The organism is Paraglaciecola sp. T6c (genome assembly GCF_000014225.1).
GTDB lineage: Bacteria > Pseudomonadota > Gammaproteobacteria > Enterobacterales > Alteromonadaceae > Paraglaciecola > Paraglaciecola atlantica_A.
In genome coordinates this window covers 5,017,064-5,132,406 of sequence record NC_008228.1, presented here as the reverse complement: position 1 = coordinate 5,132,406, position 115,343 = coordinate 5,017,064, and the positions used below count along the sequence as shown (strand labels likewise).

The following is a 115,343-nucleotide window of genomic DNA, read 5'->3' as shown; positions in this document are numbered from 1 at the left end:
GTCTTAATGAAACTAAGACTTGTATCGACAGTCAATAGTCTTTAAGTTTCTGAAAAATAGTACAAAAACTACGAACATTTAAAAGGATGTATTGCAATGGCATATGATTTTGGTACCAATACCTTAGGGATCAGTAACCCATTTAAACCTGAAGGTTTGGCTAAGGCGGTCAGTGGTGTGGCGATTGTCGTACTTGGGGTCATTGCGCTTTTAGGCGTGGCAGAAGACTTAAAGACAGACATGGTGTTAGCTTGGGTGAATGCATTACTGGGTTTAGCACTTCTTACCTTGGGCTTGCGGCATGCCGGTATAGGTTTGTTTCAACTGTTTAAGTATTTTGTTGGGCGCTCCGTGCCTACTTCTCTTGCTTACAATCATAATTCGAGTGAAAAGCAAAACGCTCAGCGTGAACGCTTACAAACGGCCTATGACGCACAAGAATTAGAATCCATGTTAATGGGGCGAAAAAATGCCACCTTTACTGAGCCAGAAGGCTGGATTGCGCGCCTTATTCATACCCTATTGCCTCGCTTAATATTTAGCCCCTACCCGATCCGCAATTTTGTACAGGAGTTGGGCGGTTTAGTGTGTGCCACCATCGTTGGGTTAATCGCATTTGGCGCGGCTTACTTTGTGTCGGTATCTGGTTTAGTGGGTAATGCGGGTGTCATTATTACCCCTATTCTATCTGTATTGTTGCTAGTGTATTTGATCGCCCAGTGGCGAGGCACATCGCATTCACTAGCCGCGCCGAACATGCGCAAGTTACAAGCGAAGACGGCTGCCAGCCTAGCGAAATTGCTTGTGTTTGCCATTGTGGTGCCGATTGCTATCGGTTTTGCTTACAACCAATTGGATGGCAGCACAGCTCAGGATGTACAGCAGGTACTAGCCGATGTTGTAGCGTTCGATGCATGGTGGAACTTATTGCTACTGATCGTACTCGTCTTGGCTGTTATCGCTTTGTCCTGGGTCATGATTCGTGAGCGTTTGGCGCTGGCAAACCCGAGCACAGAAGTAAGTGAATTTCGTGAAAATTTGCAAGAGTCGGTGCATCCGAATGAAATATTTATCAATATTGAAAACATCGTTTTAGCTAATCGTCGCTATAAAGAAATTCCCAATCGCATGTATCAAGAATTTGATCCTAAGCTACAAGAGCAAAGCCAAGGCAAGGGCAGTTTTAAGGGAAAATTGCTTATTGAAACGCAGCCAGAGTACAGTCAGTTAACCTTTAGCGAGAAGTTTAAAGCGTTTCGCCTTCTGGCAACGGTTGCCGCGCAAGTCATGATATTTGTCGGCGCTTTGTTATTCTTTTTTACTGTGCAAGATGGATATCAGTTGTATCAATTTATGGCTCAGCAGCTAATGAACATGGACGGCTTAAGCCAAGCTCGGGTTGACGTAATTTTGCAAGCATTTGGCTTGCAGCTAAGCGGATTTCTGGTTCTGCTGTTTAGTTGGTTAACCGTCTCTGCAGGGGCGACTATTTTGGCCAGAGGCACACATTTATTTTGGTCTGAAATGCAATTCAGTAGCCTGCTAATGTGGATGAAAACGGAGGGGACATTTACCGAAAGTAAGGTCTCTACTGGCATGTCGATTCATGATTCAACCCGCTCTGAAAATGTCGTGGTACGCAGCTCCATTACACCTTGGATCATTACCTCTCGCGTCATGACATCAACCTTTGCTACTACGGGTACTAAAAACTTGGAAATGCCACGTTATGTCATGCAAATGGACAAGAACAACCAAGAGCTACAAGGCATTGTTGGGGAAATTACCCAGTTTTTACGCAAGCGTGAAGCCATTGCTTCGATCACCAATGAACAAGATTTATCCAGCGCTGAAAATATCTATCGGGTGAACGAAGCAAGCCGAGCGAAGCCTGAGCGATTAGAGGGTGAGACAAGCGAAGCGGAAAAACGCAAGCTTGAGGAGCAAGCGGCCGGTAAACTGCGCCAAGACGACCCTAACGAGTCGTCTTAAATTACACATGGTTTAACAGGATAAGCAGGTTAGCCTTGTGCCGCCTGCTCAACCATTGCGTAATAAAATTGAATCGCTTGGATATAATCTTTAACCAATATTTGCTCATTTACTCCGTGAAAACGTTTCATGGTTTTCGGGTTAAGGCGCACCATCATAAATCGATATACATTGTCCGATAGTCCATAGAAATTAGAGGCATCCGTTCCGCCTTGGACTAAATACGGCGCGACAAGCAGGTTTTGATCTAAGCGACGAATAGTTTGCTCAATCAATTTATAACCGTAGCTTTCGGTGGACGATACCGGTGATGCTTCATTAGTCATAAAGGCCTCAATGTTGACTCTGGGGTCGTCTATGGCGCGAGTGATATGTTGCGTGACGCTGTCTATGGTGTCGCCGGGTAAAATTCTAAAGTTCACCACTGCTTGTGCTTCAGTAGGCAAAATATTCGATTTAGAGCTGCCTTTGAGCATAGTGACCGCCGTAGTGGTGCGAATACTCGCAGCTGAACTGGGGCTTTTTAGCATCATACTTTCAACTGCTGGCGAAAACAGCCACAAGTTAGACATAGGCAATCGAGTGGCTAAATCGGTCGCGAAACCTATGTGCTTAAAGGTATCTTGAATAAAGCGCATGTCTGTAGCAAATGGGGCTGCTTCTACTTTTACAATAGCTTGGGCGAGAATACCGGCAGCGGTATGTTCAGGAGGTTGTGAAGAATGCCCTCCTGGCGCGTTAACCGTCAAACGTAAATTAACGAAGCCTTTCTCCGCAATACCAATAACGGCAACAGGCTCGGTCACACCGGGCAGCATATCTTGGGTGACTACGCCGCCTTCATCTAGTACAAATTCGAACTCGACATTTTGTGTCGCTAGAAAGTCAGCAATTTTGCGCGCGCCATCTTTCCCGCCGGCTTCTTCATCGTGACCAAATGCATAGTAAATGCTGCGTTTAGGCTGAATATTCTGTTCAAGCAGCATCTCCATTGACTCCATCAGGGCTACCACACTGATTTTGTCGTCTATTGTGCCTCGGCCCCAAATGGTGCCGTCAACCACCTTGCCACTAAATGGTGCTTGCTCCCATTGGTTTGCTGTTGCCTCGTCGACCGGTACTACATCCATATGGCCCATAAATAGCGCAGGTTTTAGGCTTGGGTCACTGCCCTTTAGGTGGTAAAGCAAACTGAAATCATTGATGACTGTAAGTTCAGCGTGTTGATGAACCCGTGGGAAATTCTCTTTTAGATAATCTTGAAAGGCAATGAACGCGTCTTGGTCAAATTGACTGCGATCGTCAAAGGAAATAGTAGGGATCTGAATCGCTTTGCTGAACCGAGATAACACGGCTTGCTCATCAACAGTGACTGGAATCATAGGCGCATCGACTACGTACTGTTTATTCTCAAAAAAGCTGCTAGCGCGGTAAAATAAAACGCCACACAGTACCAATAGTAAAACCGCAAAACTTATTATTATTTTTTTCATATTGCGCCACTTATTGTCCGTTTAAAGTTAGAATCGCCAGCCAGTATAACGCTATCTGATTCAGGGGATCTAGTTGTCAAATTCAATCTTGTTTTCAACAGTTGCTTTGATATGGGGTACAACGTGGATCGCTATTACCTTTCAATTAGGTGAAATTAATCCTGTTTTGTCTGTGGCTATTCGCTTTACTTTAGCTGCCGCTATTTTAGGGGGGTACTGCGTAATAAAAGGCCTTTCGCTGCGCCTACCCCTTCACTTACATATCAAGATGGCTTCTGCAGGACTGTGCTTGTATGGCTTAGAATATAGTTTGCTGTATTTGAGCCAGCAATACATTATTAGCGCGCTGGTGGCTTTGATGAGTTCGGGCATGATTTACATTAATGTGGTTTTGCGAAGAGTCATCCTTAAAAAGCCGATACGCATGGAAGTGGTCATTGGAGCTGCGTTTGGCATGTTAGGCATGGGCTTTATTTTTTATCCTGAGTTTTCTCAGGTGAAGGCTGATACGGTACTCGCTTTAGGAATTGCGTTAGCTTTGGCTTCATTTTTATTCGCCGGGTTTGGCAATGTAATATCGGAGCGTATTCTTGATTATGGTACGCCTGTTATCCAAATGAATTTTTGGGCAATGAGTTATGGTGCTTTGGGTATTTATACCTTTGCTCTGTTAAGCGGCGCAACGTGGACATTGCCAAGTCATTGGCAGTATTACGCGGCATTGACCTACTTAACGCTTTTCGGCTCAGTCATAGCTTTTGGCGCATATATGAAACTGATTCGGCAAATGGGTTCTGACAAAACTGCCTATGTAGCGCTGGTGTACCCTATAGTGGCCTTGGTTGTTTCCACTCTATTCGAAGGGTATCAATGGTATTTCGCTTCTGTGCTTGGGGTACTGTTTGTCATTTTGGGTAATGCTATCGCTATGGGTAAGTTACCGATAAAACGTTTCAGCGAGGGTGTATGAGCGATATAAAACAGCTGCTTGAGAACAACAAAGTTTGGTCACAAGGTATGAAAGAAGCTGACCCAGACTTTTTCGACAAGCTTTCTAAGCGTCAAACGCCTGAGTATCTTTGGATTGGCTGTTCCGACAGTCGCGTGCCAGCTAATCAGCTTTTAGGCTTGGTGCCTGGAGATATCTTCGTTCACCGCAATGTGGCGAATTTGGTGGTGCACACCGACTTCAATTGTTTGTCGGTTCTGCAATACGCAATTGAAGTACTTAACGTAAAACATGTCATTGTGTGTGGCCATTATGGCTGCGGTGGGATTGACGCTGCACTACGAGACCAACAATTGGGGCTAATTGATAACTGGCTTGGGCACATAAAAGATATCGCGACAGTCCATAAAGAAGAGCTAGCAACACTTTCAGACGAGCAGCGTTCGGCGAGATTGTGTGAATTAAATGTCATCGAGCAAGCTAATAATATTCGTCGCAGCAATATTTTCAAAGACGCACAAACCCGAGGGCAAAAAATACGCATTCATAGTTGGATATACAGCCTCAGAAATGGCCGAATTAAAGATTTAGCGAAGCAAGGATCGTGATGATCAAAACAGACAAATTCCTACGTTTGGGACTAGCATTATTTATTGCATTGGTTCTGAGCATGGCAGTAAATGCAACGGTCAATGCAAGTTTTGCGGCAAGCGGCCTAGTTGAGAGCCAATCACTACAGCGTTGGTATTTTGTACGTCATTTTGAAAAGCAAACCGGTGCTGATCCCACATTAACTGACATAGGGTATAGGCGGGCAGCCGCATTGGCCGAGTATTTTCGTTATGTGCCATTAACCTCGGTGTATTCAACAAATTATAAGCGCACCATGCAAACTGCAACGCAAAGTGCACAGCAACAAGGTTTACTGATTAATTCATATGATCCTAGCCACCCGAAGGAATTGATAGAGCGGATTGCACAACAAAGCAGTGTGCTGGTGGTTGGGCACAGCAATACTGTACCAGACTTAATTCGCGCCATGGGCGGTAAGGCAAATGATTTATCAGAGAAGGATTATGGGCGTCTGTTTATTGTGACAAAAGCAGGTGGTCGTACTAGCACGCAAAGCATCATTATTCCTTATTAGATTTTTCGTTTTATGGCGCAGATATATCAGCACAACACGTGTAATGAAGGTCAACACCCTCTGAATTTGTTCACTATTTCTTACCTTAATTTTCCATCAAAGCAGATAAAACATTCAAGTCACACTTCAGTCGATGATAGAATTATCATTTAGTCTAACAAAGGAATTCTCATGGCCAACGCCCGCTTTACTACTGATGCTAAGGTTAAACCTGCCCTAGGGTTAGTTGAGTTTGTGGCTCTGATGGCGTTGATGACTTCTTTGGTGGCTTTAAGCATTGATGCCATGTTGCCGGCGTTGAATCAAATCGCTTTAGATTTGGTGATTACTGACCCACAAGATACGCACCTAATCGTTTCGCTATTTTTCATTGGCATGGCATTTGGCCAATTATATTTCGGCCCCGTGTCGGACGCAAAGGGACGCCGCTTTACCATCATTACCGGGCTGATTATTTTTGGTTTGGGTACGGTTGTGTGTATGTTCGCTGAGTCTTTGACCGTGCTCTTAGTGGGCCGAGTAATACAAGCTTTTGGTGTGTCTGGACCGCGGATCGCGGCTTTAGCCGTTATACGAGATCAGTATAAAGGCGAAGCGATGGCCCGGGTGATGTCTTTTATCATGATGGTGTTTATTTTGGTGCCCATGCTCGCGCCCAGCTTTGGCCAAGCTATTTTATTTTGGTTTTCTTGGCAGCATATATTCTCATCTTTTTTAGTGATCGGTCTTCTTACTGGTATTTGGTATTTTAGTCGCCAGCCCGAAACATTGCCTAAAGATAAACGCGTTCCCTTTAGCTGGAAGCAACTCTCAATTTCTAGCCGCTATATCTTGAGCAATAAAATGGTGATGTTTTATACCTTGGCAATGGGGTTCGTGTTTGGGAGTTTTCTGGCGTACATCAGTGCCTCTCAAACCGTTTTTCAGGTGATTTATGATACAGGCGAGCTTTTTCCTCTGTATTTTGCTTTGCTTGCTTTCTCTATCGGCTTTGCTTCATTTATTAACGGTACGTTAGTCATGCGCTTAGGCATGCGTAAATTGTGTACCTGGGCTGTCTTTGGTTGGTTAGGTTTTACCACTTTGCTACTTGCAATGTGCCTAATATATCAAGGCCTTCCGCCACTATATGGCTTAGTCAGCATCTTATTTGCCGCGTTCTTTTGCATTGGTATTTTATTTGGAAACCTCAACTCTATGGCAATGCAACCTCTGGGGGATACCGCGGGTCTTGGGGCAGCGATAATAGGGTCGTTAAGTAGCATGGTATCAGTTCCTGTCGCGGTATTTGTGGGTAGCTTTATAGATAGGACAATGACCCCTATCGCCGTCGGGTTCGTAGCCTTCGGGGTTATCACCTCTTTGTTTTTCTGGTTTGCTGAACGCCCCCAAAGCAACACTTAGTTTCACCCAACTAATAGTCAATCAATTTAAACCCCAGATGCGAAAGATGATACGCGGGGGTTACATTGGAACAGTTCCTGCTTTCTCTCAATCATTCATATATCGTTCAGCTATAGGTTGGATAATTCACATTATAAATTTTACCTTGCGAAGTGCAGTTGCAAAGTTAGGTCAAAGACGTTTTATAAGGAGTGTCAGATGTACAAGAAACTAGTTATTGGTGTAGCACTATCGGGCCTAGTATTAAGTGGTTGCGCGTCGAATTCTATGGGCGGCGCATCGAATACACAAAAGGGTGCAGGCATCGGCGCTATCGTAGGTGCGTTAATTGGTAAAGGCACTGGTGACAACGATAAGAGCCGTTATGTTTGGGGGGCAGCGGTAGGTGCACTAGCAGGTTCAGCCATTGGTAATTACATGGATAAGCAAGAGGAGGAGTTCCGTGAGGAGCTTGCCGACAGCGGTGTAGAAGTATACAGAGAAGGTGATACTTTACGTCTATACATGCCTGGCAGCATCACATTCAGTTCTGGAAATGCCAGCGTTGACAGTAGCTTTTATCCTGTACTAAAGGATGTTGCTTTGGTGATAAACAAGTATGAAAAAACTACATTGATGGTAGAAGGGCATACTGATAATACTGGCGCCGATGACATGAACCAGCGTTTATCTGAGGCACGAGCAAACAGCGTTAAAAATTATTTAGTCCAAAACGGCGTTGATAACAGACGCGTTTCGACCTTGGGCATGGGCGAGTACACTCCTATCGCAGATAATGCTACTCAAGCTGGTCGTCAGAAAAATCGTCGGGTAGAGCTGAAAATTATTCCGATGAGTAAGAATTAAGTCGTAGTCAGTTTTGAGGGAGTAATGGTAAATAAGGGAGTCGTTAAAAGCAGTGGGGCGCAATGCAACGTGCCTCATTGTTATCCTTAACAATGAAAGCAATACGTCGATAATACGATTTTAAGATTTTCTGAAGCGGTGGGTAGTTCTGAAGATTTACTTAACTAAACGAATAGCGGGACGCTGAATTTTAGCCGGTTCTATCTCAATTACTTTTGAGCTACGAACCCCGTTTTTCATCCGGTCATAAGATACATATTTCATATCTAATGATTCGCAGAACTTGTAAATGGTTAAGAAGTCGCTCTTAGAAAGTTCTTCATTGTCTTTGGTAAGCTGTGTATCAATATACATCTGCTCGCCATTTGCTGTAAGCATAGCTACAGCTGAATAGGGATCGCCATGGTTGGCTACTTTGAGTGCTCTAACCATTTTTACTTCAAATACCCAATCGCCCATTTTAGTCATTCTAGTGATTCTTTCGCTCATTGGATTTCCTGTTGTGTTAGTGGGTACATACTTAGGGAGTTCGGGATCATCCTATAAGCAATACGTGGGCCATGTTGCTGATCGCGCTATGTAAGGGATGTCGGCAATAAGTCATCGTTTAATGTTTCTTTTTTGCTACAGAGCTATTCGATAAGTGCCGAAATTGTTAAAAAGTTGTACTCATTTGGCATGGTTAAATTTTTGACCTTTGATTTATAAGATAAAAATGCTCCCGAATGGGTGTATGTATTCGGTAACACTCTTTTTATTTTATTTAAGGATTGGGACATAGTTTGAGACAAAATCAGTTATTGAAAACTCTTCTTGGAAAGTTTAACTAGTTATGTCGGGTAAAATAATTGGTCGCACATAAGTAACAGATCCTAGCAATAAACTGAATTTGATCCTGCATTTCCACCCTTTTAAGAATTTGTTTTAACGTGAGTTTTAGAATATCACCCATAAAAAAGCCCAGCCAAATTGGCTGGGCAAAGAGGGCTTTTTACAGCACCTAACGACAGAAATCGTTCAATTTACTATTCGTTACTAGAAGGGTTACACCGCTTCAACTATGGCTTTCATGTCAGTCATGTAACCGCGTAGTGTATCGCCTACACTTTCAACGCCATGCTCACGAATGGCTTTGTTAACGGCTACAAGCGTTTTATTGTCAACGCTATTGCTAGCTGCAGCGAAAGGCTTACCAATTAACTCTGTACCAATGCTTGGCATTAATTTATCCGCCAATAAAGGAATGGCCGCGTTAGCGAACAGGTAGTTGCCATATTCTGCAGTATCAGAGATAACGACATTCATTTCGTACAAGCGCTTACGGGCGATCGTGTTAGAAATGAGCGGCGTTTCATGCAATGACTCGTAGTAAGCAGACTCAGGTAAAATGCCCGCTTCAACCATAACGTCGAATGCTAACTCAACACCCGCTTTGATCATGGCCACAATGAATACACCGTTATCGAAGAATTCTTGCTCATCGATTTTACCATTGTATTCAGGCGCATTTTCAAAACCTGTTTGGCCTGTTTCTTCACGCCACTTCAATAAGTTAGCGTCACCATTGGCCCAATCTTCCATCATAGTACGTGAAAATTCACCGCTGATGATATCGTCCTGATGCTTGCCAAATAGTGGCTTTAACATGTCTTTAAGTTGCTCAGATAAATCAAATGCCTTGATTTTAGCTGGGTTCGAGAGGCGATCCATCATGTTGGTCACGCCACCGATTTTAAGTGCTTCGGTGATGGCTTCTAGGCCAAACTGAATCAACGCTCCGGCATAAGCGGGGTCGATGCCGTCAGCCACCATTTTCTCGTAACCAAGAACGGCCGCAGCTTGTTGCATACCACAAAGGATCGTTTGCTCGCCCATTAAGTCAGACTTAACTTCGGCTACGAATGAAGACTCAAGTACGCCTGCACGATCGCCGCCTGTTGCGCTTGCGAGTGCTTTAGCGATATCCCAACCTTGTTGCTGAGGATCGTTTTCAGGGTGAACCGCAATTAATGTCGGAACACCGAATCCACGCTTGTATTCTTCACGTACTTCAGTGCCTGGGCATTTTGGTGCACACATCACGACTGTGATGTCTGAACGAATTTGTTGGCCTTCTTCAACGATGTTAAAACCGTGAGAGTAACCTAATGAAGCACCTTCTTTCATAAGAGGCATAATAGCTTCAACAACGCTTGAATGCTGTTTATCAGGCGTTAGGTTGTAAACCAAATCAGCACTTGGAATAAGCTCTTTGTACGTACCAACAGTAAAACCATTACCGCTTGCACGTTGGAATGAATCGCGTTTTTCATCGATAGCGGCTTGACGAAGCGCATAAGCAACATCCAAACCAGAATCTCGCATGTTAAGGCCTTGGTTTAAACCTTGAGCGCCACAACCTACGATGACTATTTTTTTGCCTTTAAGGAAATCACAGCCTTCTGAAAATTCGCTGCGCTGCATGAATCGGCAACGACCAATTTGGTCAAGTTGCTGACGTAAAGATAATGTATTGAAATAATTTGCCATTTTTTTATAAATCCTAGTAAGTGCAACAAGTCAGTGACGATCTCGTGTGATTGAGAGAATAGGGTATTTCATCTATTGAATAAAATGATATATTTGCAACTTAATATTTCATATTCTGCAATAACGTTTTTGTGAAGGACTAAGATGGACATTCGAAGCTTGGAATTATTCCAACATTTAGCCAGTAGCTTGCACTTCAGCAAAACTGCTGAAGCGTTGTTTGTCAGTCCCTCTACCCTTAGTCGTGTCATTCAACGCCTTGAAGATGACTGTGGCACGCCACTGTTTGTGCGGGACAATCGAAAAGTAAAGCTCACCGCAGCTGGAGCAAAACTATTGCGCTTTTCACAGCAAACCTTGTCTGAATGGAAGAAAGTCAAATGGGAGCTGCAACAAGATCACGAGCAAATTCAAGGCGAATTAAGTTTGTTTTGTTCAGTGACGGCCAGTCAAAGCCATTTGCCAAAATTACTTGATAGCTTTCGTCATCAATATCCCCAAGTAGAGATAAAGTTAAACACCGGCGACCCTGCCCTATCTGCTAGTAAGGTGATGAAACAAGAAGTGGATGCAGCCATTGCCATTCATACCCCTGACTTCCCTCCTGACCTGACGTTCTTACCCCTTGGCGAGGTGCCTTTACTGCTTATCGCACCCAAAGAAACCCAGCTAACCCGTTTGAGCCAAGTGGATTGGCGCGAACATTCTGTCATTCTGCCTGACTCGGGACCATCAAAACGAATTGTGCACCACTGGTTTGCTGAGCAAGGTATTCGACCGCGAGTGTACGCAACGGTAGCGGGTAATGAAGCGATTGTAAGCATGGTAGCGCTGGGTTGCGGCTTGGGCATTGTGCCTGAAATAGTGTTAGACAATTCCACCATAAGTCAGCGTGTAAACCGTATTCGGTTGGATGACATTGAGCCTTACCAAATTGGTTTGTGTTGCATCAGTAAGCGGCAAAGTGAGCCTGCTATTCAGGCGCTATTCAACTGCTAACGAAGGGATTGCGTTTTCAAAGTTGAAGACCCTTTTTTGCTCGTGCGCAATCGCCAGCGAGTGAAGCCTAAGCTAAATAAAGCGAATACAATTGAGCCACAAATTACCCACAAAATCCGAAGTGCTAAGCCCCCTACACTGCCGTTGTGCAAAGCATGCAACCAACCTTTTATGCTATTTGCAGGGCCATGCTTCCACGCAGAATATGTACTAATGATCTGCCCTGAATGGGCATCCACGTATACAAATGTATTGGGGAAGCGATGAGATGGATCTTCAGGTATTTGGAAGCGAAACGTATAGAATTGTTGAGCGCTTAAATTGTTGTCGGGGGTTTGGATCCATGCCAGACGTGATTGCCGTAGGTCAGCGCCATTTTGAGCGACGTTTGCCTGTCTCGCTGCGTTAATTGCATCAGAAATCGGCACAGTATGCTGTATTGTCTTATTCGCAATACCGCTAAGTTTAGAGGCTGTTTGCACTGGCGAAAACAGTAGCCCCAGGACCCTATTTGTTTCTTGTGGCAGGGATAACATCACGCCAGTGGCAACAAGCAGTAACAAGGGAACGGCACTCGCGAGTCCCAGTATTTTGTGCCAATCGTAAAGCAAACCGATACGTGAGCGTCGTCGTTTAAATGTGAACGCCCTATGCCACTGGCCCTGCTTCGGCCACCATGAAACTAATCCGCTCACTAGCAAGAATAATGTCGCTAGACCTATGTAGCCTATGACGAAAGTGCCTATTTCACCAAAGAGCAACGTGTAGTGTAAATTGTATAGCCAAGTGGCCAAATAGTGCCCCCAATAGTCTTCGCGAAGCACTGATAGGCCGTCACTGCTTAACCACACCATTAGGGGGGCAAACCCTTCACTACGAGTCTCTACGGGGTTGTAATAACGAGCTGATATTGCTCTTTTGCTGTCACTCACCTCAATTCGCCAAGGGCCTTTTTTATTCGGATACGTTTTATTGAGTGTATGTAATGCGCTGTCCCAACTGCTATCTGTGGCCAGTTGCGAACGTTCGAGTTCTGGGTGTAGCCAAGTATCTATCTCAACATAAAATACTAACACCGCCCCTGAGAGGCATATTATTGTCAGTAATACGCCGAGACTTAAGCCCAACCACAAGTGGAGCCTTCTGGTGTATTTGCGAAATGAAAATGAATGCAATGTGAGCCTTGATGCGCCAGGTGATTTTTTAGCTAATACCAATTCCAATAAATTATTGCTAGGTGGCTAATTATTTAATGGAGTGGGTAGATTAAGGACTGTTAATAGCCTCGGTTAAGAAAGCATAACCTGAAAGATTTTTAATTCACAAGAAACACTCACATAAAGTGAAAATTTAATTGTAAGCAAGCTGCGCCAACATACGATCAAAGGCTCGGTAATTAAGGGCTTCGGCCAGATGTTGGCGGGTTATGTTAGGCTGATTAGCAAGGTCTGCGATAGTGCGAGATACCTTTAATACTCTATGGTAGGTACGCAGTGACAAGCCTAATTTTTCAACGGCAACTTGCAAAAAACGTTGATCGTTACTTGAAAGCTGACAGTACTCTTGCACCTCTTTGCTACCAAGCATAGTGTTGGGTTTGTTGCTGCGCGAAAGGGCAATATTACGCGCAAATACGACTCGCTCTCTGGTTTCTTTACTGCTACATCCTCGCGTCTTAACTTGCTCAGAGAACTCATTGCCGTTGAGCTTAGGCACATCAACTTGTAAATCGATGCGATCTAGAAATGGTCCCGAAATACGATTCAAATAACGCAATATTTGGTCAGCAGTACAGCGCCCGTCGTTAAGGCTGCCCGTTGGGCTCGGGTTCATCGCTGCGACTAACTGAAACTGAGCCGGAAATTGCGCTTGTCTAGCGGCACGTGAAATAGACACCGAGCCTGACTCCAGCGGCTCTCGAAGTACATCAAGCACTTTGCGATCAAATTCTGGTAATTCATCTAAAAACAACACGCCGTGATGAGCGAGTGATATTTCCCCGGGCCTTGGCACACTGCCACCACCGACTAACGCAACGGCCGAACTCGTGTGGTGGGGATGGCGAAAAGCGCGCTGTTTCCACGTTTGTGGGTTAACCGGTTTACCTACGATCGAATGAATGGCGGCGCTGGCGAGGGCTTCTTCATCGGTCATGGGCGGTAAAATAGTGATCAAACGACTGGCCAACATCGTTTTACCTGTGCCTGGTGGGCCAGTGAATAACAAGTTGTGTCCGCCGACTGCCGCTATTTCTAGGGCACGTTTTGCTGAACTTTGCCCGACCACATCTTGTAAATCCACGTTATATTCGGCTTCTTGCAAGATGTTGTCAGATGTAAATAAGGGGAGAGTTTTTTGCTTGCCTAAATGGTGAAACACATCAAGTAATTGATATGCAGGGACTATCTTCGCTCCGCTGATAAGAGCAGCTTCATTCGCATTTTTAGCGGGTAATATAGCGGTACGACCCTCCTTAAAACATGCATAAGTAAAAGGCAGCGCGCCTTTGATGGAGCGTATTTCACCGGAAAGTGCAAGTTCCCCTACTAACTCAATGCCCTCAAGGCTTGCGCCTTTTAGTTGATTACTAGCAGCGATAATACCGATAGCGATGGCAAGATCGAATCGACCGCCTTCTTTCGGTAAGTCTGCGGGGGCCAAGTTAACGGTTATACGACGAGCAGGAAATTCAAAGCCTGAATTTATCAGGGCGCTACGCACGCGATCTTTGGCTTCGCGCACCGATGCTTCAGGCAACCCAACTAAGTTAAAACAAGGCAGCCCGTTGGCTAAGTGCACTTCTACAGTGATAAGCGGCGCATCAATGCCGACACTCGCTCTTGAAAATACTACCGCTAATGACATAAGCAAGGCCTTTTGCACGTCAAACTCGAATGCCATAAGGCTAGTCAAGTGAGCAGGTTAGCGCCACTTAGCATAACGAACAAAGCGGCTTAAGGCTTCATTCCATGTGTTCCGGGTTGAATACAGGTAAATGCCAGTGCCATTTCATGGCGGCTAAACGGGTGGTCAGTGTTACCGCAAAGCCCATGATCATGAAGCTATAAGTGGATAAGCCGAGATAAGATCCCGCAATGTACGTGGCGCCGCCAATGATACATGCCGTTGCATACAAATCGCCTTTCAAGACTAATGGAATTTCGCGACAAATCACATCACGAATTAAGCCACCAAACACAGCGGTCATGGTACCAAGGGCTATCGCGATAAAAGGGGATGCGCCGTAGCTAAGGGCTTTTTGTAAGCCCATGACGTTGAAAAAGGCTAACCCTATGGCGTCGGCAACTTGCAAATATCGCAGGGGGAAGCGATGGCTAATACGTAGCCATATTATGGTACAAAGCGCTGCGCCTAGAATAGCAAAGAAGAAGCTATGATCTTGCACCCAAAACACAGGCAGATCTAAAATAATATCACGCAGAGTGCCGCCACCAATTGCCGTCACTGAGGCTAAAACGACGACGCCAAAGCCATCCATATGCTTTTTATACGCCATTAATGTGCCAGAGACGGCAAAAACAGCCACGCCCATTAAATCAATCCAATGTAACCAGGTACTCATATTTTTCTCACTGCTATTTGAGGCTGAATGATACCGATAAATGACAAATTCTAAATAGCCAAACTCAGCGTTTGTGTATAAAGGACACAAAAAAAGCCTATAGCATTGCTTGATCCGTTGTGGGGGTTCGTGTTACCAATATAGGCAGTGACGATATACCAAATTTAAATTAGAAATTTATCTAATGTTCTATTCCGACTCGTGCAGCAAAGTAATTATTTTGGTGACAGTGGTGGAGACATGTTCTCCGCGGGGATAGATCTGAATTAACGTCAGACCATTTTAACCCCCCGCACGAAAGTTCGGGGGGTTTTTTGCTTTTAGCGGCAACATTTTCCGAGATATCAATTTCGACAACCGGACGAGGTTTTTCGCGCATACCGTTTCACCTGCGACCTCGACGGATTTTTACACTATTAATGCACTATTTAAGTTAGAGAGAAGAGACAATGCCAAAGTTACGTTCAGCAACCACAACCCAAGGTAGAAATATGGCCGGCGCTCGCGCGCTTTGGCGTGCGACTGGTATGAAAGATGGGGATTTCGGCAAGCCGATTATCGCGGTGTCTAACTCATTTACTCAGTTTGTACCGGGTCACGTGCACCTAAAAGATATGGGGCAGTTGGTGGCGCGTAGCATTGAAGCGGCTGGTGGAGTGGCAAAAGAGTTCAATACGATTGCGGTAGATGACGGTATTGCTATGGGTCACAGCGGCATGCTTTACAGCTTACCTTCTCGCGAAATCATTGCTGACTCGGTTGAGTATATGGTTAACGCGCATTGCGCCGATGCGATTGTTTGTATTTCTAACTGCGACAAAATCACCCCTGGCATGTTAATGGCGTCAATGCGTCTAAATATTCCGGTTATCTTTGTTTCTGGTGGCCCGATGGAAGCGGGCAAAACCAAGCTTTCAGATCAAATCATTAAATTGGATTTGGTGGATGCCATGGTCGCGGGTGTTGATAACAACGTGAACGACGAGCAAAGTGGTGAAATTGAGCGTTCTGCGTGCCCTACATGTGGCTCGTGCTCAGGTATGTTTACTGCCAACTCAATGAACTGCTTAACGGAAGCGCTTGGTTTGTCATTACCAGGTAATGGTTCAATGCTTGCGACGCACGCTGACCGCGAAGGTTTGTTCAAACAAGCGGGTACGCAAATTGTTGAGTTGTGTCGCCGTTATTATCAGCAAGACGATGAATCAGTTTTACCGCGGAACATTGCCAACTTTAAAGCATTTGAAAATGCCATGAGTCTTGATATCGCCATGGGCGGTTCAACCAATACTATTTTGCATTTATTGGCGGCAGCGGTGGAAGGTGAAGTGCCTTTTACCTTGGATGACATTGATCGCTTATCTCGCAACGTACCGCACCTATGTAAGGTTGCGCCTTCTACCCCTCAATACCACATGGAAGATGTGCATCGTGCGGGTGGTGTGCTTGGCATATTGGCCGAGTTGAATCGCGCCGGTTTGCTGCACGAAGACACTCCACATGTGTTAGGCAAATCTATTGGTGAAGTCATAAGTGAGTGGGATATTACCCAACCTGAAAACGCCCATGCCCTCGAGTTTTTCCGTGCAGGCCCTGCTGGCATCCGAACCACAAAAGCATTTAGCCAAGATTGCCGTTACCCTACCGCCGATACCGACCGTGAAAACGGCTGTATTCGTAGCCGCGCAAATGCATTTAGTGAAGAAGGTGGCTTGGCCGTGTTGTTCGGCAATATTGCGCAAGACGGTTGTATTGTAAAAACAGCCGGTGTGGATGAGTCCATTCACGTATTTACTGGTCGCGCACGTATTTACGAAAGCCAAGATGACGCAGTGAAAGCTATTTTAGCCGACGAAGTGATTGCTGGTGACATAGTTGTTATCCGTTACGAAGGCCCTAAAGGTGGACCGGGGATGCAAGAAATGCTGTACCCCACGACTTATTTGAAAGCCAAAGGATTAGGTAAAAAATGCGCTCTTATCACAGATGGCCGCTTCTCAGGCGGTACGTCTGGTTTATCGATTGGCCATTGCTCGCCAGAAGCCGCTAGCGGCGGCGGTATCGGTTTAGTGGAAGAAGGCGACAGCATGACCATTGATATCCCCCAGCGTAAAATTGGTGTTGATATTAGTGATGAAGTGCTTCAAGCCAGACGAGAGAAAATGGAGCAGAGCGCTAATCCTTGGAAGCCAGTCAGCCGTGAGCGTAAAGTGTCACTCGCGCTTAAGGCATACGCCTTATTAGCAACAAGTGCGGATAAAGGTGCTGTGCGCGACGCAAGCAAATTGGAAGACTAATGACCACCAGTGCCCAAGAATATTTAAAAAAGGTTTTAATGTCGCCAGTGTATGACGTGGCGGTAAACAGCGAGTTTGTCCATCTAGACAAATTCTCCGCTGTTTTAGGGAATGATGTATGGCTTAAGCGAGAAGATCAGCAACCGGTTAAGTCGTTCAAATTGCGTGGTGCATATAATAAGATCAGTCACTTAGATGATGAAGCGCTAAACGCGGGGATCATTACCGCATCAGCGGGCAACCACGCCCAAGGTATTGCTTATTGTGCCTCTCGCAAGAATATTCAGGCCACTATTGTGATGCCAGAAACCACCCCTGACATTAAAGTGGACGCGGTGCGCAACTTCGGAGGTGCTAACGTCAACGTAGTGCTTCATGGTACTAGCTTCGACCAAGCCAGTGAAGAGTCTAAACGTTTAGCTGCGTTGCATGGGTATACCATGATCCCGCCATTTGACGACCCAGACGTTATTGCCGGGCAAGGGACCATTGCCAAGGAAATGCTTGAGCAAAACCCGAATCTGGATATCGTTTTTATCGCAGTGGGCGGCGGCGGTTTAGCCGCTGGCATGAGTGTGTATTTAAAGCAGCTCAAGCCCAGTATCAAAATTGTCGCTGTAGAGTCCAGCGAATCTGCTTGTTTACAAGCTGCTTTAAAGGCTGGTGAGCCTACTCCTTTGCCCTTTGTAGGGATTTTTGCAGACGGTGTAGCAGTGAAAACCATAGGTACTGAAACATTTCGCTTGTGTCAGCAATACGTAGATGAAGTCATTACCGTTAACAATGATGAGTTATGCACGGCAATCAAAGATATTTTCGATGATACCCGCGTGATTGCTGAGCCAGCAGGCGCATTGTCTGTTGCAGCCATGCGTAAATACGCTAGGCTAAATGACGTTAAGGGTAAAGTCTTTGGTGGCGTGTTATGTGGCGCTAATATTAATTTTCACACTTTGCGTTATGTGTCTGAACGCTGTGAATTAGGTGAGCAAAAAGAAGCCGTATTTGCCGTTAAAATCCCTGAGAAAAAAGGCGCGTTTAAGCACTTCTGCGAACTGCTAGGTGGTAAAACCATCACAGAGTTCAACTATCGTTTTTCAAGTGAAAAAGAAGCGCATATTTTTGTGGGTGTGAAGTTGCGAAGGGGCCAAGAAGAGTTTGCTGAGTTGATGGCCACTTTGAGTGCAAATGACTACCCTTGTCTGGACATGTCAGACAATGAAATGGCAAAACTGCATGTGCGCTACATGGTCGGTGGTCGCCCCCCTGCTCTACTTCATGAGCACTTGTTCTCATTTGAGTTTCCTGAACAGCCAGGAGCCCTAATGACCTTCTTAAAAACCTTGGGCGAACGCTGGAACATTACTTTGTTTCATTACCGTAACCATGGTGCTGCGGAAGGTTTAGTGCTAGCGGGGTTTGATTTCCCTGATAGCGAACGTGCTGATTTTGAGCAACACTTAGGTCAACTCGGCTACCAATACTCTGAAGAAACCGAAAATCCCGCCTATAAGTTTTTCTTATCAGACGTGAACGGTATTTTCAGCTAATAATTTGCGGTTATCGGTTAAAAAAATGCGCTCGGTTAATCACCTAGCGCATTTTTATGTGCTCAATATTCACTTATTAGCGGATACACGATTTAAATTTGCTGAAGTCGTTGAGTGATCTCAGGCGAAATTAATTCCTCCACACTTGCTAGCAGTGCTTCGCTGGTATCTGAATGCTGCAACTGCCCTTCGCTAGATGCGTTGATTAATTCGTTATCTTTCAAGGCATGAATGAAAGTAGATAGTACATTTTTGTCGAAAAACTCTGGTGAATTAATGCCATGTAACGCCGCTAAACGCTCTGCAAATTCTCGGCTCTGTTTTTCTAAGCGACCACGGCCAATGGTTTGTTCCTTCTTAAGAATAGTCAGCACGGCAGCATAACGTTGCAGGGTTTCTTGAATGCTTCGATTCAGCAACCAGAATGAATAAAACGCTTTGCTAGTGGCAGCGGGCGGGCACAGCGTGTCATCTTCAGCGCGCAGCAAACCTATATCGATCATGGTGCTAAGTAAGCGATCTGTATAATTCATCGCTTCTTCGTGGCTCATATAAATAAACAGCTCGCGCTGCAGCAAAGGATATAGCTGGCCAACGAGGGAGATGACTTGCGGCCTTGCCAAGCCTTTGTGGGCAAATACAATGGCGCTGACTAAGCCAGGTAGGGCAAACAAATGCAAAATATTATTGCGATAATAGGTCAATGCCACCGCATTTTTGCGTTTTAGGGAGATGATAGTGCCAAAGCTGTCTTGGGATACTTCGAGCTTATTTAGCTTTAACGTATTTTCTACCAATGCTTTGCCATCAAGCTCAGGGATGCTAGATAAGTCACTGTAAGGCGCGGCCTTTAACAAGTCTAGGTAGTCGTCAATGGCGCGTTCAAGTTCATCCTGTGCCATTGCATGCTTCTTAGCGGAAAGTAAACACATGGCGCACAGTGACATACCGCTGACAGCGGCCGCTTGGTTGATTCGGCCCATAACATCATTGGCTAAGGTATTCACGGCAGGGGTTAACCAACGTGGTTTTTTATCGGGTTCTAAATTTTGTGCTTCACGCCAATCTGGCACTTCGCTATCAAGAAAGTTGCTTAAATTAATTGGATCACCGAAATTTAAAAATCCGTTTCCGTAGTTTTTCAGCTTACGTACCGCGGAGAACACCTGAAAAAAAGATTCTTTCTTTTTGTCTGTTCCTTTGAGCTCTTTCAAATAGCTTGAAACTTCCATAACGTGCTCGTAGCCAATGTACACAGGTACAATACTGACGGGGCGGTTAATGCCTTTAATCAGTCCCTGAAGGGTCATGGCTAACATACCTGTTTTAGGCGGTAGTAAGCGACCTGTTCGACTTCGGCCTCCTTCAGGATAATACTTCACGGAATAGCCTTTGTTGAAAAGTAGCTCTAAATACTCTCTGAATACCGCGGTATACAGCTTGTTGCCGGCGAAGCTGCGACGTAAGAAGAATGCGCCACATTTTCGTAAAATTCCGCCAATCGGCCAAAAATTGAGATTGATACCCGCAGCAATATGCGGTGTAACTAAGCCTTCGTGATAGATGACATAAGTTAAAAGGAGGTAGTCCATGTGGCTTCTATGGCACGGCACGTAGATAATTTCGTGGCCATTTTGCGCTAACGCCCTGACTTTATCGGCATGTTTTACTTCAATGCCGTTGTATACTTTGTTCCATATTTTTGTGAGTAAGCGGTCGCCAATTCTTACTAACCCTTCGCGATAATCTGCGGCAATTTCATCGACATATTTCTTCGCTTTGGCTTGTATCTGGTGATTTGACTGCTTCTTGCTGCGCGCTTCGTCGCTAACTGCTTGGCGAACAGAGTCTGCGCCCAATACTGCGTTATATAATTCCTGTCGTTCGAGTAACATTGGGCCTATGAGATTTTGGCGGCGACGATGAAAGTGCGTGCCCGCTAAGCGGATAAGCTTGTGGCCTATTTCTTCATCACTGCCTTTTAAATCTGCCATGGTGCGAGAGGATACAGCCTTGCTGTAACAAACGAAGTTATCTCTACCTAAAAACAGCACAATAAAAAACTTACGTAACCAGTTTGGAGATACCTGATTAGCGATAATATCTGACCAGCCGGATAGCTTTCGGCCGGGTGCTCTGCCCCAAAAAATGGAAACGGGGACGATTTGCAAGTCTAACTCTGGGTGCTCTCTGTGGAGCTGGAACAGACGAGTAACATCATCTGCAATTTTGGTGATCTTCACTTTTCGAGTAAGCAAAGAACGTGGTTGTTGTAAAAACAAACATGCGGGTAATTCCTTACCACCGATTTGCACCGGCTCGGAGGGCTTAGGCAAGCCTAGGGAATTGGTAGACATTTTTAAAGCAAATTGATCAGTGACCGAGTGTGTGCGCAATAGATAAATAATGGGTTTGGTGTTATCGATCCCAAGTTCGGTCGCTATATCTGTAGGAATGCTATTAACTTTAACCAGCCATTTTAGCGGAACAGATATCATTGTCAGCAGCAGTTTATGCAGCCATGCCATAAGAGTGGTACCTAGATAATGAAAGACCTGTATAGGATACCACGTTATTCGGCTTTTCCACCCCGCGTAATCAGTTTACAGGTCAGAGGTCTTATAGAAAATTACCTTTAATAAACAACAAAGAAGAAAAATTTGAGATTTAGCAACGACTGTATATACTCACAGTTAAACTGTATGAAACAACAGGCTGTGTATGCGTCCACTAACTCCCAGACAAGAAGAAGTCTTGCAACTGATTAAAACCACCATGCTAGAAACAGGCATGCCGCCAACACGTGCAGAAATAGCACGGCACCTTGGTTTTAAATCGGCAAATGCGGCTGAAGAACACCTCAAGGCTCTGGCTCGTAAAGGAGCAATTGAGATCTTGCCCGGCACGTCAAGAGGTATCAGGCTCACTGAGCCTTTAGAAGATCAATTAGAAGACCAAGGTTTGCCGCTTATTGGTCGTGTTGCCGCCGGTGAGCCCATTTTGGCTCAAGAGCATGTTGAAATGCATTACAAAGTTGACCCAAGTTTATTTAAACCCAGCGCTGATTTTTTACTTAGAGTTAGCGGCATGAGTATGAAAGACATTGGTATTTTGGATGGTGATTTACTGGCCGTGCATAAAACAACGGATGTGCATAATGGTCAGGTGGTAGTTGCGCGAGTAGATGAAGATGTAACCGTTAAACGGCTTGAGCGAAAAGGTCGACAAGTCGTACTACATGCTGAAAACGAGGATTTCCAACCTATTAAAGTCGATCTAGCGACGCAGCCTTTTAATATCGAAGGTATCGCTGTGGGTGTTATTCGTAATGCTGACTGGATGTAGTTGAACATTTTTCAGGCAGTTTGCTGTTACATTATTGATCATTTTCGAGCTTCGCAATGGAGTTCGAAAATATTATTTTATTCCATGAAAACATCCCATCTTACCTACCTCATATTGCCTTTTCGCATATCATTTAATCTATGTGTTTGTTACTGAGTTGTTAACGTAACACACTGATAGGCTGATTAAAATTTGGTCAATTGAATATAAAATATACAAAAAAACTGGACTACTCCCCCTATTTTGAGTAATGCTTGTTACACGATTAACAAGTCAGTAACAAAACTTGTCGCGTGCTGAACCTTACAATAATAAATTAGAACGTAGAGTTTGATGGTTATCACCACTATTTTACGCGTTTGACAAGCAGGGGGTCGAGTGAAGAAAATTTCGTTGAGTGTTATGGCAATGTTAGGTGCATTTAATTGCAGCACCGCTTTTGCAGATTCAGTGTCCGACTTAGATCAGTACCAATTAAACATGCGCAAAGGTGTGACTGATATCAGCGCCGAGGTATATGACCTACATATGTTGATGTTCATCATATGTGTGGTTATCGCTGTTGGTGTGTTTGGCGCTATGTTCTACTCCATTTTATTTCATCGTAAATCTCGTGGGGCTAAGCCTGCAAACTTCCACGAGAGTGTTAAAGTTGAAATCGCTTGGACCGTCATCCCTTTTATTATCCTCATTGTAATGGCTATCCCTGCAGCCAAAACGTTGATCGCTATGGAGGATGCCAGTGAACCGGAAGTGACGGTGTTGGTAACAGGGTCACAATGGAAGTGGCACTACAAGTACATGGATAACGACGTCGAATTTTATTCTCGCATGGCAACTCAAGCCGATGAAATCACAGGTAAATTAGACAAGGGTGTTAATTACCTCTTAGAAGTAGACCAACCTTTGGTGATCCCTACCGATAAACGTGTGCGTTTTCTTATTACCTCAGACGATGTTATTCATTCTTGGTGGGTACCAGACTTCGCAATCAAGCAAGACGCTAATCCAGGTTTTATTAATGATGCTTGGGCTAAGGTCAATGAACCGGGTATTTACCGTGGGCAGTGTGCTGAATTATGCGGAAAGGATCACGGGTTCATGCCGGTTGTGGTTATCGCAAAAGAGCCCGCCGAATATGATAAGTGGATAGGCGAGCGTCAAGCCATCCAAGAACAGGCAAAAGCTGAAGAGCAAAGATTACTAGCAATGAACATGAGCAAAGAAGAGCTCATGAGCAATGGTCAAAAAATTTACAATTCTGCATGTGCAGCCTGTCATATGCCTAATGGTGAAGGGTTGCCAGGGGTATTCCCAGCATTAAAAGGGAGTGACATTGCGCTGAACGATATGGCTGCGCATATTGATATCGTGCTTAACGGTAAATCAGGTACCGCAATGGCCGCCTTCGCTAAACAGTTAACAATGTCAGAACTTGCCGCAGTGATTACCTATGAGCGAAATGCGTGGGGTAACGATACGGGTGATCTAGTTCAGGCGAAAGACATTAACGCTGCATTAAACGGGCAGTAGGGAGACGATCATGAGCACAGTAACCGACACGATCCATCACGAAAACGATCATCACGAGCATCATGCGCCCCCTTCAGGTATTAAGCGCTGGTTGTACACGACAAACCACAAAGACATAGGCACGCTGTACCTTTGGTTCGCATTTATCATGTTCTTAACCGGCGGCGCGATGGCGATGGTCATTCGGGCGGAATTGTTTCAGCCGGGCCTGCAGATAGTTGAGCCTAACTTTTTCAATCAAATGACCACAGTTCATGGCTTGATCATGGTGTTTGGTGCTGTTATGCCTGCTTTTACAGGGCTAGCTAACTGGTTAGTGCCTATGATGATTGGCGCGCCAGACATGGCTTTGCCTCGCATGAACAACTGGAGCTTCTGGATCTTACCCTTTGCGTTCTTGATTTTACTGTCTTCGTTATTTATGGAAGGTGGCGGTCCTGCATTTGGCTGGACGTTCTACGCTCCTCTATCAACTACGTACAGTGGTGACAGTACTGCTCTGTTTGTTTTCTCGGTACATATCATGGGTATTTCATCCATTATGGGGGCGATTAACGTCATAGTGACGATCTTTAATATGCGCGCCCCAGGGATGACATGGATGAAAATGCCGCTCTTTGTTTGGACGTGGTTAATAACAGCATTTTTGCTTATTGCGGTCATGCCTGTATTAGCCGGCGCAGTGACTATGGTGTTAACAGATAAGTTTTTTGGTACTAGCTTCTTCGATGCCGCAGGTGGCGGCGACCCTGTGATGTTCCAGCATATTTTCTGGTTCTTTGGGCACCCTGAGGTTTACATCATGATACTGCCCGCCTTTGGCATTATCTCGCAAATAGTACCGACCTTTGCACGCAAACGCTTATTTGGCTATGCCTCTATGGTGTACGCCACGGCATCTATTGCATTGCTGTCGTTTATCGTCTGGGCTCACCATATGTTTACGACTGGGATGCCGGTCTTTGCTGAGATGTTTTTCATGCTAGCCACTATGCTGATATCTGTGCCCACCGGTGTGAAAGTATTTAATTGGGTAGCAACTATGTGGCGAGGCTCCATGAGTTTTGAAGTACCTATGTTGTTTGCTCTAGCGTTTATCGTGCTGTTCACGATAGGTGGTTTATCTGGCTTGATGCTGGCGATAACGCCTGTGGATTTCCAATACCATGATACTTACTTTGTTGTTGCGCATTTCCATTACGTATTAGTGACGGGCGCCATCTTCTCAATTATGGCGGCGGTATATTACTGGCTACCCAAATGGACAGGAAAAATGTTTGATATTACGTTAGCTAAATGGCATTTCTGGTGTTCATTGATTTCTGTAAATGTATTGTTCTTCCCGATGCATTTTGTTGGCTTGGCCGGTATGCCAAGACGTATTCCAGACTATGCATTGCAGTTCGCTGATTTTAATAAATGGATAAGCTTAGGTGGATTTGCGTTTGGTTTATCTCAATTGATTTTCTTGGCGTTACTTATTAAGGCATGCCGTAAACAAGGTGACCCGGTAAGTGACCAAGTTTGGGAAGGGGCAGAAGGTCTAGAATGGGAAATACCTTCACCTGCTCCATATCATACGTTCGAAACTCCGCCTGTTATTAAATAGGCGGTACAGGAGCATATTATGTTGCTAGCTAAAAAGAGGTTTTCCAAGACGCGACTTTTGAAGCGTTCTGTTGCATTTACTTTCGGCTTAATTGCGTTTGGCTTTTGCAATAGCTTGCAAAGTGATGCTTATTTTCCTCTCAATGATACCGAGCATTTCGCATTAAAAGGTGAATATACCAATGCGCAGTACGCTCAGCAGGGTCTGGCTCAGTCTTACTCAGGGATGTTCTGGCACTCGCTATGACAGACAACAGGCAGGAGCCTAATACGTCAGATGCTGCCAGTGCTGAAAAGCCGAGCAGTCATGGCAAGATGGTTATTAAATTACTCGCTATCGTATTGGGGATGTTTGGTTTCGGTTTTGCATTAGTGCCTCTTTATGATGTGTTTTGTGACTTAACTGGGTTAAATGGTAAAACGGCTAACTCCGCGGCGGTTTATGAGGTCATGGAAATCGATGAGTCTCGCACAATAACCATCGATTTCATCACACGAACCAATACCGGCATGGCGTGGCAGTTTGAAGCAGAAAAACGTCAAGTCCGGGTTCATCCGGGGCAGATGAATGAAATTAATTTTACTGTTAAAAATCCGACTGCTCTCCCTGTTGTCGGTCAAGCTGTACCTTCGGTTTCACCTGGTACGGCGGCGTTATTTCTAAACAAAACAGAATGCTTCTGTTTTGAGCAACAGGTTTTGCAAGCAGGTGAATCAGCGGTTATGCCCATGCGGTTTTATGTGGACCCACAGTTACCTGAAGACATTACCTATTTTGCATTGCAATACACCCTGTATGACGTCACGGCGACAGCGGGTGATCTTGTAATGAATAGTGGTCAATAGGAGAACGAATAATGGCTCAGCCAGATTATGAAAAGTATTATGTTCCGGATAGCAGTCCTTGGCCGATAGTGGGAGCCATTGCATTATTTTTAATTGCTGTTGGTGCAGGTAACTTTGTGATTGAACAAACCAAAGGCACGTCTGGTTACGGTGGATATATTCTGACAGCCGGTTTTGCGACTCTGATATTTATGTTGTTTGGTTGGTTTAGAAATCAAATTCATGAGTCGATGAGTGGCTTATATAGCGATCAATTAGGGCGCTCATATCGACAAGGTATGGCTTGGTTTATCTTTTCTGAAGTCATGTTTTTTGCAGCATTTTTCGGTGCGCTTTTTTACGCTCGAATGATTTCAATACCTTGGCTAGGTGGCTCTGGCAACAACGCCGCTACAAATGAAGTGTTATGGCCTGCATTTCAAGCAATGTGGCCGCTGGTGCAAACCCCTGGCGGCACAGAAACAGAAGCCATGGGCTGGTATGGCCTACCTCTGATTAACACCGTCATCTTATTAATTTCATCCGTTACTTGTCATTTTGCGCATGTGGCACTTGAAGAGAATAAACGTGGCCGCTTGAAACTTATGCTTGGTATAACTGTGCTGCTTGGTGCGATTTTTATGTCGTTGCAGGTTGAAGAGTATATTCATGCTTATCAAGAAATGGGACTAACCCTGCAATCGGGTGTGTATGGCAATACCTTCTTCTTATTGACCGGCTTTCACGGACTGCATGTGACGTTGGGCGCAATTATCCTGTTTATTATGCTACTTAGGATCTTTAAAGGGCATTTTACTCCTGAAAATCACTTCGCTTTTCAAGCAGGTAGCTGGTATTGGCACTTTGTTGATGTGGTTTGGGTAATGCTGTTTTTCTTCGTGTATATATTGTAATTAAGGTGACGTACTCATAGGTTAAAAACGGGCTTGTGGGTACGTCGTGTAAAGTAAAATATTAGTAAGGACGTGGGTTGGGCTCAATAAGACCAGTGGCCATGGCGATAAGTATGACCACTACAATAGCCACCGAGGTTAATACCCGTCTTCCAATATATTTGCTCATATTCGCTTGTTTTGGTTCGTTTTTAAGCATTACAGTCATGGCTTTAAATAAGTTATAAATCATAACGATAAGTAGTATTCCGATGATTATCTTGATGAGCACTTTGTTCTTTCCTCTCGCTGTTATTTTTATTGTTGATTAGGCATGCTTAGGCTTATTAAGCGATTACCTATGATTTCTACACTAGTGACTTTGTGCGCAGTTGTCATCATGTTTGCACTGGCTAATTGGCAATTGCACAGAGGATTAGATAAAGCCAAGAGAATGCAAAGTATTGCTTATGTATCGAGTAACGCGTCATTGTCACTCGAGAGGGTACTTACTATCGATAAGGATATTCAGGATTTGCCGGTAAGCTTTAGTGGCGCAATTGATCCTCAAAAGATTTTTTTAGTCGATAATCGTATCCATCAAGGCCGCCCAGGGTTTGATGTGTATGGTGTAGCACGGGGGCAGACTCAAAACGTGCTGATTAATTTTGGTTGGATTGCAGGTAACTTAATGCGCAATGATCTACCACAAGTCACTTTGCCAAACACGTTATCGGGCGCACTAGGGAGAGTCGTTGAGCCCACAGACAACCCGATGATCACAGAAACAGCAACGCCAGAAGCAATATGGCCTAAGGTCATACAGCAAGTCGATATCCACTTTATAGAGCAAGTTATACAGTTAGAGTTGCCACCTTTCGTGATAACGCTAACGGACAGTAGTGATGATTTCATCCGCAACTGGCAACCCGTGGTTATGCCTCCTGAGAAGCATTATGCCTATGCTGTGCAGTGGATGGGTTTAGGCATCGCCGCTTTTTTAGTTTACTTTTTCGCACTTCGCGCACGTTTTCGCGCTGCACATAAGAAGGGATCCCATGAACAACACGAGTAACAAACGTTTGATTATCACACTCGCTGTGGTGTTTATTTTGCCTGTGGTGTTAGCCAAATTGGCTTTAGATAATAACTGGTTCAATAAAGCAGCGACTAACAAAGGGGAGTTACTATCACCCATATTAGACATGAGCGCTATTCAAGACAAAGCTGCTGAGCCCAAGTGGCAGCTGGTATACGTCTTACCTTCACAGTGCAGTATTGAGTGTGAGAATGCCTTGTACAGCGTTGAGCAAGTATGGACAGCGCTTGGAAAAGAGCATGACAGAGTGCGTGCAACTGTCATTAGTACACCTGATAGTGACGTCAGTGTCGCTAGGCGGTTGAATGAGCATAGTGCTGTTAAGTTGTTAAAAACTAACGCGGAAAGTGTTAATAATGTGTTTAAAGGTGAGCCGGTAGATGCTATTTTCATTGCTGATACCTTGAATAACGTGATTTTGCGTTATCCACTTCAAGTTGAGCAACAGCAAGCCATTTTGCATAGTCGTGACATTTTATCTGACCTACGCAAGCTGCTGAAATTATCACGTATTGGTTAGAGGGTCGTTCATGAGGAAATTGGTGTTGGCAGGCCTTATTCTTGCCATAACTGTGATTGTGCTAGGTGCATACACGCGGTTGACCGATGCAGGGCTGGGATGTCCAGATTGGCCAGGTTGCTACGGACACTACAAAGTGCCCGTAGCGCAAGAGCAGATAAATGCTGCAGAACTGGCGTTTCCTGAACGACCTTTAGAGCCCCAAAAAGCGTGGAACGAGATGATCCATCGCTACTTCGCGAGTGCGCTAGGCTTACTCATCTTGATCATCTTTGTGGTGAGCATAGTAAAGCGTGCTTATCATCGACCTATTAAGTTACCGTTTTTCCTGCTGTGCCTGGTCATATTTCAAGGCATGCTAGGTATGTGGACCGTCACCCTTAACCTTTTACCTATTGTCGTTATGGGTCACCTTTTAGGCGGCTTTGCCGTGTTGTCATCGTTGTTTCTGCTTTACTTACGCCTTCTACCATATCGCATACCAGGTGGTGATCAGCAAACCCGACGTCTAGCAAAGTTTGGCTTGATAGGGATCGCCATCCTTATAGGCCAAATAGCATTAGGCGGCTGGACATCAGCAAATTATGCGGCGCTAGCTTGTACCGAAATGCCAATTTGCGAGAGCAACTGGTACGAGCGCCTAGATTTTATAGGAGCTTTTAGCTTGCCAGAAGCAGATAACTACGAGTACGGGGTGCACGATTATGCCCAGCGTATGACCATGCATATAGTGCACAGGGCTGGCGCGCTAATTACGTTTATTTATCTGTGCTGGTTGGCTATTCGCATTTACGGGGTAGCAAGCTCTGGATTGTTAAAAAAAATTGCCACTATCATGGTATTGGTACTAGGCATTCAGGTCATTTTGGGTGTCAGCAATGTGGTATTCAGCCTGCCGGTCGGTGTGGCCGTTATGCATAATGCCGTTGCCGCTACACTACTACAAATTTTGGTGTTACTTAGTTACACCCTCTATCGCAAAACATAGGAGAGACCAATGAGCAAATCTGTTGGTGTTGCACCTCATAACATAGTAAATAAATCAGGCCTCCACTGGCGTGATTATTATGAGATGACAAAACCTAAAGTGGTAATGTTGCTCCTACTGACCGCTTTGGTAGGGATGTGTTTGGCGAGTGAAACTTGGATCAGTTGGAAAATACTTTTGGCAGGTTTGACCGGCATTGGTTTTTTATCTTCTGCAGCAGCGGTTATTAACCACGTAGTTGATCGTAAAATTGATGCGCAAATGGCGCGGACCTCGAATCGCCCGATGCCTAAAGGCAAAGTTTCTCCCCAGCGAGCGCTCGTTTTTGCAGGCGTGCTTACGGTGGTGGGCTACCTTATTTTAGAATTATGGGTCAATCGCTTAACCGCTTTGTTAACGTTAGCCAGTTTAGTGGGGTACGCATTTATTTATACTATGTATTTAAAACGCGCTACGCCTCAGAATATTGTTATTGGCGGGTTAGCTGGTGCAGCGCCGCCATTACTCGGTTGGACGGCGGTAACGAATGATATCCATGCACATGCATTACTCTTAGTGCTCATCATATTCATTTGGACCCCCCCACATTTCTGGGCGTTGGCCATTCACCGTGAAAAAGACTACGCTCGGGCTAAAATCCCGATGCTGCCATGCACGCACGGGATCGAATTTACTAAAACATCCATTTTACTGTACACGGTGCTATTAGCGCTCATTAGCGTGTTACCTTATCTGATTGGCATGACAGGCGCGATATATTTGCTAGGCTCCAGCGCATTAAATGCTGGCTTCTTGTATTATGCATGGAAATTAAAATTCGCCAGTGACGAACACACCGCTATGAAAACGTTTAAGTTTTCGATTATCCATTTAATGGTACTGTTTGTGGTCTTACTGGTTGACCATTATATGAGATTTACTTTTTGAGCAGATTAAATGTAGCGTTGATCGCCTTAGTGGCATTGGTTGTCGGTGTTGTGATCGCAGTGACTATAGCGCCCCCGAAGAGTGATGAAACGCAGTATATTAAGCTTTACCCGCAGGCGAGAGCCTTGCCTGATTTTTCTTTGACTGACAGTAAAGGCCAACCACTAACCAATAAAAACTTGCAAAATCAATGGACGCTCGTTTTCGTTGGCTACACTTTTTGCCCTGATATTTGTCCCACAACGCTGGCTGACTTAAGCAGCATTTATCCTGAGTTGCAACGCATTAAAGGGCCTTACCCGGTCAAGGTGGCGTTTATTTCGGTCGACCCAGCGCGAGATACAACAGAAAGACTAGCGGAATATATCGATTTTTTTGAACCTGACTTTATAGCCGCAACCGGCGAGCATGCTGATTTGTTTCCTTTCGTTCGCGCAATGGGCATGATGTATTCGACGTCACAAAGCACAGACGACGAAAACTACTTGGTGGATCACAGTTCATCTGTGGTGGTGGTAAATCCGCAAGGTCATGTTGTGGGTCGCTTTAAACCAGAGTTTGCCCCAGGCAAAGTTGCAGTGAGCGACAGTAAACGGATTCTGCATGACATGACTATCTTAGCGACAACCAAATAACTGTGCCTCGCGTACGTCAGGCAACAGCTCAAGACACGCAAGAAGCGGTAGCCTTGATTATCTCTTCTGCGCCTGAAGCCATTCCCCTTTTATTTAACCAACAATCCCTGCAGCATCAATATTTTGCGCGCAGTTACATGAAACAAGCTTTTTTACATCAACATGGCCAATTTGGCTTTGGTAATCATTGGGTCATAGAGTTGCAAGGGCAACTTGCTGGGATAGGCTGTGCATGGCAACGTGAAATGGGGGCAATGTATGTACAAGCAACTCTTGAAAGCATGACACAGTATTACCAAGGTACTGATGTTCTTGAAGTGTTGAATCGATGCCAGTCATTACAGCAAGTATTTGCTCGTCCTGCAGACGATGAATTGTGTATCGGGCATATCGGTGTTGCAAAGGCGTTTCAGCGAAAAGGACTATGCATTGAACTCCTAACTCATTTTACAGAAAAGGCTAATGAGTTAGGCAAACAATTTCTTACCTTAGACGTTAAGCAAGACAATGCGCCCGCTATACATTGTTATCAAAAATTTGGCTTTAACATTGAGCGCTCTACTGTGGATAGCAGCCCAATGAAATTGGGCACCTACCTGCATATGAGAAAAACGCTTTAATCTAACCACTGCCCCTTATCTGAGGTAATAAACCAAGGTTTTGAGTACCAATAATAACGTGAGGGCGCGCGCTTGCTCGGCGCTGTGCAGTTTATTCTGGAGCGCCCGGCAGGCAATTTTTGTTTAAAGTCCACTCTGATCAATGCCTGGTTCACGGTGATTTTCTGTGCATCACCCTGAAAATAGCAGGTAATTTGTGCGTTGTTTATATCATCGCTTTGCACGCTGAATTCGAAGGTAAAAGGTTCGCCACTAACGAGTGGTGTATTTGGCGATGGATTTTGTACTGGCATAGCAAGACTGGCCATTTTCACTTTTAGACGTGCCAAATTCGCGTAAATACCGGCTGCCGGAAAGCGCGGAAGCGCTGAAAAATCACTAAAGCTTGCAATAGCACCAGAGTGCTGAGCAAAGCTCACGTAACCTAATTGGGTAAGCTGTTTTTGTAGTTCAGGGGAGTATTCACCGTAAGGATAGGCTAAGAATTTATCTCGTACGTTTAAATTATCTTCTAGTAATTTTTCGGCTTGTTGAATATCGCTGATACGACGAGCTAGCCATGCTTCATCACTCTCATTGGCTAACCGATTAAGTAAATGCTCATGACGCAAATTATGGTTGGCAAAGCTGGCACCTTGTTTAGTCATGGCCCGCATGTCTTCCCAGCTCAAGTGATAATTCACCTTACCAACCAAGTCAGGATTGATGAAAACCGTATACGGTAAGTTGAGCCTAGCGAGTATCGGGTGACCGTTTTGATAAATGTTGTTAAAGCCATCATCAAAGGTTACCGCGATAGCGTTTTCAGGTAGCGGCTGCTCGTTTTGTAACGTAGTAACTATGTCTTTTAATGGTAAAACATTATAGTTTTCAGCCAAATAAGTCATATGTTCGTTAAATGTGTCGGGTGAAACACTGGTAGAAGCAGGCGTATCTTCGCTCACGTGGTGATAAAGAAGGATAACCGCGTTGTCACTGGCTCGGGCACTGTTGATTGAGATGCAAAAACCAAGACAAACCATTACATAAAAAATGATACGATCCATAACGTTCCCTTTGAGAGGCTTTGAATGGCGCTAGTGTAACATTGAATGCTTAGTGCATAACGGACGAGAAACTGCTTTCCCGTATTTATTTTTATCTATTAAGTGAGATTTTTCTTGGCTATATCTCCAGCTCGTGAACAACACCGTTTTTGGCACTTGGCCTCCCATAAACAGCTGATTCTGTTAGCGCTACCAATGATCTTAAGCAATATAACCACGCCACTTATTGGTATGGTCGATACTGCTGTGTTAGGTCATATGGGCAGTAGTCATTATCTGGCTGGCGCAGCAATAGCCTCTCTAATTTTAACTCAGACCTATTGGTTGTGTGGCTTTATTCGTATGTCGAGCACAGGCTTAAGCGCCCAGGCCAAAGGCGAGCAAAACAATGAAAACAAGAGTAGAGTGTTCTGGCAAAGCTGCAGCGTAGCTTTGGTTATCGGTCTGGCAATATGGGCCGCGCAAACACCTCTACTGACATTAGGAATTCATTTCGCTCAACCAGAAGCGCAACTTCTTAATGTTATTCAACAATATTTTAGTGTGCGTATTACCGGGGCTCCAGCCGCTTTGGTCAATCTGGCCATCATTGGCTGGTTGATAGGCCAACAAAAAACAAAGCAAGTACTTTATATTCAAATATTTGCCAATTTACTCAATGCTGGGTTAAGTGTCTTACTGGTATTCGTGTTTGATGCAGGCGTTAAGGGTGTCGCGGTAGCAAGTGTTGCTGCTGAATACAGTATTTTGATACTTGGCGTTTGGGTGGCGATAAAAGGAATGGGCTTACAAAAGCCTCATTGGGGCTTGTGGCGGTGGTCTTCATTGGCGCAGCTGATGAGCCTAAACGGTTATAGTTTTGTGCGTAATTTGGCACTGCAATTGTGCTTGGCGTTCGTTATTTTTCAAGGGGCCAGATTTGGGCCATTAACGGCCGCGAGCAACGCGATTATCATGCAATTTTTTGCACTGATTGCGCTAGGGTTAGACGGCATTGCTTACGCTGTTGAGGCGTTAACAGGTGAAGCTAAAGGAAAAAAAGACGCCCGTGAAATTAATCGCGTGGTAATGCGCGGTTTATTTTGGTCATCCGTAGTGGCTGGCGGTTACAGCTTAAGCTTTGTAGTATTTGGTCAGCAGATCATCGCAATACTGACGGATTTGCCAGAACTTAGAAACTTCACTGCGCAGTACCTATTCATCATCTGGTTGTTGCCCATCGTGAGTCATTGGTGTTTCCTACTGGACGGCGTGTTTGTGGGGCTAACACGAGCAAAGGCAATGCAAAACAGTATGTTGCTTAGCGCCACGTTTTTCTTTTTTCCTAGCTGGTGGCTACTGCAAGAATATCAAAACTATGCTTTGTGGGTCGCATTGTTGTTGTTAATGCTCGGGCGGGGCCTTAGTCTTGGCGGTTACTTTGCTTATCTTTATCGCGGTGGGCGTTTGATAAACTAAACGCATTCTGCATGCGGTAGGCCAAAATACCTATATAGCCATACAAGGCCAACACACAGCCAATGCCAAGCCCTATCAGTCCTGGAATTTGCAGCCACACCCAATTTTGACTGCCAATGAGTATCAGTATGACGCCAATAACAAAAAAGCCGAGGCCGTATTTAAAACGACCCCAGCTTTTATGTGGATCAGCGACTAATTTACTCAGTTGCTTTTTAAGCATGTTAACGACTAATTAGTAGTAAGAGTGCTCGCCGGCTTCATGTTCGGTAGCGTCTTTCACTGCTGTTAACTCGCCAGAAAATTGGGCTAACATTTGCTTTTCAATACCATCTTTAAGCGTCACATCAACCATTGAACAGCCGTTACAACCGCCGCCAAACTGAAGTATAGCTTCACCTTTTTCGGTGATCTCCATCAGCATAACCTTACCGCCGTGGCTGGCAAGTTGCGGATTGATCTCTGCTTCAATCATATAATTAATGCGCTCTTCTAGTGGGGCATCGTCATCAACTTTACGCGCTTTGGCGTTTGGTGCTTTCAAGGTTAATTGAGAGCCCATTTGGTCAGTCACAAAGTCAATTTCTGCTTCGCTTAAAAAAGGAGCACTTTCTGCATCAACAACGGCATCAAACCCATTAAATTCTAGGGTGGTGTCGGTTGATTCCACGGCGTCTGGTGGGCAATAGGAAACACCACATTCAGCGCTAGGCGTACCGGGGTTAACGACAAAAACCCGAATATTAGTGTCAGGCTCTTGTTTTTCAAGCAATTTACAAAAGTGCGCTTGGGCTGTATCTGAAATAGAAATCATAAAAAAGGTCCTGTATTTGAAACATATCGAGATTGTATCAAAATTACTTGACTAAAACACTCAAGTAATAATGTTTACTTATGTCAATTTCAGCTAAAACATGCGAACCTTTCAGGATAACTTTCAGGCTAATTTTGATGTAACAAAAGGTGTAAACGTATGAAGTGCGGTTGGTTTTGGGGTTTTGTGTGTTCTGTTTTTTTGTCTGTTTCGGCGCAAGCGCTCACCGATAACGAATATTTACCCGCCAATACGCAGTTTAACGATGCCATCCCTAGCCCTTCCCAAGTCCTCGGGGCGTCTGTGGGTGAATGGCATGTGCGCCATGATCAACTAGTAGAGTACATGCGCATTTTGGCTGACAAATCTGATCGAGTGTCACTGCAGGAAACCGGCCGAACCCATGAAAATAGGCCTCTGTTGTTACTGACGTTTACGGCAGCTAAAAACCAACAAAATATTGAATCTATTCGTAACAATCACCTCGCTTCGTTCGGGCAAAAAAGGGTCTCAGATGATCCTCTCATATTGTGGATGGGCTACAGCGTACACGGTGATGAATCATCCGGTGCCAATGCTGCATTGCTGGTGGCTTATTATTTAGCGGCAGCGCAAGATGAGGCTGTTCAGCAATTGCTTGAAAATAACGTAGTACTCATGGAGCCGAGCATTAACCCTGATGGCTTAGCAAGATTTGCCCAGTGGGCGAATGGCAATCGTGGCCAGCAATTAGTGGCAGACTCAAATCACAGAGAGCATCAGCAGCCTTGGCCGAGTGGTCGAACAAACCACTATATGTTTGATTTAAACCGCGACTGGTTATTGCTGACGCACCCTGAATCACAGGCGCGTATTGCGCAGTTTCAGCGCTGGCGCCCCCATGTACTTACAGACTTTCATGAGATGGGTACCAATAGTAGCTATTTTTTTCAGCCGGGGATCGCGTCGCGTAATAATCCTTGGACGCCCAAACGTAATACCGAACTGACAGCCGAGTTAGCCAAATTTCATGCAGCTGCGCTGGATGAAAAAAAACAGCTGTATTTCACTCAAGAAGCCTACGATGATTTCTATTATGGCAAAGGTTCGACGTATCCAGACGCCCAAGGCAGCATAGGGATTCTATTTGAGCAGGCCAGCAGTCGTGGACATAAACAAGAGTCTATCAATGGTGAACTGAATTTCACTGATACCATTCAAAATCAAGTCACCACGTCTCTTTCAACGTTCAAGGGAGCACTGGCCAATAAAGCCGAGTTGTTGGCTTACCCAACAGAATTCACTGAACAAACCAACGAACTGATAAAAGACGATAAAACGGTGGGTTATCTTCTTAGTGAATCAAAAGATGCAACCCGCTTTTCTGACCTCAAGTCGATATTGCAGCAACATCAAATCAGGTTTAATTACCTGAATAAAGAAATGCGCGTAGATGATCTGACTTATCAGCCATTGAGCAGTATTTTTGTGCCGTTAAACCAGCCTCAATATCGCCTAGTGAAATCGCTTTTCTCTGAGCGTAAAAGCTTTAATGATAATAGTTTTTACGATGTATCAAGCTGGAACTTGCCTCTTGCATTTAATATTCAATACTCCCCAGTGGAGCGAAAGTTGTGGCGCAAAATGCCTGTTGCCAATGAGCCCAATAATCAGCCGGAAAACAGTCTCCCAGTCAATACTGAGAGCGCATACGCGTATGGGTTTTCTTGGGCCGACTCAAAAGCACCTAAGTTACTAAGCCAACTGCTCCGCGAGGGCGTGCAAGTTAAAATTGCAGGATCTGATTTTGCTGCCGCAACCGATCAAGGTAATATTAGTTTTAGCGCGGGTTCGGTACTGATCCCATTAGCGCTGAAACAGCCTGACAATCTAGTGGCATTGCTTAATAACGGTGCAAATGAAACGAGCATTAAAATTTGGCCCATTTTATCAGGCCTAACGGCACAAGGTATCGACATTGGCAGCCGTGAAATGTTCGCCGTCAAGAGCCCTCAAGTGTTGCTAGTTGGCGGTGATGGCACATCACAATATGAAGTGGGTGAAGCGTGGCATTATTTGGATACCGTGGTGGGGATGCCTGTCACTGTCACTGATTTACCTCGCTTTTCTCGTCTTGATCTCTCTCGCTATAGTCACATCATTTGGGTTAGCGGAGATTATTCTGACGTACCCGAGAAAACAGTTAGATCGCTGGAAAAATGGTTGTCTGCGGGTGGAGTAATGATAGGCCAGCGAACAGCGGCAAAATGGTTTGCTGACAAAGACTGGCTTAAGGCATCGTTTTTAAATGAAGATGAAATCAAACGTGCGTTTTCCAAGAAAGACTTAACCTACGCAGATAAAGACCGATTAGCGGCTAAGCAGCGTATCGCAGGGGCGGTATTTGAGACGCAATTAGATACCAGTCATCCACTTACCTTTGGCTTTCCCCGTTCGCATTTACCTTCATTTAAAAACAGCACAGTCGTGATGCGTGCGCCTAAAACGCCGTTTATCACAGTTGGGCGTTACACTTCACGCTCCCTCGTGTCTGGTTACGCTGCTGATGAGTTGCAAGAGCTTATTAATAATAGCGCTTCTATCGTGGCTCACAGTGTTGGAAAAGGTAAAGTGATTGCGTTTACCGACAACCCAAACTTTCGTGGTTATTGGCGCGGAACAAGGCGTTTGTTGAGCAACGCAATATTCTTGTCCAGTTTAATTAATGCTCCAGGGTAAGACACATACACCATACATCCACTCGTAAACTTGGATGATGCTTATTTAGCAGTTGGTGCACGGCCTCAACGGTAGCGCCTGTGGTGATCACGTCATCCAATATGGCGATGTGTTGATAGCTTAGGGGACGCTGAAGTGTAAACGCATTTTTCATATTGGCTTTTCGCTGAGCGCTGGAGAGAGACGTTTGCGTTTGTGTGGCTTTATGTCGAGTGATCGCATCAGTCACTAACGGGATGCCGGTTAGGGCTGAAATGCGTTTCCCTAACTCGATACTTTGATTATATTTGCGTTCTTGATAGCGCCTCGGGTGCAGCGGAACTGGCATGAGCGCTTGAGGCATTGCGCAGCGGCTGTTCAGCGCATGTGCAACAAAAAGTTTGGCCAAAGCGTTGGCGTGCAGGATTTTATTAGAAAACTTCAAGCTAGTGAGTAATCGCGACAGAGGCCACTGATAATCAGCTAGCGCTAACACGTTATTTGCCGTCAGATGCTTTAAACCGCGTTTCGCTTTGGGCCAATTCAATAAATTGTAGTCGTATTTTTCACACTCAAACAAAGTTAAGTCATCCCTGCAGTAATCACAAATAAGCGCGTCGCTGTCTTGCCTGCACAGCAAACATTGTTGTGCTATTTTGGCCGCTTGTATGCTTTTGACTTTTGTAAGCCCTAGCCAATTAAGGGTGAACACTTCTAAGCCATTCACTTGATTTCACTTTTTTCATCTCTACACTGACACACCAGTTCTTAAGGGTAGTAGATTTATATGCACACGACTTTGAAAACACGTACGGTAGGCAGTGGTCCTAATTTCGTTCTACTTCATGGATGGGGAGTGAATAGCGGTGTTTGGCAGCCAATAGCCAAGCAGCTCGAGCAACATTTCAGCGTTACTTATGTTGATTTGCCAGGCTTTGGTGAGAACAATCAAATAATGCCTAAGCCGTACGATTTAAAAAATCTGGCTGAGTGTGTAGCGAACGTGCTCCCTGAGAACAGTGTGCTTGCAGGCTGGTCGTTAGGTGGCTTGGTTGCTCAACATGTTGCATTACTTGAGCCTACGAACGTTAAACAGTTGATACTAATAGCCACATCACCCAAATTCCAAAAAGGTAATGATTGGGCGGGGATTGATCCGAATATTCTGCAAGCGTTTTCGCAGCAACTAGTGAAAAACCTGAGCAAAACCATAGAGCGCTTTTTGGCAATACAGGCCATGGGCAGTGATTCAGCGAAAACAGATATTAGAAAGATAAAAAACAGTATAGAAGCGTCGCCCCAGGCGGATATTGCCGCACTGACAGCGGGGTTAGATATTTTAGAGCATGTTGATTTAAGAGACCAAATAGCGGCTTTGAAAATGCCGATACATTGGATGTTGGGGCGCCTTGATAGCTTAGTGCCTGTAAAGCTTCAAGGATATGTACAGCGAAGCTTAGCTAAAAATCACAGTGTTACGATTTTCCCCCATGCTTCACATGCGCCATTTATATCGCACACAGAGGATTTCCTGATTGATCTGATGGAAAACACCCTCAGGTGAAAAGTCGCTGTTAAAATGACATTTTTTGGTTAATAATTAACCACGAGAGGTTAGTAGAGGTACTCAGTGTGGACATTTCAAATAACAGCAACATCAGCGGCGCTTTTGCCAGTGGTTTACAGGGCGTGCAGCGCGGCACAGAGCAAGTTACGCAGGCATCCAGAGAGATTGCCAGCTTAAATGGCGATGCACAACAGGGCAGCCTATCCAGTGCTAACCTGACTAGTAGCGTGATAGAGCTTCAAACAGGTGCGATAGGAGTTGAAGCCTCAGCTAAAGTAGTAGATGTAGCTAATGACACCATAGGCACTTTACTAGACACCTTTGCATAGGTTCACTAACCAATAGGTATCATTAAGATATAAAATGAACATTGTAACGCCTATCCCAACGGCGGTTGTTTTTACTACCGCCAATATCAACACTGAAGCTGCTCGCAGAGATAATACCCTGCGCGAAACAGTACCAGCGTTGACTGGGTCTGAAAATTCAGCCGCAGAATCGGGATTAGCCAGTGATCATGACAAAGTAAAAAGCCCCGCTCAACCCCTTGTATATGAGCGCCCTCAAGTGCAATCCCAAGGCGATCCTGCATCGGATATTCAGAAAAATGCTGATCAGGACAACGCCCAGCAAGAAAGTGCGGGTAAACAAGACGCTGAACAAGAACAACAAGCCCAGCAAGAGCAGCAAGAAAAAGCCCAAATAGACGAGTTGAAAAAACGCGATACTGAAGTACGTACTCACGAGCAAGCTCATGCCAACACAGGTGGCCAATACGCTGGCGCACCCAAGTATGAGTATACAACCGGACCGGACGGCAAGCGTTATGCCACAGGCGGAGAGGTGTCTATTGATGTATCAGTTGAGAATTCTCCTGAAGACACTATTCGCAAAATGCAGCAAGTCAAATCTGCAGCTCTCGCTCCTGCTGAGCCCTCGGCGCAAGACTTGAGGGTAGCGGCTGAAGCCAGCCAAAAAACGTTTGAAGCACGCAAAGAGCTAGCAGAAGAAAAAAGTGAAGGTGTTGGTGTTGTTGCTCAAAATGATACACAGAGTGATACCCAAGGTGAAAATGTAAATGCGGCAGGTAAATCGACTGTTAAATCAGAATTTGGCCCTGAGTTAGATGAAATAGTACGCGGTACTGATGAAGGTACGCCAATCCGAGACCTAGATACATCTGAAGTCGCTAAAGCCACCTTGAAAAGTGAGCAACGAGGTGACGTTTTTGCTAGTGAGACAGGCAATGCATTTGCTACTCAAGCTAGCAGAGACGACAACACCTTAGTAGCGGAGCGTGTTGTTCAACGGTATTACCAAGGGGTAAGCGAACCCAAAAGCTATGGTTTGAATTTCTCAGCCTAATAAAGCTGGTATTTATCACCAGCGCCATCGACCAAACTTCCTATAAATTAAATTCACAAACACCGCTCATATTAATAACCGTAATTATTGGCGAATTTACGTTTATCCTCTGGGGTGGCCGTTTCGTTACACATGCCGAGGATATGCAGTCGACTACTTGATTCGTAAGTGTCTATTTCGGTGTAGCCCTCACGGCAATAACCTGACTCGCTGAGCTTCGTTTCAAGGTGGGCAAATAGTTCATCGAGTCGTCTTTCTTTCGGATCGTCACTTTTGGCTTTGTTCTTGTTACCTCTCTTCTGTGGCGGGCCGCCAGCACCGCCACGCTCTGGTTTACTTCTAACCGAGTTTTGGTTCGCGCTAATACTGAAATTAAACACTTTCTCGTTAGTATTTTTGATGTTTGTAGCGAACATATCGGGCTCTTTAGGTTGCGGTTTAGGCTTGCCTGCGCAGGCACTTAATACAATAGGTACCACAAGCGTTAAAGGAAGTAGTTTTTTCATCGTCATAGTGGACTCACGTTATCAATTATTGGGAAGCGTTTCTGTGTGTATGACGTTAAAGAAGGATTGATAGTTTCTGTCGGGTATGTAAAAGCTGTGTAAAGGTTACCCCAGTCAAGTGGCGACTAACGAGCAAATAGGATGTATTTATTATAGACATAAAAAAACCGGTGAACGGTGTCACCGGTTATCGTATTCGCTTTTAACCTTTTCTATTTTTTCGCTTTGGCAAAGGCATCGGCAAAGGCATTGCCCATCGCTTGATTAGCAGAAGCAGGTGCGGGTTTCTTATTTTGAGTCTTACCACTTGGCCTGTTGCCTTGACGAGGTTTATTGTCACTGTTGCCGCGGCTTTGATTCGGCTTGGCGCTGATATCGTCATTCAAGCGCATGGTGAATGACACACGCTTACGCGCCACATCTACTTCCATTACCTTGACCTTAACAATGTCACCGGTTTTGACGATTTCCCGTGGGTCAGAAATGTATTTGTCAGTCATAGCCGAGATATGCACTAAACCGTCTTGGTGGACACCTACATCAACGAACGCGCCAAAATTAGCGACGTTGCTCACTACGCCCTCTAAAATCATGCCTTCTTTTAAATCGTTAAGCGACGACACGCCCTCTTTAAAGGTGGCGGTTTTGAATTCAGGACGAGGGTCTCGGCCTGGCTTAAGTAGCTCACTGATGATATCAGTCACTGTGGGCAACCCGAATGAATCATCCACAAATTGCTGCGGCTCAAGCTTTTTCAATAGCTCAGTGTTACCAATTAAATCATTAACAGCACTGCCTGAGTTACTCACTATGGCTTGGACCACAGGGTAAGCTTCAGGGTGAACTGCCGAGGCATCAAGCGGGTTAGTGCCATTTACTATGCGTAAAAAGCCAGCGGCTTGCTCGTAGGCTTTTGGCCCTAAGCGTTCTACTTTTAACAAGTCTTTGCGACTGCTAAACGCGCCATTGGTATCTCTGAAATTTACGATGTTGGTGGCAAGTGTGCGGTTTAAGCCTGATACATGACTTAATAGCGCGGCCGAAGCCATGTTTAAATCCACGCCAACGGCGTTTACACAATCTTCAATAACACGGTCAAGTGAGCGCCCCAAGTTACTTTGGCTTACGTCATGTTGGTACTGACCAACACCGATAGCTTTGGGTTCAATTTTAACCAGCTCTGCGAGTGGATCTTGTAAGCGCCTAGCGATGGATACAGCGCCGCGAAGCGACACATCCATATCGGGTAGTTCATTTGATGCCAGCTCAGAGGCCGAATAAACCGATGCGCCTGCTTCACTGACCATAATTTTGCTCAAACCCAGTTCGGGGTTAGCTTTAATAACCTCTGCGGCGAGCTTGTCTGTTTCACGTGAACCTGTGCCGTTACCAATGCTGATTAACTTCACCTTGTGTTGCTTACACAGCATACCTAGCGTTCGCAGGCTTTTGTCCCACAAATTTTGCGGCACATGGGGGAATATGGTGCTGGTGGCTAGCACTTTACCTGTGGCATCAACGATTGCCACTTTTACGCCGGTACGTAAACCGGGATCAAGACCCATGGTGGTTTTCGCCCCAGCAGGCGCCGCCATCAACAAGTCATTTAAATTTTTAGCAAACACCTGAATTGCTTCTTGTTCGGCTTTTTCTTTTATCACACCAAACAATTCTGTTTCCATGTGAAGAGCAATTTTTACTTTCCATGTCCACTGAACGACACTCGCTAACCACGCATCCGCCGCACGGTTACTAAAATTCAAACCCAGATGCTGGGCAATGATGTGTTCACCGAATGAGCTTTTGTCTGATTCTTCTTTTTGCGGATCAGCATCCATTGATACTTGCAGAAAGTTCTCATTTCGGCCGCGAAACAAGGCTAGGCAGCGGTGCGATGGTATTTTACTGAGGCGTTCACTGTGCGCAAAGTAATCTGAATATTTAGCCGCTTCTTTTTCTTTACCTTTAACCACACTGCTTTTGATATGAGCGTTTTCCATTAAGTACTGGCGCACTTTTTGTAGCAATGCTGCATCTTCAGCAAATTTCTCCATCAAGATGAATTTTGCCCCCTCTAACGCTGCCTTTTCGTCAGCTACGCCCTTATCTGCAGCAATGAACTTTGCGGCTTCAGACTCAGGCGATAAGGTCGGGTCGGCAAATAAAGTGTCTGCAAGAGGCTGTAAGCCTGCTTCGATGGCTATTTGCCCCTTAGTGCGACGCTTAGGTTTGTAAGGCAGGTATAAATCTTCTAATTCGGTCTTGTTGTCGCAGCTTAAAATACTGCGCTTAAGTTGGTCTGTAAGCTTGCCTTGCTCATCAATCGTTTTGAGGATCACGTTACGTCTGTCATTAATATCGCGCAGGTAAATCAAACGCTGCTCAAGCTGACGGAGTTGAATGTCATCTAAGCCATTTGTGGCCTCTTTACGATAGCGAGCAATAAAAGGGACACTCGAGCCTTCATCTAACAAGGTGACGGCAGCTTGTACTTGAGTGGGTTTTACCTGAAGTTCACTCGCGATTTTTTCAATGATCATGTAACGGCCCTATTTTGGCGAAGTTATGCAGATTTACTGTATTTAACAAATGGCTTAACAAGGCGATATATGGCCTCGACGGTAAAATACCAGAGTAGCGACACATTATTACTGATTATTTTTGAAATTGCAGAGCTTGGTTGTCGAGTTGCGAAAAAATGGTTGGGGTTTAGGCGGCTCCACGGTATTAAATATATGACTAGCGACAGTGGTGATGACTGACGTTCCTATTGCAGATACGCGGGCTCAAAGGAAATGGAGTAACATATAAGTGTATTTTTGTTTCTCGTGACTGAAGCCTTCGTACTAAAGGTGCTGACGCTGCTTTTATCTTTTCTATTGACTCCAATTTTCCATGGACTTGCCAGATGATCAAACCGGGATGAGCCAGTGGATTTTAGGGGCGCAGTTTTTGATAGGTGAACGATTAGCTTCGGATTCTTTACACTATGTCTGTCCTTCAAGTGTAAGGAGTGCATGTGCTAGTGGCTGAAAGTCATAAATGAACGTAGCGAATAGAATATAAAATTTTAGTGCCCGAAGGGCATAAACAAACAGGGACTTTAGTACAAAGAAGGGAAATGGTGCCGACTACCGGAGTCGAACTGGTGACCTACTGATTACAAGTCAGTTGCTCTACCAACTGAGCTAAGTCGGCACACTAGATTCCCGCTCTAGGCAGCTATGTGCTAGAGCGAGGCGACATTCTATTGATTCCACTTTTGTTGTCAACCAAAAGTTATTATTTTATCTGTAAAAGGCGCTCTGCTTCACTGTTCAGTGTCGGGAAATAGCTTTTCGGTAACCACTTTTGCAGTTTCTGCATCGCTTCGCCCAGTTCAGCGTAATCATTGCCAGTGATATTGATGTGGCCCATCTTGCGCTTGGCGCGTGGGGTTTTCATATAGCCGTGTAAATGGGTTCTAGGTACACTGAGCATGTCTTTTGGCGGTAAATCACAACCAATTACGTTAAGCATTACGCTTGGTGCCAACACTTGGGTTGAACCTAGTGGTAATTCACAGATAGCGCGCAGGTGATTTTCGAACTGACAGGTATCGGCACCTTGCATGCTCCAATGCCCTGAGTTATGCACGCGTGGGGCGATTTCATTGACTAGCAGCGTGTCACCCATCTGGAAGAATTCCACTGCCAGTACGCCAACGTAATTTAGCTCGCTAGCGAGGGCGGTAAAAATCTGCTCGGCTTGAGTGACTAATTCAGGGGTGATGGCCGGTGCAGGTGCAACACAGGTATGCAACTGGCCTTGATGATGTAGGTTTTCAACCAAAGGATAAAGAGCGATCTGTCCGTTCTTACCGCGTGCGCCAACTAATGACACTTCACGCTCAAAGCTGAGCATTTTTTCAACCACTAAAGGCACTTTCTTTAAATCAAGCTCGGCCAGTGCTTGCTTGATATCAGGCAGTTGCTCTTTGCTAGATAAGCGCCATTGACCGTAACCGTCGTAGCCGTCGCGGCTGGCTTTAATGATCAGCTTTTCGCCTAGTTGTGCAACGGCTTGTTCGAGCTTAGCCGCGTCATCCACAATCATGTAAGGGCAATTGGCGATATTGAGCTTGTCGAGTAACGCTTTTTCTTTAACTCTGTCAGCTCCGGCTGCGATGGCTTCAACACTTGGCATCAGCTTACCACTACGATTGACTTGTTCAAGTAAAGGCTCTGGAATGTGCTCGAACTCAACAGAAATCGCGTCGGCGGCCTCAATAGCCGTTTCAAGGTGAATATCCATCACCTTTTTGTCTATGGGGTTAACCACTTTATGGTTGCTTACATCTACCGCTCGTACTTCAATTCCTAGGGGCACACCTGTTAGCGCCATCATTCTGGCGAGTTGGCCGGAGCCTAAAATCAGCACGTTCATTCAGGTAGTTCCAGTGCGGGTTGGGCTAATACGTCAGCCGTTTGTTTTTGTCTGAATTGAATAATCGCATCGCGTACGGTTTCATCATGCAAAGCAACAACTTGCGCGGCAAGTAAGCCGGCGTTAGCTGCGCCAGCTTCACCTATAGCTAAGGTACCTACAGCAACGCCTTTGGGCATTTGTACAATTGAGTACAAAGAATCTACTCCACTTAGCTGGCTTGAACGCACGGGCACACCAAATACCGGCAGGTGAGTATGCGCGGCTATCATGCCAGGTAAGTGCGCAGCGCCGCCAGCGCCACCAATAATCACTTGGTAACCTTTGTCGGCTGCCGTTTCTGAAAATTCTGTTAACAGGGCAGGGGTGCGATGAGCCGACACCACTTGGGCGTGATAACTTACGCCTAAGGCATCTAACATTTTTGCCGCTTGGGCCATGGTGGGCCAATCAGACTTTGAACCCATAACAATCGCAACTTGAGGCATTTTCACTCCCACTATATTTCGGTTTTATTTGGTGCAGCGGACTTGAACAAGCAGATGAAATCTCATGCTGATAGACAAGATATTGCTGACCAGTAAATTTCGGAAACGGATTGTAGCTCAATTCAAACAACGAGTCCCGCTTGAACGTTAATTGAGCAACTTTCTGTGTCTTTTTATCGGTTTTTACTTTTTTCAGAAGATAAAGCACCGTAAAAACAAAAATCCGCTGCGGGCGAACCTGCAGCGGATTTTAAAAAACGTATTATGCTGTGATGCTAGCTTTTTTGCTTGCGCATCGCAGTGAAGAATTCATTATTGGTTTTGGTCATAGACAACTTACCAATTAAAAATTCAATTGCGTCAATTTCTGACATTTCATGCACGATTTTACGTAAGATCCACATCTTTTGTAATTCGTCTGGGGTGGTCAGTAATTCTTCGCGGCGAGTACCAGAGCGATTGTAGTCAATCGCTGGGAAAACACGCTTTTCCGCAATTTTGCGGTTCAGGTGTAATTCCATGTTACCCGTACCTTTAAACTCTTCGTAGATAACTTCATCCATTTTAGAGCCAGTATCGATAAGCGCAGTAGCAATAATGGTTAAGCTGCCGCCTTCTTCGATGTTACGCGCAGCACCAAAGAAACGCTTAGGCTTGTGTAATGCGTTAGCATCAACACCACCAGTAAGTACTTTACCGGATGATGGGATTACGGTGTTGTACGCTCGGGCTAAACGTGTGATTGAATCAAGTAAGATAACCACATCTTTCTTGTGTTCGACTAGACGTTTGGCTTTTTCAATTACCATTTCAGCCACTTGTACGTGACGACTCGCAGGCTCATCAAAGGTAGAAGCAACCACTTCACCTTGTACAAGGCGTTGCATCTCAGTCACTTCTTCTGGGCGCTCATCAATCAACAATACCATGAGCAAACATTCTGGATGATTTGCTGCAATTGATTGGGCGATGTTCTGTAGTAAAAGCGTTTTACCGGCTTTAGGCGGTGCAACGATAAGACCACGTTGACCACGGCCGATTGGAGAGGCTAAATCAAGTACGCGAGCAGTAATATCTTCGGTACTGCCGTTGCCTCGCTCCATGACTAAACGCTCATTGGCATGCAGTGGCGTTAAGTTTTCGAATAAGATTTTGTTACGGGCGTTTTCAGGGCGGTCAAAGTTAACTTCGCTGATCTTCAACAGGGCAAAGTATCGCTCGCTGTCTTTGGGGGGGCGAATTTTACCTGAAATGGTATCGCCGGTGCGCAAGTTAAAGCGACGTATCTGACTAGGTGATACGTAGATATCATCTGGTCCCGCCAAGTATGATGCGTCGTTAGAACGCAAGAAACCAAAGCCGTCTTGAAGTATTTCTAGGACGCCGTCGCCGAAAATATCTTCACCACTTTTGGCGTGGGTTTTCAAAATTGAAAATATAATGTCTTGCTTACGAGCGCGAGCCATGTTTTCTAGGCCCATTTTTTCGGCCAGTCCAACCAGCTCACTGATGGGTTTGTTCTTGAGTTCCGTTAGGTTCATATTGGTGGGTCTTTTCATGCTTGAAAGTTTTGCCATATCAGCAAAAATTGATTGAATGGTTCAAAGGTATTTACTTATAAAAATCTCTGATTGGTGCGAAAGTACAGGTCTGTTCAGGTGTGAACAATGAAAAGTTAGCACCAAAATCACGGTACGTCTAGTGAAAATAGTGGTTTAAAAGGTATTACATTGAACAAAGCTTTGCACAAAGAGTATACAAGAAATAAAAAAGCCCGATTTGGTCGGGCTTAATTTTTCAGCACTTAATTAGATGTTTTCGTTCAAAAACTCTTCTAATTGGCTTTTAGATAGTGCGCCGACTTTAGTTGCAGCTACATTTCCGCCTTTAAATAAAAGCAAAGTAGGGATGCCACGGATACCATACTTAGGTGGTGTTTCGTTATTTTCATCGACATTCAGCTTGCCAACTGTTAACTTGCCGTCGAATTCGTCAGCAATTTCATGCAAAATTGGCGCAATCATCTTACACGGACCGCACCATTCCGCCCAGAAGTCAACTAGTACAGGACCAGTAGCATTGATAACATCTGCCTCGAAACTATCGTCCGATAACTGGATAATTTTGTCGCTCATTCTTTTCTCCGTCATTAATTCTAGCGCCGATATAATTCAGCGTGATCGTGATTGTTATATAGAAACTGTTTTTTAATGCAAGCACTGATAAGCTATAAGCTATGCAAACAACTCATTTAACCGAAACACATTTCGCGGACTTGCCAATCAATGAGCAAGTCGTTAAGGCGTTATCCGCCGCAAACTTTAGTCACTGCACGCCCATTCAAGCGTTAAGCTTGCCCCCTCTATTAGAAGGGAATGACATAGCAGGTCAAGCGCAAACCGGAACCGGTAAAACTATCGCGTTCTTGGTGGCAACTTTTCATTACTTGCTAAGTAATCCGCAGCCCACTAAAAAACAACCAAGAGCCATTATTATGGCGCCAACCAGAGAGTTGGCGGTTCAGATCTTTAACGATGCTGAACTGCTAAGTCAACACACTGGTTTGTCTCTCGGTTTGATTTATGGGGGCGAGGGTTATCAAAGTCAACGGGAAAAGCTGGAAGAAGGTGTAGATATTATTATCGGCACTACCGGCAGGATCATTGACTACTACAAGCAGAACATTTTTTCGTTAGCCGGTATTCAAGTCGCTGTACTTGATGAAGCGGACCGTATGTTCGATTTAGGCTTTATTAAAGATATTCGTTATCTTTTCAATCGCATGCCTAAACCGACAGAGCGTTTAAGCATGTTGTTCTCGGCGACGTTGTCGTACCGAGTACAAGAGCTAGCTTATGAGCACATGGATAACCCCACTCACGTGCAAGTTGAGCCCGAACGCAAAACCGGCACGCGCATCAAAGAAGAGCTCTTTTATCCTTCTGATGAAGATAAAATGGCCTTGCTACTTAGTTTGATGGAAGAAGAATGGCCGGATAAAGCCATTGTTTTTGCGAATACTAAGCACAGCTGTGAGAAAGTTGCCGACTGGCTACAAGCAGATGGTCATCGAGTGGGTCTATTAAGCGGTGATGTTCCTCAGAACAAGCGCTTAAAAATCCTTGAAGATTTCACGTCTGGCAAGCTAGATATACTGGTTGCTACCGATGTGGCCGCTCGAGGCTTGCACATTCCTATGGTTAGTCACGTGTTTAACTATGACTTACCAGATGATGCTGAAGATTACGTACATCGTATCGGCCGCACCGGTCGTGCTGGTCAAAGCGGTAGCTCAATCAGCTTTGCTTGTGAACGTTACGCGTTAAACTTGCCAGCGATTGAAACCTACATTGAGCATGCTATTCCGGTAACAGAATATCAAGCTGATGCACTACTTCGAGATGTGACACCACCTAAGCCTCGCCATAAAAAGCGAATGCAGAATGGTCGCAACCCTCAGAAGCGCCAATCATCAGGCTCGCGTAACCGCAGGAAGCCATGATTACATCTACCCGATTACCGCAAAATCACCCCGAAGAGCTATATGCAGCCGTTGATTTAGGTTCAAATAGTTTTCACTTAGTGATAGTTCGCGTGGTAGCGGGTAGTGTACAAATTATTGGTAAAGTGAAGCAAAAAGTGCGTTTAGCCGCAGGGCTAGACGATAACATGATGCTTGACAATGAAAGTTTAGAGCGCGGCTGGCGCTGCCTCGAAACGTTCGCAGAGCGTCTGCAGGACATTCCCCGAGACAACATTCGTGTGGTGGCAACCGCCACGTTACGTTTAGCTAAAAATGCTGACGTATTTACCGTAAAAGCCCAACAAATCCTCGATCACACACTAAGCGTTATCAGTGGTGAAGAAGAAGCACGGCAAATTTATTTGGGCGTGGCATACACCTCTGCCAATCAAGGTAATTCTTTGGTTATTGATATTGGTGGCGCGAGTACCGAGATCATTATCGGCAACGATATGACCCCCATTCATCTGGTTAGTCTCAACATGGGCTGCGTGACGTTTAAAGAGCGTCACTTTGCAGGTGATGTCCTCAGCGAGGAAAACTTTGCAGCAGCGATTGATGCAGCCAAAGCGATGGTCGATGCTGTTGCAGATAAGTTCGTATGCTTTGACTGGCAGCAGTGCTTAGGCGCATCAGGTACACCTCAAGCGATTACAGAAATCTTAGTTGCCCAAGGGATCAGTGATGCCATTAGGCTCGACTATCTTTACAACTTGCGCCAGCAATGTATTGATTGCTCGACGCTCGACAACTTAATAATTGATGGTTTGGATGAATCCAGGCGGATTATTTTCCCCAGTGGCTTAGCCATTCTCATCGCTTTATTCGAATCGTTGTCTATCCGCGATATGCAGATATCAGGGGGCGCACTACGAGAAGGTCTTATCTATGGCATGCTGGAAAACATGCAGCAGAATGACCGCCGTATGCAAACGATCCATCAGCATATGCAGCACTTTCACATTGATTCGGAGCAAGCGGAACGGGTCACTGAGGTCGCCCTGACGTTGTTTAAGCAACTTAGTGAGCAAACTGACGTTGACGGTATCGATGGTGAGGCCATGCTGGTTGCGGCCGCTATGTTGCATGAAACTGGTTTACACATTGAATACAAATTGCATCACAAGCACGGTGCTTACATTTTAGGTCACGTGCCTATGGTGGGGTATACCAATTTACAACGTGATGGCATAAAAACGCTGGTATTGAATCATCGTCAGCAAATATCACCTGAAGTATTCGATCAAAACCACAGTGAAACCCGGGGCATTATGCGCAGCCTAGTAAGGGTGCTGCGTCTAGCTTGTATTTTGTCGATACGCCGTAAAGATAACCTTCTACCGCAATTTTGCTTAGAGGTAGAAGAAAATGACTGGCGCTTAGTGTTCCCCGAAGGCTGGTTGAAAGCGCATCCTTTAATCGATGCAGAATTGGCTAATGAGAAGTGGCAGCAACACAAAATGGGTTGGCACCTCACCTGCGAGTAATGCTATTTTCAACGCGCGATCTACCTTAGTTTTCTGACCAATTTTTTTAACTCACGTTCCCAACAGCGCATCAGAAAGTATTCCTCTTGACAGTGTTTCTCGCAAAGCTCATGTGCGTACATCTTTACTTGTTTATACAAACAAAAACGCCAGCAAATCTGCCAGCGCTTGTATCAAAACCTCACAAATCTAATTTCTATTTATCTCGCACTAAAATTTGCGCTGCTTGTTTGGCAAAGTAGGTCAAAATGCCGTCTGCGCCGGCGCGTTTAAAGGCTAACAAAGATTCCATAATCACAGATTCTTCATCTAACCAGCCTTGCATGAATGCAGCTTTGTGCATGGCGTATTCGCCACTTACTTGATAAGCAAAAGTCGGCACAGCAAATTCGTCTTTACAACGACGCACTATGTCTAAATATGGCATACCAGGCTTCACCATAACCATGTCTGCGCCCTCGGCAATATCAAGGGCGATTTCACGCACTGCTTCGTTGGAATTTGCAGGATCCATTTGGTAGCTCTTTTTGTTGCCACCTTTAATATTGCCAGCAGAGCCGACCGCATCGCGGAATGGGCCGTAGTAGTTGGACGCATACTTAGCGGAGTAAGCCATGATGCATGTGTTGATATATCCGTGGCTCTCCAGCGCTTGACGAATAGCACCGATGCGGCCATCCATCATGTCTGATGGGGCAACAATGTCAGCACCCGCCTGAGCGTGGGATAAGGCCTGCTTGATAAGTACCTCTATCGTTTCATCGTTAAGTACGTAACCCTCGTCGTTCAGCAGGCCGTCTTGCCCGTGAGAGGTGAATGGGTCTAAGGCGACATCTGTGATAATGCCCATATCGGGCACAGCGGCCTTCAAAGCGCGTACGGCATGCTGGGCTAAACCATCAGGGTTAAACGCTTCACTGGCACATTCTGATTTGCGCTCAAGGGGCGTAACCGGAAACAGCGCAAGCGCTGGAATGCCCAGTGCGTGTAACTCTTTTGCTTCTTCGACCAACAAATCGACAGATAAACGCTCAACGCCGGGCATTGATTCAATGGCCTCACGCTGATTATTGCCTTCTAACACGAATACCGGATAAATGAGATCTTTGACGGTTAATTGGTTTTCTGCCATGAGGTCTCGGGTGAAGGTGTGGCGTCGCATACGGCGCATTCGTGTTTGAGGATAAATTTCGGCCATGTTAGATGTCCTGTAAGGTTAGGTCTTAATAAATTCGAGAGAATTACATCTATTCAGAGGTCGGCAGCTGCTGCGCCACGATGCAATTTCGTCCGTTATTTTTAGCTTGGTAAAGTAATTGATCCGCAAAGCCGATTAACACATCTTCACTCTGCTGGGGGTCCATGATGGCGCTGGCTAAGCCAATACTCACAGTTAAATTAACAACCACACCCGCGCTATAAACGGGGGTGTCTTGAATATCTAGCCTTAACTGCTCGAGTAAGTCCTGAGCGCCTTTAATATCGGTGCTTGGCAAGATGACAGAGAACTCTTCTCCCCCATAGCGACATACATCATCACTGGGGCGCTTAAGGGCTTTTTTCAAGCGCTCGGCGACAAACTTAATACATTCATCTCCTACTAGATGGCCATGCTCATCGTTCACGCGCTTAAAGTGATCAATATCAATCATAGCCACAACTAGTTCGGTGCGCTCACGGCGGCTTCGGCGCACTTCCGCTAAATATTTCTTATCAAAATAGCGCCGGTTACGAATACCCGTTAACGCGTCTAACGTGTTCTTTTCTTCTAGTTCGCGGTTAATTTCTGATAACTCCCTAAGGGCTATCTCTAACTCTAACGTGCGCTCTTGCACGCTATACTCCAATTCTTCTTGGGCGTTGTTTTGCTGCTCGAGCACTTCGTCTTGCACTGCACGCATATCTCGTTCTTTACGCAATGCTTCCCGCTGAGCTCTAAACAACTGACGGCGCTGGTGATTAACGCTCAAAGCTAGCATGAGAGCCAATAAGAAAGTTTCAATGATGACACCTAGCATCAGCAAGTAGTTAGATGAAATAGACAGGGTCAGCACATTGAGGTGGTCAAGACAGGCAATCAAGGAGCTGACCAACAGTGATGTCCAAGCTAGTGTGTAAAAGCGCGCTAAATGGACTTGCTTATACCAACACCAAATACCGACTGCGTATATGAACAAACTTATCCCGCAAAGTGCAAATAAGAAGGGTTCCAAAAACCATGATTTGGGAATAAACAAGCCCGCGATTAAGCTCAGAGCAAATAAAATGGCCAACCCATTTAAAATTTTGTGCAAGCGCAGGCTGATACTTTTGATATCTAACAGAATATTGGTAAATACGATCGCGTAAAAGACCGTGGCATTGGCCCAGATAGACACACTGTGTTTTTGCATCCATGGGCTGTCGGACCAAATATACTTGTACCCAATGCCTTGCATCGCAGCGAGTAGCAGCGCAAAGCTGAATACATAACCTGCATAAAGTAAAAACACAGGCTGGCGGCTGATCACGAAGAAAAACAAGTTACTGATCCCCATGGCGAACAAGATGCCAAAGAAAAGCCCTATCAGGATGCTGTGCTCACCATTGAATACTAAAAACGCAGACTCGGCCCAAAGATGGATTGGCACCTGTAACGTACCATCACTGCTAAGTCGCATAACAACACGTAAGTTTTCATCAAATTTAGGGATGGAAAACATGAACGTTTCGTAGGGCATACTGCGAGATGCAAATGGCAGAGTGTCGCCCGTTTGATAATGATCGAGAAGTTCGCCTTCTTCAATAAACCACACAGAGATGTGATCAATAAGTCCATTGTTCAACTCAAGTAACCAATGTTCATTGGAGCGTAAATTGGGAATCGTAAAACTCAGCCAATGGGGCGTGTCTGACATGGGCAGGCCAAGCTCAAAACCATCAACTGCCTTCCATTGATGGCTGTTTGCATCTGGCAGTGTATTGATTTTGTATTGCTGTTGAGTATCGGTGAGAACAGTTAATTGGCTATTCGTCAGTGACTCTGGTGTTTGCAGCTTAATTGAAAAAACCGTGACCAAAAAAAGTAAAATACAGGTAACTGACATCAGCTGAATGGCAGCACGTTGAGTCAGCACGCTGTGAAATAATGTGTTTATTGCCACCGCTTAACCTATAGCCAGTAAGTCGTGGCTGTTGCGCAAACTAGCGTCAGCCAGTGCAGTTAACGGTGTATTCATTAACGCCGTTAGCGCTTTGGCAATAGCGGGTAAATAGCAAGGTTCATTCTGTTTAACACCAGTGATCTTGTCGCTACCCAGTTTTTTAGGTTTCAGATAGGGAGCGTCAGTTTCCAATATGAGGCGCTCTATTGGCAGATGCTTGACGGCTTCTCTTAAATCACCGCCACGTTTTTCATCGGTCACCCAACCCGTGATACCAATATAGCAACCTAGCTCAAGGTACGCCTGCATTTGCTCAGTATTACCCGTAAAACAATGCACTAGCGCGCCGCTTAATTGCTTACGGTATTGGTGTAGTAATTTATACTGGGCGTCAAACGCATCACGCTCGTGTAAAAAAACCGGAAGGCCGGTTTCGCAAGCGATAACAAGCTGCGCTTCAAATACCGCGAGTTGGATATCTCGTGGTGAGAAATCACGATTGAAATCAAGGCCGCATTCTCCAATCGCTAACACTTGAGGTTGCTCAGCAAGGGCTTTGATCTGCTGTCGGTAATCAATAGCGGCGTGCTGTGCATAATGAGGGTGAATACCCGCAGTGCTAAATACTTGCCCAGGATGCGCTTTAGCAAGCGCTGAGGCTTGTTGGCTGATGCTTATATCGGTGCCCGTAAGCATTATTTTTGCGACGTTGGCGTTAGCTGCGCGCTCAAGCATAGAGGGCAAGGTAGTGACATCGCTAGGTACGTTTACGCCAACGTCAAACCATTGCATGTTACTTTGACCGCTTCACTCGAATACGCTTGTTGCTTGACTCTTTGCCTAAGAAGTAAGAACCCAGCGCCCCTTCTTCAACATAAACCTCTTGTCCCGGTTTTAGTCTCAGTGATGTACTGTTGGTCTGGCGCCAAACTTGGCCTGTTTCCAAAGTGATGATCAGTTTGCCGTAAGGATTTTTTTGTACTGATGTAATGACTGAGGTTATTTTTTCAACTTTTTCTTGTGGCTCCGTCACCTTCGACAAACCAAAGCGCTTGACTTGATCTTCGCGGCTGGCATAGTTATCTGTTGGCGCGCGTTTCTCTGCGCTAACGCTTACAGGAGATGTAGCTGGTGACTTAGTCGGCGTTATGACAGGTGGTGTTGCGGCGTTACTGTTTGGTGTGCTCACCTTAGTGACATGTAGGTCATTCTTGATGTTTTTTTCCGCATATTTAACAGCAAGTTTGTCGTAGCAGGCAAGGCGAACAGCATTGTCTGTTTGAGCGCGACAAGCCTGTAACTGGCTCGCAATATCTTGCGCGTGAACTGTGGTGATGCTGCTTAGCAGTAATCCAATGGCAATAATGACATTCTTCATGATTGTTCCTGTTCCTTCTTTTCTTGCTCTGTCTGTTCTTCTTTTCGCATTTCAGTCGGCTCGTCGCTGTGCTCGTCATCGTCAGCGTGTTCTTTGCGTTTGACGTACATGCTGCCGACTAAAATGCCGACTTCAAACAATATCCACATGGGTATCGCCAGTAATGTTTGCGAAATGATGTCAGGCGGAGTCAGCAGCATACCTAACGTAAACACACCGACAATGACGTAAGGCCGCTTTGCTCGCAATGAATCTGGAGTGCTGACACCCGTCCAGCACATCAAGACGATTGCCACGGGGATTTCAAACGATAAACCGAAGGCAAAAAAGATCTTCAACACAAAATCTAAATAACTGCTGATATCAGTGTTAATTGTCACGCCCTCAGGGGCGACACCAGTGAAGAAAGCAAAAGCAAGAGGGAACACCACATAATAGGCGAACGCCATACCCGAATAGAACAACAAGGTGCTGGAAAACAACAGAGGCGCCACTAAACGTTTTTCATTACGGTATAAACCGGGGGCTATAAAGGCCCAAATTTGATACAGCACAACAGGGATTGCGATAAAAAACGACAACACCAAGGTCAGTTTAAACGGTGCAAAAAAGGGTGATGCAACGTCCGTGGCAATCATTTCTGCTTGATCTGGCAAGGTGTCAAGCAGAGGGGTCGCGAGCCAGTGGTATAGGTCTTGGGCGAAATAGACCAAGCACAAAAACACCACAAACACACTCAATACTGCTTTTAACACTCTGCCACGTAATTCGATTAGGTGGGCAATTAAGCTATTTGGATCTGACATCCGTGACTACTTTTTTTCGTATGGTTTCTGAACAGACTTCGCTGCGTCTCGCAGTTCATCTACGGATTTTTGCAATTCAGGTGATAGATTCTCTAAACCTTGTTGCTCAGCTTTTTTCAGGTTTTCGTGTAATTCGTGAATTTTAAACTGCTGTTCCACTTCTTGCCGAAATCCCGTGGCCATGCTTTTAACACTGCGCACAGTGCGCATGGTCGAGCGAATTGCGCCAGGCAAACGCTCAGGGCCCAGCACCAAAAGAGCTACCACGCCAATAACGAGTAATTCGAGAAAGCCAATATCAAACATGGGTAATGCTCGCGTTACTCACTTTTAGCCTTAGTGTCTGATTCACTTTTGACATTCTGTTGTACAGTCTGGTCATTTGCTTTGCTGTTATCTTCGACTTTCTCATCAGCTTTAAAGTCTGCGTCCTTGTCATCATCTGATACGGCTTTCTTAAAACCTTTTACCGCAGAGCCTAAGTCTCCGCCCATATTACGAAGTTTTTTAGTGCCAAAAAGTAAAACGACGATCACTAAAATAATGATTAACTGCATTGGGCTAATACCGAACATAACAAACTCCTCTTAAATATTTGAGCCCATTATACGTAGCAAATTAAAAAGGTCACTGGATTTGATTAAGCAAACATTTCAATGCACAGTAATACCTTAGAATACAGGGAGTACGGCATTGAATTTTAAATACCTGATTTTGCTGATGTCGTTTAGTGCATTTCATTGCCAAAGTGCCCAAGATGAGCAAGGTACAGCGCAAAAAGAGGAGCCAGAACCGGTCTATCCTTGGCTCGATGATATGCATAATAATATCGCGCAATCGGTGCAAGATACGGCAATATGGTTTGATGATTTCTTTTTTCTCGACGGTGTCATGCATCAAGAGGTCGCTCAAGCAGAAGCGAGAATTCGTTTAGGTTGGGAGCCGCGTACGCGAGAGTTAGACCAATTTCAAAATCGTTTTCGAGTGCGAGTACGTTTACCTAATTTAAAAAACCGCTTAGATATAGTCCTGTCAGATTACGACGATGAAGCCGGTTTGGGCAATGAACGCTTAGGTCGCGACAATAGTTTCGGTGATACAGATCGACTCAACCTAGCGCTTAGTTGGCGCTCTCGACCCAACAGTGGATTTTCACATCGCATTGGCGTCGGGCGCGGCCTGCAAACCTTTGTAAAGAGCCGTTATCGTAACCATTATTCACTGGCGACAGATACGCTAATGCGTGTTGAAGGTTCTGTTTATTATTACAGTGATGACGGTTTCGGCAGCCATTTCTCAACCAAGTTTGACTACAGCGCCAACGCTGACACTCTGTATCGCTTTGACAATAACTTTTATTACCGGGATCGAACCAAAGACTGGTTATGGCGCCACAGCTGGCAAAGCTTGCATCAATTCAATCGTAAAACTGCCATTATCACCGGCTACTACATTGAAGGATTAAGCAAGCCAAACTATCAGATAAACGAGCATTACGTGAGCATGCGCTGGCGGCAAAACACGTTAAGAGAATGGCTGTTTTATGAAGTCGAACCTTTTATTTTGTTGCGCAGGGACGAACATTTCTCGCCCTCTTATGGCTTGGCTCTACGAGTTGAAGGCTTTTTTGGGCACTCGTAAAGGAGCGTATCAGAGAGCAAAAAAGACACCAAAAGTGCCTTTCATTATCAGTTTCATAGGGCCTACTCTGGCACTCTGCAGCGCCACGCAATTAACCAGCTAAAAACGCCAAATGTAGCGATACTCGCCGGTATCCACCAATGCTGAATGTAAACAGGCATCACACTGGACACTACCAACAACGTTGCTCCAATAATAGTAAATACTAATCTACGCTGTTGCTGTTTCACCTGCCACTGCTGCTTTTCGAACTGCAACTTTTGTTGCTCGGGATAGCGTTTGATTTGGCGCATAGAGTCATACACTAAATCGGGAATTTCTGGCAACTTTTCAGACCAGAACGGTAAATTCGCTGAAACCTTGTTATACATGGCTTTTACGCCAATTTGTTCACGCATCCAATTTTCTAAGAAGGGTTTGGCGGTTTGCCATAAATCTAATTGCGGGTACAACTGGCGGCCTAAACCCTCTATATACAACAGGGTTTTTTGCAGCAGCACCAATTGCGGCTGAATAATCATATTGAAGCGTCTAGCGGTATTAAATAACTGCAGTAGCACATTACTGAATTCAATTTCAGCCAGAGGCTTTTGGAAAATGGGCTCGCATACGCGGCGAATCGACGCTTCAAATTCATCAATGCTGGTGGTGCTTGGCACCCAACCTGAATCAACGTGTAGCTCAGCTACTTTACGGTAATTGCGATTGAAGAAAGCGATAAAATTTTCCGCTAAGTAGCGTTTATCTTCGCTATTGAGCGTGCCGACAATACCGTAATCTATGGTGATATATTGTGGGTCGTCAGGGTTATCCAAGGCGACAAATATATTGCCGGGGTGCATGTCAGCATGGAAAAAGCTGTCTCTGAACACCTGGGTGAAAAATACCTCTACCCCGCGTTCGGCAAGCTTTTTCATATTGGTGCCACGGGCTTCTAACGTGGCAACATCAGAAATGGGAGTGCCATAAATACGTTCCATTACCATCACATTTGCATGGCAGTAATCACTGTAAATATGTGGCACGTATAACGCGGTAGAATCTTCAAAATTACGTTTAAATTGAATGCCATTGGCGGCTTCGTTAAGTAAGTCCAACTCGCCAATGATCGTTTTTTCGTATTCTGCGACAACTTCAACCGGGCGTAAGCGTTTACCATCTGGCAGTAATTTTTGTAATGCATTAGCAAAAGTGCGCATAAGCTGAATATCAGCATGGATCGCGGAGCCTATATTTGGGCGAATCACTTTAACGACGACTTCTTCGCTATGACCAATCAGTTTGGCTGCATGCACTTGGGCGATGGATGCTGACGCTAAAGGTGTTTCTTCAAATTCACTGAAGACTTCGCTTAGGTCGCTGACGCCAAGCGCATGACGAATAATTCGCTGAGCTACCTCGCTGTCAAAAGGCTCGACCTGGTCTTGCAGGATGGCCAATTCGTTAGCAATGTCTTGGCTTAGCAAGTCTTTACGGGTAGACAACATTTGGCCAAATTTAATAAATACTGGCCCTAAAGACTGCAACGCTAAACGAATACGGGCACCGGGGGATTTATCTTTATGCTTGTTACGCAACCAGAAAAAGCCGAAGCGTCCTAATTTAGCGTACCAAGGCAGCCACTTGTCAGGAATAAGTTCATCTAAGCCGTGTTGTAAAAAAACTTTATTGATTTGGTATAAACGAAGGATCCGCACGAGTTATTGGTCATCCTGTTGTGAGGCAATGAGGTGATCGATTCGCGCTTCAAGCCTATCGCTGGCGCTACGTAGGTGATTTACCTGATCACAAAAATCCGCAACTTCGATTTCGGTCACCGCGACGGCTTCAGGTTGGGTTAAATGCGCGCTGAGCTGGTCAGCGAGTTTCTCCACTTCTTGTTGAGCCGTATTGAAGAACGCTTTCACGCTACTAAAGGTTTGATGAGCAACCACGTCACCTGTGTATTTAGATAACTGTTCTTCCCAATCAATATCCAGCTCTTTCATTAGATTGCTAAATCCTTGGGCAACATCGATATCACCGTCTAAATCTAGCTTTCCTTGTTGAATCAGCTGACTGATTTTACTGCTGTCACTTAATGCGCTAAGCGTGCTTAAACTAAGAGTAATATGGCAATCTGCTGCGGCATCAGCGGGTGCTGACTGTTGATCTTGCTGCAAGGCGCTGACATCAATTTGCTCAGAAAAAGTAAACAGTAAAGACCAAGGTAACTCATTAATAGTGACCTGCAGTTGTTTGCCCGCTAACTTTTTTAAGCGAGGTTTACAATCAGGATCGAGCTGCAAAAGTTGGTTAAGGGTTAACTCAACGCCCGCGCTTATCAGCTGCCCGACTAACATTTAAAACTTAAACCCGCGGTGCAGAGCAACAATACCGCCTGTTAGGTTGTGATAGGTCACTTGCTCAAAACCGGCTTCTTGCATCATGTCTTTCAGCACATCTTGCTCTGGATGCATGCGAATCGATTCTGCTAAGTATTTGTAGCTGTCACCGTCTTTGGCAACCAGCTCGCCAATTTTAGGCAGTAAATGGAATGAATAGGCATCATAAACCTTATTCAATACTTCGCTGGTAGGTTTTGAAAACTCCAACACCAATAACCGCCCGCCGGGTTTCAAAACGCGGTACATAGACGCTAAGGCCTTGTCTTTGTCGGTCACGTTGCGCAGACCAAAGGCAATAGTAATGATATCGAAACTGTTATCAGGAAAGGGCAGGGCTTCGGCGTTAGCCTGTACGTATTTCACATTACTGACAATGCCTTTGTCGCGCAGCTTGTCACGGCCTACTCGTAGCATGGCATCATTGATATCGGCTAACACCACTTCACCGCTGTCGCCTACAATACGTGAAAACTTAGCGGTTAAGTCACCTGTGCCACCGGCTAAATCGAGTACTTTGTGGCCGGCTCTTGCACCGCTGCAGTCTATGGTAAAGCGTTTCCATAAGCGGTGAATACCCATAGACATGACGTCGTTCATGATGTCGTATTTCGCGGCGACCGATTGAAAAACCTCAGCAACCATAGAGGCTTTGGCATTCTTATCGACTTGTTGAAAACCAAAGTGGGTTTTTTCTGATGATTCTGGGGCTTGCTCGTGGCTGGTATCTGAAGCCCCGTGTTGCTCGCTAACGCTCATGTCAATTCCTTAATAAACTCATGACGCTAGTGTATCGAAATTCACAGTGCCAATCTAAAAAAATTACAGCGTTATACGTCTAAACTGGCGCAAAAGATTATTCACCGGCACATGCGTTATTGCCTTGCGCTAATACACTAGCAGATCAGGCTGCTAAATTGTCTCCTACGCTGATAGCAATAAGCGTACTGAGGGCCTGCATAGAGCGGCCACTTTGCGCCTGTAACTGATTAAACGCTGCTTGGATTGCACTTAGGCTACGCTTGGATGTCACTCCACCTGAAATAATATCCCGTTGGCTAAAGTAACTCGTGACATCGCGAGTCAGCAAAAAAGTATCCTTGCCTAATGCACGCAGCGCGTAAGGGCCTGTGTTGCCACCTAAGCGAGCGCCATGCTTCTTCAAATAGACCCACAGACCAGTGATATCAGCCACAGGCCAGTTAGCGACAAACTGCGCAAAACTGTCGTGATCACGGCGAACAGAGTCGATCATGATGGCGTTGTCGCGAATGGTTTGCACTTTTTTATAGTTGCGAATAATGGCTGGATCTTGAGCGCGCTTTTCAAGCATTTCATCCGGCATAAGCAGTACTTTGTCGATATTAAATTCGAAAAACAAACGTTCGAACTCAGGCCACTTATTGCGTACCACTCGCCATACAAAACCTGATTGAAAGACCTTTTTGCTAAATTCAGCTAAGAAACGATCATCACCCAATTGGGCGATGTCTTTATCGGCAAGGGGGTCACTAAGTAAACTTTCAACGGCGCCAGGGCCGCCTTTTCGTTCGCTGGCACGTTGGTAAATGGCCTGATAATGTTCCAAATTGGCTAAAACGTTGTCGCTCACCCTGACTCCTAACATTAAAAATCTACTTGTTTACCCTTCAATACCGCTGTGGCGCAATAATGCATCAACTTTCGGCTCACGGCCTCTAAACGCAACAAACAATTCCATGGGCTCTTTACTACCACCCTTTTCAAGAATGTTGTTCAAGAAATCTTGACCTACCTGCTGGTTAAATATGCCTTCCTCTTCAAATCGACTAAATGCGTCTGATGACAACACCTCAGCCCATTTATAGCTGTAATAACCTGCTGCATAACCACCAGCAAAAATATGCCCAAAACTATTCTGGAAGCGGTTAAACTCAGGTGGAATAACCACAGCTACTTTGCTACGTACGTCATCTAACAAGCCTTGCACTGAGGTTTTCTGCTCACTGTTATATTGCTCGTGTAAGCTGAAATCAAATAAGCTAAATTCCAATTGACGCACCATCTGCATGGCTGACTGGAAGTTACGTGCCGCTAGCATTTTATCCAACAAGTCTTGGGGGAGTGGCTCGCCCGTTTCATAGTGGCTTGAGATAAACGCCAATGCTTCAGGCTGCCAGCACCAGTTTTCTAAAAACTGGCTGGGTAACTCAACCGCATCCCATGCCACACCGTTGATGCCTGATACGCCAGCAACGTCGATTTGGGTCAACATGTGATGAATGCCGTGGCCAAACTCATGGAATAAGGTAATCACTTCATCGTGAGTGAATAACGCAGGCTTGTTGCCTACTGGGCCACTGAAGTTACACGTTAAATAAGCCACCGGCAGTTGCATTGTGCCATCAGGTTTGGCGCGACGCGTTTGGCACTCGTCCATCCAGGCTCCGCCACGTTTGTGTTCGCGAGCGTACAGGTCTAAGTAAAAGCTGCCGCGTAAATCACCTTTTGCGTCTTTGATATCAAAGAAGCGCACATCTTCGTGCCAAGTGTCTACACCATCACGTTCGCTAATTTGTAGACCGTATAAACGTGATACCACTTCAAATAAGCCATCCACTGCTTTATGGGCAGGGAAATACGGACGCAGGGCTTCATCTGAAATGGCGTATTTTTGCTCTTTGAGTTTTTCGCTGTAATAAGCCAAATCCCACGCTTGTAGCTCAGGCTTGTCATATTGGGTTTTGGCGAATTCTGCCAGTTCGGTTAAGTCTTGTTGGGCTTGTGGTCGTGAGCGCTGCGCTAAGTCTTGCAAAAAGCCTTTTACCTGACTGGTCGATTCTGCCATTTTCGTGGCCAAAGAGCGTTCTGCGTAATTGGAGAAATCTAATAAGTTGGCGAGCTCTTGGCGCAATGCCATGGTTTCATCGATGAGTGGGCCGTTATCCCATTGGCCTGCATTTGGCCCTTGGTCAGACGCGCGTGTCGTAAATGCGCGGTACATTTCTTCGCGCAATAGGTGGTTATCGGCATGCATCATCACAGGTAAATAGCTAGGGATATCAAGGGTGAACAACCAGCCATCCAACTCTTTGCTTTCAGCAAGTTGTTTGGCAGCGGACAAGGCGGACTCGGGTAAACCGGCCAACTCAGTTTCATCGGTGATGTGTTTTTGCCAGCCTAGCGTAGCGTCCATCACGTTGTTGCTAAACGTTGAGGATAAATCTGACAAGCGGCTTTTTATCTCGCCGTAACGCTGTTTTTTCTCGTCATCTAAGCCGACGCCCGATAACTCGAAATCACGCACTGTGTTCTCAATGACTTTACGTTTTGCCTCATCCAGTTCAGCGAACTCCGCACTATTTTGAATATGCAGGTAGGCTTGGTATAAGCCCTTATGCTGACCAACCCAAGTGCCATATTCAGATAACAAGGGTAAGCAAGCGTCGTGCGCTTCACGCAGTTCGTCCTTGCTGACCACTGAATTCATGTGTGAAACCGGTGACCACATGCGACCAAGTTCATCGTCTTTGTCTTCTAATTTAGCGGCGAAGTTGTCCCATGTGTAAGTTGGCTGGGCAAGCAAGGTTTCTATGGTTTGTTTAGCATCTTCAATCGCTTGCTTAACAGCGGGCTGAATTTGCTCGGGACTAATTTCTGAAAAACGTGGTAATCCAGACAAATCTTGCAACGGGCTTAGGGACATAATGAACTCTCAAGTAGAGGGAATAATGACTAGTAAGTAAGGCAGTTCATACGCGAATTCAAGTGTTTGTATGGATCTAGGCTAAAATCAATGCGTTTATAGGCGATTTGAGCAGCTGTAGTTTTGTTGCAAGTTATTCTCTGCTTGATAGGTCTATAATGCTCAGGTTTATTATTTTCGATTAACCCGATTAAAAAATTCATTTGTCTTTAATCAGACGAACCTTATATCGTGTAGTCACAGCTAGTTAATTTAGGATGAGTAGAAATGGCAGATTTTGATTATATATGTATCGGCGGCGGCAGTGGCGGTATTGCTTCAGCAAACCGAGCATCCAAGCACGGCAAAAAAGTAGCGTTAATTGAAGCACGCCATATTGGTGGCACGTGCGTTAACGTAGGTTGTGTGCCTAAAAAAGCCATGTGGTTTGGTGCTCAGGTCGCTGAAGCCATTAATCATTATGCCGCCGATTACGGTTTCGACGTGACGGTGAATAAATTCGACTGGAAAAAACTAGTAGACAGTCGCGAAGCATATATCAAACGTATCCATGCCTCTTACGATCGCGTGTTGGGCAACAATGACATCACGGTGATCAATGGTTTTGCTCGTTTCGTGGATAAAAATACCGTAGAAGTTGACGGCAAGCATTACACCGCTGACCACATCCTTATTGCCACTGGTGGTCGCCCTGTTACACCAAGCATTCCTGGTGCAGAGCTAGGCATCGATTCAGATGGTTTCTTTGAATTAACGGAACAACCTAAACGCGTTGTGGTAGTAGGTGCCGGTTATATCGCCGTTGAGCTAGCAGGTGTATTACATTCTCTTGGTAGCGAAACCCACCTAGTTGTGCGCAAGCATGCGCCACTTCGTTCATTTGATACCATGTTAAGTGAAACCTTGGTTGAGATAATGGCTCAAGACGGCCCAACGCTACATACTCATCGTATACCAGAGAAACTTGAAAAGAACGAAGATGGCAGCTTAACGCTAACTTTCGAGTGCGGTGAGAAAATCGAAGCGGATAGCGTCATTTGGGCTATTGGTCGTGCACCAGCAAACGATAACATGGGGTTAGACAAAGCCGGAGTGACGGTGAATCAACGTGGTTATATCGCAGTGGATAAATACCAGAACACCAGTGTTGATGGTATTTATGCGGTGGGCGATAACATAGGTAAAGTAGAACTTACACCTGTGGCGGTTAAAGCGGGTCGTTTACTTTCGGAGCGTTTGTTTAATGGCCAGAAAGACGCACACATGGATTACACTCTGATCCCAACCGTTGTCTTCAGTCACCCAGCTATCGGTACAATGGGCTTAACTGAACTTGAAGCGGAAGCCGAGTTTGGCAAAGATAATGTCAAAGTGTATAACTCGAGCTTTGCGGCCATGTACACGGCGGTGACCAGCCACAGACAAATGACGCGCATGAAGCTGATTTGTGTGGGTGAAGAGCAAAAAGTCGTTGGCTTACATGGTATTGGCTACGGTATGGATGAAATACTGCAAGGCTTTGGGGTGGCGATGAAAATGGGCGCAACTAAAGCGGACTTTGATGCCTGTGTGGCCATTCATCCTACTAGCGCTGAAGAGTTTGTTACGCTTAACTAGTCACGATTTTATCCGCTTGAGGTGTCGTTAAACACTTTTAAAAAGATAAACGAAAATTCTCTCTCAACGCCTCTGTTATTTTTGCTAACAGGGGCGTTTTTTATGAGCCGACTTTATAGCGCATAAAGCAGCTTGTGTCGCTCTAATAAAGGCGTGTTGAGCGAGTTCCATGAGTGTGAAATCTACGATTTAACAGCGGGCTTTCAGACGAAAAAATCATCTTAAAAATATTTTCAAATTGCACAAAAATTCCACTGTACACGGATTGAATTCGGCCTTACATTAGCGCGATTTTCTCTTACTGGCCATGGGCCTACCGGATACATTGTGAAATTTAGTAATAATCGCATTTCAGCCATTTACTTAGGTAATGAAGAGTCGATTTTAAGTTCTGAACAAGATTGGTTAAATGCAGAGCGCGGCGCGCGTTATCGCGACGCGGTGCATATTGCGTTACCTGGTGGTGAAGTGTGGTTATTTGACTACGGTATTGCCGTATTTTGGGGTGTGGATGAAGACGAACGGTTAGCGTTATTGCATCGGTTAAGTTTGGCTGAAGGTTTATTAACTGCCGCTAGCCAAGAGCATTTTCGCTTTGTGTTAGATGCACCTGAATCTCGTATCAGTCAGGATACCGTGAGTTTGGCCCAAGATGATCATTTGTCGCGTTTGGCGGTGAGCCATGCGTTAGCACAATCGTTAAAGCTAAACGAATATGAAAGTCAGGCACAACAAACAATCCAAGACCACGCGCATATTCCGCAAACGTTGGCTAAAACCGGTAAAATCAAATTATCGCGACGCAATATAGCGAAGATCCGCGGTACGTTGTTCAGTACCAAAAGCGATATTATTTTGCATTATGGTTTGCTTGATACCCCTGAATTTTTCTGGGAATACCCAGAGTATGAAAGCACCTACAATTTGGCCGCACGCTATTTAGAAATTCATCAACGGGTTGAGTTGCTGTCCAAAAAGTTAGCCACCATACATGAATTATTCGACATGCTTGCGGGTGAACAGAACCACCAACATTCATCGTTCTTAGAATGGATCATTATCATTCTAATTGCAGTGGAAATTGTGATGTTTGGCGCAAAGGAAATGCAGGTACTCTTAGGCCTATGAGCCAATAAGTGACTTATATTAGTGACGTAAGCCCGCTAAAGAGCGGGCTTTTTTATACGCTAATAACCAGAAGGGCTAACGGTTAGATTTACCCTTTTTTCTACGAGCTAGGTTTACGGTTCATCGTTAAGCAACAACTCTTGGGCTCTGTGCTGATAAAACTCAGGATTTAAGCCGATAAGCTGAGGGATCGTTGCCGATACAGCAATAGACGACAAGGTACCAAATACCACGCCAGCGAACAGCCCAATAGCAAAACCTTGTAGCGGCTGACCGCCGAATATCCAGATGGCGCCTATGGTAGCGAGTGTAGTACCGGAGGTAATTAGTGAGCGTGTTAAGGTCGATTTTACGGCTGTATCGACTATGTCACTCATGCTCATATTGGTTTTCGCGCGCATCACTTCACGTAACTTATCACCGATGACAATAGAGTCATTCAGCGAGTAACCAATGATGGCCAGCACGGCCGCCAATACCGTCAAATCAAACGGTAATCCCAGCCAGGCGAATAACCCTAAAACCACGAGTACATCATGCACTAACGCCATGAGCGAGCCACAGGCTAAGCGCCATTCAAAGCGCCATGTTAGATATATCATCATGGCAATTGCAGCGACGATCAAAGCCAATCCGCCATTATCAATCAGCTCAGAGCCTACTTGTGAGCCAATATAAACCGAGTCTTGTGGGCTGATGTCATAGCCCGATTGCGCCGCGAAGTTGTTAAGCCAGTCTTTGTCGATGACATGGTTGGCACCATCAGCTTGGCGAATCGTCCATTGGGTGTTTGCCCCACTACTGTTTAACTCAAAATCGCCAGTTAGATGCGTGGCAAGCTGGTCTTGCATTTGCTTTTTATTGATACTTTGCGAGGTAGTGAACTCAGTCATGTAGCCACCCGTGAAATCTAGCCCGAGGTTCAGCCCTTTAAAGCCTAAGCCGATAGCCGAAAGCAGCATCAATGAGATGGCGAGATAAAAACCAGCCAAACGTACCTTACTGAACATGGCCATGGGTGAATGGACTCCCGTAGATTGGCTGATTGTGTTTGTCGCTTCTTGCGTACTGGTTTCATTTTTCAATGTGTTTGCGCTCATGATCTTAGCTCCTTTTGTTTGATGGCTATTTGCGGTTTAACCAATGACGTCAATACATGAGCAACGAATACGCCGGTAAACATACTGGTTAAAATGCCCAAACTTAAGGTCATCGCAAATCCTTTGACTGGCCCATAACCGATACTCAACAGTATGAGGGCGGTGATCATGGTGGTGACGTTGGCGTCTAAAATAGTGGCGAAGGCTTCTTTGTAGCCCGTTTCAATCGCCAAAAAGTTACTCCGCCCGCGTTTTCGCTCTTCTTTTATACGCTCAAAGATCAACACGTTAGTATCGACCGCCATGCCCACGGTGAGCACCAAACCAGCGATGCCGGGTAGGGTCAGTACAACATTGGGCAATAGCGCCATTAAGCCTAATAAACATACTAAGTTAAGAATCAAGCTGGTATTGGCGATAAGCCCTAATTTGCGGTACCACAAGCCCATAAAGACCAACGTAAAACCCAAGCCTATAGCGAGTGCCATGATGCCATTACCGACGTTTTCTTGTCCTAACGACGCTTGAATGGTGCGTTGCTGCACTATGGTGATAGGTGCATCTAGTGAGCCTGCACGCAATAATAAAGCGAGATCGGAAGCCGCTTGTGGGCTATCTAAATTGGTGATGCTAAAGCGGTTGCCTAACTGACTTTGAATGGTTGCTACACTAATGACCTTGCTGCTTTTGACCATCTCATCTGCGCTGTTTTTATGGTATTCAGAGAATATTGTGACCATAGGATTGCCAATATTGTCTTTAGAGAAGTCAGACATCTTCTTACCACCGATGCCGTCAAGCGCTAGGTTTACTAGTGCAATACCCATCTCATCACGCCCTGAGGTCGCATTTTCGATATTTGAGCCAGTGAAAATGGGTTTAGGTGCCAAGCGCAGACGACGACCATTTTCATCAGTAAAGGTTTTGGCTCCCACTGTGCCGCTTTGGGCCATTTCGTAGAAATCCAGCGATGCGGTGGCACCGATAATACGCTTGGCTTGCTCTGGATCTTTCACCCCTGGTAACTCAATACGTATTCTGTTTTGACCTTGGCGCTGGGTAACGGCTTCTGTGATGCCAAGCTCTTCAATACGCCCGCGCAGGGTGGTCAGAGCTTGGGCCATAATTTCATGATGAAAGGTAGTGACACTTTGATCTGAAAATACCAGCGCGGCATCGCGATCGCCGCTTGCGGTATAGGTTATGCCGGGTAGTTGCTGTTGTAACTCATTGACCACCTTTTTGACTTGGCTTGCTTGGTGAGTGAGAAAGTGAAGGTTAATCTTCTCTTGTGAGTCGGCTAGCTTCACGCTCATACCACGCAAACCTTTATCATGGATAAGCTGCAGCGCTTCGTCCTTTGCGTTGCCTAAACGTTCTTGGTCGGCTTTATGAGTATCGACCTCAAGCACAAATAACACGCCGCCGCTTAAATCTAAGCCAAGCTTGATGGGGGACATTCCCATGCCTTGTAACCATTTTGGTGCGGCTGACTGGCTGCCTAAGCGTACTTGAAAGTCGTCGCCTAAGGTCGTTTTAAGTTGGCTTTGCGCTACGAGTAAAGCTTCGTCGTCTCCGTCAATAACGATTTTACTACTCGATTCACTATTGATGATTTGCTCTACGTTGATGTTCTGCTGTTGTACTGCCTTGCGTAACGTTTGCGTATTGGGCAATGACTGTGTTGGGTTAACTGCACTGACGAGTAAGGCATTGTGATTGCCATAAAACGTCGGAATGGCATTTAAGCCTAAAATGATAACGGTGACGATAATCACCAAAATTTGCCAAGTGTACTTGGGCTTTGCTGTTGTTTTTCGCATGTTCGTTCTCTTAATTACCCAGTAGGCTTGGCTGTGTGATGTTGCAGCGCAAACCCGCTAGGAGGCGTTAGCGTTTTGACACGCGAACGCAAAAATCTATTGCTTAAGCACTCACCGGCACTTAAACAGCATAAGAAAGTGACGCCCGTAAAAGGGCGAGAGAACGATTTAACTAAGGTAGGTAATGGCGGCAGTATACTGAGCGTTACTGTCTTTCCAGCCTGCAAGGCGACTGTGGCTATTTGACATATCAGCGCGCAAATACCACGGAACGGAAATGTGTGTGCTTAATGGCGCTAAAAAGTGTTTTAGGCCTAAAATTTCAGGTAAAAATTCGTATACCAATACAAAACTTGGCTCGTTTTGAAACACCGACCCAAATGCGCTCGCAGCTTGACGCTCAAAAGGCGGTAAGCTGACATTGTGATTAAATCTAACTTGAAATGTCGGTTTCTTGCTCCCTGACAAACGATCTTCATCGGTATTGTCAGGCCGTTGGGGGGATTTTGACCGTTTGGAAAACGATACGTCAGCTAATAGTGCCTGACCTAAGGTTGAGCTGTGCTGTAGCGCACTATCGTTTACCACAGAGTCACTGTCAGACATTGCCTGTGAATATACAACATCACTTACTAAATTTAGTGGAGAACTGATATTTGCTGTGGCGCAGGCAGGGCTTGCTATTGCTGCAAAAAGAGCAATACCTATGCTGAATATAAACGCGCGCCAAGCCAACATAAAATTAAACATTTTCCATAAACAAAAGTCACGCCATGATAATGGTGAGTAGCATAAAGACAAGTAATAAAGTGTGACAAAATACGTTGATCTGCGGCGAACTTGCGCGAGCAATAAAAAAGGAGCCTAGGCTCCTTTTTACTTATCTACTTGTTAGCTTACTTAGCCATTAGCATGTAAGTCGTCTCATCGAACGCAACTTGGCTCAGGGTTACTTAATAAATAACATCTCTTGATACTTAGGCAGCGGCCATAAGTCATCAGCTACCATGCCTTCAAGTGTATCTGCGTGTTCACGTACTTTTAGCAATAATGGGCACAAGGTTTTCGCGCTAAACGACATGTGTTCTTCCGTGCTCGCAAAATTATGCTCTGCTAGTGCTACTTTCAGCTCTTTTACCGCGCTCATCATGCCATTGGCCTGTTCTACCGCTTCGTTTAAGTCGGTGTTTTCTAGACTTAAACTTAGGCCTGATAAGGTTTGGCTGACATCCGCTAAGTGGGTTAGGTGCTGAGTCACTGCAGGGTATATTTGCGTGGTGGCCATATCAATAACGAGTTTTGCTTCTACCTCAAGAGATAAAATATATTGCTCAGCGTACACTTCAAAGCGGCTAAATAACTCGTCCTGTGACAACACGCCTGTGTTAACAAATAAATCGATCACTTCTGGCGCTTTAAATTCAGGTAGGGCATCGGCACTGGTGGGTAGGTTTTTGAGGCAGCGAACTTCTACCGCTTCTTTATGCCATTCTTCACTGTAGCCGTCACCACCGAAAACCACATTACCGTGCATTTCCATTAGTTCTTTTAGCACCACAATAACCGCCGCAGTTTTATCTGTTCCGTTGGCAAGTGCAGCCTCAAGCCTTTCAGCTATCCAATCTAATGAATCGGCTAGCATGGTATTCATAGCGACCAGTGGCCCAGAAACTGACTGAGACGAGCCTACCGCGCGGAATTCAAAGCGGTTTCCGGTAAAGGCGAAAGGAGAGGTACGGTTACGGTCCCCGGGGTCACGTTCAAACTTTAATATTTGCGACAAGCCTAGGTCCATCAAACCGCCTTTGGCTTTTTCAAGTAATTTACCGGCTTTGATGTCGTTGAATACGCTTTCTAATTGGTCGCCTAAATACACAGAAAGTATGGCTGGTGGTGCTTCGTTTGCACCTAAGCGATGGTCATTTGATGCCGAAGCAATAACCGCACGCAATAAACCGCCGTGTTTGTGCACACCGCGAATAACCGCGCCACAGAACAGCAAGAAGTTTAGGTTATCGTGTGGTGTGCTACCTGGGTCTAGCAAGTTGCCTTGGGTGGCGTTGCCTACTGACCAGTTTACGTGCTTACCAGAGCCATTGACGCCAGCGAAAGGCTTTTCATGTAACAGGCACAAGAAACCGTGCTCTTTAGCCGTGCTTTTCATCAATGTCATCATTAATTGTTGGTGATCAGCGGCCACGTTCGAGGATTCAAAGTAAGGCGCTATTTCAAATTGCCCGGGCGCCACTTCGTTATGGTGAGTTTTAGCCGGTATACCTAAACGGTAAAGCTTGTCCTCAAAGGCTTGCATAAACACCTGAACACGGGCTGGAATAGCACCAAAGTAATGATCATCGAACTGCTGGCCTTTCGCAGGAGCTGCACCAAATAAACTGCGACCTGCAAGTAACAAATCTGGACGCAAGTTGGCAAAATGCTCATCCACAAGAAAGTATTCTTGCTCTGCACCACAGCTAGCGTTCAACGGCGCAATTGTTTCTTCGCCCATAAGGCTAAGTACTTTGCGGGCTGCTTTATCCATGGCGGCATTTGAGCGCAACAATGGGATCTTTTTATCCAGTGCTTCCCCAGTCCACGAAATAAATACGCTAGGGATCATCAACGTCGCGCCATTAGCAGTATGCATAATGTAAGCGGGGCTGGTGGGATCCCACGCGGTATAGCCACGTGCCGCGTTGGTCATACGTAAACTACCATTAGGGAAAGATGAACCGTCAGGCTCCCCCTTAATCAACAGGCTGCCCGTAAACTCAGTTATGGCAGCACCTTCTGGATTAGTAATGATGAAGCCATCATGCTTTTCGGCCGTGATGTTGGTCATAGGGTAGAAGACATGCGAAAAGAACTTTGCCCCTTTGCTGATAGCCCATACTTTCATCGCTGAGGCAACTACATCCGCGGTAGCTGGATCGAGCGGCGCGCCAGTCGTGACGGTATTTTTAATCGCTTTAAATGCATTTTTCGACAGGGCTTCTTCCATTTTTGCTAGACCAAATACATCTGTCGCCCAAATATCTGTTAGCGGCTTAGTACCGGTGCACTCTTTTGGTGCTCTGTTAGTGATTTGCGTAATAGCGTTAAGGCGTGAAGCATGACCCGACATAGGTATTCCTTGTTGATAAGTAATGGGTTGTGAGCGCAGCGGCGGTGAGACCAGTATTATGCGTCTTCTGGATATAACTTGTGCTATACAATAACTGCGCCAAAAACTGCTGTTTTAACGAGCAAATTTGAAAATATCCAACATGTTAACGGAACTGCCTGTTTAGCAAGCAATTGAGCCTATCTAAAGCCTTTACCAGCGCACAGAAGGCAGGGCTTAGCGAGCAGGGCGAAGGGCAACTAAGTGTCATATCATCTTGGAATTCGCACTAAATTGGTGCTAAAAAAGAGGGCTTATCAATCTTTGCTTCATGGTGGTGCGAAAAGAGAGAGTAAGAGGTAAAGCAGAACATGTGAAATGTGACAGTAAGGGACGCAATGCATCACTCACTAAGTGAAGAGCGAACATATCTTATACGCTCGACCCGCAGAATATAGCAGGGTCGCTCTCGTTAATGCATTCACTAACCCTTTGCCGATGAAGCTGCTTTGCCATCAGCAGGTCTGGCTTGTAAATATTGCTGGGTGATTTTCTCAGCTGAACGACCCGCAACATAACCACCTAAGCCTATTTGTAACAATGTCCAAGCCTCATCAGCCAAGGGGTTGGGTAACCAACCGAAACTGTCTAGTACCACTAGAGCTAAAAACGTGAGCATGGTGATAGGACGCCAGTTGCGCTGGATCCAAGATTGCCCAGTAGACTCCGCAGTGATGATTGCGGTCTTGCTTTGTAGTAATTGATTTTCATAGTCTATGACCTTGGCTAACAGTTCGTTTTCAACGGCTTTAATTTGGCTTTGTAACTGCAAGCGTTCTTCATCACTGGTATGTAGATCGTCAACTAGTTTTACGGCAGGTTCAAACAAATTACTGATAAATGAAAATACGTTCATGTTCTTGCTCCTCGGGTGTGTCCGTGGGGTGATTTGTGGTGCTTGAGTTATGCATTCGGGTGTAATTTTATAAATGCGTAGTTGTGGTTTTTTATCAGCCGGCCGTATAAGGCTTTTTGACCGCTCCCGTTGTATAAGGCTGCAAAGTTCTCGAAAGCATGGTCGCGTAAATGCTGATGCATAATGTGGTCAAAAAACTCAAATAAGCCGTGTATGTGCGCGGGTATGCCTTGGCAAAAGGCGTCGAACATCTCGACCACAGATTGATAACCTATGCGTTCATAATGGAAGCCCATTATTTGCGGTGCACCCATACTGATCGATAACATGGCGGCATTTTCATCTAAACTGCGTGCAAACTCGAATACCTGCCACTCTTTTGATTGCACACCATGAAAGTTCTGCCATGGATCACTCGGATTTGCTCGCCATTGATGCTTAGTCCAGACTTTTTTCGGATCATAAGAAAAGTGCTGACGATACTGCTGAGGGTGGTGCTTGCCCCAATATTTCCAAAATTTATGATTCTCAAACCGAATAATCAAACGGTCACTGTTGTTTTGCTCAAAACCTTTACCTCGGCTTTCTACGCACAAAACAGCGACCGCGCAGGCCACATCAATATCCTTTTCAGCACAGAGCGTTGTTAGCAGCGCACCCCAGCGATTCCAGGTAGCAGCCACAGCACGTTGCTCTTTGCTACCAGCCACCGTGAGAATAAGATTTGGGGTTAATTGTTCTGCCGGCTCTAGGGCTGTAGCAGCAGTAGGAAGCTCATTATCGAGTAATTCGTCATGTGGATCCTGGTGATCATTCTGTTTTGCAGGCGTGCCATCATCAGCTACCGGCGCGACTTGCAAATAGGTGCTGGCCACATACCCGCGATTGCCATTAAAGCGTATTTGCGACCAAGTTTGCTGATCTCCTTCCACCCAAACGAGGCTATTAGCAGCGAGTTGACCAAAAATGCTAGCTTGATGATGCGGAGCACTGCGCACGTTCAATGCACTGGCAGTGACACTCGCGTAATAGCCGTTATCGGCGTACACCAAATCGACGTGTTTTGCGAACGTGTAGGCTTGGTGCCCATTAAACTCAACTTCTAACCAATCGCCCACCACCGCTAAGGTTTTAATTGAAGCCCCAAGGGCAACGCTAGCTAGTACGGTTGCGCCTGCATGAGGTTCTTGGCGAATGTTTAGCAGTTGTGTATTTACTGTGCCCGTTAGGCGGGTTAAGTCGCGTACGGCTTGCAGATAGTGACCTGATACAAAGCCGAATGTGCCACCGAAACGAAATTGCACCCAACCATGCTGCATCGGGGTGGTTACCATCACCATACCCCGCGTAAGCTGTCCGACGATGGCGCTGGTGGTTGACGGCAAACTTCGCACGTTAAGTACGTCGGCGCTGACAGCATCTAGCATAGGGTGCTCTCCCATGTCAGCATTGTTGAATGTGGTAAGTCGGATGGTGAAGTGAATATTCTGCGCTTAAAAGGGAACATGACGGTGCCTCCTGCATATCAATGACCTTCAATTAAATTGATAGCAGGTTTAGCCAGTTAAGCCAGTTTTTGTACAAAAAACATACAGAGTGTTTCTGTAGCATTTTTACGCTGTGCGCCCGATGACTAAATGGCAATACCTTTAAGACGCTGCTCTTTTATTAAGCTGTGCCCTCATTGAGCAATGCCTTTAACGAGCCGCGCCTTTAATGACTAACGGTGATAATAGAGGGTTGGTGACTTTTCGCTCCGGGGAAATCAGATACAAATGTTCCGTGATCATATCAGTGCGACCAATCACCCGTACCTTGTATTGTTTTTCTATATGATGCTCTACGGAAGTTGGTGCACAAAATACCCCGTAGCCGCGTTGAGCAAATAGTTTCATTAGTGCGCAGTCGTCAAATTCAGCTGCAATCTGTGGATTGATATTGTGTTTGGCAAACCAAGCAAGTATCGATAGCTTTTGGGCTGATTTATCGCCGGGTAATAAGAAGGGTTGGTTATCTAGACACTGTGGGAAGTCAACGAACTTCTCTGCTAGGTCCTGAGCAACAAAAAAGCTTAATCCACTGCGAGCAAGCAAGTGATTATAAGCTTTAACATTGCTGGTATTGAGTAATGGTTGGTCAGATAAAATACCATCAATTTTACTCAGTGCCAGCTCTGCGGTAAGGCTATTTAGATCCCCTTCTTTACATACCAGGCGCACATTCGGATGGACTGTTAAGCTGCGTTGAAACATTTCGAATGCAAGAATTTTAGGCAACACATCGGTCACCCCTATGGACAACACGTGTTGTTGGTTTTGCTGTTGGTGTCTCACTGAAAGCAGTAACTCGTTACCCATACTAAAAATGTTTTTAGCAAAATTGTAGGTGAGTTGACCTTGGCTATTGAGCTGTAAGCGTTTACCCACTCTGTCAAACAAGTCAAAACCGAAGTATGCCTCAAGGGTACGAATTTGTTCGCTGATGGTTTGTGGTGTGAGGTGCAGAACGCTGGCTGCTTTTATGATGCTGCCTTCGGTCGCCGTGACGTAAAAGTAATATAAGTGCTGGTAATTTAACTGATTCACGTTCTGAACTCACTTAATTGTTATCAGGAAAAACCTGATCGAAACGAAGATGAAAACGACTATAACTAACAGAGGCCTCTGCGTATATTAATTAAGATTATCTTCGTTTGAGGGGTGGAATTATGCAGTCTTATCTCGGCAAATTAATTCAACATGAAGCAGCCGGTGGCGTATTACTGGTGATAGCTGCAGCCATTGCCATGGTCCTTGCCAACTCACCTGCATATGATTTTTACAACGGGCTGCTGGAAATTCCGGTCAGTATTCGTTTTGGAGCCTTCGAAATCGCCAAGCCGCTGTTGCTATGGGTTAACGACGGTTTAATGGCGATATTCTTTTTTTTAGTCGGCCTAGAAGTAAAACGCGAAGTGCTCGGCGGGCAGTTATCATCTGTTTCACAAATAACTTTGCCTGCTGTTGCCGCAATAGCGGGAATTGTATTTCCTGCACTCATTTACGTTTGGTTCAACATTGACGATCCAGTCGCTGTAAACGGTTGGGCTATTCCATCTGCTACTGACATTGCGTTTGCTGTTGGTGTATTCACCATCTTTGGCAAGTTTCTGCCTTTGAGCTTAAAGCTGTTTTTACTTAGCGTCGCGATATTCGATGACATCGGGGCAATTGTTATTATTGCTTTGTTTTACTCACAAGATCTTTCAACCACATCGTTAATCGTGGCGTGCGCAGGCTTTGTAGCGCTATTTTTACTCAACAGATTTAACGTACGTCGCCAAGCTGCATATGTCTTGATAGGCGTAGTGGTGTGGGCTGCAGTGCTTAAATCTGGCGTTCATGCAACATTAGCCGGTTTCGCGCTGGCGTGGTTTATCCCTCTTAAACTTAAGAATGAAGATGGGCACCCGATGCTGCCGCACCTAGAGCATAAATTGCATCCGTGGGTAGGCTTTGTGGTGCTGCCTATTTTTGCCTTTGCAAACGCTGGGGTATCGCTATTTGGTGCAAGCATATCTGATTTGCTAAACCCCATTACCTTAGGCATTGCGGTGGGGCTATTTGTCGGTAAGCAACTAGGGATATTTGGTGTGTGCTGGATAACGGTTAAGACAGGATTAGCCAAATTACCTGATGGGTCCACTTGGGTGCAGTTATATGGCGTGAGTTTGCTGTGCGGTATTGGTTTTACCATGAGTTTGTTTATCGGCAGCTTAGCGTTTGAAGAGCAAGGTTTGGCTTATCAAACGAGTGTGAAAGCAGGGGTATTGCTAGGGTCGTTAGTCTCAGCTGTGCTGGGCGCTGTGTTGTTGGCCAGAAGTAATGCGAAATCAAAAGAGCGTGCTGAGCGAGAAGCTGCCAGAGACGCTTAATGACAGTGACCGGTAAGGTTATTTAAAGATTGCCAAATTAGGTCATTTAATAAGGTCGCTCAATAAGGTCACTCAATACAGTACCTAGGCAGTGCGATAATTAGGAGAACGTTATGTGTAAATTTGCGATATCTAACATATTCAGCATACGCGTATACAGTGCCGTATTCTTAACTTTGGCTTGTATGCTCATCCCTCATTCGCTTTTGGCTTCGACCGATAATACTAAGCTAGGCGTCTGGCAAAACTGCCAGAATCTGAAGCATCAGTCAGACCAGCGCGAGTCTGAATTATCTCAAGTCGTTGACTCAACCTGTTATCAATTCATTAAGGGGTTTCTGCATGGTGCTGTACTGACAGACGCCCAAATTATGCGTGGCCTAGAGCGCGGAAACGATATGAATAGTTTTTCTAAGCGAGCGATTCGCACGAGACTGGGCAGCTCACGGGCTACTGATGCTGATACCTATTTAGCTGAATTTTGTTTGCCCAACGCAGATGTGGATCCTGAGGTAGTGATGGCTATAGTGGGGGCCTTACCCAACAAAATCGATGCGAGGAAAAGTGTCGCTGAGGAGATTTACCAAGCAATCAAAACGACCTATCCCTGCCAGCAACGTTAATTGCTGGCTGTAAGCTTATAGGTCGGCGGGTAGAGGGAGTTTAGCGGGCTGTGAACTTATTACATTCAGTTTGCAGCTTTTCCCTTTTTCGTTGGTTATTTGCGACAGGATACTTTTTCATCTTTACCTGTCTTCAATCTAATCATTTGATAAGTAACAATTAATTCTCTATTTTTAAAATTTTTTAGCGATGGCATAAGACTTGTAATGTGCTAGTTCAGTTTCACAAAGTGAGAGGTAAGTGCCACGTAACGCTTAACTCACTGCAAAATTACAAAGAGAACTTAATGACTAAAATTATCACACTAGTAACCGCCCTATTTTTGACCATATCGTTAGGAACCGCCTCAGCAGGTGTTTACAGCTCAAGCGATGTACTTAATCAAGCCCATTATCAATTCAATAAGCAGCAAGTGTTATCCATGGTTGATAGCAGCGAAGTACAAGCTCAACTCGAGGCGCTAGGTGTAAGCACAGCTGACGCAAAGAGTCGTATCAACCATATGACACAAAATGAATTAAACGCATTGAACGAGCAAATGAACAATATGCCAGCTGGTGGCATTGTAGGGGCTATTGTGACCGTTCTTGCCGTGGTTGCTTTACTCGATTTACTCGGCGTAACAGATGTGTACCCGTTTATTCGCCCCATCAACAGCTAGAGCTTATTTAACTCGAGATATACCTATATGTTTCATAACGTTAAGGTTGGCATTATTGTCAGCCTTTTATGTATGTTGTGTGCTTGTCAAAACGCACCGCAAACAGAAAAGCTGTTTGCTGAGAAAAATGACTTTGCAGCGACGCATCTCATCGAAAATGTACCTTTTTACCCTCAACAAGCATTCTATTGCGGCCCAACGACATTGGCTGAGGTGTTCAATTATTACGGTGATGAAAGCACTCCCGATGAGATAGCGCCGAACCTATTTGTTCCTGAATTAGAAGGCAGCTTGCAGCTTGAAATGGTCTCGGCGAGTCGTCAAAAAGGCTTACTTGCTTATGCTGAAAAAGGTAATTTACAGACCCTATTGGGTTTAATTCGTGATGATGTGCCTGTAGTGGTGCTGCAAAACGTTTCTGTAGCACTGTTGCCTATGTGGCATTATGCATTAGTGATTGGTTACGACTTGAACACCAAAGAAGTGATTTTACATACAGGTGAAACTGAAAATCACCGACTGAATTTCACCACATTTGAGCGCACGTGGGCGCGCGCTGATTACTGGCTGTTAGCCGCTGTCCCGCCAGATAAAATGAGCTATCAATTTAGCTCACTTAATTACACTCAAGCCGCGCAAGATTTGCTTGCTACAGGTCAGAAAAAAGCAGGGCGAGAGGCGCTGCAAACTGCCATTAAGACTTGGCCTGAGAATTGGTTGAACTACTTTCTACTCGCCAATGATTACCTTGCTGACAGCCCAAAAAAAGCGGTGAATTGGTTTCAGCAAGGTTACCAGTACAGCCATGCAAAGAGAGATAATGCTAACGTTGGAAATAACGCCGAAAACCACTTCGAGATTAGTGAAAACCTTCCTTATCTAAACAACTACGCGTACGCGCTGGCTTCGTTAGGGTGCGCCCCTCAAGCGAACATATTAATTAGTCGGGCTTTGGCCTATGAACCAAACAACGCCAACTTGCTTGATACCCAAAAACAGATCCCCGAGTTAATCCAAAAAGGGCAAAATCATAACGAAAGCGCGGCAACTCAATGCCCGCTAATCCGCTGACCGCAACTGGCGACAACAGTAGAGCGCGAAGCCAAAGGTCGATTGCCCAAGCAATCGACCTTTCTCGTTTGTAGCTTAGCAACTCGATACGTATCAAAGCATCTGTCGAAAATTAACAAGATATATATAGACGCTCCCCTGCCAAAATTAAGAAAATTATTAAGACACAAAATTATCAAGACACCCATAACAACTACGCGCTAGTTCATGTGCTCTTCTCTTTATTTTTAAAGGCGCATGAGGAAGAAAGCATAAATTTATTATCATGGGTGTCCATATAAAAAGAGGGGGTTGTAAGCGAAATGTTCGTCGAAATTAACGAGACACCCATAACAACTAAGAAATTATCAAGACACCCATAACAACTAAGTGCTAGTTCATGTGCTCTACACCTTATCTTAAAGGCGCATGAGGAAGAAAACATAAATTTATTATCATGGGTGTCCATGTAAAAAAGGGGGAGCGTAAGCGAAATAGTCGTCGGTTTGATGGGCGCAGCGATATTCAGGTGAGGCTAATAATTAGGCATAAAAAAAGCTGATGTTACTTGTGTTTTTAACCGTGATAAAACAGAGCATTCGTATGGTTATTACCCACTGGTAGTGACCGAATCAGTGGGAGAACATTATGTCGTTTGTTGAAGTACAAGGTAGTTGGGATCCAAAGTTTGAGCCAGTGGTTGCAGCCTTTAAAGCGAATTTTGATCCGCAAAGTGCTACGCCTGAGCAAGGTGCCGGATTTTCTTTGTTTCACCAAGGTACACCGGTGGTTGATATCTATGCAGGCAGCTATATCCAATCAGGTGCTTCAGCGCCTTGGCAGCAAGACACGTTAGTCAATGTTTTCTCTACGACCAAGGGTGTTGCCGCGTTATGTGTCGCGCATTTAGTCGAAAAAGGGCAGCTTCAGTACAGTGACCGTGTAGCTGAATATTGGCCTGAATTTGCAGCAAACGGTAAACAAGATATGACCGTAGCTCAGGTGTTATCACATCAAAGTGGTTTGAACGCCTTTGACCTGCCGATATCGGTTGGGGGCTTACTTGACTGGGATGATTGCTGCAAGCGACTTGCCGCCCAAACGCCATTTTTCCCGCCGGGGTCAAGAACCTGTTATCAGGCTGTCACCTTTGGTTTTTTAGTGGGGGAAATTGTTCGAAGAGTGTCAGGCGTTACGCTGGGGGAGTATCTTAATAAAGAGCTCTGTCAGCCAAATAATATCGACTTTCACATCGGCTTGCCTGAAAGCCAACACGCTAGAGTTGCGGATTTGCTGCCACCAACGCGTGCCCCTTATATGCCTAAGAACATGCCTGCTCATGCATTGAAGGGGATGACAAACCCATTATTGCGTGCCGATTTCATGCTTACCTCACAAGCGCGCCAAGCTGAGTTGCCTGCCATTAATGGTCATGGAACCGCTGCGTCAATTGCGAGGTTGTACGAACTTTACCGCCCTGAAAATGGTTTCCTTAGTTCATCTACGCTCGCCAAAACCACGGAGGTAAACAGCACAAGAACGGATGACTTACTTGGCTTGCCCGTGCACTGGGCCATGGGCTTAGTCGTCAATGCGTTAGCGAATACCTATGGCAAAGAACCGAGTACTTTTGGGCACAGTGGTTGGGGTGGGTCGTTTGGCTGTCATGATCCAGCCAACGGTTTATCTATCGGTTACGTGTGCAGTCAAATGAGCCCAGATTTAGTGGGTGATGCGCGCAGTCAGAGTTTGATTGAGCAAGCCTATGCGTGTTTAGGCTAAATTTATCTCTCAGAAATTGGACCTAAGGGCAACGCAAATAAAAAGGGCGAATACAGCACATTGAATTCGCCCTTTTGGTTTTCTGTCGTTAAATTCCGTTTTTAATGGAGTTGGCCTTATAAAATGAAGCGACTCAAGTCTTCGTTTTCCACCAGCATTTCTAGGTGATCGTTCACGTACTTGGCATCAACCGTTAGCTGCTCGCCGCTTTTTTCTGATGCATCAAATGAAATCTCTTCCATCAGACGCTCCATCACAGTGTGTAAACGACGTGCGCCAATATTCTCAGTACGTTCATTAACTTGCCATGCAGCTTGAGCAATGCGCTCAATACCATCTTGAGTGAAATCAACGTCTACGCCTTCTGTCTTGAGCAAAGCGATGTACTGCTCAGTCAACGAAGCATTTGGCTCGGTCAAAATGCGAATGAAATCTCCAGCGGTTAAGGCTTCTAATTCAACGCGAATGGGTAAGCGACCTTGTAGCTCAGGGATCAAGTCTGATGGCTTAGCCATTTGGAATGCACCCGAAGCAATAAACAAGATGTGGTCGGTTTTAACCATGCCGTGTTTAGTCGACACGGTTGAGCCTTCGACTAATGGTAACAAGTCACGCTGTACGCCTTCACGTGATACATCACCGCCACTGTTAGAGCCTTCGCGCTTACAGATTTTGTCTATCTCATCGATAAACACTATGCCGTTTTGCTCGAGTGATTCAATGGCGTTGGCTTTCAAGTCTTCTTGGTTGACTAGGCGCGCTGCCTCTTCTTCGATCAATAACTTGAAGGCTTCTTTGATCTTTAACTTTTTCTTTTTCTTTTGTGAGCCAGATAAGTTTTGGAACATGCCTTGAAGTTGATTGGTCATTTCTTCCATACCCGGAGGCGCCATAATCTCTACGCCGACTTGAGGCAAAGCAACATCGATTTCGATTTCCTTGTCGTCAAGTTGACCCTCGCGTAATTTTTTACGGAAGGTTTGGCGCGTCCCTTTATCTTCGTTCTGCTCTTTTTCGCCCCACTGATTTTCAGCTGGCGGTAATAACACGTCTAAAATACGCTCTTCAGCGGCTTCTTCAGCGCGGTATTTTACTTTTTTAGTTTCTTGCTCTTTGGCCATTTTCACGGCGATGTCAGCTAAATCACGAATGATCGTTTCAACTTCTTTGCCCACGTAACCCACTTCGGTGAATTTAGTGGCTTCAACCTTGATAAAAGGCGCGTTAGCTAACTTGGCTAGGCGTCGAGCAATTTCAGTTTTACCCACACCGGTAGGGCCGATCATCAAGATGTTTTTCGGGGTGACTTCTTGGCGAAGATCACCACTTAACTGCATGCGGCGCCAGCGGTTACGCAGTGCAACTGATACGGCGCGCTTAGCATTTTTCTGGCCAATGATGTGGCGGTCCAATTCGTGGACGATTTCTCTTGGGGTCATTTCTGACATACTTTCAACCCTTATCTAATTTGGTCTTAAACAGCCGTTAAACGGCGTAATAGCAGCATTTTTTGCGCAAACACTGGGTTAATAATCGATTTTTTCTACGGTGTGATTATGGTTAGTAAACACACAGATATTGCCGGCTATGGTTAAGGCTTTTTCAGCGATCTCCTCGGCGGACAGTTCTGTGTTGTCTAACAATGCACTCGCGGCAGCTTGGGCAAATGGGCCACCTGAACCAATGGCGATTAAGTCATTTTCAGGCTGAACAACGTCACCGTTACCGGTGATGATAAAAGATGCGGTTTCATCGGCTACCGCGAGCAGGGCCTCTAGCTTGCGTAACATGCGGTCCGTTCGCCAATCTTTGGCCAGTTCGACCGCAGCTCGGGTTAAATTACCTTGATGTATTTCGAGTTTTGATTCGAAGCGCTCAAATAAGGTAAAGGCATCAGCGGTGCCACCGGCAAAGCCAGCAAGGACTTTGTTGTTATATAGGCGGCGCACTTTTTTAGCGTTGCCTTTCATTACGGTATTGCCAAGTGAAACTTGGCCATCGCCAGCGATAACAACTTGGTTACCACGACGTACAGATACGATTGTAGTCACAGGAATTCCTCAATGGTTTAACTGCAATGCTTCCTTAATAGGACGGGGCACTGCGACAATTGAGTTAGATGTGGGGAGGATTCATAAATTTTCAAGTAATAAGAAAGTGTCAAAACGTAAACGAGGTAAACACTGTAAATCAGAACAGCGCCGCATTATTACTGCGGCTATTTTCACAAAGGGGGGCAAAGGTGAGTCGGCGAGTATTACAAATTCCACAACCAAATTTTACAGCCATTGATTTTTGCGCGCTGTAAGGTGTGACGCTGTTTTTCAGCTAGGCGTTTGCTTTCGTAAGGGCCAATAATCACTCGATACCAACGACCAGAGCTGCCTTCGCTAGGGCGAACCTGAGCTTCAAAGCCTTGAAAGGCAATGCGTGCTTTCAACTCTTCTGCTTGGCCTTGTTTTCTAAATGAGCCACATTGCATCAAATAGCGCTTGTCTGAAGCGGCTTGCTCTTCAACTTCAACTTCAACGCTGTATTCGGGTAATGTTTTGATGAACTCCCATTCTTCTTTAGGAACTTCTGGCAGTGGGTCCACTTGTTTTGCTTGGGCATTGTCTTTTTTGTTGGCTGGATCTTCAGCCTTATCGTTGATTGACCATAAAAAATAACCAAAACCAAAAACGAGGGCCAAAGTAATAACGATACGCGCCCATGGTAACGGGCGCTTTTCAGGCTCTGGGGCCTTTTTTGGGTTGCGCCCGCGGGCAACATAATCTTTGTGAGCCATCTTTACATCCGAATACTAAGGCTAGAAGAACCGCGGATTTTACCTTGCTCAGCCTAATCCTCAATCAGAATTTGGTTAATCTGTGAAATATTATTAACAAGATGAACCGCGTCACCTTGTCCAGGAGCTATTTACATAAAATCTTGCGGGTCTACATCCAGCGCCCAGCGTACTTTGCTGGCAAGAGGGAGTTGTTCAATATTGGGCATGGCTTGACTTAAGGCATGTTGCAAAGCGGCGCGATTACCACTGCTTAGCACCAATTGCATACGAAACTTCCCTTGGCGCTTTTCCATTAATGCGGGCAAAGGGCCAATACACTGTACATGCTTGGAATAGCTAAACTGCATGGAAATATCCATAAGCAATTGATTCGCCAAGCGCGGGTCGCTTGATTGCGCTCTGAATAACGCTTGGTAAGTATGTGGCGGTAGCATGGCTTGCTCACGTTCAAGTAAGGCATAGCGAGCGAAGTGCGAATAGCCATTGTTGAGCAAATCTTGCAACAAGGGGTGGCTTGGGTCATGTGTTTGCAACCACATTTCCCCGGGTTTTTCAGCACGCCCTGCGCGGCCAGCCAGCTGAGTCACTAGTTGGGCTAAATGCTCAGCTGCGCGATAATCGGCGCTAAACAAAGCGCCATCGACTTCGAGGATTACCACTAAGGTCACATTGGGAAAATGGTGACCCTTAGACAATATCTGCGTACCAATTAATATTTGATACTCGTTACGGTTAATTTTATCCAGCATATCGTTTAGGCGATTTTTACCTCTGGCACTGTCGCTGTCGATACGCACACTGGTGTATTGGGGGAAGAGTGTTTGTAAGCCTTGTTCGAGTTGCTCTGTGCCTAAACCCATAGCGCTGAGCTCGGTACTGTTGCAACTTTGGCAACGCTTAGGTATTGCTTTGGCGCTGCCGCAATGGTGGCACTGCAACTTATATAATTGTTTGTGCAGGGTGTAAGGCTTGTTGCAACCAGGGCATTCTTCTACATGGCCGCAGGTATGGCAGACAAGGGCAGGAGCATATCCTCGGCGGTTAATAAACAACATCACCTGACTTTCTTGGGCCAAATGTTGGCCAATCCGCTCGATGATGCCTTTCGCTAATCCAAATTCTAATGGCTGATTTCGAATATCCAGCACTTGTTGCTTAGGATGAGAGGCATTGCCTGCGCGCTCATTTAAAAGCAGGTGTTGGTATTTGCCATTTAGCGCATTATTCAACGATTCAAGCGCGGGCGTGGCTGAGCCTAGAATAAGCGGAATTTTTTCTTGCGCGGCGCGCATCACCGCTAAATCTCTTGCGTGGTAACGCAGACCATCTTGCTGTTTGTAAGATGAGTCATGCTCTTCATCAACAATCAGCATGCCTGGGTTTTTCATTGGCGTGAAAATAGCGGAGCGGGTGCCAATAATGATTGGTAGTTGCCCCGCCTGACTCTGCTGCCACACCAGTAAACGTTCATTGTCGGTTAAATTAGAATGTAATATGCCCACAAGTACATTAAAGCGTTTGGCAAAGCGCTCAACGGTTTGCGGCGTTAAGCCGATCTCTGGTACCAGAATAAGTACCTGTTTACCTTGGGTGAGCACGCTTTCTATTGCTTGCAGGTAAACCTCGGTCTTGCCGCTGCCGGTCACCCCTTCAATTAAAAAGCTCGCATATTCACCTATTTTTGCCGTGATTTGGCTAATGGCTATGGCTTGCTCAACATTCGGAAGTGGTTTTTCGCCAATATTTAAGTGGGCCAGCCATTGGGTATCAAGGGAAGGAATGCGCTCAACCTGCTCAATTAACGTCTTTTGCACTAGGGCCTTGACAGTGGTGCTAGCATATTGAGCAAGAATACTGGAATAGCTAGCTTCGCCCTGTTGTAACTGAGCAAGTAGTTGCTGTTGCTTGCGGGCCTTGCCTAAATTTTCAGGGGCGCTTTGTTGGCCTGCGTCGGTGGTACGTAAAAAGCTCACTGGCTTAGGTTGACTCGAACCGCCTTTACGTAAGGAAACAGGCATAGCGCTATGCAATACGTCGCCAATAGGATGTTGGTAATACTGGCTGAGCCATTGGCATAGCTTAAGTTGTACTGAACTGAATATGGATGTTTCGTCGAGTACATCAAGAATGGCTTTGAGTTTGTCGCTTTGCCATTGTGATTCTTCGGTGGTTTCAAGCACCACACCAATTAGTTTGCGCGGCCCAAATGGCACACGTACCCGAATACCTGGTTCTAGCGCGCTACTATGTTGGTACTCAAAAAACTGGCGCTTAGGAACAGGAACGGCAACGCGGATAATGGGCATAACGGGCTAATCATCTTGTAAGTTGGTGGTGTTAAAGTGAATTGGCGGTTGAAGTTTGCTTATTTGACCATATATTCGCCAATAGAGCTTGATCAGGGCAAGGCGTTACATTAATATGCCCGGCTCTTTGCGGCAAGCCGCATTGATCGCATAAATCGAATTTAATTTTCGTATGGTGTTCAACTTCGGGTTGGATAGCGATACGGCCTTACTTAGGGGTAATCCATGAAAACAGGTATACATCCAGACTACCAAGACATGAAAGCAACTTGTTCATGTGGCAATGTTATCGTTGTTCGTTCAACTTTGAAGAAAGATCTTAACCTGGACGTATGTTCAGCGTGTCACCCTTTCTACACTGGTAAGCAACGTAACGTTGATACTGGCGGTCGTGTTGACAAGTTCAACAAACGTTTCAGCGCACTTAGCACTAAGAAGTAAGCGTAAAAACGTGACGAAAAAGGCGCTTCTAGCGCCTTTTTTTGTGCCCGCAATTTGACAACCTTATAACGTTCTCAGTCCTTGAGACAAATAGTATACCATTCCACGTTAATAAGTGCTCACTCAGCGAGAGTGTAAAAGGGCTTAAACAAGGCGCATGACTGAATGAATAGTTATTCTCTTTCGAAGTCATGCAACGCAGTGTAAGCCCTTTTAAAACTCGCCTGAAAGGAATGCCCCAGCGGCTTTTGCTCTGCGTTCTCACTATTTGAAAGGGAACAACCATTACGGCATAGCGACGCCTTAATCAAAAACCGCTGGACGCATTCTGAGGCGGGCACTTGTTAATGCGGATTGGTATTACTCATAATTCACCACGGTTATTAGCCTTGGCTATCTTGCTTAATTTATGATGTAGTCAGGCATATCAGCTATGTAGATACATACCTGATAAGTTAACGTTAAACGGGCTTTCACTAAAATAATAATAAGCCGTTCGGACACGTGATTTCACTTAAGCGAATTGTGGAACCGTAAGTCGGGAATAAGACCATAAGAAAGCTAACGTACTCTGATTCAACCCTACACTTTAAGGATCTAGACCACGATGTCTGATTTTCGTCAACAAGCATTGGACTACCATGCTAAGCCAGTACCAGGAAAGATAGCGATTGCGCTAACAAAGCCCGCGGAAACTGTGACCGACTTAGCCTTAGCTTATAGCCCTGGCGTCGCTGAACCTGTTCGCGAGATTGCTGCAGACCCAAATGCGGCATACAAATACACTGCTAAAGGCAACATGGTCGCCGTCATTTCAAACGGTACCGCTATTCTTGGCCTTGGCAATTTAGGCCCACTGGCTTCGAAACCGGTTATGGAAGGTAAAGCGCTATTGTTTAAACGCTTTGCTGGGCTAGATTCCATCGATATAGAAGTAAAGCACAACACCACTGAAGACTTTATTAACACTGTGGCGAATATTGCCGACACATTCGGTGGCATCAACTTAGAAGATATAAAAGCACCCGAGTGTTTTGAAATAGAGCAAGAATTGATTAAGCGCTGCAATGTACCGGTATTTCACGATGATCAACACGGTACCGCTATTGTGACCGCAGCAGGAATGCTCAATGCGCTGGAGGTACAAGGTAAGGAACTTTGTGACGTTACCATCGTTTGTATGGGAGCGGGTGCAGCGGCTATTGCCTGCATGGAATTATTGATTAAATGTGGTGCCAAGCGAGAACGTATTTATATGCTTGATACCAAAGGCGTTATTCATACCAGACGCGATAACCTTACTCACCATAAAAAGTTATTCGCTAATAATACTGACAAGCGTACCTTGGAAGATGCGCTAGACGGCGCAGACGTATTTGTGGGTGTTTCAGGGCCGGATGTGTTGCCGCCCGAAGCATTGGCATTGATGGCACCTAACCCAGTTATTTTTGCTTGCTCAAATCCTGATCCAGAAATAAAACCAGAGTTGGCTCATGCTGTGCGTGATGATGTGATCATGGCTACAGGGCGCTCAGATTATCCGAATCAGGTGAATAACGTGCTGTGCTTTCCGTTTATTTTTCGTGGTGCCTTGGATGTACGTGCATCGGTCATTAACGATGAAATGAAAATAGCGGCTGTTGAAGCGATCCGAAGTATTGCGCGCGAGCCGGTGCCACAAGAAGTATTGGCCGCCAGTAATTTAACGAGTTTAACCTTTGGTCGTGAGTATATTATTCCTAAGCCAATGGATCCGCGTTTGTTGCAACGAGTGGCTACCGCAGTCGCGCAGGCCGCGATTGACTCAGGTGTCACCACATTGAAAGCGCTGCCACCGGGTTATATGCAAGATTAGCTTGCCGGTTAATCGACTTTAAGAGCGCTAATGACATATTTTCTCTACAATTAGCGCTTTTTTATCAGCGAGTTACTCATAGATGAGTGCGAGTGGCTAGGATCGCGTCAATGTGCATGCATAAAGCATCTTCGGCCATGACATACCAATCAGGTGTTTCGAAAATGCTGGCAACAGCATGGTGCTTTAAACTGACGTAGCCATGCACAAAAGCCCAAATTTCTAAGGCGTTTTTGTGTTTAAGGGCCATGTTGGCATCATCGGGCAGTAAAAGAGCTGTCACTTTTAGCAATTGGCCAAACGCCTTTTCAGCCACAGCCTTTGCTTCTTCTGAGGGAGTATAGCGGCTGTCATTCTCGCCGAAAATCAATCGGTAATGACCTTCGTGAGCCTCAGCCATGGCGAAGTAACCACGAATACCTCGACGCATGACTTCTTTTGGCGATAGGTCATGTTGCTCGAAATCCATAGCTTGCATCACTAACTCAAAACCTTGGATGTACAGTTCATCCAAAATTCCTTCTTTGCCTTGAAAGTGGCTGTAAATGCCTATGGTCGACACTCCAGCGTGCTTGGCTATTGAGCGTACGCTTAAGGCCGCAATTCCACCTTCTAAAAACAATTCTGATGCGGCTTGAAGTATTTTACGTTTCGCAATATTCAATTAACATTCTCTTGACAAATATAACGGTGTTATTCTTTAATATAACGCTGTTATGTTCAATCGTTATTTTTTGGCAACGATAGAAACGTAAAAAGACTGCACCCGTGTTGAATCTCGTGTGCAAACACCTTAATCGAAGCAACACAGGAATAAGCATGACGACCTTCACCCATGAAACAGATTATTTAATTGTTGGCGCTGGCGCCGTAGGCATGGCTTTTGCCGATGTTTTACTTAGCGAGACTGACGCCAACATTATGATAGTGGACAAATATCACAAGCCTGGCGGCCACTGGAACGTGGCATATCCTTTCGTTACTTTGCATCAGCCATCCGCGTTTTATGGCGTCAGCTCGACGGAGTTAAGTAAAGGTTGTATCGATAAAGGAGGCTTAAACAAAGGCTTAAATGAACTGGCTACTGGAGCTGAAGTTAGCGCCTATTTCGATAACATCATGCGCGAGCGCTTCTTGCCTTCAGGGCGGGTGAGTTACTTCCCAATGACTGACTTCAAAGGCGACGGCAAGTTCGTTTCTGTTATCAATGGGGATGAGCACCAGGTGACCATTAACAAAAAAATGGTTGATGCGACTTATTTGAAAACGTCAGTGCCAAGTACCCATACGCCAAATTTTTCTGTGGATGATAGCGCCCAGTTTATGCCGATAAACGATTTGGTGAAAATAACCAATAAGCCAGCAGGGTTTGTGATCATAGGCGGTGGCAAAACCGGTATCGATGCTTGCCTATGGTTACTAGAAAATAAAGTTAGCCCAGATGATATTCAATGGATAATGCCACGAGACGCTTGGCTGATTGACCGCAAAAACACCCAACCTACACCTGAATTTTTTACTGACGCGATTGGCGCGCAAGCGGCTCAAATGGAAGCAATCGCCCAATCTACTTCGGTAGATGATATGTTCTCGCGCCTTGAGAAGGGCGATGTATTTATGCGATTAGATGAAAATGTTTGGCCAAAAATGTTTCACGGCGCCACAGTGAGTCAATTGGAATTAGCCGAGCTTAAGCGAATCAAAAATGTGGTGCGTATGGGCAGAGTGACCCACATAGGGCAAGACAGTATCCAACTTGAACAAGGCGAGATAAAAACCAGCCCGCAACATATTCACGTGGATTGCTCCGCCAGTGCCATTACAAATTTAGAGGTGAAGCCTATTTTTAATGGCAACACCATTACGCCGCAAACGGTACGCTCTTATCAACCGGCCTTTAGTGCTGCGTTTATTGCTCATATTGAAGCCAGCGCCAAGTACCCAGATGAAAAAACTAAAAACCATATCTGCGGCGTAGTGCCTTTGCCAAATACGGTGATGGATTGGGTGCGATTGACGGCGGCCTTTATGCGCAATCAGCATATTTGGTCTCAAGACGACGACCTAAAAGCGTGGTTGCTCAAAAATCGCCTAGATGGCTTTAGTCAACTGGTGCGCAATGTGGATAAAACCGACACGGAAAAAATGATGATCCTTGGGCGACTGCGTGAACATGCCATGCCTGCTATGGGTAAACTGCAACAATATCTAGCAGCTGAGGCTGCTCAAGGAGCATAAAATGAGTGAGTTTCAGGTAAAACAAAAACAGTTAATGAGCCATCGATTGGTGCAAACCCCGGCCATTGAAACCGTCGAAGAAGGGCAAATTTTACTTAAAGTGGAAAGCTTTTCGTTTACCGCCAACAATATTACATACGCCATGATGGGAGACAGGCTCGGTTATTGGCAGTTCTTCCCACCTGCGGACAACAACGACAAACAGTGGGGCATCATTCCAGTATGGGGATTTGCCCAGGTTACCCAATCTAAGGCCGAAGGCATAGACGTGGGCGAGCGCTTATTTGGTTACTTTCCGCCAGCACAGCAGGTGGTGATGACACCGGTTAACGTTTCTCAGCTGCGCTTGGTTGATGGCTCAGCGCACCGCGCAATGTTGCCGCCAGGATACAATAGCTACAAGCGTTTAAGGGGTGAAAAAAGCTATAATCCAGACTTTGATAATGAACGTATGTTGTTGTTTCCTCTGCATATCACCTCATTTTGTTTATGGGATCGTTTGCAGGACAACAACTGGTTTGGCGCCGAGCAAGTGGTGGTTATCAGTGCGTCGAGTAAAACCAGTTTGGGGCTAGGTTATGCACTGAGTGCCGATGCTACTGCGCCTCATAGTGTGGGTTTAACCTCGAATGGAAATATGACTTTTGTGCAAAAAGTTGGGGTATATGACCAAGTCGTAAGCTATAACCAAATAGGCGACATTGACGCGAATAAACCCACCGTGATTGTGGATATGTCGGGAAGTTCGGATATTTTGACGACATTGGGTGCGCACCTTGGGGATAATCTTACTTATTGCATCAACGTAGGCCTGACCCATTGGGATGAGTTCTCAGCAGAAAGTGCTGCTGAGTCTGACCGAAGTGAATTCTTCTTTGCCCCAGGCCATATTCAAAAACGCATTAAAGACTGGGGGCCGCAAGGCTTTGAACAGCGCACAATGGGTTTTCTGGCAGAAACTGCGATGAAATGTAGAAGCTGGCTTGAAGTAAAAGAGCTGAATGGCTTAGGCCGCTTGGCTGAGACTTACGGACAAGTATGCGAAGGTAATATCCCGCCTCAACAAGGATTAATTATTAAACTTTAGGTCCAATCTTCCGATAGTAAGTAGAAGTGAATCGTGGCTAAGTGTCTGCTTGGTCGCGATTTTTTTTATTGCTTCTCATCAAGAAGCGCGAGACATGTAATCGTCTTATATTTATGTATTGATAGAGGGGAAGCGCATTGAACAACATTGACCGCCCATGGGTAAACAGTGCCAATAAAGGAATCCAGGTGACCTTTGTTGCTTTGCTTATCATTAGTTTAGCCATTGCAGGGATAAACCAAACCTGGTGGGAAGCCATACTTGTCGGTGTATCTACTACGTTTATAGGGATTACTGCCATTCGCCTTAAACCACAATCTCGCTTAACACAGCATATTGTTGCGGCGGGTTTGATGCTCTACAGCGCGTTGCAGATCCACCAAATGCATGGCCTAGTTGAAATGCATTTTGGTGTGTTCGTGTTGCTATCCTTTTTAGCCTACTACCGAAACTGGCACGTGTATATTACTGCGATAGCAGTCGTGGCTTTACATCATGTGTCATTCTTTTTTCTACAAAAGAATGGTTTGCCCGTATACATATTGCTTGAGGGTGGCTTAGCATTTTGGTTAATCGCTGTTCATGCGCTTTATGCCATCTTGCAAGCTACAATGCTTGGCAAGATGGCCAACGATAATCGTAAAGAATCTTTTGGGACGGCGTCTTTGGTTTCCAGTGTTGAAGCTATCATGCAAGACAAACAAGCGATTGATTTAACCAAAAGAGCAGATGAGAAAATGGGTGCGAGCTCAGTTTCTGCTTTTAACAATTTATTGAACCTATTTAATAAGTTGATTAATGATGTGCGTTCAGCGGCGCACCAAATCGACCATAACTCTACCTCTAATAGCCAATACAATGCTTCGCTGCGCCAAGCGAAAGAGCAAAGTATTCAAGAGGTGGAACACATAGAATTGTCGTCACAGAACATGATGCAATCAACGAATGCCATGAATGGTAATAATGAGCAGGTCAAGGCCGCATCGGACAGAGCTAAAGCAAACACAGATGAAGCTCAACAAACCATGGCGATAACGCATAGAGACGTTACACAGTTAGGAACAAAGCTACAGCAGACCAGTGAAACTATTCAAAGATTAGCGGCAGATTGCCAAGACATTTCCAAGGTTCTTGAAACCATTCAATCTATTGCAGATCAAACTAACTTGCTTGCTTTGAATGCTGCGATTGAAGCAGCAAGAGCTGGCGAGCACGGTCGAGGTTTCGCGGTTGTAGCTGATGAAGTGCGCACTTTGGCTTCTCGCACGAAATCGAGCACAGAAGAGATCAACGAGATCATCGTTAATCTGGTAAGCTCATCAAGAGATTCGAGTTCATCAATGACAAATTGCGTAGAGCTTAGTCAGGTCACCACTGCGCATACGGGTTCTGTCAGCGAGCTCATGAGTGAAATTCAGCATAATATCCAAGATGTATCTGATTCGGTTGCAAAGATGAGCGAGTCTTGTGAGCAACAAGCGTGCAACAGTGATGTGATCCAACATGCCGCACTTACTCTTAAAGAGAGTAATAGGAAAGAATTGGAGACGATTTCATCGATGAATAAAGATGCTCAAGTCCTAAATGACATGAGTGAAGCATTAAATCGTCAAATGTCGGCTTTTCGTTCTTAATGCATCGCTTTAAATGTGCTTGTGAGCCCGCTTAGTAACGTTTTTAGTTTAGTGATATGGGGAACCAACTAAATGCCATTGCTAACACACTCCTTTAAACGTCTTGTGGTAGTAGGGGCGTTAATCGCTTGGGTTTTATTGACACTTGGCGGATTGGCATACTCAAGCGCGCAAAGGCAGAAGGAATTTGACCCAGCACAAACCTTGGCTTTGGCCGCCATGTCCGCAGAATTTGCACCAACAGTAACGACAAGTATGCAGGCACAATATCCATCATTAGCTAAAACGGTGGTGCATATTCAGCAAGCCGATTGCAGCTGTAATTTTTCCAATGATATACACGTCAATCGTATTGATACCATTTTAAACAAATCTGCCTATCATTCTGTTCATGCATCGGTAAATGACATACCTAAAGAAATTATTTTGCCCTCATTGCCTGCCATCATGGTGTTCGACGAGCAAGGGCAGCTTGGTTATTTCGGGCCTTATTCCTCTGGTTACTTTTGCTCAACTGACACGGCCATCGTTGATAGGTTTTTAACCAATGTTATCGAAAACAAACATGTGGGAAGCGCTGTGGTCAGCGATGGCTATGGTTGCTACTGTGCGAACGCAAGTACGACGTCTTAAGTACTGAGTGAGTTTACTTTATGATCTAAGTCGCTTATTCAACGTAGGTTACAACGCACACTCATGGGGGCGTTTCTAAGATGCGCTTAACGCTGTTAGCGATAGTGCGCGACGAAACTAAGAAGCGCACAATCACTAATTTACACCTTAAACGAACTGTTTTTGCTGCCGTTAAAGTGTGAATATTGTCAGTAGTGTTAGCAGCACAAGTCTTTGGAGAACAATCATGTCAGACCGTCATTATGCTTGGGTCACTAGCGCAAACAAAAATATGCAAATTACCTTCATTGCGTTAGCGATCATCAGCTTAGCCTTGGCCAATTTTAATCAAACCTGGATAGAAGCCATTCTGGTTGGCGGCTCGACGAGTGTTATATGTTTAACCTTTATTCACCTAAAGCCTCAGTCACGTTTAACTCAACATGTTGTGGCCATTGGCTTAATGCTGTTTACGGCACTTCATATTCACCAGATGCATGGGCTAGTAGAGATGCACTTTGGGATCTTTGTGCTGCTCTCGTTCTTAGCGTACTACCGAAATTGGCGGTTGTACGTGACCGCGATTTTAGTGGTGGTTGTGCACCATCTTAGTTTCTTTGTGATGCAATCAAAAGGGATGGGGGTGTACGTTTTAGCGGATGGTGGTCTGCTGTTTTATCTTATTATCGTGCATGCTGTTTATGCTCTGGTGCAAGCCTTGATGCTGGCTAAAATGGCAAAAGACAATCAAGTTGAGTCACTTTCTGCTGCAGCCCTTACCAGCAGCATCGAAAAAATCATGAGCGACAGAGCAGCAATTGATTTGAAGGTCAGGGCGGATCAAACACTCAATGCCGATTCTGTGGTGGCGTTCAATAATTTACTTAGCATGTTCGACAATCTGATCACCGGTATGCGCGGGGCTGCAGAGCAAATTAATAGTACCTCCGTGATCACCAACCAAAATAGCACGGAGTTACATGGGATTAAGCAAAAAAGTATGACTGAAGTGCAGTATATCGATACGGCTTCAATTGAACTGGCTCAATCCTCACGCACCATGAACGAAGACACAAAGCGCGTGCAACAGCAATCTACAGAAGCGCACAGTCATGTCCACGAAGCAGAACAAACGGTGGATGAAACGAAAGAAGACGTGACTAACCTAGGGACCAAGCTGAGTGAAACGAATGAGAATGTGCGCAACCTCGCTGATAATTGCCAGAGTATTTCACAAGTACTTGAGACCATTAAATCGATAGCAGATCAGACTAACTTATTGGCATTGAATGCCGCTATTGAAGCCGCAAGGGCTGGGGAGCATGGCCGTGGTTTTGCTGTGGTCGCAGATGAAGTGAGAACGCTCGCTTCGCGCACTAAAAAAAGTACGGAAGAGGTAAACCTCATTGTTGAGAACCTGTTGAGTTCATCCAAATTGTCCAGCGATTCTATGGCTGATTGCCTATCGCTAAGTGGAACTGCTAACACTAGAACACAAAAAGCTCGCGACCTAATGAGCCAGGTTCAGCATAATATTTTGCAGATGACGGAAGCGGTCAATATGATGACGGAATCCAGTGAGCAACAAATACACAATAGCGAGACAATTCAAAGTGCCGCCACAAGATTGAAGTCTATTAACCAAGATGAGCTCACAAAGATCGCTGCCATGGATCACGAAGCAGGCTTGCTCTCAGGCAGAACCAAAGATCTTAATTTACAGTTATCGCAGTTTTCCACCTAGCGCTCGGCGGAAAACAACCAGATATAGACGTTTGGGCAAGATAGAACAAACCATGCATGAAGGCGCACAAAGCGCCTTTTTTGTTGATTAATTAAGCAACATACCTCGACATATTCCCCATGTTTCTTTATAGTGCGCCCCGCTAAGCCTTAACGGCAATAATGTTACTCCCTCTTTATTTGAAATACAGACACCATCCCTAGGAATTTTCTTTTGATATCTACCGCAAACATCACCATGCAATTTGGCGCTGAGCCTTTATTTGAAAACATTTCGGCCAAATTTGGTCACGGTAATCGTTACGGCCTTATTGGTGCAAACGGCTGCGGCAAGTCGACTTTTATGAAGATCCTAAGTGGGGATTTAGTGCCTTCATCTGGCAATATTTCCATTACTCCTGGTGATAAGCTAGGTATTTTGAGCCAGAATCAGTTCGCTTTTGAAGAATATAGTGTTGTAGATGCTGTGATTATGGGCGATTCAGCCTTGTGGAAAGTTAAACAGCAACGAGATGAAATTTACGCCAAGCCTGAAATGTCAGAAGAAGATGGCATGTTAGTCGCACAGCTTGAAACAGATTTCGCTGAGATGGACGGTTACACTGCAGAAGCCCGCGCTGGTGACATTCTGTTAGAGGCAGGTATCGCTGAGCACTACCACTATGGCCTAATGAGCCAAGTGGCACCCGGTTGGAAGTTACGAGTACTACTTGCTCAAGCATTGTTTTCAAACCCAGATATTCTGTTATTGGATGAGCCTACCAACAACTTGGATATTTACACCATTTCTTGGTTGGCTGATGTGCTAAATCAGCGTAAATGCACCATGATCATTATTTCTCACGATCGCCATTTTTTGAACTCGGTTTGTACACACATGGCTGACATCGATTATGGTGAGTTGCGTATTTACCCGGGAAATTACGAAGCCTTTATCGAGGCGTCATCTTTGATTCAAGAGCAACTGTTAACCAGTAACGCCAAGAAAACCGCTGAAATGGAAGACTTACAAGGCTTCGTTGCGCGTTTCTCGGCTAATGCATCAAAAGCCAAACAGGCCAGTTCTCGTGCCAAACGTTTAGAAAAAATTCAGTTAGATGAGGTGAAGTCTTCCAGTCGCCGTACGCCATCAATCACGTTGAAGCAGCACCGTAAGTTACATCGCCAAGCCTTGATTTTAGAGAACTTTGGTCACGGTTTTGACGGTGAGTCATTGTTTAGTGGTGGCGAGTTGATCCTAGAAGCTGGCGCTCGATTAGCCATAACCGGTGAAAACGGCGTGGGCAAAACGACTTTTCTACGCTGCTTGGTAGACGAGCTTAAATTGAATGAGGGCACCATCAAGTGGTCAGAAAATGCTGTTGTTGGTTATTGCCCACAAGACAGCTCGGCAGATTTTGCCATGGATATCACTTTGTTTGATTGGATGTCTCAGTGGCGCACTCCTAAGCATGATGACTTAGCGGTTCGAGCAATGTTAGGTCGCTTATTGTTTAGCGCAGATGATTTCAACAAAAAAGTGAACGTGTGCTCAGGTGGTGAGAAAAACCGCTTATTGTTTGGCAAGTTGATGATGTCTGATATCAACGTACTGATCATGGATGAGCCAACGAATCACATGGATATGGAAGCAATCGAAGCACTTAATTCGGCGCTTAAAAAATTCGATGGGACCTTAATTTTCGTAAGTCACGACCGGGAGTTTGTATCCTCTTTAGCTACCCGCGTTATTGAGATCAAGGACAGAGAAGTGATTAACTTCCAAGGTACGTATGATGAGTACTTCGCAAGCCGTCAAGAGACAAGCGCCGCTGCATAGCAACTCAATTTATTAGCCTGCGAGGTTCTCTCGCAGGCTAATAATGCCACTACACTGCATAACACTTCTTTATCCAACCCTCACCCCAATATCAATAGTCATATCCCTCTGTTTTTTCTGCCATAAAATTTTCGATCGTGACAAATGCTGACGGTGCTTCAAAGCCAAGATTCCTTCATTAGTGACTTTTGAAAGATGACGTTTTCATTAAATTTAGGTAAAAAAACAACCCTTTAATTGTAACTTTTTTTTACCCTTGCTAACGTAGTGTAACTTACTTCTTAATATGAGGTAAGTAACTAAATATGCTCGAAGTAGTGTCAGTTTTTCGAGCATAACTAACGGAATAACTAGCTGATTGATGCGCCTAAACGCGCATAACAAAAGGGTTACGCAATGTTAAAACACAATAAAATAGTGCTGTTATTAAGTGGTCTAGGTTTAGTGGGAAATGCATATGCTGTCGAAACTCCCCAGAGCCAAGTGCAAGAAACATCTAGCTTTTATGAGGATGACGCTGAGTTTAACCAAGCCGCTGCAGGATCTGAAGAAGGATGGGGTTGGCAATTAAAAACATCGGTGTCAGCCAGTATACAGTGTGATACCAATTCGGATTGTGGAGGTGGGGGACCAATTGACCCGCCACCGGATGTCGCGCCATCAGTACCAAAAAGTATTGCGGTACTTCGAACCAAAGGAAGTAATTCCGTAGAAGTAAAGTGGCAAGGTGGCAACGCAGGCCGAGGATCTAATTTTCACTACGAGTTGCGTCAACAATATAAAGATGAGATACCACAAGATAGTGAAACCCAAACCCAGACGGCACCGTCAAGCACCGTTTCCGTTGGTAATAACCTTAGCTCTATCCAAAATCCTGGTGCCGACAAAATCGTCAAATATGCGGTTAGGGCATGCAATAGCGTTGGTTGTAGCCCGTACAAAACATCGCAGTATTATTCGATTAATGCGAACTATGATAATGGGGGCGCGGTAACCAAACCATTAGAAAGTGTGAGAACAAATTCTCAACTAGCTCGCAAAGGAACCTATTCAGCCTTAAGCACAAACCAAACAGAACAAGAAACTGCACTCGCTGCGCTGAGCAAAGGCTACGATGCACTCAAGGGTGAGGTGTACGGGAATTCATGCTGGGATCTCTCAGGCGCCGCTCAACTTGATTCCGTTCAGTATATTAACGATCAAAAATACTCCTTCAGCCAAGTAGATACTTACGAATCTCTCGCGACAACACTAGATGTTAAGCGTTCAGGAGGCGGTTCGATATCGTTTGGTGGTTTTTCTATCGGGGGGTCAGGAAGCTCTTCGTTATATAGCGAAACATCCAAGGTTACTGAGAGTTCAGTTATCGTTTCGTCGTTTATCGATAAACAAAATCGATATCAAGCAAAACAAGCCCTCACTTTAGGTATGTCTACTCCTTATGTTAACTACTTAGTGAATAATCAGCCAAAAGAGTTTCGTAAATTCTGTGGGGACAAATTCATTGATACAGTTACCACAGGCAGAAAAATTCTATTTACGATCCGTGTGGTAAGTGAAAAAAGTAGTTACAGTGAAATAAAGAGTAAAACTCTTGAGTTAAAAGCATCGCTGGAAAGTTATAGCGCGGATGGCAATTTTACCTCCAGTGAAGCGAGTAGTTTAGAGCAAGAGTTTGACGGCTATACATTCGACATTATTGGTACACAAACCGGTGGTTCAGATTCCGGTAACCTCCTTCGGCTTAATAGCATCACGGAATATATGACTGTGCTTACCAGTTTTGCCAATAGCAATGATGAAGATTTAGTCAATATAGAGTCGACAGAACGGGATTACCCTATACCGAGTGCTTTAGCTGGCACGAGCCATTTTGACGTGTTTTCTGACTACACTGAGTACCGTGACATATTACAGACTTGGGGACGGTTGGACAGTCAGCTGGAGCGACGTTGTTGGATGTTAGATTTGAATGGAATTGACCCAGACGCAGTAGGCCAAATTGAAGAGGCAATGGGGTTAAGTTTCTACGAAGGAAACGTTAGCCAAAGAGATTTATGTGACTCTGCGAAAGATATGGTCGACCGCTTCGTAAACTATTGTTCAAATCAGGGTGAGTGGAATAAGTGTTTTCTTCCCAATTCTTCGAACTGTATCGATTCTATTAATAACGGATTGTGTATGCAGCGTCCTGAACTCATAAGTTTCAAAGGATTTAGACTTGAACAGGTACGTTTAGATTTATCCAAAGGGGGTTGTTTGTTTAGGTGCTATAAATCTAAGTCAGTACAACAATGTTTCACGAATACCGACATCATTCCTGACTTCAGTCGCAATGCAGTGATCACGAGTAGCTACTCGCCTTCTCCAGTTAGTGGTTTAGTTGTCACCGTTGACCGCTCGTGGAATGTCAGTAGCGCTAGTAATAGCATCACTAAGGTAAATGGAAACTACTGCTTAAAGGCAAAAGCTGAAGTCTTCGGAAAAGGAGGATTTGGCGCTGGGGGAAGATATGAGTCGAACAATCAGATGTTCGGATTTCAAACCCAAACTTTAGGTTATTCACTCTAAAGAGCAACCTTTAAGGGCTGTCTCGACAGCCCTCATTTGCTGGAACACATTATGTATATCGAAAAAGTATGGCCAAGCAATAATGCAAACTACCGATGCTTAATGCCTGAAAGTCTTGCCAATCAAACTTGTGCATTAGCGTTACCAACACCACTAGTATCGACGTTTTTAGAAACGCATTGTCAAGTCGGCAACTTGCAGCGTTTTACGTCACGTTATTTAGCTGGGGGGTTCAGCCTAAAGCAGGGCAGGTTAGTCTCTCGAAAGCGTCTATCGCTGATGCGTTTGGGCTTTAAGCGCAAGGATGAGTTGGCTGAATCTGTAACACTACAATCCGAACGGTATCGAAGCGCTTTACAATCATTACGCAAAAGACCACTTACACTGGGCACTTTGTGTGAAGTGCATAAGTCACTTGATCCTCATCATCACAATGGAGGGCGTTTCAGAGATGTGCAAAATTGGATAGGAGGGCGCTCACCCGATACGGCGCATATCGTTCCACCGCCCCCTGAAAACGTCTCGGATTTAATGACCGACTGGATTAACTACGTTAACAATATCGAGCAAGTAGGCATTGAAGATATCATTATGTTATCCAATCAATTTATTCTGATCCATCCATTCAATGATGGTAATGGGCGCCTTAACAGAGCAATAGTTGATGCGCTTTTGAGTCAAATTATGCGGGATGAAAAGGCATATATCAGTCCATTTCTATTTCGTTTGGCTCACCAACATAATGGTTACTTAGATGCGCCAAGTGCTATTATGCAAGGGCAATGGCAGCAGGTTTTTGATTTTTGGGATGAGGCTATTCAATGGAGTATCAACACGACTGAGACCTTGTGCAAAAGGCTTATAATGGCAAATTCATTCATTCAAAAAAAACTAACACTAAGACAACTCAGCCAGCATGCAGCCACTTTACTGTCGCACATCTCAGAGCAACCAATCGTTACTCCTGCTTATCTTTCAGGGCAATTTGGATGGACATTACTCGAAGCCAGTACAGCGATCACTGAACTGTTGGAATGCGGGATTTTGAACGAGCATAGGGTGAAAGAACCTATTAACACCATTATTTATGATTGTCAGGAAATATTCGACGCGTGGATGGAAATGGATGAAGTGTTGTTCCGTGTATCGAGTTCATAGTTAGTCACTACCGCTAGGGGCGATCAGGCGCCGCTAAACTGCGGATTTTTCCTAGCTCTCGGTCACATTCCCGGCATTGCTGTAAAATGACTGAAAAAGCATTTTGCAGTTCCTGATTACTGGCTTGCCCTTCAAGTAGCATATTCCCTAACTCAGCGTGCAGAGCGATGCTGTTTAGGGGGTTCCTGACATTGTGGATGTGTTTACGAATTTGGCTTGCTTCGTCGTTATTCATGATCGTTTTCGCTTTTTAATTGGGCTGGAAGTTCAGGAATTTGAGAATGGCTCACACGATTTTTGCCAGCATGTTTGGCCGCGTACAATTGCCTATCGGCTAGTTCAATCAGCTCTTCCACTGTCATTTGTGTCGGTTGTTCGTGTTTTGCTTCAAACACTGTCAACCCTATGCTGATGGTCACTCTGTCGGCTGCACTTGCCCCTTGATGTTCAATATTTAAGCTCCTGACGGTTTGTAACAGCTTATTGGCCATCACAAGCCCACCATCTAAGTCTGTATCAGGCAACACCATGGCAAATTCTTCACCGCCGTAGCGACCGACGAAATCTGTTTCTCTACGACGAACTGATTGGATAGCCTGAGCTACACGTTTCAAGCAATCATCACCTTGCATATGGCCGTACAAATCGTTGTACGGTTTAAAATCATCAATATCGATCATCATTAAGGTCATACAGCGACCAAATCTGATGGTTGATGCAAAGTGTTGCAACAATACTGTATCCAACTGGCGACGATTTGCCACGCCCGTTAAGCCATCAACACTGGATAATATTTCTAATTGCTTACGGTAGTACACCAGCTCCATATGATTGCGTACCCGGGCACGCAGAATGGTCAAATTAACCGGCTTGGTAATATAATCTACAGCGCCTAACAGTAGGCCGTGGGCTTCATCGTCAGTGCTGTCAGAGGCAGTGACGAAGATGACCGGGATGTGCGCGGTTAACGGGTTCGATTTCAATTCAGTGCAGGCGTCATAGCCGTGCATATCGGGCATGTCTAAATCCAGTAAAATTAAATCTACTGACTCTTGCTGGGCGTGTATTAATGCGTCTGTTGCGTTATCGAACATAACAACTTGGTATTGAAATTCAAACAGCGCATTCATCGCCTGTAAATTAGAATGATAATCGTCCACCACCATTAGGGTTTGCTTGCGCAATTCGCTATTGGCAACGGACGTACCGGCTGTCAATGCGGTTGCACTAGGTTCGATGTCCTGGTTGGGGCGTAATTCAGATACGCTCATGGTGGTTTCCCCATTCTTATGATTGTAATTCGACGTTTAAACGACTCTTTAAGCAGCTTAGATGCCACTTTAGATGATAACCTATAACATATTGATATTTTTTGCTTTTTAGGCGGGTATTGATGGTTAAATACGCGCTTGAGCGAGTGAAAATTGTAGTCTTTACATACTGCACAGGAGGGATCTACCAAATACTCGCGACTACAATATTCCTAATTTTTCTTTAAATTGTAATAATTACTTCTTTTTGCTCAGTCACTTATTTGCTAAGTTAAACAAAAAAGCGAGAAATATGATGATAGTCCGACGAACGTTACTCAAAGCCTTTATTACTTCTGCGATGGCGAGCGCGTTGATTCCGCTTACATCAGTAAGTGCCGCATCTGTGGCTGATGCTGGTGAGCGCTCAGTAAAAATTCGTAAACCCAAGCGCTTAAAGGCAGGCCAGACCATTGGGCTCATTGCTCCAAGCAGCAATACTTGGGAAGACCAAGAAATCTACTTCGCCATGGATATTATTCGCTCTTTTGGTTTCAAGGTGAAAACGGCCACTCATTTGTTTGATCGCACCGCTTATTTAGCGGGTACCGATAAAGACAGAGCGAACGACGTAAATAGCATGTTTGCTGATAATACCGTAGACGCTATTTTTTGCTTACGTGGTGGCTATGGCTCGCCACGAATTTTGCCTTATTTAGATTATGACCTCATCCGCCAAAACCCCAAGGTGTTTCTCGGTTATAGCGATGTCACTGCGCTGCTTAATGCGATTTACACTCGAAGCGGCATCATGACCTTTCACGGACCTATTGCGAAACAGAGCTTTACTGAGTACACCTTAGGTGAATTCAAAAGCGTGTTGTTCAATCCTGTGAAGAGTATGCCACTGGCCACACCGCCGGTGTTTGAACCCGCCGAAGGTCAAGCCGAGAAAGACAACCGTCTTACAACCGTTACCGAGGGGCAGGCATCGGGCGTATTAATTGGTGGCAATCTGTCGCTTATGGTGAAGTTAGTGGGTAGCCCTTATGAGCCAGATTACGCAGGCAAAATCCTATTCTTAGAAGACGTAGAGGAAGCGCCCTACCGGATCGACGGTATGCTAACCCACCTTAAACTGGCAGGTAGATTGGACAAGGTAGTAGGTATAGTGTTTGGTAAATGTACCGATTGTCAGCCGAGCAGCGGCCCGTCCTTTAGCGTTGAACATGTTCTAAAGGACCGTTTAGGTGACTTGAATGTGCCCGTCCTAAGTGGTGTGATGATTGGTCACATTAAAGATATGGCGACCGTACCTGTTGGCGCTATGGCAACACTTGATGCAAGCAAGCAACAATTAACGCTAGATGAAAGCGCGGTGCTTTAACACCGCGTTTAACCATCTATTTTGCGGCATGACTCCTAGTACACGCCGTTACTTACGACCAACTACGCATTTTGTGACCATAAAATGCGTAAAAACCTATCATTAAATACCCTGGCAATAATATCCAATAAGCTTGTTGGCTATTACTCGCTTGAGCCAATTGCCCATAGATAATTGGCATCAGCGCGCCCCCAGCAATACCCATGATTAAAATCGCAGAGCCTTTTGGGGTAAAACGCCCCAAATCCGCCAGGGCTAAAGGCCACAGCGTTGGCCACACCATGGCATTGGCCAAGCCCAGTAGGGCAATTAACGCGACGCTGTTTGGGATCACGGCGATCCCGGTCCATCCCCAAAGTAATTGCGCTAGCATGGTTTGCTCATTTGACGAGAACAGCAATAAAACGGTAATGACCAAACCGCCAATGGCACTGATGCGCAGGGCATTTGCTTGTGATACAAAGCGTGGGATACACACCAAGCCAAGAAAGTAACCCAACACCATAAAGCCCATGGTATATGACGTGAGCGTGGTGGCGTTAGCGACTCCTATGCTCGCACCATATAAACCAATCGTGTCGCCGGCGATAACTTCCACCCCCACATAAAAGAACAGTGCGATGGCGCCAAGCACTAGCTGGGGAAATTGCCAAATTACGCTTTTAGTTTGATGACGAGCGCTATCTTCAAGCGCGTCTGACTCGTCATTGACAGGAGACTCTAGTAAAGCCAAATCGGGCAGCGAAATACGCGACAAACCACCGGCTAATGCTAGCAAGGCAATGGCCATACCCACGTATGGCGTAATCAATTGATGAGCCATGCTTTCGATTTGCAATTGCTGTTGCTCTGCAGGCAGCTGATTGACAGTCGCTAGGTTAATGTCGCTAAAGCCGCCTAATACCCATGCGGTGAAAAGAATAGGCGCTAATATACCAGCGCCTTTATTGAGTAACCCCATAATCGCGATGCGCGCAGCAGCACTTTTGGTTGGCCCGACATTGACCACATAAGGGTTAGCAGCAGTTTGTAAGATGGTTAAGCCGCTGCCAATAACGAACTGCGCCACCAGGAAGATCCAAAATTCTTGCAGTAACGCTGCAGGGATAAAACCAAGCAAGCCAAGGGCAATAATGCTTAACCCTAATACCATGGATGACTGATACCCGACCTTTTCCAAGATCATAGCCATGGGCAACGCCATCACTACGTAAGCAAAGTAAAAGCAGGATGCAATCATCAGAGCTTGAGTTTCAGAGAGCTGACACACCACTTGTAAAAAAGGGATCAGTGCGCCGTTTAACCAAGTTACAAAGCCGAATATGAAAAACAGCAGTGCAATAATGCACATGGGCATAACGCTTGAGCGCGGCGCAGAAGTAGTGAGTGTCATGGGTTGTCCCTTATTCTTATGATTGTGGAATGAATTGACCTGATTGGCATAATGCCGTGATATTTAGCGCATCATCTAGTACAACAAAGTCCGCTTTTTTGCCTTTGGCAATAACGCCATGGGTGTCTTGTAAACCAAGATAATGAGCAGGTGTGGTACTGGCCATTGTGATGGCGTCTTCAAGAGGAATATGTAAATCGCGCACCGCATTTTTGATTGCGCTAAGCATGTCTAAATGGGAGCCTGCTAGCGTACCGTTATCTGTGGTTAGTTTATTGCCAACGCGCGTGACCTTCTGTGTACCGAACATAAAGCTGTCATCGTCAGTGCCGATTAATCCCATGGCATCGGTAACCAGCATCATTCTTTCTTTCCCTTTGATTTTAATCGCTATTTCACTGCAAATTGGGTCAATGTGGTAATGATCTAGAATTAAGCCCGCATAGGTATCTGGTGTATTTAGCGCCACCCCTACCATGCCAGGTGCGCGTGACAGCATGGCTGACATAGCGTTGAATAAGTGAGTGAACCCATCTGCGCCGGCCTCAATTGCCTTGAGTACGGTTTCTGCATCAGCGTTAGAGTGGCCTAGGCATACTTTCACTCCATGCTGGCACAATTGTGTAATCACGTCTGGGCTAACATTTTCAGGAGCAAGTGTCACAATCACTTTCCCCAAATCTTTGCGTAAATAAAGGGCTAATTCATCATCTGTGATAGGGCGAATAAAGGCTTCATCATGCACGCCTTTTTTCGGTTTGCTTAAGTGTGGTCCTTCAAAATGCACCCCAAGGATCCCAGCCACATGTTGGTCAATGGCCTCAGCCATAATCTGTGCTGCGTGTTGCATGACAGGCAGTTCATCCGTGATCAATGTTGGCATTAACCCTGTGGTACCAAATTTGCGATGAGCTAGGCTCATTTGCGCTAAAGCTGCTGTGGTAGGTGACTGGTTAAACAGTACACCACCACCACCGTTAACTTGTACATCGATAAAACCAGGTACCACTGAACCGGGGTAAAACGCCAAATGGGCGTCATTAGAAGATGTTGCTGTTATATTTTGGATGGTGTCTTGTTCAACGATTACAGTTTGGTTATTCAACCAGCCGTTTGAGGTCAGTAAGCGCTCACATCTAAATTGCATATCAATGGGTCTCTGTTATTTTTTTAAGGCCCTGAGGTCGGTCTGGATCTCGACCATAAGCTTGAGCGATACGCTCAATGTCTACATAGAAACGCAATACCACCAATAACGGCAGGCAACGAGGGTGCAGCGTAAGCTTAGGGTGCGACAGAGATACAACGCGACCCCCTTGTTGGGCGAAGGTGTGTATCTGGTTACTATGCACGTCAGTCGTTTCATCTTCAACTTGAACATCAATGACATGGAGTTGATTGGCAAGCATGGCTGACGGGCCGTGCATAAACTCGGCGCTGCTGAAAGCTTCACAGTGTATCGCCAGAACTTCTTTTAATTTCAGCGCCATTTCACGGCTGATAGCGTAACCAAAACCGCGTCCTAACATGACGCAATGTCGAATCTCGTGCAGTAAATCAGGCGTTAGCTGCGCAGGCTGTGCGAGTACCTGTTCTAACGCGTCCGGCAGATTAGTAAGGCTATCGAGTAGCGCGGTGTTGTTATTCCAGTAGGCGCATAATTGCAGTAATGCACTCAAACTGGCTAAGTAGCTTTTGGTTGCGGCAACCGATTGCTCTAACCCCGCCCCCATGGGCAATACATAATCAGCTGCTTGGGCTAGGGGAGACTGTTCGTCGTTTACCAAGGCCAAACACATAGCGCCACTGGCTTTGGCTGATTTCACTTGATTCACAATATCAGGGCTGCGGCCAGACTGGGAAATGGCAATCACTAAGGCGCTTTGGTGATTGACAGATTTATGGTAAATACCGAACACCGAAGGGGCAGACGCCATAACGGGTATGCCTAGCTCAGTTTCTAATAAGTATTTAGCGAAAACACCTGCGTGATCAGATGAACCACGGCCAATCATTAACACATAACTGGGTTTTCTCGCTTTTATTTGGCTGACGAGTGTTTCACACTGCTCGGCGTTACGAATGAGTTGCTGACGTATAACAGATGGTGTTTGCGCCGTTTCTTGCGCCATGAAGCTACTCAATGGGAACCCCTTTTATGTTGATAAAGTGTACAGTGGATTTAGAATAATAAATTATTCTTTATTTTTCTATATTTTATAATAGTTATTTACAAATAGTCTGCAACTGGGTACTGTTTGGTTACTGCAAACTAACCACTTTTTTTATGATCACGACTGCCTTTGCATACATCAGTGTTTTACTCTTTATCGCGGGGGGACTAGCCCTAGTAGAAGAGAAAACCCGTTGGAAGTTATTCCATTATCTACCCGCCATCGTATTGCTGTATTTCACAGTCATGATGATGTCTACGCTGGGTTTATGGAGTAAAACAGCAGAGATCAATCAGGCGTATTCTTCCCTTAAGGCAAATATTCTTCCGGCTATGATCTTCTTAATGTTGCTGGACGCTGATTTACGTCAAATTAAACGCTTGGGCGGCAAGATGCTGTTGGCATTTTTTGCCGCAGCGATCAGCATTGGTTGTGCATTTGTCATTGGTTTTGCGCTATTTAAAGGCTTTTTAGCCCCAGATGCGTGGAAAACGCTAGCGGCGCTAAGCGGCAGTTGGATGGGCGGCACAGGTAATATGGCTGCGGTGCAAGCGGCGCTTAATGTGCCTGATTCCAGTATGGGTTACACCTTGCTAATTGACTCAATTGATTACGCCATGTGGGTCATGTTTCTGTTGGCGTTAGTTCCTTTCGCGAATCGCTTCAATCATTGGACTAAAGCTGATGGTAAAGCCTTAGCAGAAGTCAGTGCCAATTTAGCCAGTAAACAACAGGAATACACAGGCAATAAAACCACCTCTATGTTGGTTTTGCTGTCTGGGGCAATGTTGGTGTCCATCCTATGTCAACATCTTGCTGCTGCTTTGCCTGTGACAGAATTTTTTACTAAAACCGCATGGACTGTGATGTTGGTCACCGTTTTGGGTGTTATTTGTGCAATCACTCCCATCAGCAAAATGTGGGGGGGGAAAGAGTTATCATCCCTCATGCTGTATCTCATTATCGGCTTGATTGCTTCGCGTGCTAATTTCAACGAATTAACCCAAGCGCCTATATATATCTTGCTTGGCTTATTTATTTTGGCTGTACATGGTGGGCTTATGCTACTGGTGGCCAAGCTGTTCAAACTTGATTTATTCACCTGCGGTATCGCATCGTTGGCCAATATTGGCGGCGTGGCATCTGCTCCTATACTTGCTGCTGCTTATTCTCGAGCGTTAATCCCTGTGGGCGTGTTAATGGCCATGTTGGGTTACATAGTTGGCACCGGCGGCGGCTTATTGGTAGGGCGAGCGTTAGCATGGCTAAGCGCAGCGTAAACGGAGAACAATATGAAACGTATTTTATCAATCGGGCTGTTACTGGCATGCGCTTTAAGTGCGACTGCATTGCCTGCCAGTGCTCTACAGCATCCTACCAAAGACCTGCAAAAGAACTGGGGAACTGATGTGATGAATGTAACACAAGTTCAGTTGCACCCTGATCACTGGGTGCAGAAGCTAAAAAGTCCTGAACAGCTAGTCATGACCCAAGAACAGATCAATGCGCATAACCAAGGGTTAATTGAGCATAACCGTTTTGTTAGCGATCCCCTCAGTAGTCCAGATTCACTTACTGACAAACAACTCACAGCGAAAATTCACAGCATCAGCAAAGTGCCCAAAAGTGCGCGCTATTTTGTTGGTGGACGCCAGTTAAGTGCTCAAGATTATGAGCTTTATCAAGACAATATGACTTTTGCTTCAGCACCGAATGGTCACAAAGTGGGATTTGGCTTAATGGTAAAGCGCGCAGCACTGCGTACCTTTCCAACCGATGATAGAGTGCTGAACTCAGGGATGGATGTGGACCTTGACCGTTTTCAAGAAAGCGCTTTGTTTCCAGGGGACGCAGTTGCGATCCTAACCTACAGCAAAGATAAGCAGTGGGCATTGGTGCAAGGGTTTAATTACCTCGCTTGGACAAGAGTCGAAAATTTTGCCCTTGGTACTAAACAGCAAGTTGCTGAATTTAAAGATGAAAGCGATTTCGTTGTGATTACCGGAGCCAAGGTGTTCACTCAATACGTGCCTGACATGCCAGCAGTGTCTGAGCAACAACTGGACATGAGTGTACGTTTGCCTTTAGTTAGCGAAAATGAAGTGCCAACCGCATTATACGCCCAAAACCCTTATGCCAATTACGTGGTTTGGTTACCCACTCGTACACCGCAAGGGAAGTTGAGCTTACAAAAAGCCCTTATCGGGCGAAGCCAAGACGTGCATTTGGGGTACATGGCATACACCAAAGCGAACGTTATTCGTCAAGCCTTCAAGTTTTTAGGTGAACGTTATGGTTGGGGGCATGATTATAACGGCCGTGACTGCACAGGGTTTGTGGGAGAAATTTACCGCTCGTTCGGCATTTTAATGCCACGCAACTCTGGTGATCAGGGTGGAACAGACTTCGGTATTGATAACCGGTTTTCCAAGCAATCTCCTATGGCAGATAAACTAGCGGCCATTGAAGATTTAGAAATAGGTGACTTACTTTATATTCCTGGCCACGTGATGCTCTATTTAGGCGATGAACAGGGCCAGCCGTTTGTGATCCATGACGTAAAAGGCTTGGCGTATTTTGATGAGCATAAAAAGCTCTACAAAGGCACCTTAAACGGTGTGTCCGTCACGCCTTTGTTACCCCTTCGCTTGTCGGAGAAAAACAGTTATGTGGATCGTCTCTATAACATTAAGCGTATACGGTAAGCATTAATGAGCGCACAGTATTCTGGTTTAGATTGGTTAGTTTTTGTTGCTTATGGCTTGTTGCTACTGGGCTCAGGTTGGTTTTTTAATCGCCGCTCAGCAAACAGCCAAGATTACTTTCGTGGTGGTAACACTATGCCTGTATGGGCGGTGGCCATATCTGTGCTCGCCACTTCGCAATCTGCAGCCACTTTTTTAGGCGGCCCCGACCAGGGTTACCGCGGTGATTTGTCTTATTTAGCGACTAACTTAGGCGCGTTTGTGGCGGCGTTCTTTGTTGCCACTTTTCTTATTCCTAAGTTTTATAAATTTAATGTGTACACCGTATACGAACTGCTTGAAGTACGCTTTGGCCCCACAGCGAAGAAACAAGCAGGTTTGATGTATTTATGTGGCCGTATATTCGCGAGCGGGGCTCGTTTGTACATGGCAGCGATTGCCGTATCGATGATTTTATTTGCCGACATTGAAGCATCACATGTAGTGGCTGCAACTTGTATTTTGACAGTCGCAGGTCTGATGTACACAGTGTATGGTGGCATCAAAACAGTGATATACAGTGATGTAATTCAGTGTTGCGTGTATGTGGGGGCAGCGGTAGCGGTTATTTATTGTTTGCTGGCGGCGATCCCCAGTGATATGTCCAGCATCATGGCGGTGCTTGCCGAGCCAGGAGCTGGTCAAGCATCGAAGCTGGCGTTATTCAAATTTGATTGGGATTTCAGCCCCTCGGGCGTGTTTAACATCTGGTCAGTGTTTACTGGTTTTGTGTTGCTAAATATCGCCGCATTTGGTCTTGACCAAGACATGACCCAGCGCGTGCTAACGTGTAAAAATGCCAAAGAAGGCAGTAAAGCCATGCTGTATTCCATTGTTATGGTGATTCCGATCATGCTGCTTTTCATTGTTATTGGCTTGTTGCTATATGTTTATTACCAGCGCCCAGATTTAATGCATAGCGGTGCTGCAGGCGAGGTTTTACCGACCTTTGAAGGTGAGCCAGTCACTATTTTCATGTACTACGTACTCAATCATATTCCTGCTGGCGTGAAAGCGTTAGTAACCGTTGGCATCATTGCTGCAGCGCTATCGACACTTAATTCAGGGTTGAATTCTATGGCGTCAGTGTTGGTGCAAGATATTTACGCACCTTGGCAAAAGAAGAAAGGTAATCGCCACAGTGACATGCATTTTGTCAGCGCTGGGCGCGTGGCTATGGGGTTGGTGGCTGCAGCACTAGGCGCTATGGCCTGCTTATGCTTTTATTGGCAACAATATACTGACACACCACTTTTACAGTTTGCTTTGGGTGTCATGGTGTTCTCGTACAGTGGCTTATTAGGTGTGTATTTCACCGCCATCTTCACTAAGCGCGGTAGCCCTCAAAGCGTGTTAGCGGCGCTCATTTGCGGTTTTATGACGACGCTTTTATTTCAGCCTTATATTATGACGCTGTACTTACCACAAGACTGGATAGTGCACATTGGATTTACTTGGCAACTTTGTATCGCCACATTGGTCGCAAGCCTAGTGTGTTTATCAGGCAAAGGCAGCAGCGAATCGCAATTTCAGGGACAGGAAGCATGAACCATTCAATTCAATTCATACTTGGCTTAGACGGCGGGGGCACAAAAACGGTTGCCCGGCTCGTTGACTTACAAACCTCAATGCAGTGGCAAGTGAATGCTGGGGCAACGTCTCTGAGTAATGATTACTCCTTGGCGTTAGCCAGTATTACAGATGCTTGCAGGCAATTATTAGAGCAGGCGGACTGCAGCGCCGAGCAGGTATCGGCTGTGTTTGGTGTCGCCGGTGCCGGGGATAAATCCTTGGTGGTTAAATTAGAGCGAGATTTAGCCTTCAAATTTGCCAAATTAAGTGTGGTGTCTGATGCCAAGACCTCCTTGTACGGCGCTAATGCTGGCCATCCAGTGGCTGTTGTAGCACTCGGGACAGGGTCGGTTGGTATGCGTATGGATCATAACCGCAACGAAAAGATGATAGGCGGGTGGGGCTTTTGTATCGGTGATGAAGGTGGCGGTGCGAAACTTGGCTACTTAGCGGTTCAAAAGTTGCTGTTGGAAATGGACTTGAATGGGGTAGCAAAAAGCACGTTAAGTTTGTTTGTGGCCAGCCAAATTGGTTACAGTCGCCATTCAATCTTGCAATGGTTAGCGATGGCGAAACCAGCTGATTTCGCAGCGCTTGCGCCACATGTTTTCAACCTAAAAGAAGAGTGTGTGGTGGCGTTAGAAGTACTCACTGCCCATGCCACCATGATCGAAAAATTAATCAAGCGTACCTGCGGCTCAAGTGATTTACCCTTGGTGCTCATGGGTGGTCTGGCTGAACCGAGCCAAGGACTGCTAAGTGCGACTTATCGCAATTTAATTGTGCCAAGTAAGGGAAACTCTCTTGATGGCGCTTGTTTGTTGGCAAAGCAATTGTGCTCGCCTTCATCCACTAACTAACCGAACGTAATCAATTTATGACTCAAGTAAATTTGCTCAGTGAATTAAATAGCATCGCTTCTGAAGGGCGCAACATAGATACGCTCGACATAGACACTTTGCCCACTCTAGCGATTTTAGAAAAAATCAATCAGGAAGATCATAAAGTTGCTGCTGCGGTGAGCGCAGCAATGGCGGATATTACCTCTGGAGTGGAAGCTATTGTATCAAGCTTTAACCGAGGTGGTCGTTTGGTTTATATGGGCGCCGGTACGAGCGGGCGCTTAGGCATACTCGATGCGGTAGAGTGTATGCCAACCTTTAGCGTGCCAGAGGGGATGGTTATCGGCTTGATCGCGGGAGGCGAAAAAGCAGTGATACACGCCGTTGAAGGTGCAGAAGATGACCGAGCAATGGGCGTAGCTGACTTAAAAGCCCTTAATTTTAGTGATAAAGATACATTGGTGGGTATTGCTGCCAGTGGCCGTACGCCTTATGTGGCTGCAGGTTTAGAGTACGCCAAGCAGTGTAAAGCAACAACTATTGCAGTAAATTGCAGTCCCAACTCTGTCATCGGTCAGATAGCAGATATTGATATTTGTGCCCAAGTGGGTCCTGAAGTCCTGACCGGCTCTACACGCTTAAAATCAGGCACTGCCCAGAAACTCATACTAAATATGCTTAGCACGGCCAGCATGATCCGCATTGGTAAGACTTATCAAAACCTAATGGTGGATCTTAACGCCAGTAATCAAAAGTTGTATGCACGAGCGGTACGTATTGTGATGCAAGCTACTGACTGCGAAGAGCAAACCGCATATGAAGCCCTTGATCACGCGAATAAAGAAGTCAAAGTGGCGATTTTAATGATACTTACAGGTGTTGATGTGCAACAGGCTCGCGAAAAACTTGCTCAGAAGCAGGGTTTTTTGCGCCATGCCATGTCGCAAGGTGAGTCATGAAGCTCATCTACTTAGCGCTATTTACCTTATTGCTAAGTGCATGTGTAACTTCTTCTCAGGTAGAAAAGGGTAGTTCTGAGGCCATCAAAGTTGCTGCCCAGCGCTCAGAAGCATATCTGCCGCAACTAAAAGGTAAACGTGTCGGCTTAGTGGTAAATCAAACCTCCATGGTGGGCAACAGGCACTTAGCGGATTATTTGCTTGATGAGTCAGTCAACGTCGCGCGAATCTTCGCGCCTGAGCACGGTTTTCGTGGTGATCATGATGCAGGAGCGCACGTCAGCAGCGAAATAGATGCAAAAACTGGCATTCCTATCACTTCTATCTACGGCAAATTTAAAAAGCCGCCAGTGGAAATGTTGCAACAACTTGATGTGGTGATATTTGATATTCAAGACGTGGGCGTGCGTTTTTATACTTACATCAGTTCGATGCACTACATGATGGAAGCCGCAGCAGAGGCCGGTATTCAGTTTATGGTACTAGACCGCCCCAACCCTAATGGGCGTTTCGTCGATGGGCCAATACTCGAGCCTAAATACCGCTCGTTTGTGGGCATGCATCCTATCCCCGTTCTACATGGTATGACGGTAGCTGAACTCGCACGTATGATCAAAGGCGAAGGCTGGATAAACCAAGCGCAATCGCTTGATTTGGTCGCCATTCCAGTCGCTAATTACTCCCGTTATATGCACTACTCACTACCTGTAGCCCCGAGCCCGAATTTACCCAATGACCAAGCGATTGGTTTATACCCAAGTCTGTGTTTTTTCGAGGCTACGCCTATTAGTGTCGGCCGCGGTACTGACTTTCCATTTCAGGTGTTAGGGTTTGACGATATTGAGTTAGGCGAAT

General features: G+C 45.4%; 100 protein-coding genes and 1 tRNA gene (1 of these 101 cut by a window edge). 53 read left to right on the top strand and 48 right to left on the bottom strand.

Annotation, left to right across the window (positions count from 1 at the left end; translation table 11 throughout):
• Positions 1-96: 96 nt before the first annotated feature.
• Positions 97-1,992 (top strand): hypothetical protein, encoded by a 1,896-nt coding sequence (locus tag PATL_RS21865; RefSeq protein ID WP_011576946.1) that lies wholly within the window; start codon positions 97-99, stop codon positions 1,990-1,992.
• A gap of 29 nt (positions 1,993-2,021) precedes the next feature.
• Here PATL_RS21865 and PATL_RS21860 read toward each other — a convergent pair whose 3' ends face one another.
• On the bottom strand, positions 2,022-3,485 hold the full coding sequence (locus PATL_RS21860) for a M20 family peptidase (protein WP_011576945.1): 1,464 nt from the start codon (positions 3,483-3,485) through the stop codon (positions 2,022-2,024).
• Between the two features lie 73 nt (positions 3,486-3,558).
• Between PATL_RS21860 and PATL_RS21855 the strand changes: the two genes are divergently transcribed.
• The 5 genes from PATL_RS21855 (at position 3,559) to PATL_RS21835 (ending at position 7,831) form a co-directional block, all read left to right on the top strand.
• Positions 3,559-4,455 carry a DMT family transporter gene (locus PATL_RS21855; RefSeq protein WP_011576944.1) on the top strand — a complete coding sequence of 299 codons (897 nt, stop codon included), beginning with the start codon at positions 3,559-3,561 and terminating at the stop codon, positions 4,453-4,455.
• Positions 4,452-5,042, top strand: a complete 591-nt coding sequence (gene can, locus PATL_RS21850) for a carbonate dehydratase (protein ID WP_011576943.1) — start codon at positions 4,452-4,454, stop codon at positions 5,040-5,042. The genes PATL_RS21855 and can overlap by 4 nt, the downstream gene beginning before the upstream one ends.
• Positions 5,042-5,581, top strand: coding sequence for a histidine phosphatase family protein (locus PATL_RS21845; RefSeq protein ID WP_011576942.1), 540 nt, complete (start codon positions 5,042-5,044; stop codon positions 5,579-5,581). Before can ends, PATL_RS21845 begins: the two co-directional genes overlap by 1 nt.
• Before the next feature lie 171 nt (positions 5,582-5,752).
• The gene (locus PATL_RS21840) at positions 5,753-6,985 is read left to right on the top strand and encodes a multidrug effflux MFS transporter (RefSeq protein ID WP_011576941.1); all 1,233 of its coding nucleotides are present in this window, start codon (positions 5,753-5,755) and stop codon (positions 6,983-6,985) included.
• A gap of 198 nt (positions 6,986-7,183) precedes the next feature.
• On the top strand, positions 7,184-7,831 hold the full coding sequence (locus PATL_RS21835) for an OmpA family protein (protein WP_006994964.1): 648 nt from the start codon (positions 7,184-7,186) through the stop codon (positions 7,829-7,831).
• Positions 7,832-7,987: 156 nt separating this feature from the next.
• Here the strand turns inward: PATL_RS21835 and PATL_RS21830 are convergent, their stop codons facing one another.
• On the bottom strand, positions 7,988-8,299 hold the full coding sequence (locus tag PATL_RS21830) for a hypothetical protein (RefSeq protein WP_041714151.1): 312 nt from the start codon (positions 8,297-8,299) through the stop codon (positions 7,988-7,990).
• Between the two features lie 576 nt (positions 8,300-8,875).
• Positions 8,876-10,360 carry a ketol-acid reductoisomerase gene (gene ilvC, locus PATL_RS21825; protein ID WP_011576939.1) on the bottom strand — a complete coding sequence of 495 codons (1,485 nt, stop codon included), beginning with the start codon at positions 10,358-10,360 and terminating at the stop codon, positions 8,876-8,878.
• A gap of 144 nt (positions 10,361-10,504) precedes the next feature.
• Here ilvC and ilvY point away from each other — a divergent pair, with 144 nt between their 5' ends.
• Positions 10,505-11,359 (top strand): HTH-type transcriptional activator IlvY, encoded by an 855-nt coding sequence (ilvY, locus tag PATL_RS21820; protein ID WP_006994967.1) that lies wholly within the window; start codon positions 10,505-10,507, stop codon positions 11,357-11,359.
• Here the strand turns inward: ilvY and PATL_RS21815 are convergent.
• The 3 genes from PATL_RS21815 to PATL_RS21805 all read right to left on the bottom strand — a co-directional run bounded on the left by PATL_RS21815 (position 11,356) and on the right by PATL_RS21805 (position 14,942).
• Positions 11,356-12,492 (bottom strand): PepSY-associated TM helix domain-containing protein, encoded by a 1,137-nt coding sequence (locus tag PATL_RS21815; protein WP_301547046.1) that lies wholly within the window; start codon positions 12,490-12,492, stop codon positions 11,356-11,358. The two genes, ilvY and PATL_RS21815, sit on opposite strands and share 4 nt — an antisense overlap.
• Positions 12,493-12,709: 217 nt before the next feature.
• Positions 12,710-14,224 (bottom strand): YifB family Mg chelatase-like AAA ATPase, encoded by a 1,515-nt coding sequence (locus tag PATL_RS21810; protein ID WP_041714661.1) that lies wholly within the window; start codon positions 14,222-14,224, stop codon positions 12,710-12,712.
• A 97-nt stretch (positions 14,225-14,321) separates the two neighbouring features.
• The gene (locus PATL_RS21805; protein ID WP_011576936.1) at positions 14,322-14,942 is read right to left on the bottom strand and encodes a trimeric intracellular cation channel family protein; all 621 of its coding nucleotides are present in this window, start codon (positions 14,940-14,942) and stop codon (positions 14,322-14,324) included.
• A 449-nt stretch (positions 14,943-15,391) separates the two neighbouring features.
• Between PATL_RS21805 and ilvD the strand changes: the two genes are divergently transcribed.
• Both ilvD and ilvA read left to right on the top strand, forming a co-directional pair.
• The gene (gene ilvD, locus PATL_RS21800) at positions 15,392-17,239 is read left to right on the top strand and encodes a dihydroxy-acid dehydratase (protein ID WP_011576935.1); all 1,848 of its coding nucleotides are present in this window, start codon (positions 15,392-15,394) and stop codon (positions 17,237-17,239) included.
• Positions 17,239-18,789 (top strand): threonine ammonia-lyase, biosynthetic, encoded by a 1,551-nt coding sequence (ilvA, locus tag PATL_RS21795; protein ID WP_011576934.1) that lies wholly within the window; start codon positions 17,239-17,241, stop codon positions 18,787-18,789. Before ilvD ends, ilvA begins: the two co-directional genes overlap by 1 nt.
• Before the next feature lie 92 nt (positions 18,790-18,881).
• On the opposite strand, the gene plsB is transcribed toward ilvA, so the two are convergent.
• Positions 18,882-21,317 (bottom strand): glycerol-3-phosphate 1-O-acyltransferase PlsB, encoded by a 2,436-nt coding sequence (gene plsB / locus PATL_RS21790; protein ID WP_011576933.1) that lies wholly within the window; start codon positions 21,315-21,317, stop codon positions 18,882-18,884.
• Positions 21,318-21,510: 193 nt separating this feature from the next.
• Here plsB and lexA point away from each other — a divergent pair, with 193 nt between their 5' ends.
• The 6 genes from lexA to PATL_RS21760 all read left to right on the top strand — a co-directional run bounded on the left by lexA (position 21,511) and on the right by PATL_RS21760 (position 27,014).
• Positions 21,511-22,134 carry a transcriptional repressor LexA gene (lexA, locus tag PATL_RS21785; RefSeq protein WP_011576932.1) on the top strand — a complete coding sequence of 208 codons (624 nt, stop codon included), beginning with the start codon at positions 21,511-21,513 and terminating at the stop codon, positions 22,132-22,134.
• Positions 22,135-22,536: 402 nt separating this feature from the next.
• The gene (gene coxB, locus PATL_RS21780) at positions 22,537-23,667 is read left to right on the top strand and encodes a cytochrome c oxidase subunit II (RefSeq protein ID WP_041714150.1); all 1,131 of its coding nucleotides are present in this window, start codon (positions 22,537-22,539) and stop codon (positions 23,665-23,667) included.
• Positions 23,668-23,677: 10 nt separating this feature from the next.
• On the top strand, positions 23,678-25,276 hold the full coding sequence (ctaD, locus tag PATL_RS21775; RefSeq protein ID WP_011576930.1) for a cytochrome c oxidase subunit I: 1,599 nt from the start codon (positions 23,678-23,680) through the stop codon (positions 25,274-25,276).
• A gap of 18 nt (positions 25,277-25,294) precedes the next feature.
• Positions 25,295-25,522, top strand: coding sequence for a hypothetical protein (locus PATL_RS21770; protein ID WP_041714149.1), 228 nt, complete (start codon positions 25,295-25,297; stop codon positions 25,520-25,522).
• Positions 25,519-26,121 (top strand): cytochrome c oxidase assembly protein, encoded by a 603-nt coding sequence (locus tag PATL_RS21765; RefSeq protein ID WP_011576929.1) that lies wholly within the window; start codon positions 25,519-25,521, stop codon positions 26,119-26,121. Before PATL_RS21770 ends, PATL_RS21765 begins: the two co-directional genes overlap by 4 nt.
• Positions 26,122-26,132: 11 nt before the next feature.
• The gene (locus tag PATL_RS21760; protein WP_011576928.1) at positions 26,133-27,014 is read left to right on the top strand and encodes a cytochrome c oxidase subunit 3; all 882 of its coding nucleotides are present in this window, start codon (positions 26,133-26,135) and stop codon (positions 27,012-27,014) included.
• A 61-nt stretch (positions 27,015-27,075) separates the two neighbouring features.
• Here PATL_RS21760 and PATL_RS21755 read toward each other — a convergent pair whose 3' ends face one another.
• Positions 27,076-27,285: a DUF2909 domain-containing protein gene (locus PATL_RS21755; RefSeq protein ID WP_011576927.1), complete on the bottom strand. Its 210-nt coding sequence runs from the start codon at positions 27,283-27,285 to the stop codon at positions 27,076-27,078.
• A gap of 69 nt (positions 27,286-27,354) precedes the next feature.
• On the opposite strand from PATL_RS21755, the gene PATL_RS21750 reads away from it, so the two are divergent.
• Genes PATL_RS21750 through PATL_RS21725 form a run of 6 tightly spaced genes read left to right on the top strand, consistent with a single transcriptional unit; the run spans position 27,355 to position 31,782 of the window.
• Positions 27,355-28,068: an SURF1 family protein gene (locus PATL_RS21750; protein ID WP_232283270.1), complete on the top strand. Its 714-nt coding sequence runs from the start codon at positions 27,355-27,357 to the stop codon at positions 28,066-28,068.
• Entirely contained in the window at positions 28,052-28,612 is a 561-nt protein-coding gene (locus PATL_RS21745) for a hypothetical protein (RefSeq protein ID WP_011576925.1), read from the top strand. The genes PATL_RS21750 and PATL_RS21745 overlap by 17 nt, the downstream gene beginning before the upstream one ends.
• Positions 28,613-28,622: 10 nt before the next feature.
• Positions 28,623-29,600, top strand: a complete 978-nt coding sequence (locus PATL_RS21740; protein WP_011576924.1) for a COX15/CtaA family protein — start codon at positions 28,623-28,625, stop codon at positions 29,598-29,600.
• A gap of 9 nt (positions 29,601-29,609) precedes the next feature.
• Positions 29,610-30,527 carry a heme o synthase gene (cyoE, locus tag PATL_RS21735; protein WP_011576923.1) on the top strand — a complete coding sequence of 306 codons (918 nt, stop codon included), beginning with the start codon at positions 29,610-29,612 and terminating at the stop codon, positions 30,525-30,527.
• On the top strand, positions 30,524-31,162 hold the full coding sequence (locus tag PATL_RS21730) for an SCO family protein (protein ID WP_011576922.1): 639 nt from the start codon (positions 30,524-30,526) through the stop codon (positions 31,160-31,162). Before cyoE ends, PATL_RS21730 begins: the two co-directional genes overlap by 4 nt.
• Before the next feature lie 2 nt (positions 31,163-31,164).
• On the top strand, positions 31,165-31,782 hold the full coding sequence (locus tag PATL_RS21725; protein WP_011576921.1) for a GNAT family N-acetyltransferase: 618 nt from the start codon (positions 31,165-31,167) through the stop codon (positions 31,780-31,782).
• On the opposite strand, the gene PATL_RS21720 is transcribed toward PATL_RS21725, so the two are convergent.
• A complete protein-coding gene (locus PATL_RS21720) occupies positions 31,779-32,828 on the bottom strand; it encodes a polysaccharide deacetylase family protein (protein ID WP_011576920.1) in 1,050 nt (349 codons plus the stop codon). The genes PATL_RS21725 and PATL_RS21720 overlap by 4 nt on opposite strands.
• Positions 32,829-33,023: 195 nt before the next feature.
• Between PATL_RS21720 and PATL_RS21715 the strand changes: the two genes are divergently transcribed.
• On the top strand, positions 33,024-34,286 hold the full coding sequence (locus PATL_RS21715; protein ID WP_232283345.1) for an MATE family efflux transporter: 1,263 nt from the start codon (positions 33,024-33,026) through the stop codon (positions 34,284-34,286).
• Here the strand turns inward: PATL_RS21715 and PATL_RS21710 are convergent.
• Both PATL_RS21710 and nfuA read right to left on the bottom strand, forming a co-directional pair.
• Positions 34,231-34,509 carry a hypothetical protein gene (locus PATL_RS21710; protein ID WP_041714148.1) on the bottom strand — a complete coding sequence of 93 codons (279 nt, stop codon included), beginning with the start codon at positions 34,507-34,509 and terminating at the stop codon, positions 34,231-34,233. The two genes, PATL_RS21715 and PATL_RS21710, sit on opposite strands and share 56 nt — an antisense overlap.
• Positions 34,510-34,521: 12 nt before the next feature.
• Positions 34,522-35,100 (bottom strand): Fe-S biogenesis protein NfuA, encoded by a 579-nt coding sequence (gene nfuA, locus PATL_RS21705; RefSeq protein WP_011576918.1) that lies wholly within the window; start codon positions 35,098-35,100, stop codon positions 34,522-34,524.
• A gap of 159 nt (positions 35,101-35,259) precedes the next feature.
• On the opposite strand from nfuA, the gene PATL_RS21700 reads away from it, so the two are divergent.
• Entirely contained in the window at positions 35,260-37,818 is a 2,559-nt protein-coding gene (locus PATL_RS21700; RefSeq protein WP_011576917.1) for a M14 metallopeptidase family protein, read from the top strand.
• Here the strand turns inward: PATL_RS21700 and PATL_RS21695 are convergent.
• Positions 37,802-38,467, bottom strand: a complete 666-nt coding sequence (locus PATL_RS21695) for a ComF family protein (RefSeq protein ID WP_041714657.1) — start codon at positions 38,465-38,467, stop codon at positions 37,802-37,804. The genes PATL_RS21700 and PATL_RS21695 overlap by 17 nt on opposite strands.
• 117 nt (positions 38,468-38,584) lie before the next feature.
• Between PATL_RS21695 and bioH the strand changes: the two genes are divergently transcribed.
• The 3 genes from bioH (at position 38,585) to PATL_RS21680 (ending at position 40,729) form a co-directional block, all read left to right on the top strand.
• A complete protein-coding gene (gene bioH / locus PATL_RS21690; RefSeq protein ID WP_011576915.1) occupies positions 38,585-39,361 on the top strand; it encodes a pimeloyl-ACP methyl ester esterase BioH in 777 nt (258 codons plus the stop codon).
• A 68-nt stretch (positions 39,362-39,429) separates the two neighbouring features.
• Positions 39,430-39,693, top strand: a complete 264-nt coding sequence (locus tag PATL_RS21685) for a hypothetical protein (RefSeq protein ID WP_011576914.1) — start codon at positions 39,430-39,432, stop codon at positions 39,691-39,693.
• A gap of 34 nt (positions 39,694-39,727) precedes the next feature.
• Positions 39,728-40,729 (top strand): putative metalloprotease CJM1_0395 family protein, encoded by a 1,002-nt coding sequence (locus tag PATL_RS21680; protein ID WP_011576913.1) that lies wholly within the window; start codon positions 39,728-39,730, stop codon positions 40,727-40,729.
• Positions 40,730-40,800: 71 nt separating this feature from the next.
• On the opposite strand, the gene PATL_RS21675 is transcribed toward PATL_RS21680, so the two are convergent.
• From PATL_RS21675 to trxA, 7 genes are all read right to left on the bottom strand, one after another.
• On the bottom strand, positions 40,801-41,241 hold the full coding sequence (locus tag PATL_RS21675) for a hypothetical protein (RefSeq protein WP_011576912.1): 441 nt from the start codon (positions 41,239-41,241) through the stop codon (positions 40,801-40,803).
• 206 nt (positions 41,242-41,447) lie between these two features.
• Positions 41,448-43,775, bottom strand: a complete 2,328-nt coding sequence (locus tag PATL_RS21670) for a Tex family protein (RefSeq protein WP_011576911.1) — start codon at positions 43,773-43,775, stop codon at positions 41,448-41,450.
• Between the two features lie 582 nt (positions 43,776-44,357).
• Positions 44,358-44,433, bottom strand: a tRNA-Thr gene (locus tag PATL_RS21665).
• Between the two features lie 84 nt (positions 44,434-44,517).
• Entirely contained in the window at positions 44,518-45,660 is a 1,143-nt protein-coding gene (locus PATL_RS21660; protein WP_011576910.1) for a 5-(carboxyamino)imidazole ribonucleotide synthase, read from the bottom strand.
• Positions 45,657-46,148, bottom strand: a complete 492-nt coding sequence (gene purE / locus PATL_RS21655; RefSeq protein WP_011576909.1) for a 5-(carboxyamino)imidazole ribonucleotide mutase — start codon at positions 46,146-46,148, stop codon at positions 45,657-45,659. The genes PATL_RS21660 and purE overlap by 4 nt, the downstream gene beginning before the upstream one ends.
• 275 nt (positions 46,149-46,423) lie before the next feature.
• Positions 46,424-47,689: a transcription termination factor Rho gene (rho, locus tag PATL_RS21650; protein ID WP_006995004.1), complete on the bottom strand. Its 1,266-nt coding sequence runs from the start codon at positions 47,687-47,689 to the stop codon at positions 46,424-46,426.
• 267 nt (positions 47,690-47,956) lie between these two features.
• Positions 47,957-48,283 carry a thioredoxin TrxA gene (gene trxA, locus PATL_RS21645; RefSeq protein WP_008303866.1) on the bottom strand — a complete coding sequence of 109 codons (327 nt, stop codon included), beginning with the start codon at positions 48,281-48,283 and terminating at the stop codon, positions 47,957-47,959.
• Between the two features lie 101 nt (positions 48,284-48,384).
• On the opposite strand from trxA, the gene rhlB reads away from it, so the two are divergent.
• Both rhlB and PATL_RS21635 read left to right on the top strand, forming a co-directional pair.
• The gene (rhlB, locus tag PATL_RS21640; protein ID WP_006995006.1) at positions 48,385-49,650 is read left to right on the top strand and encodes an ATP-dependent RNA helicase RhlB; all 1,266 of its coding nucleotides are present in this window, start codon (positions 48,385-48,387) and stop codon (positions 49,648-49,650) included.
• The gene (locus PATL_RS21635) at positions 49,647-51,158 is read left to right on the top strand and encodes a guanosine-5'-triphosphate,3'-diphosphate pyrophosphatase (RefSeq protein ID WP_011576907.1); all 1,512 of its coding nucleotides are present in this window, start codon (positions 49,647-49,649) and stop codon (positions 51,156-51,158) included. The genes rhlB and PATL_RS21635 overlap by 4 nt, the downstream gene beginning before the upstream one ends.
• A 196-nt stretch (positions 51,159-51,354) precedes the next feature.
• On the opposite strand, the gene hemB is transcribed toward PATL_RS21635, so the two are convergent.
• The 7 genes from hemB to tatA are packed head-to-tail and all read right to left on the bottom strand — an operon-like array spanning position 51,355 to position 57,060.
• The gene (gene hemB / locus PATL_RS21630) at positions 51,355-52,356 is read right to left on the bottom strand and encodes a porphobilinogen synthase (protein WP_011576906.1); all 1,002 of its coding nucleotides are present in this window, start codon (positions 52,354-52,356) and stop codon (positions 51,355-51,357) included.
• Positions 52,357-52,405: 49 nt separating this feature from the next.
• Positions 52,406-54,301 carry a sensor domain-containing diguanylate cyclase gene (locus PATL_RS21625; protein WP_011576905.1) on the bottom strand — a complete coding sequence of 632 codons (1,896 nt, stop codon included), beginning with the start codon at positions 54,299-54,301 and terminating at the stop codon, positions 52,406-52,408.
• A gap of 3 nt (positions 54,302-54,304) precedes the next feature.
• Positions 54,305-55,093, bottom strand: coding sequence for a TatD family hydrolase (locus tag PATL_RS21620; RefSeq protein ID WP_011576904.1), 789 nt, complete (start codon positions 55,091-55,093; stop codon positions 54,305-54,307).
• Between the two features lies 1 nt (position 55,094).
• On the bottom strand, positions 55,095-55,679 hold the full coding sequence (locus PATL_RS21615) for a hypothetical protein (protein WP_011576903.1): 585 nt from the start codon (positions 55,677-55,679) through the stop codon (positions 55,095-55,097).
• Entirely contained in the window at positions 55,676-56,485 is an 810-nt protein-coding gene (tatC, locus tag PATL_RS21610; protein WP_011576902.1) for a twin-arginine translocase subunit TatC, read from the bottom strand. The genes PATL_RS21615 and tatC overlap by 4 nt, the downstream gene beginning before the upstream one ends.
• A 6-nt stretch (positions 56,486-56,491) precedes the next feature.
• Complete coding sequence (tatB, locus tag PATL_RS21605) at positions 56,492-56,791, bottom strand: Sec-independent protein translocase protein TatB (RefSeq protein ID WP_006995013.1); 300 nt, start codon at positions 56,789-56,791, stop codon at positions 56,492-56,494.
• A 14-nt stretch (positions 56,792-56,805) separates the two neighbouring features.
• On the bottom strand, positions 56,806-57,060 hold the full coding sequence (tatA, locus tag PATL_RS21600) for a twin-arginine translocase TatA/TatE family subunit (RefSeq protein ID WP_011576901.1): 255 nt from the start codon (positions 57,058-57,060) through the stop codon (positions 56,806-56,808).
• A gap of 118 nt (positions 57,061-57,178) precedes the next feature.
• Here tatA and PATL_RS21595 point away from each other — a divergent pair, with 118 nt between their 5' ends.
• The gene (locus tag PATL_RS21595) at positions 57,179-58,126 is read left to right on the top strand and encodes a hypothetical protein (RefSeq protein ID WP_086003949.1); all 948 of its coding nucleotides are present in this window, start codon (positions 57,179-57,181) and stop codon (positions 58,124-58,126) included.
• A gap of 62 nt (positions 58,127-58,188) precedes the next feature.
• Here PATL_RS21595 and ubiB read toward each other — a convergent pair whose 3' ends face one another.
• The 5 genes from ubiB to prlC all read right to left on the bottom strand — a co-directional run bounded on the left by ubiB (position 58,189) and on the right by prlC (position 64,195).
• Positions 58,189-59,823: a ubiquinone biosynthesis regulatory protein kinase UbiB gene (ubiB, locus tag PATL_RS21590; RefSeq protein ID WP_011576899.1), complete on the bottom strand. Its 1,635-nt coding sequence runs from the start codon at positions 59,821-59,823 to the stop codon at positions 58,189-58,191.
• A 3-nt stretch (positions 59,824-59,826) separates the two neighbouring features.
• The gene (locus PATL_RS21585; RefSeq protein ID WP_011576898.1) at positions 59,827-60,468 is read right to left on the bottom strand and encodes a ubiquinone biosynthesis accessory factor UbiJ; all 642 of its coding nucleotides are present in this window, start codon (positions 60,466-60,468) and stop codon (positions 59,827-59,829) included.
• Positions 60,469-61,269 (bottom strand): bifunctional demethylmenaquinone methyltransferase/2-methoxy-6-polyprenyl-1,4-benzoquinol methylase UbiE, encoded by an 801-nt coding sequence (gene ubiE, locus PATL_RS21580; RefSeq protein WP_011576897.1) that lies wholly within the window; start codon positions 61,267-61,269, stop codon positions 60,469-60,471.
• A gap of 145 nt (positions 61,270-61,414) precedes the next feature.
• A complete protein-coding gene (locus PATL_RS21575; RefSeq protein ID WP_011576896.1) occupies positions 61,415-62,122 on the bottom strand; it encodes a DNA-3-methyladenine glycosylase I in 708 nt (235 codons plus the stop codon).
• Between the two features lie 30 nt (positions 62,123-62,152).
• Positions 62,153-64,195: an oligopeptidase A gene (gene prlC / locus PATL_RS21570; RefSeq protein ID WP_011576895.1), complete on the bottom strand. Its 2,043-nt coding sequence runs from the start codon at positions 64,193-64,195 to the stop codon at positions 62,153-62,155.
• Positions 64,196-64,462: 267 nt separating this feature from the next.
• Between prlC and gorA the strand changes: the two genes are divergently transcribed.
• Both gorA and PATL_RS21560 read left to right on the top strand, forming a co-directional pair.
• A complete protein-coding gene (gorA, locus tag PATL_RS21565; RefSeq protein ID WP_011576894.1) occupies positions 64,463-65,812 on the top strand; it encodes a glutathione-disulfide reductase in 1,350 nt (449 codons plus the stop codon).
• Positions 65,813-66,139: 327 nt separating this feature from the next.
• Complete coding sequence (locus PATL_RS21560) at positions 66,140-66,940, top strand: RMD1 family protein (RefSeq protein ID WP_011576893.1); 801 nt, start codon at positions 66,140-66,142, stop codon at positions 66,938-66,940.
• Between the two features lie 113 nt (positions 66,941-67,053).
• Here the strand turns inward: PATL_RS21560 and secF are convergent, their stop codons facing one another.
• The 7 genes from secF to PATL_RS21525 form a co-directional block, all read right to left on the bottom strand.
• Entirely contained in the window at positions 67,054-68,040 is a 987-nt protein-coding gene (gene secF, locus PATL_RS21555) for a protein translocase subunit SecF (RefSeq protein ID WP_011576892.1), read from the bottom strand.
• Complete coding sequence (gene secD, locus PATL_RS21550) at positions 68,037-69,863, bottom strand: protein translocase subunit SecD (protein ID WP_011576891.1); 1,827 nt, start codon at positions 69,861-69,863, stop codon at positions 68,037-68,039. Before secD ends, secF begins: the two co-directional genes overlap by 4 nt.
• A 168-nt stretch (positions 69,864-70,031) precedes the next feature.
• On the bottom strand, positions 70,032-70,601 hold the full coding sequence (locus PATL_RS21545) for a hypothetical protein (protein WP_041714654.1): 570 nt from the start codon (positions 70,599-70,601) through the stop codon (positions 70,032-70,034).
• A gap of 211 nt (positions 70,602-70,812) precedes the next feature.
• Complete coding sequence (locus tag PATL_RS21540; RefSeq protein ID WP_011576889.1) at positions 70,813-72,987, bottom strand: glutamine synthetase III; 2,175 nt, start codon at positions 72,985-72,987, stop codon at positions 70,813-70,815.
• Between the two features lie 463 nt (positions 72,988-73,450).
• Positions 73,451-73,882 (bottom strand): 3TM-type holin, encoded by a 432-nt coding sequence (locus PATL_RS21535; RefSeq protein ID WP_006995027.1) that lies wholly within the window; start codon positions 73,880-73,882, stop codon positions 73,451-73,453.
• Positions 73,883-73,929: 47 nt separating this feature from the next.
• Positions 73,930-75,309, bottom strand: a complete 1,380-nt coding sequence (locus PATL_RS21530) for an N-acetylmuramidase domain-containing protein (RefSeq protein WP_011576888.1) — start codon at positions 75,307-75,309, stop codon at positions 73,930-73,932.
• Positions 75,310-75,579: 270 nt separating this feature from the next.
• Positions 75,580-76,467, bottom strand: a complete 888-nt coding sequence (locus tag PATL_RS21525) for a LysR family transcriptional regulator (protein WP_011576887.1) — start codon at positions 76,465-76,467, stop codon at positions 75,580-75,582.
• 122 nt (positions 76,468-76,589) lie between these two features.
• On the opposite strand from PATL_RS21525, the gene nhaA reads away from it, so the two are divergent.
• The 5 genes from nhaA (at position 76,590) to PATL_RS21500 (ending at position 81,912) form a co-directional block, all read left to right on the top strand.
• Positions 76,590-77,795, top strand: a complete 1,206-nt coding sequence (nhaA, locus tag PATL_RS21520; protein ID WP_011576886.1) for a Na+/H+ antiporter NhaA — start codon at positions 76,590-76,592, stop codon at positions 77,793-77,795.
• 113 nt (positions 77,796-77,908) lie between these two features.
• Complete coding sequence (locus tag PATL_RS21515) at positions 77,909-78,418, top strand: hypothetical protein (RefSeq protein WP_011576885.1); 510 nt, start codon at positions 77,909-77,911, stop codon at positions 78,416-78,418.
• Between the two features lie 287 nt (positions 78,419-78,705).
• Complete coding sequence (locus PATL_RS21510) at positions 78,706-79,080, top strand: PA2779 family protein (RefSeq protein WP_041714147.1); 375 nt, start codon at positions 78,706-78,708, stop codon at positions 79,078-79,080.
• A 27-nt stretch (positions 79,081-79,107) separates the two neighbouring features.
• Positions 79,108-80,151, top strand: a complete 1,044-nt coding sequence (locus PATL_RS21505; protein ID WP_011576883.1) for a PA2778 family cysteine peptidase — start codon at positions 79,108-79,110, stop codon at positions 80,149-80,151.
• Positions 80,152-80,778: 627 nt separating this feature from the next.
• Positions 80,779-81,912: an EstA family serine hydrolase gene (locus PATL_RS21500; RefSeq protein ID WP_011576882.1), complete on the top strand. Its 1,134-nt coding sequence runs from the start codon at positions 80,779-80,781 to the stop codon at positions 81,910-81,912.
• Between the two features lie 116 nt (positions 81,913-82,028).
• Here PATL_RS21500 and hslU read toward each other — a convergent pair whose 3' ends face one another.
• The 4 genes from hslU to priA form a co-directional block, all read right to left on the bottom strand.
• Complete coding sequence (hslU, locus tag PATL_RS21495; protein WP_011576881.1) at positions 82,029-83,360, bottom strand: HslU--HslV peptidase ATPase subunit; 1,332 nt, start codon at positions 83,358-83,360, stop codon at positions 82,029-82,031.
• 78 nt (positions 83,361-83,438) lie between these two features.
• A complete protein-coding gene (hslV, locus tag PATL_RS21490; protein ID WP_006990951.1) occupies positions 83,439-83,963 on the bottom strand; it encodes an ATP-dependent protease subunit HslV in 525 nt (174 codons plus the stop codon).
• 206 nt (positions 83,964-84,169) lie between these two features.
• On the bottom strand, positions 84,170-84,700 hold the full coding sequence (locus tag PATL_RS21485) for an SPOR domain-containing protein (protein WP_011576880.1): 531 nt from the start codon (positions 84,698-84,700) through the stop codon (positions 84,170-84,172).
• Positions 84,701-84,831: 131 nt separating this feature from the next.
• Positions 84,832-87,009, bottom strand: a complete 2,178-nt coding sequence (priA, locus tag PATL_RS21480; RefSeq protein ID WP_011576879.1) for a primosomal protein N' — start codon at positions 87,007-87,009, stop codon at positions 84,832-84,834.
• Positions 87,010-87,234: 225 nt separating this feature from the next.
• On the opposite strand from priA, the gene rpmE reads away from it, so the two are divergent.
• Positions 87,235-87,450: a 50S ribosomal protein L31 gene (rpmE, locus tag PATL_RS21475; RefSeq protein WP_011576878.1), complete on the top strand. Its 216-nt coding sequence runs from the start codon at positions 87,235-87,237 to the stop codon at positions 87,448-87,450.
• A 607-nt stretch (positions 87,451-88,057) separates the two neighbouring features.
• On the top strand, positions 88,058-89,305 hold the full coding sequence (locus tag PATL_RS21470; RefSeq protein ID WP_011576877.1) for a malic enzyme-like NAD(P)-binding protein: 1,248 nt from the start codon (positions 88,058-88,060) through the stop codon (positions 89,303-89,305).
• A gap of 76 nt (positions 89,306-89,381) precedes the next feature.
• On the opposite strand, the gene PATL_RS21465 is transcribed toward PATL_RS21470, so the two are convergent.
• Positions 89,382-89,969 carry a TetR/AcrR family transcriptional regulator gene (locus PATL_RS21465; protein ID WP_011576876.1) on the bottom strand — a complete coding sequence of 196 codons (588 nt, stop codon included), beginning with the start codon at positions 89,967-89,969 and terminating at the stop codon, positions 89,382-89,384.
• A gap of 155 nt (positions 89,970-90,124) precedes the next feature.
• Here PATL_RS21465 and PATL_RS21460 point away from each other — a divergent pair, with 155 nt between their 5' ends.
• The 8 genes from PATL_RS21460 to PATL_RS21425 all read left to right on the top strand — a co-directional run bounded on the left by PATL_RS21460 (position 90,125) and on the right by PATL_RS21425 (position 102,167).
• Positions 90,125-91,543, top strand: coding sequence for an NAD(P)-binding protein (locus PATL_RS21460; RefSeq protein ID WP_011576875.1), 1,419 nt, complete (start codon positions 90,125-90,127; stop codon positions 91,541-91,543).
• Position 91,544: 1 nt separating this feature from the next.
• Positions 91,545-92,630, top strand: coding sequence for a DUF2855 family protein (locus PATL_RS21455; protein WP_011576874.1), 1,086 nt, complete (start codon positions 91,545-91,547; stop codon positions 92,628-92,630).
• 137 nt (positions 92,631-92,767) lie between these two features.
• Positions 92,768-94,264, top strand: coding sequence for a methyl-accepting chemotaxis protein (locus PATL_RS21450; protein ID WP_041714146.1), 1,497 nt, complete (start codon positions 92,768-92,770; stop codon positions 94,262-94,264).
• A 72-nt stretch (positions 94,265-94,336) separates the two neighbouring features.
• On the top strand, positions 94,337-94,897 hold the full coding sequence (locus PATL_RS21445) for a DUF6436 domain-containing protein (RefSeq protein ID WP_011576872.1): 561 nt from the start codon (positions 94,337-94,339) through the stop codon (positions 94,895-94,897).
• 226 nt (positions 94,898-95,123) lie between these two features.
• The gene (locus PATL_RS21440; RefSeq protein ID WP_011576871.1) at positions 95,124-96,620 is read left to right on the top strand and encodes a methyl-accepting chemotaxis protein; all 1,497 of its coding nucleotides are present in this window, start codon (positions 95,124-95,126) and stop codon (positions 96,618-96,620) included.
• Between the two features lie 213 nt (positions 96,621-96,833).
• Complete coding sequence (locus tag PATL_RS21435; protein ID WP_011576870.1) at positions 96,834-98,438, top strand: ABC-F family ATPase; 1,605 nt, start codon at positions 96,834-96,836, stop codon at positions 98,436-98,438.
• 396 nt (positions 98,439-98,834) lie between these two features.
• The gene (locus PATL_RS21430; protein WP_011576869.1) at positions 98,835-101,009 is read left to right on the top strand and encodes a hypothetical protein; all 2,175 of its coding nucleotides are present in this window, start codon (positions 98,835-98,837) and stop codon (positions 101,007-101,009) included.
• A 51-nt stretch (positions 101,010-101,060) separates the two neighbouring features.
• Positions 101,061-102,167 carry a Fic family protein gene (locus PATL_RS21425; RefSeq protein WP_011576868.1) on the top strand — a complete coding sequence of 369 codons (1,107 nt, stop codon included), beginning with the start codon at positions 101,061-101,063 and terminating at the stop codon, positions 102,165-102,167.
• A 13-nt stretch (positions 102,168-102,180) separates the two neighbouring features.
• Here PATL_RS21425 and PATL_RS21420 read toward each other — a convergent pair whose 3' ends face one another.
• Both PATL_RS21420 and PATL_RS21415 read right to left on the bottom strand, forming a co-directional pair.
• A complete protein-coding gene (locus tag PATL_RS21420; protein WP_041714145.1) occupies positions 102,181-102,402 on the bottom strand; it encodes a histidine kinase in 222 nt (73 codons plus the stop codon).
• Complete coding sequence (locus PATL_RS21415; protein WP_011576867.1) at positions 102,395-103,438, bottom strand: GGDEF domain-containing protein; 1,044 nt, start codon at positions 103,436-103,438, stop codon at positions 102,395-102,397. Before PATL_RS21415 ends, PATL_RS21420 begins: the two co-directional genes overlap by 8 nt.
• A 292-nt stretch (positions 103,439-103,730) precedes the next feature.
• Here PATL_RS21415 and PATL_RS21410 point away from each other — a divergent pair, with 292 nt between their 5' ends.
• Positions 103,731-104,804, top strand: a complete 1,074-nt coding sequence (locus PATL_RS21410; RefSeq protein WP_011576866.1) for a S66 peptidase family protein — start codon at positions 103,731-103,733, stop codon at positions 104,802-104,804.
• Positions 104,805-104,856: 52 nt separating this feature from the next.
• Here the strand turns inward: PATL_RS21410 and PATL_RS21405 are convergent, their stop codons facing one another.
• The 3 genes from PATL_RS21405 to nagB-II are packed head-to-tail and all read right to left on the bottom strand — an operon-like array spanning position 104,857 to position 108,329.
• Positions 104,857-106,197 (bottom strand): sugar MFS transporter, encoded by a 1,341-nt coding sequence (locus tag PATL_RS21405; RefSeq protein WP_011576865.1) that lies wholly within the window; start codon positions 106,195-106,197, stop codon positions 104,857-104,859.
• Between the two features lie 16 nt (positions 106,198-106,213).
• Positions 106,214-107,344, bottom strand: a complete 1,131-nt coding sequence (gene nagA / locus PATL_RS21400; protein ID WP_011576864.1) for an N-acetylglucosamine-6-phosphate deacetylase — start codon at positions 107,342-107,344, stop codon at positions 106,214-106,216.
• Between the two features lies 1 nt (position 107,345).
• Complete coding sequence (gene nagB-II, locus PATL_RS21395) at positions 107,346-108,329, bottom strand: glucosamine-6-phosphate deaminase NagB-II (RefSeq protein WP_011576863.1); 984 nt, start codon at positions 108,327-108,329, stop codon at positions 107,346-107,348.
• A 155-nt stretch (positions 108,330-108,484) separates the two neighbouring features.
• On the opposite strand from nagB-II, the gene PATL_RS21390 reads away from it, so the two are divergent.
• The 6 genes in view from PATL_RS21390 to PATL_RS21365 are tightly spaced (at most 17 nt apart) and all read left to right on the top strand, a layout consistent with a single transcriptional unit that may run on beyond the window.
• Positions 108,485-109,651 (top strand): DUF819 domain-containing protein, encoded by a 1,167-nt coding sequence (locus PATL_RS21390; protein ID WP_011576862.1) that lies wholly within the window; start codon positions 108,485-108,487, stop codon positions 109,649-109,651.
• Positions 109,652-109,663: 12 nt separating this feature from the next.
• Positions 109,664-111,076: an SH3 domain-containing protein gene (locus PATL_RS21385; protein WP_011576861.1), complete on the top strand. Its 1,413-nt coding sequence runs from the start codon at positions 109,664-109,666 to the stop codon at positions 111,074-111,076.
• Positions 111,077-111,082: 6 nt separating this feature from the next.
• Complete coding sequence (locus PATL_RS21380) at positions 111,083-112,663, top strand: sodium:solute symporter (RefSeq protein ID WP_011576860.1); 1,581 nt, start codon at positions 111,083-111,085, stop codon at positions 112,661-112,663.
• The gene (locus PATL_RS21375) at positions 112,660-113,547 is read left to right on the top strand and encodes a BadF/BadG/BcrA/BcrD ATPase family protein (protein ID WP_011576859.1); all 888 of its coding nucleotides are present in this window, start codon (positions 112,660-112,662) and stop codon (positions 113,545-113,547) included. Before PATL_RS21380 ends, PATL_RS21375 begins: the two co-directional genes overlap by 4 nt.
• Before the next feature lie 17 nt (positions 113,548-113,564).
• Complete coding sequence (gene murQ / locus PATL_RS21370) at positions 113,565-114,488, top strand: N-acetylmuramic acid 6-phosphate etherase (protein ID WP_011576858.1); 924 nt, start codon at positions 113,565-113,567, stop codon at positions 114,486-114,488.
• On the top strand, positions 114,485-115,343 hold the 5' portion of the coding sequence (locus PATL_RS21365; protein WP_011576857.1) for an exo-beta-N-acetylmuramidase NamZ family protein. It continues 317 nt past the right edge of the window; the window shows 859 of its 1,176 coding nt (coding positions 1-859); the start codon lies at positions 114,485-114,487; its stop codon lies off the right edge, out of view. The genes murQ and PATL_RS21365 overlap by 4 nt, the downstream gene beginning before the upstream one ends.

Coding starts and splice junctions, on each gene's coding strand:
- PATL_RS21410 (WP_011576866.1), top strand. CDS start 103,731: ATGATGATAGTCCGACGAACGTTACTCAAAGCCTTTATTACTTCTGCG.
- PATL_RS21635 (WP_011576907.1), top strand. CDS start 49,647: ATGATTACATCTACCCGATTACCGCAAAATCACCCCGAAGAGCTATAT.
- PATL_RS21445 (WP_011576872.1), top strand. CDS start 94,337: ATGCCATTGCTAACACACTCCTTTAAACGTCTTGTGGTAGTAGGGGCG.
- cyoE (WP_011576923.1), top strand. CDS start 29,610: ATGAGCAAATCTGTTGGTGTTGCACCTCATAACATAGTAAATAAATCA.
- can (WP_011576943.1), top strand. CDS start 4,452: ATGAGCGATATAAAACAGCTGCTTGAGAACAACAAAGTTTGGTCACAA.
- PATL_RS21810 (WP_041714661.1), bottom strand. CDS start 14,224: ATGTCATTAGCGGTAGTATTTTCAAGAGCGAGTGTCGGCATTGATGCG.
- PATL_RS21470 (WP_011576877.1), top strand. CDS start 88,058: ATGTCTGATTTTCGTCAACAAGCATTGGACTACCATGCTAAGCCAGTA.
- PATL_RS21710 (WP_041714148.1), bottom strand. CDS start 34,509: ATGCTTAAAAAGCAACTGAGTAAATTAGTCGCTGATCCACATAAAAGC.
- tatA (WP_011576901.1), bottom strand. CDS start 57,060: ATGTTCGGTATTAGCCCAATGCAGTTAATCATTATTTTAGTGATCGTC.
- bioH (WP_011576915.1), top strand. CDS start 38,585: ATGCACACGACTTTGAAAACACGTACGGTAGGCAGTGGTCCTAATTTC.
- lexA (WP_011576932.1), top strand. CDS start 21,511: ATGCGTCCACTAACTCCCAGACAAGAAGAAGTCTTGCAACTGATTAAA.
- PATL_RS21485 (WP_011576880.1), bottom strand. CDS start 84,700: ATGGCTCACAAAGATTATGTTGCCCGCGGGCGCAACCCAAAAAAGGCC.
- PATL_RS21585 (WP_011576898.1), bottom strand. CDS start 60,468: ATGTTAGTCGGGCAGCTGATAAGCGCGGGCGTTGAGTTAACCCTTAAC.
- PATL_RS21460 (WP_011576875.1), top strand. CDS start 90,125: ATGACGACCTTCACCCATGAAACAGATTATTTAATTGTTGGCGCTGGC.
- tatC (WP_011576902.1), bottom strand. CDS start 56,485: ATGTCAGATCCAAATAGCTTAATTGCCCACCTAATCGAATTACGTGGC.
- murQ (WP_011576858.1), top strand. CDS start 113,565: ATGACTCAAGTAAATTTGCTCAGTGAATTAAATAGCATCGCTTCTGAA.
- PATL_RS21455 (WP_011576874.1), top strand. CDS start 91,545: ATGAGTGAGTTTCAGGTAAAACAAAAACAGTTAATGAGCCATCGATTG.
- PATL_RS21415 (WP_011576867.1), bottom strand. CDS start 103,438: ATGAGCGTATCTGAATTACGCCCCAACCAGGACATCGAACCTAGTGCA.
- nagA (WP_011576864.1), bottom strand. CDS start 107,344: ATGCAATTTAGATGTGAGCGCTTACTGACCTCAAACGGCTGGTTGAAT.
- PATL_RS21715 (WP_232283345.1), top strand. CDS start 33,024: ATGATCTTAAGCAATATAACCACGCCACTTATTGGTATGGTCGATACT.
- PATL_RS21860 (WP_011576945.1), bottom strand. CDS start 3,485: ATGAAAAAAATAATAATAAGTTTTGCGGTTTTACTATTGGTACTGTGT.
- ilvY (WP_006994967.1), top strand. CDS start 10,505: ATGGACATTCGAAGCTTGGAATTATTCCAACATTTAGCCAGTAGCTTG.
- gorA (WP_011576894.1), top strand. CDS start 64,463: ATGGCAGATTTTGATTATATATGTATCGGCGGCGGCAGTGGCGGTATT.
- PATL_RS21840 (WP_011576941.1), top strand. CDS start 5,753: ATGGCCAACGCCCGCTTTACTACTGATGCTAAGGTTAAACCTGCCCTA.
- PATL_RS21745 (WP_011576925.1), top strand. CDS start 28,052: ATGAACAACACGAGTAACAAACGTTTGATTATCACACTCGCTGTGGTG.
- PATL_RS21835 (WP_006994964.1), top strand. CDS start 7,184: ATGTACAAGAAACTAGTTATTGGTGTAGCACTATCGGGCCTAGTATTA.
- PATL_RS21805 (WP_011576936.1), bottom strand. CDS start 14,942: ATGAGTACCTGGTTACATTGGATTGATTTAATGGGCGTGGCTGTTTTT.
- PATL_RS21510 (WP_041714147.1), top strand. CDS start 78,706: ATGACTAAAATTATCACACTAGTAACCGCCCTATTTTTGACCATATCG.
- nfuA (WP_011576918.1), bottom strand. CDS start 35,100: ATGATTTCTATTTCAGATACAGCCCAAGCGCACTTTTGTAAATTGCTT.
- PATL_RS21500 (WP_011576882.1), top strand. CDS start 80,779: ATGTCGTTTGTTGAAGTACAAGGTAGTTGGGATCCAAAGTTTGAGCCA.
- PATL_RS21425 (WP_011576868.1), top strand. CDS start 101,061: ATGTATATCGAAAAAGTATGGCCAAGCAATAATGCAAACTACCGATGC.
- trxA (WP_008303866.1), bottom strand. CDS start 48,283: ATGAGCGACAAAATTATCCAGTTATCGGACGATAGTTTCGAGGCAGAT.
- PATL_RS21385 (WP_011576861.1), top strand. CDS start 109,664: ATGAAACGTATTTTATCAATCGGGCTGTTACTGGCATGCGCTTTAAGT.
- hslU (WP_011576881.1), bottom strand. CDS start 83,360: ATGTCAGAAATGACCCCAAGAGAAATCGTCCACGAATTGGACCGCCAC.
- PATL_RS21675 (WP_011576912.1), bottom strand. CDS start 41,241: ATGACGATGAAAAAACTACTTCCTTTAACGCTTGTGGTACCTATTGTA.
- PATL_RS21830 (WP_041714151.1), bottom strand. CDS start 8,299: ATGACTAAAATGGGCGATTGGGTATTTGAAGTAAAAATGGTTAGAGCA.
- nagB-II (WP_011576863.1), bottom strand. CDS start 108,329: ATGGCGCAAGAAACGGCGCAAACACCATCTGTTATACGTCAGCAACTC.
- purE (WP_011576909.1), bottom strand. CDS start 46,148: ATGCCTCAAGTTGCGATTGTTATGGGTTCAAAGTCTGATTGGCCCACC.
- rhlB (WP_006995006.1), top strand. CDS start 48,385: ATGCAAACAACTCATTTAACCGAAACACATTTCGCGGACTTGCCAATC.
- PATL_RS21740 (WP_011576924.1), top strand. CDS start 28,623: ATGAGGAAATTGGTGTTGGCAGGCCTTATTCTTGCCATAACTGTGATT.
- prlC (WP_011576895.1), bottom strand. CDS start 64,195: ATGTCCCTAAGCCCGTTGCAAGATTTGTCTGGATTACCACGTTTTTCA.
- ubiE (WP_011576897.1), bottom strand. CDS start 61,269: ATGAGCGTTAGCGAGCAACACGGGGCTTCAGATACCAGCCACGAGCAA.
- hemB (WP_011576906.1), bottom strand. CDS start 52,356: ATGGCCGAAATTTATCCTCAAACACGAATGCGCCGTATGCGACGCCAC.
- ilvC (WP_011576939.1), bottom strand. CDS start 10,360: ATGGCAAATTATTTCAATACATTATCTTTACGTCAGCAACTTGACCAA.
- PATL_RS21770 (WP_041714149.1), top strand. CDS start 25,295: ATGTTGCTAGCTAAAAAGAGGTTTTCCAAGACGCGACTTTTGAAGCGT.
- plsB (WP_011576933.1), bottom strand. CDS start 21,317: ATGGCATGGCTGCATAAACTGCTGCTGACAATGATATCTGTTCCGCTA.
- PATL_RS21540 (WP_011576889.1), bottom strand. CDS start 72,987: ATGTCGGGTCATGCTTCACGCCTTAACGCTATTACGCAAATCACTAAC.
- PATL_RS21720 (WP_011576920.1), bottom strand. CDS start 32,828: ATGGATCGTATCATTTTTTATGTAATGGTTTGTCTTGGTTTTTGCATC.
- PATL_RS21545 (WP_041714654.1), bottom strand. CDS start 70,601: ATGTTGGCTTGGCGCGCGTTTATATTCAGCATAGGTATTGCTCTTTTT.
- PATL_RS21380 (WP_011576860.1), top strand. CDS start 111,083: ATGAGCGCACAGTATTCTGGTTTAGATTGGTTAGTTTTTGTTGCTTAT.
- PATL_RS21535 (WP_006995027.1), bottom strand. CDS start 73,882: ATGAACGTATTTTCATTTATCAGTAATTTGTTTGAACCTGCCGTAAAA.
- PATL_RS21760 (WP_011576928.1), top strand. CDS start 26,133: ATGGCTCAGCCAGATTATGAAAAGTATTATGTTCCGGATAGCAGTCCT.
- secF (WP_011576892.1), bottom strand. CDS start 68,040: ATGAGCGCAAACACATTGAAAAATGAAACCAGTACGCAAGAAGCGACA.
- PATL_RS21700 (WP_011576917.1), top strand. CDS start 35,260: ATGAAGTGCGGTTGGTTTTGGGGTTTTGTGTGTTCTGTTTTTTTGTCT.
- tatB (WP_006995013.1), bottom strand. CDS start 56,791: ATGTTTGATATTGGCTTTCTCGAATTACTCGTTATTGGCGTGGTAGCT.
- PATL_RS21845 (WP_011576942.1), top strand. CDS start 5,042: ATGATCAAAACAGACAAATTCCTACGTTTGGGACTAGCATTATTTATT.
- coxB (WP_041714150.1), top strand. CDS start 22,537: ATGGCAATGTTAGGTGCATTTAATTGCAGCACCGCTTTTGCAGATTCA.
- PATL_RS21505 (WP_011576883.1), top strand. CDS start 79,108: ATGTTTCATAACGTTAAGGTTGGCATTATTGTCAGCCTTTTATGTATG.
- PATL_RS21515 (WP_011576885.1), top strand. CDS start 77,909: ATGTGTAAATTTGCGATATCTAACATATTCAGCATACGCGTATACAGT.
- PATL_RS21620 (WP_011576904.1), bottom strand. CDS start 55,093: ATGCAATGGTTTGACGTTGGCGTAAACGTACCTAGCGATGTCACTACC.
- PATL_RS21750 (WP_232283270.1), top strand. CDS start 27,355: ATGATTTCTACACTAGTGACTTTGTGCGCAGTTGTCATCATGTTTGCA.
- ilvA (WP_011576934.1), top strand. CDS start 17,239: ATGACCACCAGTGCCCAAGAATATTTAAAAAAGGTTTTAATGTCGCCA.
- rho (WP_006995004.1), bottom strand. CDS start 47,689: ATGAACCTAACGGAACTCAAGAACAAACCCATCAGTGAGCTGGTTGGA.
- PATL_RS21420 (WP_041714145.1), bottom strand. CDS start 102,402: ATGAATAACGACGAAGCAAGCCAAATTCGTAAACACATCCACAATGTC.
- PATL_RS21865 (WP_011576946.1), top strand. CDS start 97: ATGGCATATGATTTTGGTACCAATACCTTAGGGATCAGTAACCCATTT.
- ctaD (WP_011576930.1), top strand. CDS start 23,678: ATGAGCACAGTAACCGACACGATCCATCACGAAAACGATCATCACGAG.
- PATL_RS21530 (WP_011576888.1), bottom strand. CDS start 75,309: ATGCTAGATGCTGTCAGCGCCGACGTACTTAACGTGCGAAGTTTGCCG.
- PATL_RS21680 (WP_011576913.1), top strand. CDS start 39,728: ATGAACATTGTAACGCCTATCCCAACGGCGGTTGTTTTTACTACCGCC.
- PATL_RS21430 (WP_011576869.1), top strand. CDS start 98,835: ATGTTAAAACACAATAAAATAGTGCTGTTATTAAGTGGTCTAGGTTTA.
- PATL_RS21660 (WP_011576910.1), bottom strand. CDS start 45,660: ATGAACGTGCTGATTTTAGGCTCCGGCCAACTCGCCAGAATGATGGCG.
- secD (WP_011576891.1), bottom strand. CDS start 69,863: ATGCGAAAAACAACAGCAAAGCCCAAGTACACTTGGCAAATTTTGGTG.
- priA (WP_011576879.1), bottom strand. CDS start 87,009: ATGCCCATTATCCGCGTTGCCGTTCCTGTTCCTAAGCGCCAGTTTTTT.
- PATL_RS21375 (WP_011576859.1), top strand. CDS start 112,660: ATGAACCATTCAATTCAATTCATACTTGGCTTAGACGGCGGGGGCACA.
- ilvD (WP_011576935.1), top strand. CDS start 15,392: ATGCCAAAGTTACGTTCAGCAACCACAACCCAAGGTAGAAATATGGCC.
- PATL_RS21390 (WP_011576862.1), top strand. CDS start 108,485: ATGATCACGACTGCCTTTGCATACATCAGTGTTTTACTCTTTATCGCG.
- PATL_RS21615 (WP_011576903.1), bottom strand. CDS start 55,679: ATGAAGAATGTCATTATTGCCATTGGATTACTGCTAAGCAGCATCACC.
- PATL_RS21670 (WP_011576911.1), bottom strand. CDS start 43,775: ATGATCATTGAAAAAATCGCGAGTGAACTTCAGGTAAAACCCACTCAA.
- PATL_RS21440 (WP_011576871.1), top strand. CDS start 95,124: ATGTCAGACCGTCATTATGCTTGGGTCACTAGCGCAAACAAAAATATG.
- PATL_RS21405 (WP_011576865.1), bottom strand. CDS start 106,197: ATGACACTCACTACTTCTGCGCCGCGCTCAAGCGTTATGCCCATGTGC.
- nhaA (WP_011576886.1), top strand. CDS start 76,590: ATGCAGTCTTATCTCGGCAAATTAATTCAACATGAAGCAGCCGGTGGC.
- rpmE (WP_011576878.1), top strand. CDS start 87,235: ATGAAAACAGGTATACATCCAGACTACCAAGACATGAAAGCAACTTGT.
- PATL_RS21765 (WP_011576929.1), top strand. CDS start 25,519: ATGACAGACAACAGGCAGGAGCCTAATACGTCAGATGCTGCCAGTGCT.